Genomic DNA, 115343 nt, shown 5'->3' with positions numbered 1-115343 from the left:
CCTGGCCGAGCGCCATGGCCTGAAAGCCCTGCTGGTCAACCCGGCGGTCAGCCCGCACCGGATGTTCGACGGCTATCTGGGCACGCAGAAAAACCTGTATACCGATGAAACCTGGGAATTGACCCACGACCATGTAACGGCCCTGGCCGAGCTGGAAGTGCCAGCACCTGTGGACGCCCAGCGCTATCAGGTATGGTTGCAGACCGGCGATGAAACACTGGATTATCGCCTCGCCCAGCAGTATTACCGCGCCTGTGCCTTGCGCATTCAGGCCGGCGGCGACCACAGTTTCCAAGGCTTTGCCGGTCAATTGCCGGCGTTGCTGAGTTTTGCCGGCATTGGTGCCGATGTGTATCAGGCAATCGATTTCACCGCATTGTGAAGTCTTGCCCCTATTTCATGAATGACTGACGACGAGACCCTATGGCCACTCCCAGCGCTAGCTCTTATAACGCCGACGCCATCGAAGTCCTCTCGGGCCTCGACCCGGTGCGCAAACGCCCCGGCATGTACACCGACACCAGTCGGCCGAACCACCTCGCCCAGGAAGTCATCGACAACAGTGTCGACGAAGCCTTGGCTGGCCACGCCAAATCGGTGCAGGTCATCCTGCACGCCGATCACTCGCTGGAAGTCAGCGATGACGGCCGTGGCATGCCGGTCGACATCCACCCGGAAGAGGGTGTGTCGGGCGTCGAACTGATCCTCACCAAGCTCCACGCGGGCGGCAAGTTTTCCAACAAGAACTACCAGTTCTCCGGCGGTCTGCACGGTGTGGGTATTTCTGTGGTCAACGCCTTGTCGACCGAAGTACGCGTGCGCGTAAAGCGTGACGGCAACGAATACCAGATGACGTTCGCCGATGGCTACAAAGCCACCGAGCTGGAAATCGTCGGCACCGTCGGCAAACGCAACACCGGCACCAGCGTGTACTTCGCGCCGGATCCGAAATACTTCGATTCACCAAAATTCTCCATCAGCCGCCTCAAGCACGTGCTCAAGGCCAAGGCTGTGCTGTGCCCGGGTCTGCTGGTCAGCTTCGAAGACAAAGGCACCGGCGAGAAAGTCGAGTGGCATTACGAAGACGGCCTGCGCTCGTATCTGGTCGACGCCGTCAACGAATTCGAACGCCTGCCGAACGAGCCGTTCTGCGGCGCGTTCGCCGGTAATAAAGAAGCCGTCGACTGGGCGCTGCTGTGGCTGCCGGAAGGTGGCGATGCGGTACAGGAAAGTTACGTCAACCTGATCCCGACGGCGCAGGGCGGCACCCACGTCAACGGTTTGCGTCAGGGCCTGCTCGATGCGATGCGAGAATTCTGCGAATTCCGCAGTCTGCTGCCACGCGGCGTGAAGCTGGCGCCGGAAGACGTCTGGGAGCGCATTGCGTTCGTCCTGTCGATGAAAATGCAGGAGCCGCAATTCTCCGGCCAGACCAAAGAACGACTGTCGTCCCGTGAAGCGGCGGCATTCGTCTCCGGTGTGGTTAAAGACGCCTTCAGCCTGTGGCTCAACGCCAACCCGGAAACCGGTCTGGCCCTGGCCGAACTGGCGATCAACAACGCCGGCCGTCGTCTCAAGGCTAGCAAGAAGGTCGAGCGCAAACGCGTCACCGCAGGCCCGGCATTGCCGGGCAAACTGGCGGATTGCGCCGGCCAGGATCCGATGCGCTCCGAACTGTTCCTCGTCGAAGGTGATTCCGCCGGCGGTTCCGCCAAGCAAGCGCGGGACAAGGAATTCCAGGCGATCCTGCCGTTGCGCGGCAAGATCCTCAACACTTGGGAAGTCGACGGCAGCGAAGTGCTCGCCAGTCAGGAAGTGCACAACATCGCCGTGGCTATCGGTGTCGATCCGGGCGCGGCGGACATGAGCCAGCTGCGCTACGGCAAGATCTGCATCCTCGCCGACGCCGACTCCGACGGTCTGCACATTGCCACGCTGCTGTGCGCGCTGTTCGTCCAGCATTTCCGCCCGCTGGTGGATGCCGGTCACGTCTACGTCGCCATGCCGCCGCTGTACCGTATCGACCTGGGCAAAGAGATCTACTACGCCCTCGACGAGGCCGAGCGCGACGGCATTCTCGATCGTCTGGTTGCCGAGAAGAAACGCGGCAAACCGCAGGTCACGCGATTCAAAGGTCTGGGTGAAATGAACCCGCCGCAGCTGCGTGAAACCACCATGGACCCGAACACTCGGCGTCTGGTGCAGCTGACGCTGGGCGAAGACTACGCCGAAACCTCGGAAATGATGGACATGCTGCTGGCGAAGAAACGCGCCGGCGACCGCAAAACCTGGCTGGAATCCAAAGGCAACCTCGCCGAGGTGCTGACCTGATGCACTTTGGCTGGGCCTTGGCGGGTGCGTTGCTGCTGAGTTCAATGAGCGTGTCGGCCGCGCCGATACAAGAGCTGCGCCTGCTCGCCGAGCATCCGGTCGACGGCATGCGCGGCGGCAACCTTTCGGGGCTGGCGCTGTGCGGTAACGAGTTGTGGACGGTGTCCGATCGCGATGACGATCAGATCTACCGTCTCAATACCGGCGACAAGGTCTGGCAGGCCGAAACCGTGCACATCGACGTCCCGCCGGTGCCTGACAGCGGTTTGCCGTGGGGCATCAGCTCGCGCACGTGGGCTGCATCGTTTGTGCGTGGCGGCGATCTGGATTTCGAAGGCATCACCTGCGACAACGCTGGCAATCGCTTCATCGTCAGCGAGGCCCACGCGGCCGTGTTGCAAGTGCCGCCACAAGGCCCGGCGTCATGGCTGAAAATCTCGCCAATGCTGGTGAAAGAAGCCCGCGCCAGTGGCATGTTGCTGCACTTCAATGCGCTGTTCGAAGGCTTGGCGATCAACCCGGCGGGCGATCAGATCTGGTTGGCCGCCGAGCGTGAGCGCCGTGGTCTGCTGACCATCAAGCGTCAGCAAACGGTCTGGGATTGCGACGGTGCCTGTGTTCTGTTCAGCGAAGCTGGCGTTGAAATGCAGCCGCCGCAGTTCCCCAAGGCTCGCGCCGTCACCCGTGATTTCGCCGATCTGTCGCTGTTCAACGGCAAGCTGTTCACGCTGGAACGAAATGCCTTCGAGATCTGCCGCCGCGACGCAGTCACGGCTAAAGTCGAGCAATGCTGGTCGTTCGCTGAAGATGCCTTGCAGCCGCAGCGCCAATACCCACAGGCCTACGGTCTGGCAGAAGCATTGGTGGTGGATGCACAGGGCGCGTGGATCGGTATCGACAACAATGAAGGCGTCCGCGCCGACGGCGAAAAACGCCCGATCATCTGGCGCTTTGCCGCGCCTGACGGTGGCTGGAGCGCCAAGCCATGAGCCAGCAGCCACCGGGCAAACGCGCCGGTCGCGTGCTGATGGTACTGGCCTGGTGCGCGGCGTTGTTTCTGGCCACGCGGTTTTTCGGCCAGTGGGAGCAACGCCAGCAGAATCCGAACGTGGTGGTCAGTTCGGAGCAGGGCGAAGGATTTATTGAGGTGAAACTGGCCGGCAATGCCCAAGGGCATTTTGTCGCCAGCGGTCAGATCAACGGTGAGCCGGTGGAGTTCATGCTCGACACCGGCGCCACTGACGTGGCGATCCCGGCGGATCTGGCCAAGCGTTTGAAGCTGGAAGAAGGTTTCGGCGTGACCCTGAGCACGGCCAACGGCCTGAGCCAGGGCTATCGGACAAAAATTGCCCGCCTGCAATTGGGCGACATCGTGCTGCGGGACGTCCGCGCACTGGTGGCGCCGGGGTTGCATGGCGATCAGGTGCTGCTCGGCATGAGCGCCTTGAACAAACTTGAATTTACTCAGCGCGGTGGCACCATGTTGCTGCGCCAGACAACGAACCGATGAGGCCTGCATGAGCAATCCCCTTGATCTCAGCCTGGACGGTGTAGAACGCCGGTCGCTGGCTGACTTCACCGAAAGTGCCTACCTCAACTACTCCATGTACGTGATCATGGACCGTGCGCTGCCGCATATCGGCGACGGTCTGAAACCGGTACAGCGTCGCATCATTTATGCGATGAGCGAGTTGGGCCTGGACGCCGATTCCAAGCACAAGAAATCGGCGCGTACCGTCGGTGACGTGCTCGGTAAGTTTCACCCGCACGGTGACTCGGCGTGCTACGAAGCGATGGTGCTGATGGCTCAGCCGTTCAGCTATCGCTACACGCTGGTCGACGGCCAGGGTAACTGGGGTGCGCCGGACGATCCGAAGTCCTTCGCCGCCATGCGTTACACCGAAGCGCGCCTGTCGCGTTATTCCGAAGTGCTGCTCAGCGAACTGGGCCAAGGCACTGCCGACTGGGGCCCGAACTTCGATGGCACCCTGCAGGAACCGCTGGTATTGCCGGCGCGCCTGCCGAACATTCTGCTCAACGGCACCACCGGCATCGCCGTGGGCATGGCCACCGATGTGCCGCCGCACAACCTGCGGGAAGTCGCCACTGCTTGCGTGCGTCTGCTCGATGAGCCGAAAGCCACCGTCGAACAGCTCTGCGAGCATATTCAGGGCCCGGACTATCCGACCGAAGCGGAAATCATCACGCCGCGCGCCGACCTGCTGAAAATGTACGAAACCGGCAAGGGATCGGTACGCATGCGCGCCGTGTACCACGTCGAGGATGGCGACATCATCGTCACCGCGCTGCCGCACCAGGTTTCCGGTGCGAAAGTGCTGGAGCAGATCGCCGCGCTGATGCAGGCGAAACCGTCGAAAGCGCCGCAGATCGCGGACCTGCGTGACGAATCCGATCACGAAAACCCGTGCCGCATCGTCATCATTCCGGTCAACAGCCGCGTCGATCACGATGCGCTGATGCAGCACCTGTTCGCCAGCACCGAGCTGGAGTCGACCTACCGGGTCAACGTCAACATCATCGGTCTGGACGGCAAACCGCAACTGAAAAACCTCCGCGCCTTGCTGGTCGAATGGCTGGAATTCCGCGTGCAGACCGTGCGTCGCCGCCTGCAATTCCGCCTCGATAAAGTCGAGCGTCGTCTGCACCTGTTGGACGGTTTGTTGATTGCCTACCTCAACCTGGATGAAGTGATCCACATCATCCGTACCGAGGAACACCCGAAAGCCAAGCTGATCGAGCGTTTCGCCCTCAGCGAGATTCAGGCCGACTACATCCTCGACACCCGTCTGCGTCAGTTGGCGCGACTGGAAGAGATGAAGCTGCGCGACGAGCAGGACGAACTGCTCAAGGAACAAGCCAAGCTGCAAGCGTTGCTGGGCAGCGAAGCCAAGTTGAAGAAACTGGTGCGCACCGAGCTGATCAAGGACGCCGAAACCTATGGCGACGACCGCCGTTCGCCAATCGTCGAGCGCAGCGAAGCCAAAGCGTTGACCGAGCATGATCTGCTGCCGAACGAGAAAGTCACCGTCGTGCTGTCGGAAAAAGGCTGGATCCGTTCGGCCAAAGGTCACGACATCGACGCGACCGGCCTGTCCTATAAGGCTGGCGACGGCTTCAAGACCTCGGCGGCGGGGCGTTCCAACCAGTCTGCCGTGGTGATCGACTCCACCGGCCGCAGCTATTCGGTCGCCGCGCACACGTTGCCGTCGGCGCGTGGCCAGGGCGAACCGTTGACCGGCCGTCTGACGCCGCCACCGGGCGCCTCGTTTGAATGCGTGCTGATGCCGGAAGACGACGCGTTGTACGTGATCGCCTCCGACGCCGGTTACGGTTTCGTCGTGAAAGGCGAAGACCTGCAAGCCAAGAACAAGGCCGGTAAAGCCCTGTTGAGCCTGCCGAATAACGCCAAAGTCATCGCGCCGCGTCCAGTGGCTGATCGTGAGCACAACTGGCTGGCCTCGGTCACGACCGAAGGTCGCCTGCTGATCTTCAAGATCAGCGATCTGCCACAATTAGGGAAGGGCAAAGGCAACAAGATCATCGGTATTTCCGGTGAACGTGTGGCCAGTCGTGAAGAATATGTCACGGACATCGCCGTCATTCCGGAAGGCGCCACGTTGGTGTTGCAGGCCGGAAAACGGACTCTGTCGCTGAAGGCCGACGACCTCGAACACTACAAAGGTGAGCGTGGACGTCGTGGCAATAAGCTACCTAGGGGCTTCCAGAGAGTGGATGCGCTGCTCGTCGAAAACCTCAATTAGGCGTCCTAGAGGCGTCGATCCACGATTTAACGCGTAGATCGACGCTTTGGCGCTGGAGTCGGAACGCATATTCACGGATGATATGGCCTTTCAAGCGCCGGCGTGGCCGAGCGTTCTTCATATTTATTGAGTATTTTCACTGTGGTCAGCCTTGTGGCGGCCACCTGGACGGGATGATGACTGCGCTACGCCTTCCACTTATTTTGTTGCTCGCCGGCGTTCTTGGCCTGGCGGGTTGCAGCGTTCACCAGCCGGTGTCGCTGTATCAACTGGACAGCGGAAGTCCGGTTCAGCCTGCGCAAAGCGCGGGCATGGCGGTTCTGCTGGGCCCGGTAGTCGTCGCCGATTACCTGCAACGTGAAACACTGCTGCAACGTCAACCGGACGGCAGCCTGCAAGCGGCGACCGATGGTCGTTGGGCCGGCAGCCTTTCGTCAGATATCGATCAGTTGTTGATGCGTCAGGTCGCGGGTCACCTCGACAGCCAACGTGTGGTGCTGGCACCGGCCACTAGCGGGTTTACCCCGGATGTGCAGGTGTTGCTGACCATCACGCGTCTGGACTCCGGCGTTAAACAACCGGCGATTCTGGATGCGCAGTGGCGTTTGATTGACCGTCGTGGTCAGGTGCGGGATAACCGCATCATTCATCTGCAAGAGCTGCATGCGGGCAGTACGGCTTCGCAGGTTCAGGCGCAGGGGATTTTGTTGCAGCGTCTGGCTGAGCAATTGTCGGTGGCGTTGAAGCCGTTGGCTAATCAGCCTCCGGTGGCTGAAGCGCCGCGTAAGTCGGCACCGAAACCGGCAGCGCCGGCTGCGGACGCGGATAAGCAGCCGAAGATTCCGATGGCTTCGCCGATTCGGACGGATATGGAAGTGTTCCGCTTCTGACGCTGGATCGAGTTAAAACAGAGCCCGCCTTGTGCGGGCTTTGTTGTGTCTGGGCCTCCAGATCTTCGTCGTCAGTGCTGGCCCCTTCGCGAGCAAGCCCGCTCCCACAGGGTTCTCGGCTGCCCATTCTGTCGAGGACACCCACGCCACTGTGGGAGCGGGCTTGCTCGCGAAGAGGGCCGCTTAGGCGGCAAAAGATCGCAGCCTGCGGCAGCTCCTACAGGTTTGGGGTGTTACGCGGATGGTATGGGCACCACAAATCCCTGTAGGAGCTGCCGAAGGCTGCGATCTTTTCGGCAGGCAACAAAAAAGCCCGCAAACAATTACTCGTCTGCGGGCTTCTGTGTTTCAGGCCGAAGGCTTAAGCCCGACGCTCATGCATCCGCGCCAGTTGCCGTTCCAGCATCGACGGATAAGGCTCCATCAACCGCTCCACACAGCAAGCGCCCTCAGGGCTGGCGATCGGGCGGATTCGCGCGCGTTGGCGGATCAGCGCGTCGTCACCAATTTTGCGTTCCACCAGTAGCAGATTGCGGCTGTGCTGCGACAGGGCCAAAGCATCCTGCGCCGAATCCGTCAGCAGCAGATCGATCTGGCTCAACCCAAACAGCTCATCGCCCAAGGTCAGGCCCAACTGCAATTGCAGGGTGATGCCGCTGTCCGCGACTTCAATCTGCAACTGATGGCCCAGCGCGCGCAGCAGCTCGCCGCAGCAGATCGCGTTGGTCAGGTAGTCGTCGCCACTGTCTTCGGTGTGGAACAGCATCAGCGTGCTGCCGTCGTTCAAGGTTTCGATTTCACCCTGATACAACGAAGCCGCCTGATCGAGACAGTCGCGATAACGTTCCAGCAATTCTTCCAGACGCGCACGCGGCAGGCGACGCAGTTGTTCCTGCGAACCCAGCTGCACGGCGAGCACCGCACTGTGTTGCGGCACGCTCGGCGTGGCTTTGCGCACGACCGGTTGCGGTGCTGCATCGAGCGATTCGTCGCGCAGATCGGCAAACGCGTCGTCGTCTTCATCGTCTTCAACGGTGCTGACGACGTGGCGTGGCGCCGGTTTCTGGGCGGCCATCGGACGGGTTTCGTCGAAGCTCGGATCGCGCAGGTTGCGCACTTCGAACTCGGGCTCGTCGTCCTCTTCTTCGAATTCCGGCTCGGGTTCCGGTTCAGGCACTGGCGCCGGCTCGGGGGCGTAGTTGGCGTTCAGTTGACGCGCCAGATCGCCGATCTCGTCCTGACGATCAGTGCCTGGCGTGTACTCGTCGATGTTGCGCAGCCACACGCGCAATTGCAGCAGTGGCGTCGACAGATTACGGCCAATACGCAGGCTCAAGGCCAGCGACAGCGCCAACAGAATCCCGCTGAGAATGCCCATGCTTTGCAGGCTGATGGTCATCGGCTGCTGGAACTGATCCATGTCGAGGCTGATGCGCAGTTGCCCGGCGGTCACGTCCTGGAACGTGATCTTGCTCTCGTACATGCCTTCGGCTTCGCCCAACAGGCTGTGCTTGGGCCGCTGACCGGACTCGGCGAGGATGCGGTTATCCACGCTGTAGATCGCCGCGTGGGCCACCAGTTTGTTCTTGGTCAGGTTGTTGAGCAGCACGTTGAGGCTGAGGATGTCGTTGGACACCAACAGCTCCGTGGCAGAGGTCGCGGTCTGCGTGGTCAGGCTTTCGCCCAGCGCATCGGCCTGCTGGTGCATGGCCTGCTTGAATTGCAAACCCATCACGCCGGCATAGATCACCAGGGCCAGAGCGACCAGGATCACGTTATGGCTGGCAATGCGCAATGCAATCGGTACACGGCGGTGGCGCAGTGCACGGAAGATCAGCAGGAAGAAGTTATCGGTTTTAACTGGCGTGGGCCGGTTCACTGAGCTCGGCTCTTTTGTCCGTGAAGTTGACGCGCAGTATAGCGACAGGCCCTAGACCGGCAAAGCGCTGACGGTGCCCGATGGTCACTGAAAGTGGGTAGAATGCGGTTTTTTTCCAGTTGCGGGGGTGCGCGTTGCGCGAAATCGTCCTGATTAACATCACGGGAGTCGACCGTCCGGGTCTGACGGCAGCCATTACCGGTGTTCTGGCACAAGGTGGTGTGAACATTCTCGATATCGGTCAGGCGGTGATCCACGACACCCTGTCGTTCGGCATCCTGGTTGAAATTCCCGACTCCGAGCAAGGCAAATCCGTGCTCAAGGACATCCTGTTCAAGGGCTACGAGCTCGACCAGCAGGTGCGCTTCACCCCGGTGTCCGAAGAGGATTACCAGCAATGGGTGGGCAACCAGGGCAAAAAACGCCACATCGTGACCTTGCTGACCCGCAAGGTGACCGCCGGCCAATTGCAGGCCGTCAGCTCTATCACTGCTAAATACGGTTTGAACATCGACCACATCGACCGTCTGTCGGGTCGTATGCCGCTGGACACGCCTGCGGACAAGGGCAAGGGCTGCATCGAGTTTTCCGTGCGTGGCGAAGCGGCCGATCCGCAGGCCTTGCGCGCCGAATTCCTCAGCGTCGCCCAAGAGCTGAACGTCGACATCGCCTTCCAGGAAGACTCGCTGTTCCGTCGCAACCGTCGTCTGGCCGTGTTCGACATGGACTCGACGCTGATCGAAGCGGAAGTGATCGATGAGCTGGCCAAGGCTGCCGGTGTCGGCGAACAGGTGTCGGCCATCACTGAACGTGCGATGTCCGGCGAACTGGATTTCCGCGCCAGTTTCAAAGAACGTCTGGCGCTGCTCAAAGGCCTCGACGTCAGCGTGCTCGATTCGATCGGCGCGTCGTTGCGTCTGACCGAAGGCGCGGAAACGTTGTTTGCCGAACTCAAGCGTCTGGGCTACAAGACCGCGATCCTGTCTGGCGGCTTCACCTATTTCGCCAAACAATTGCAGGCCAAACTCGGCATCGACTACGTGTTCGCCAACGAACTGGAAGTGGTCGACGGCAAGTGCACCGGCGTAGCGATCGAGCCGATTGTCGATGCGCAGCGTAAGGCTGATTTGCTGAAAGAGTTGGCGCACAAGGAAGGTTTGCGTCTGGAGCAGACCATTGCCGTGGGCGATGGCGCGAACGATCTGCCGATGCTGGCAATTGCCGGGTTGGGCGTGGCGTTCCGCGCCAAGCCGTTGGTGAAACAATCGGCGAAGCAGGCGATTTCGACGTTGGGTCTTGATGGTGTGCTGTATTTGCTGGGCTTCCGTGATCGTGACGGACAGCTTTAAGATTTTTGCTGTCTGAGCTGGCCTCTTCGCGAGCAAGCCCGCTCCCACATTGGAATGCATTTCAAATGTGGGAGCGGGCTTGCTCGCGAAGGCCGCGCCTCGGTCTAGAGTGACTTCCACAACGAATCAAAATCCTCCTCGCTCCCGCCATTCTGCGCGGCTTCCAGCGAGCGGTAAGCAAACTGATTAAAACTGTGCGTACTCGCCACCCGCCGATCCAGCCCGGCGCGGTGTTCTTCGCCGTGGGTGTTGATCAAGATTTTGCTGCCTTCCTGAAACGGCAGACGCGGTGCGAGCAGTGTCGCGGGCACGTCGATGGCGCTGATCTCCGGCAACAATAATCCACGCAAATACTGGCTGTGATCGTCCCGCGAACGCACCAGTTGCAAGCCGCAGGGCTGGGCGTGTGGCGCCACCAGTTCAATGCCCATTTGCGTGCCGCCGCCGCGCACCTGACGAATCCAGCGAATCACCGCGATGCTCCAGCCCAGGCTGACGCTGTCCTGAATGCCGAGCATTTCCCCGGCCTGCAATTCGGCGGGGACTTCTTTCGGCCAGCCTAAACAGTAGCCGCCGGGGCTGTGATTGATCACGGGCAATGCGTAGGTCGGATAGTGCGGTGCAGCGTCGGCGCTGCTTTCGTCTTCGCCGAGGTGGTCGTACTGGATTTCTTCGTAGGGCAAAAACTCCTCGTTATTCTGTGGCGCCGAATCGAAGGCCTGGCTCCAACTGTCCTTTTCACCTTGAACCACGGCGTGGCTGAAATTCGCTGCGCGGGCGCCGGGATGTTTGAGCATGTCGCTGAAACTGCGCTCGCCGCCAAGGTAGAAGTGCAGGGCGCTCATGCCCACGCACACGGTCAGATTGCCTTGGCCGACGGTGCGCTGAAAACTGCGCTCGGCCGCTTCGCCCCACGTCGCGTGTAAATGTTGCAGCGTGTCGAAACTCAGTCCGGTCGGGACGGGCAAAGGCTTGGACGTGTCCTGATGCAGCAAATGCGCTTCGAGGGTATTCACCAGCGGTTGCGGATCGAAGCCGAGCAAACTGGCGCGTTGCTCACTGCGGAACATGCTGCGGTAACGCGGGCCGATATCGAGTTCGGCGCTGATCGCAAACAGGCCGTCGTCGGGCGTACCGGGGTGCAGCTTGAGCAGGGCGCTCCATGGTTCAAGCACTTCGGCAAGGCGGGCGATCTGGTTCTGGCGCAGTTGATTGCAGCGGGCGCTGCCGAGGAGCAGGGCGGCGATGTAAGTTTGTTCGAGGCTCAGCTCGGTGGTCAGGCTGGCCAGATCGTCATGCACGCGCCGCTGTTGCAGCTGCAATTCACACGCGATGCGATAGAGCTGATGCAGTTCAAACCACAGATGCTCTGGCGGCGGACTGTACAGCTGCGTGGCACGAACCAATTGACCCTTCAACGCATGCGCCGCTCGCTGCAACGCTAAACCGAGCAGCGCCGCACGATCCTTGCTGTACTTCGGCGCGATCCTCAGGACGATCTGTTTGTAACCGATCGCCAAATGACTTTGCAGAGCCTGACACAGATTGCTGATCTTGCGCGAACGCTCATCGAGCATGATCGCCTGATGCAGGAAATGTCGCTCCAGATGCTGGCAGACGAAATACACCTCGGGCCGCAGCAATTCGAGCAGTTGCAGACGGTTGTCGCTGGGGGTGAGCAATTGGTTGAGTTCGCCGAGGCCTTGATACAGCTGGCGGGCGGTTTCGCCGATGTTGGCCTTGGGCAGGCCGGCGATCCAGCGCTTGAGGTCGCGCGGGGTGGCTTCGCAAAATAACAGGCGCGGCTGATTCGGGGTCGGGGCGCGCAGCTGTGGGGGAGAGATGGTCTGGCTCATGCCAAAAACCATAGCAGCAAATAAGCGAGCGGGTGTTCTGCCTCAACGCATCGTCATTGAAGATGCACACAAAACAACGTGTAGGAGCTGCCGCAGGCTGCGATCTTTTGATCTTAAAACCAGGATCAAAAGATCGCAGCCTGCGGCAGCTCCTACAGGATTGCGTGTTTCTAGAATCAGGCGTTTGGCAGTGCCAGGCCTTGGCCCATCTGCACTGGCGAACCGGCAACCAGTTCTTCAGCCCACTTCACCTGATCCGGGCCGAACAGCACGATGGCCGTCGAGCCCAGTTTGAAGCGGCCCAGTTCAGCACCTTTCTCCAGATGGATCGGCGCACGCGCGGCTTCGTCGTAGCGGAAGGTTTTCAGCTCACGCTTCGGCGGGGTGACCAGACCGGCCCACACGGTTTCGATCGAAGCGACGATCATCGCGCCGACCAGCACTACCGCCATCGGGCCGCGCTCGGTGTCGAAAATGCACGCCACGCGCTCGTTGCGAGCGAACAGTTCCGGCACGTTTTCAGCGGTGGTCTGATTCACCGAGAAAATCCGGCCCGGGATGTAGACCATCTCGCGCAGGGTGCCGGCCAGCGGCATGTGCACGCGGTGGTAGTCCTTCGGCGACAGGTAAATAGTGGCGAAGTCGCCGCCCATGAACGGTGCCGCGTTGGCCGCATCACCGCCGAGCAGTTCGAGGACGCTGAAGCTGTGGCCCTTGGCCTGGAACACGCGACCGTGTTCGATCGGGCCGAGCTGGCTGACCGCACCGTCGGCCGGGCTGAGGATCGCGCCCGGGGTTTCGTCCAGCGGACGCGCGCCGTCTTTCAGGGCGCGGGTGAAGAAGGCGTTGAAGTGCTCGTAAGCGGTCAGGTCACTCCACCAGCGCTTGCGACATGTCGACTTGATAACGCTTGGCGAACCACTGGGTGAACGCATTCTTGAACCAGCGCACGCGGCACTCGGCAACGCAGCCGGCCAGGCGCGACAGCAGGTGATGAGGCAGCAGGTACTGACTGAGGATAAACAGACGCTCTTTCATTAGTTGTCCTTAAAACCTTAAATCTCGACTGGCGTGTCAGGGTGGTTGCCCCATTCGCCCCAGGAACCGGCGTAGCCTTTTACCCGCGGATAACCGAGGGATTTGGCCACCAGATAAGTGAAGCCCGACCGGTGATGGGTCTGGCAGTGGGTAATGATTTCTTTGTCCTTGGTGATCCCGAGGTCTTCGAGGATCTGCGGCATGTCGCTGCGAATGCGCAACTGACGCGCCTTGTCCATGCCCGCCGTCCATTCGAAATTGACCGCGCCGGGAATGTGCCCGGCCTTGGCGGCCAGCACTTTCTCGCCGGAGTATTCCAGCGGCCCGCGCGCATCCCAGATTGCCAGATCGGCAGCCCCGAGACGGCTTTGCAGGTATTCACGGGTCGCGGTCGGTTCGTCGTGCAGGGTCAACGGCAGTGGGCCGCCGACGGCTGCCGGCACCTGAATCGACATCGGCATGCCATCCGCCAGCCACGCCGGCAAACCACCGTCTATATAGTGGTATTTGTGGTGACCGATCACGTCGAGCAACCAGATGAAGCGTCCGGCCCAGCCGCCGCCCTCATCGTCGTAAACCACGTAGACCGCGTCCTTGCGATGGCCCAACTCGCCGAACAATGCTTCCAGATCGGCTTTGGCCGGCAGCAAACCCGGCGCCGGCGGCTGGCCGAGCTGGGTACGCTTGGGGTCGACAAAGCGCGCGCCGGGGAGATGTCCCTCGGTGTAGCGGGCGGCACTGGTCAGATCCACCAGAATCAGCTCTTCAGACTCAAGCCGAGGCAGCAGGTCGCTCGGTTCGATGACGAGCGGCAAGCCAGAGAAGTCAGACATGCGAGGTCTCCAGAGCACAAAGGGGAGGATTGTAGCGCAGCCTCATCGGCCACGGCTGCTAAAGCTGTACAGGGCTTTTTCGATGCACTGCGCGGTTTTGCCAAAGGCCTGCACGGTGATGTCGGCAAACGGCCCGCCGCCCTGATCGGCGACAACGATCATGATCACCCGGCCATTGTTGACCAATGAGCGCAGGAACAAATGCTCACCGCGAAACAACGTGCGCAGGCCCGGCGGCAGCAGGGCGGAGAACTGCGCGTTGTTGTCCGGGTTGATCCGCACCTGCGCTTGTTGCGCGAGCAAACGTTGCAGCACGCTGCTCTGGCTGACGACAAAATTCAGCGCTGCCGCTTCTTTCGGCAGGCCGAAGGTTTGATTCACGCGCAGATTGGATTGTGTGCGGTCAGCCATCAGGATCATCACCCGACGCATGCCGCTGGCCACCAGCGCATCGCGGGCGGCGACGGTCAGGCTCATGGCATTGGTGAAGCGGCTCGGCTCAGCCAGCAGTTCGGCGCATTGCTTACGCCACTGGCCCAGGTCTTCAGAGGTCGGCGCGGCGGCGGGCAGCATGCCGGCCGGCAAGCGACGGGTGCCCCACGGCCACAACAGCGAAACGGCCGGGTGCCACAAATCAGGCATCGCATGTTGCCGGGCACTGTTCGCGGCTTGTTGGTGCAACTGTTGCTGCACCTCGTCCATGGAAATCTGCAGATACAGGCTGGTCAGGTATTGCCAGCGCTCACTGTGCGGACTGTCCCAAGCCTGTTGCGCCGACAGCGCCAGACCGTTGGCAAGCAGCACGGTGTTGGCCGGTTGGTTGAGCCAGCGGCGCAAAGTCGGGTCATCGTCGAGGCGATTTTGCTGGCGCAGCGGGTGTTCGCTGTCGCGGGCGATGCGCAGCACTTTGACCAGTTCACGCTGTTCGCTGAGCAGCAATTTATAGCCTTGCTGCACCCAGATCGGCAGGTGCCAGACCGCAACCAGCGCTTCCGCGATCCGCAGCAGGCGCACGCCGAACAATTGCTTTTCGACGGTGCGTGCCGACTCGCCCTTGTGGATAACCCGCAGCTCCCACTCTTCGAGCAACTGTGGATAAGTCAGCGCCAGTGGCCACAGTGGCGACAGAAACAACAGGCTGCCCCAATGAATGTCCTGCCACAGCCGCGCCAGGCGACTGGCGAAAAAGCCATTGGCCTGTTGCGTCGCGTGCTGGCTGATCATCTGCAATTGGCGCAGGGCCTTGGGAATTTGCATCTGCGGTTGGGCCGGCAGGCGCGCGAGCAACTCTTCGGTGCGGGCGAGGCCGAGACGATTGATCGCCACTTCAAGATTTTCCGCCGGCGTGCCCATGTTGCCGTGGGTGTGACGATTGGCCTCACGGATGATGCTCAAGGCCAGCGCCGGGCTGTCCTGCATCAAATCGGCGATGTCGCGCAGCGAGCTGCGGTTATCGCGGATCGCGCGACAGACTTTGTCGTGTGCCTCTTGCGGCACCGGCAGGCGAACGCTGTCGAGCAGCTTGACCCAGCCTTCGAGGGTGGTCGGTTTTGCGTGTGGGACGTTCGTTTCATTAGCCATGTCTGGACGGGATCTTCATCTGCTTTAGACGCGCCCGGCATGGGCTAAATTGGCTTTTCGCCTGAACTGGCTATAGTCTGGCGCAGTTTTGCCGATAAGTAGAAGAAGAGATTTTTTAACTTCCGAATATGACCTTGAACCCGACTTAAATAAGTACTTTCTACCTATGGCTAAAATTATCGGCATCATCGTCGTATTCGCGAGCGTGCTCGGCGGATACGTGCTTTCCCACGGCAAAATTGCCGCCCTGATCCAGCCTTTCGAGGTGTTGATTATCGGTGGCGCGGCACTCGGTGCGTTCCTGCAGGCCAACCCCGGCTACATGACGATGCACGTGCTCAAGAAATCCCTGAGCATGTTCAGTTCGCGCTTCACCCACACGTTCTATCTGGAAGTGCTGGGTCTGATCTACGAGATCCTCAACAAGAGCCGCCGCGAAGGCATGATGGCCATCGAGGGCGACATCGAAGACGCCGCCGCGAGTCCGATCTTCGCCAAGTACCCGGCCGTGCTCAAAGACGAACGCATGACCGCGTTCATCTGCGATTACCTGCGCATCATGTCGTCCGGCAACATGGCTCCGCACGAGCTGGAAGGCTTGTTCGACATGGAGCTTTACAGCCTTAAAGAAGACCTCGAACATCCATCCCACGCGGTGAACGGCATCGCCGATGCCATGCCGGGTTTCGGTATCGTCGCGGCGGTACTCGGTATCGTAGTGACCATGGCCTCGCTGGGTGAAGGCGATCAGAAATCCATCGGTCTGCACGTCGGTGCGGCACTGGTCGGTACCTTCTTCGGTATTCTCGCGGCGTACGGTTTCTTCGGCCCGCTGGCGCATTCGCTGGCCCACGATGCCAAAGAAGAGCTGAACGTTTACGAAGCCATCAAAGCCTCGCTGGTGGCTTCGGCTTCCGGCATGCCGCCGTCGCTGGCGGTCGAGTTCGGCCGCAAAGTGCTGTACCCGGCGCACCGTCCAAGCTTCGCCGAGCTGGAACAAGCGGTTCGCGGTCGCTAAGTCATGGAAAATAATCAGCCGATTATCATCAAGCGCGTCAAGCGCATAGCCGGTGGGCATCACGGCGGGGCGTGGAAAATCGCCTTCGCCGACTTTGCGACGGCGATGATGGCGTTCTTCCTCGTGCTGTGGCTGCTGTCCACCGCCACACCCGAGCAGAAGATCGCCATCGCCGGTTACTTCAAAGACCCGGTCGGCTTCTCCGAAAGCGGCACGCCGTACATCATCGACTTGGGCGGCACGCCGACCCTGGCACCGGAAAATACCCTCAACCCTGAGGTGAAATCCCAGCCGCAACCAGACAAGGTCACCGTCGACACCGAACAGGTAGAAGGCATGGCCGAGCAGGTCGAGAAAGAACGTCTGGAACTGCTCCTGCAAGAACTGCAGAACAAGGTCGACGAGAACCCGCAGCTGCAGAAATTCAAGGATCAGATCCTCTTCGAGATCACCCCGAATGGTTTGCGCATCCAGATCATGGACGCCGAAAACCGGCCGATGTTTGACTCCGGTTCCGCACGTCTGAAGCCGTACTTCGAAGACATCTTGCTGGCGATGGCCGATACCATCAAAGCGGTGCCGAACAAAATCAGCATCAGCGGCCACACCGACGCCAAGCCGTACACTGGCACCGGCGATTTCGGAAACTGGGAGCTGTCGGCCAACCGCGCCAACGCTGCACGTCGTGCACTGGTGGCGGGTAGCTATCCGGATGCGCAAGTGGCGCGAGTGGTCGGTTATGCCTCGTCGGCGTTGTTCGACCGGGAAAATCCGTTCAACCCGGTCAACCGCCGCATCGACATCGTCGTCCTGACCAAAAAGGCCCAGGAAGCGATCGAGGGTGCGCAAGGTGCGGACGCAGCGAAACCAGTCGATGAAAGCCACAACGGCGCCACCCCGGCAGCGCCGGTTGATCCGAATGCTCTGCCGGCGGATCAGCAACCGGTGCCGCCGCATGAGTTGCGTGAACGGCTGAACTTGTTTGATGACGCCGCGCCGAAGCCGGCGGAACCGGGGAGTGCGGCGCCAGCGCCGGCTCCTGCGCCGAAGCAGTAAGAGACGAAAAAGCCGACAGAGATGTCGGCTTTTTTGTGGTTGTCGGTTTCATTTTGCAGATCATTTTCGTAACGCCACGAAAATGATTGGGAGGCGGTCAGTGAGATCTCAAAACCCCCGCCGAATCCTGCCCTTTAACTGATCATGAAACTGCTCAGCATTCCTCTTGTAAGTCCCCTTCATCGACTCACTCATCGAATCCAGCATCACCGAGCGCTTGTTCGTCACTTCCTCACGATAAGCATCAATAAAGAAATCCAGATCTTTATCCGTACTCAATTTCGGCCATTTATCCAGATACAGCGGCAGCTCCGCCGGCCCGGTCTTGAACGAGCAGATCCGTCGGTTGCTGATGGTCGCCTCGCCAATCTCGAACGGCACCCACCACGACGAAGCCGTCCGCTCCGAGACCACCGCCAGCAAGTGCGTGCACTCGGTGATGTTGCGGGTGATGACGCCGGTGATGTCGTCGGTGGTCTGTGATTCCGGATCGAGCACATCCAGGTAGGTCTTGATGTTCGCCTGTTTCAGGCGACTGTTGATCGCCATGGCCTGCATACGATCCATGTGGCGGTAGCTGATAAACACAGGCATCAGAAGTGTCCTTTGATTGCGAGTTCGCGGTAGTAGGCGCCGAGCGCGGTGAGGCGGCAGCCGGTGGAGTGGAGGGCGGCGTAGTACATGTGCTCGGCGTCGACCGGTTCGATCAGGCTGTGGCGATTGCACTTCTGCAGTTGCGCGAAGACCTCGCCGTGTTCCGGATTGAAGCTGGCTTCGGTCGGTTCGTAGCTGGGGTCGAGCGGGTAGGTCGATTCGGCTTCGGCAAACCATTCGGGCAATTTGCGCAGGATCTCTTTGGGGATCAGCGGCGAGACTTCGCGCAGGGAAATGAACTGCGACACATTGGTCTTGAACACCGGGCGTTGTTCCCAAGCGTCGAGCGCGTTATCGACAAAGGAATAGAGGCTGCCGGGCGTGATCTTGCCGAGAATGTTCGCCGCGCCACCGTGCAAAGCCTGCAGCAGTAAACCGGTAAACACGCCGTGTTGCGCGCCTTCCATGGCCGGTTCTTCCTTTTTGCACGCGGTCAGAATGGTCATGCCTTCGCCGACCACACTGCTCTCGCTGCGCAAGGCACGGACCTCGCCGGCGGCGCCGCTTTGGCAGCAATCGAGGATGATCACTTTGTTCTTGATGCGTGTGGCTTTGCTCGCCCAGTTGAGGATGTCGCTGATGCGGATGCCGTCCTTGGCGTTGCGATAATCCTGGGGCAGCAACATGCCTTCGTCATTGTCGGTGTCGAAGCCGCCATGCCCGGCGAAATACAGCAGGGCGACATTGCAGTCGCCGGAAAACAGCTCGCGGATCTGGTCTTCGAGCATCTCCCGGCCCAGGTAATCCTCAGCCGACGTCAGCACGACATTCTTGAAGTTGGGGTCGCCTTCGGCGTCGGTTTTCAGCACCGAGGCCATGGCCATGGCGTCATTGCTGCAACCGCTCAGGCGCGAAATATGCGTGTAGTCGTTGATGCCGATAAACAGTCCTTTGCGCATGATCAGGCCGCCGTGTGCAGGCGGATCGCGCCGACGATGCTGTTGGTGTTCCACGCGCATTCGGCGTGTGCGGCGTTACGCACCACCGTGGAAATGCGCTCGGCGCCGAAAGGTTTCACTGCGATGATCACCTTGCCCATGCGCTTGGCGATCTCGATTTCCTTGTTGATCCACTTGCTGTAGGTCGAATACATGCCGGCCATGATCAGCACCGCCGAGCACGGACGAATCTTGTTTTCGATGGCTTCTTCGAGCTGTTTGTCAGTCTGCGCGCCCATGATCGGGTTGTGCGGCGGCACCGAAAAATTCTTGTAGGTGAAGTCGGGGTGGGCACTGAGCAGGCGCACCAGATTGTCGTGGGCGTGGGAGTAGTTCCACGAGTGGCTGATGAACAAATGGTAGGTTTGCATGGGGGTTCCTCTGGGGCGCGAACGTGCGACGAGGAACTCAATGTAGGCTCATGAAGCGTGCCCACAAGGCTTGGGCGAAGAAAGAGAAATGTCCTGCAAGCAGGCGTGCAAAAGTCCTACAGAAAAGCCTGATGTTTAAAAAAGAGAGGGGAGAGTCAGGGGAAAACCGACATCCGGCAGCCCTTGGGGAAAGGGCTGCCGGAACGACTGTTTAATAGCCGTTTTCGGGCAGGCTGGCGATGATCGAGCGGTAGCTGTTCATGCGCTGTTGCTGAACGCGGCCGTCTTCCAGTGCCTTGAGCAACGCACAACCCGGTTCGCGGTCGTGCTTGCAGTCGCGGAAACGGCAAGTGCCGAGCAGGTCGTCGAACTCGATGAAACCGGCTTCAACGTCGGCGCGGCTGACGTGGCCGAGGCCGAATTCACGGATACCCGGGGAGTCGATCAGCTCACCGCCGCCGGGGAAGTGGAACAGGCGCGCGGTGGTCGTCGTGTGCGTGCCCTGACCGGACAACTCGGACAGCGGCCCGACGCGGGTTTCGACTTCAGGCAGCAAGCTGTTGACCAGCGACGACTTGCCGACACCGGACTGACCGACGAACACGCTGATGCGTCCGTCGAGCTGCTTTTGCAGCTGTTCCATGCCGTCACCGTGGTGCGCCGACACTTCCAGCACCGGATAACCCAGCGTGCGGTACACCGCCAGCAGCGCATTGAGCGCCGGTGCGTTGTGCTCGTCGATCAGGTCGAATTTGTTCAGCAGCAGCAACGGGCGGATGCCGGCGTGTTCGGCGGCGACCAGATAGCGGTCGATCAGGTTGGCATGCGGCTCGGGCAGCGGGGCGAAGACGATGACGATCATGTCGACGTTGGCCGCGACCGGCTTCAACTGGCCTCGGCTGTCCGGACGGCAGAGTTCGGTGGTACGCGGCAGTTGCGCGACGATCACACCGATGCCCTGATTGCCGGCACGCCAGACAACCGTGTCGCCGGTCACCAGCGCAGGCAGGTTGGCGCGCAAGTGGCAGCGGAAAACCTGGCCAGCCTGTTCGCCGTCAATGGCCTCGACTTCGACTTGCACGCCGAAGTGAGCGATCACCAGGCCGGTCTGTTCCGGGCCCAGGTCGCCGCCCTCCAGGGCTTCGACAGCCGAGGACTCGCGTTTGGCGGCGCGTGCGGCGCGTTCGCCCTGAATCTTTTCGATGCGCCAGTTTTGACGACGATTGAGTTGGCGTTTGGCCATGGGTGTTCCGTCTGAAGAATGCAGCGATTAGGTAAAACGGCCGCGAGTTTAGCACGCCCGGCAGCCGGCCTAGGCTAAACTGCGCAGCATTGCTCAGGAGCCGAAACATGCAAAACCCGCAGAATCTGATCTGGATCGACCTCGAAATGACCGGCCTTGACCCGGACAACGACGTCATCATCGAAATGGCCACCATCGTCACCGACAGTGACCTCAACACCTTGGCCGAAGGCCCGGTGATCGCCATCCACCACAGCGACGAAGTGCTCGCGCGCATGGACGAGTGGAACACCCGCACCCACGGCAACTCCGGCCTGACCCAGCGCGTGCGCGACAGCCGCATCAGCATGGCCGAAGCCGAAGCGGAAACCATCGCCTTCCTCGAGAAATGGGTGCCGAAGGGCAAGTCGCCGATCTGCGGCAACAGCATCTGCCAGGATCGGCGCTTCCTTTATACCCACATGAAAGGGCTGGAAAGCTACTTCCACTACCGCAACCTCGACGTCTCGACGCTCAAGGAACTGGCGGCACGCTGGGCACCGGACGTACGCGACAGCTTCAAAAAGGGCAGCACCCATTTGGCGCTGGACGATATTCGCGAATCGATCGCCGAGCTGCAGCACTACCGCAAGCACTTCATCAAGTTCTGATGCGATCCCTGTAGGAGCTGCCGCAGGCTGCGATCTTTTGATCTTGTTTTTTTAAAAGCAAAATCAAAAGATCGCAGCCTGCGGCAGCTCCTACGTTGTTTTGTGTCTCCCGAGCCCCTTCAGGTACGGCACCGAAATGGCTAGACTGCGCGCCTTCCTGACTGGATCGCCACCATGTTGCTGATGCTCTATCTGATTGCCATCACCGCTGAAGCCATGACCGGCGCGCTGTCTGCCGGCCGTCGCGGCATGGACTGGTTTGGCGTGGTGCTGATCGCCTGCGTCACGGCATTGGGCGGCGGGTCGGTGCGCGACGTACTGCTCGGACACTACCCGCTGACGTGGGTCAAACACCCGGAATACCTGGTGCTGACCTCGGTCGCAGCAATGTTCACCGTGTTCACCGCCCGCTGGATGCGCCACCTGCGCTCACTGTTTCTGGTGCTCGACGCCGTCGGTCTGGTGGCCTTCACCCTGATCGGCTGCATGACCGCACTGGAAATGGGCCACGGCATGCTGGTTGCCTCGGTCAGCGGCGTAATCACCGGCGTCTTCGGCGGCATCCTCCGCGACATCTTCTGCAACGACATCCCGCTGATCTTCCGCCGAGAACTCTACGCCAGCGTCTCGTTCGCCGCGGCGTGGTGTTACATGCTTTGCCTGTATCTGAATGTGCCAAGCGAACAGGCGATTCTGATCACGCTGTTCGGCGGCTTCCTGCTGCGCCTGCTGGCGATCCGCTTCCACTGGGAAATGCCTAAGTTCGTTTACAACGACGCGCCCTGAAATCGGGTGGGCGCTGCGGTCGAAATATTCTGTAGGGATAGTTGAATAGTTTGCGGGGTGTAAATAGGGTAAAAATGAATTAAATGGGGTATTTGAAACTTTAAATACCCCATTTAGCCATTTCTTCCCCCATTTAACAGGCATCCTGAAATGCACTCCCCGACTCCTGAGTTTCTCGGTTCCTTGCGCTATAACGGATCGCAGATCGCGACGCTGAGAGCACTGGGAGAATTCCGAGGCAAGCAACAGTTATTCATAGCTCAATCGCCTCAGGTTTTAGACGATCTGAAACAGCTTGCTGTAATTGAATCAACGGAGTCGTCCAACCGCTTGGAGGGTGTGACTGTCACGCCCGCGCGCTTGAAATCGCTGATGAGCAAAACCAGCGATCCGCAGAGTCGATCTGAACAGGAAATTGCGGGTTATCGCGATGCGTTATCACTCATCCACGAGGCGGCCGAGGACATGCCCTTTTCTGAGGGTGTCCTGAGGCAGCTACACAGTTTGCTATACCGCTATCTGCCGCAGTCGGGTGGTGACTGGAAAGCGACAAACAACGACATCATCGAACGTAACCCCGACGGAACTTCGCGCATTCGCTTTCAACCAGTGGCCGCGCATCTAACGCCTATTGCAATGGCTGAAATGCTGATGCAATACCATCTGGCAGCTCAGCAAAATCTAGCTGACCCTCTTGTCCTGATACCGCTCACCGTCCTGGATTTTCTATGCATCCATCCTTTCTCGGATGGTAATGGCCGTGTAGCTCGTTTGTTGACGTTACTACTGCTTTACCAGTTCGATTATCGAGTCGGTCGCTTCATCAGTCTTGAGCGGATATTTGAGGAATCAAAGGAAGGCTATTACGAGACGCTGGAGATCAGCTCTAAACGATGGCACGACGGCACGCACGACGTGCAACCCTGGTTGGATTATTTTTGGGGTGCATTACTTCGAGCGTACAAAGAGTTCGAAGAGCGCGTCGGGACTATCGATACGCGCCGTGGCGGAAAAAGTGATCGGGTCAGGGAGATAGCTTTGGGCAGGAATCTGCCTTTTTCTATTACAGAAATTGAGGAGTCTTGCCCCGGAGTGAGCCGAGACACAGTGCGTTCAGTTCTGCGCGCCCTGAAGGCCGAAGGGTTGATTGAGCCTACCGGTAAGGGGCGCAGCGCGAAGTGGAGAAAACCAGTCGGAATTCAGCGATGACGTTAGCAGCTGCGTTCAGCATGCTGCCTAAGCGCCCACTCCACATGCTCGCGCACCAGCTCTGACGGATAATCCCGCCGCGCCTTCAACGCTTCCAGCACTGGAATGCTCGACGGCGCATTACCGAGCCCTACTGCCAGATTGCGCAACCAGCGTTCATACCCGGCGCGGCGCAGCGGTGAGCCTTCGGTGCTGCTGAGGAATTTATCCTCGTCCCACATAAACAACTCAGCCAGTTCCGCATTGTCGAGATTGTGCCGTGGCTTGAAGTCGCTTTCCCCGGAAGGTTTGGCGAAACGGTTCCACGGGCAGACGATCTGGCAGTCGTCGCAGCCGAACACGCGGTTGCCGATCAGTGGGCGCAGGTCTTCGGGGATCGCGTTTTTCAGTTCGATGGTCAGGTACGAAATGCAGCGTCGCGCGTCCAGCACATAGGGGCCGACGAAGGCATTGGTCGGGCAGATGTCGAGACATGCGGTGCAGCGACCGCAATGTTCGGTGCTGTGCGGATCATCCACTGGCAATGGCAGATCAACGAACAACTCGCTCAAGAAAAAATAGCTGCCAGCCTTACGGTTCAGCACCAAGGTGTTTTTACCGATCCAGCCCAGTCCGGCCTGCTCGGCGATGGCTTTTTCCAGCACCGGAGCGCTGTCGACAAACGCCCGAAAACCGAACGGGCCGATCTCGGATTGAATCTTGTCGGCTAATTGCTGCACACGTTTACGGATCAATTTGTGGTAATCGCGGCCCAAGGCATAACGCGAGACGTAGGCTTTTTCCGGTTGGGCCAGGCGTTTGGCCATTTCGGTGTCGCCGGGCAGGTAGTCCATGCGCAACGAAACCACGCGCAACGTGCCCGGCACCAGTTCTTCCGGGTGCGAGCGTTTGCTGCCGTGGGCGCCCATGTAGTCCATTTCGCCGTGGTAGCCGGCCGCGAGCCAGCGCTGCAGATGCTGTTCATGCTCGGCGAGATCCAGGCCGCTGATGCCGACTTGCTGAAAGCCTAGCTCGCGGCCCCAATCCTTGATCGATTGGGCGAGGGCGGGCAGGTCTGTGGTGATGGCGGACATGAGGCGAGAGAAACCGGAGCTGAGGTGCGTATAATTCTGCCAGACATCGGAGCCCGAAGACGCATGCCGCACACGAAAGATGAATTACCCGACGCGCTGTATGGCGCCGCACAGGTGCGCGAACTCGATGCGCGGCTGATTGCCGCCGGCACGCCGGGCTTCGAATTGATGCAGCGCGCGGCGCATGCAACGTGGCGCGCGCTGGTTCGGCAATGGCCGTCGACGACCGAACTGACGGTGCTGGCCGGGCATGGCAACAATGCTGGCGACGGCTATCTGGTCGCGGCCATGGCACAGCGAGCCGGCTGGCAGGTGCGGGTGTTGGCAGTCGGCGATCCGCAGCGATTGCAGGGCGATGCCGCGCTGGCCCATGCCGAGGCGCTGGCTGAAGGCGTCGCGGTGCAAGGCTGGCAGGCTCACAGCGAACTTCGTGGCGTCATTCTTGATGCCTTGCTCGGCACCGGTTTGAGCGGTGACGTGCGCGAGCCTTACCTCTCGGCGATCAAAGCCATTAATGCCAGCGGCTTGCCGGTAACGTCCGTCGATATCCCTTCCGGATTGTGCGCTGACACCGGGCATGTGCTCGGTGCCGCCGTGCAGGCCGATCTGACGGTGACCTTTATCGGGCTGAAACTCGGTTTGTTCACCGGCGATGCGGCGGATCACATCGGCTCGTTGCTGTTTAATGATCTGCAAGCCAGCGCCGACATCTATCGTGACATTCCGGTCATCGCCCAACGGCTCAACCCGGCTAATCTTCCGAAACTGGCGGCGCGTAGGCCGACTTCGCACAAGGGCCGTTTCGGCCATGTGTTGCTGATCGGTGGCGATCACGGGTTTGGCGGGGCGATCCTGCTCAGCACCGAAAGCGCTTTGCGCAGCGGCGCCGGAATGGTTTCGCTGGCAACGCGACCGGAGCATGTCCCGGCAGCGCTGACTCGCGTACCGGAGGTGATGACGCTCGGCACATCGTCGGCCAATCAATTGATGGGCTTGCTGGAAAAAGTCTCGACACTGGTGATCGGCCCCGGACTCGGCCAGGCCAGTTGGGGCCGGGCGTTGCTGTCAGCAGCTGCCAATGCGCCGTTGCCGCAAGTCTGGGACGCCGATGCGTTGAACCTGCTGGCGAGCGGTTTGGTGAAGCTGCCCAAGGATTGCGTGATCACCCCGCATCCCGGCGAAGCGGCGCGGCTGCTCGGCATCAGTACCGCCGAAGTGCAGGCTGACCGACCGGCCGCCGCGCGGGCATTGAGCAAAAAATATGCAGCGACTGTAACTCTCAAAGGTGCCGGTACTCTGATCGCACATCCCGATGGGCGTCTGGCGCTGTGTCATCAGGGCCATCCGGCAATGGCGACCGCCGGGTTGGGCGATGTGCTGGCCGGTTTGACCGGCGCGTTGCTGGCGCAGGGTATGCAAAGTTTCGACGCCGCGTGTCTGGCCGTGTGGCTGCACGCCAACGCCGGGGCGCAACAAGGCAAATTGGGCCGTGGGCTGGCGGCCAGTGATCTGATTCCAGCCATTCGTCAGTTGTTGGAGGAGCAAGCACCGTGTCTGAAGTAACCCTGTACCTGGCCGATGAACAGGCCATGAGCGACTTTGGCGCACGGATCGCCCGCGTGACCCAGGGCCACGGCCTGATTTTTCTGGAAGGCAACCTCGGGATGGGCAAAACCACGCTGTCGCGGGGCATCATTCGTGGCCTGGGCCACGTGGGCTCGGTAAAAAGTCCGACCTTCACATTGGTCGAGCCCTACGAGATCGGTGACGTCCGCGCCTTCCACTTCGACCTGTATCGATTGGTCGATCCGGAAGAGCTGGAGTTTCTCGGCATCCGCGATTACTTCGAAGACGATGCGCTGTGCCTGATCGAGTGGCCCGATAAAGGTGCAGGCTTTTTGCCAAAGCCTGACCTGACCATTACCATTAGCCCGCAAGACAGCGGGCGTTCGCTGAAAATTTTATCCCAGGGCTCGCGTGGCGAGGCCTGGTGTGCCGCTTTGGCATTGGAATCCAATTAAATGATGGGGTTAGGTATGCGCTTTCGCGCGTTGGTGGCTGCCGTTGGACTGTTGTTGATGGCAGTAACCGTCAACGCTGTGGCCGATTCAAAGGTCAACAGCGTGCGCTTGTGGCGAGCGCCGGATAACACGCGACTGGTCTTCGACCTGAGCGGCCCGGTGCAGCACAGCGTCTTCACCCTGACCGCTCCGGATCGGCTGGTGATCGACATCAATGGCGCCACATTAGGTGCGCCGCTGAAATTGCAGACCGCGAACACCCCGATCACCGCCATGCGCTCGGCACAACGCACGCCGACCGACCTGCGCGTGGTCATCGACCTGAAAAAAGCCGTCACCCCGAAAAGCTTCTCGCTGGCGCCGAACGGGCAGTATGGCAACCGTCTGGTGGTCGACCTGTTCGACAACGCAGCCGACGCCGAACCCGCTCCAACACCTGCGCCGACCCCTTCGGTCGCGACCATACCGGCAGTGCCGGTCACCCCGACAGAACCGGCGATCAAGTTGCCGCCAGCCCCGGCCGGCAAGCGCGACATTATTGTGGTGATCGACGCCGGCCACGGTGGCGAAGACCCGGGCGCGTCCGGTTCGCGCGGGCAGCGTGAGAAAGACGTGGTGCTGCAGATCGCCCGCGAACTGCAACGTCAGGTCAACGGCATGAAAGGCTTCCGCGCCGAACTCACCCGTACGGGCGACTACTTCATCCCGTTGCGTGGCCGTACCGAAATCGCCCGCAAAAAAGGCGCCGATCTGTTCGTGTCGATCCACGCCGACGCCGCGCCTTCTGCGGCAGCCTTCGGCGCCTCGGTGTTTGCCCTGTCTGATCGCGGCGCAACCTCGGAGACTGCGCGTTGGCTGGCCGACAGCGAAAACCGTTCCGACTTGATCGGTGGTGCCGGCAACGTCAGTCTCGACGATAAAGACCGCATGCTCGCGGGCGTATTGCTCGACCTGTCGATGACCGCCTCGCTGACTTCAAGCCTCAACGTCGGCCAGAAAGTCCTGACCAACATCGGCCGCGTCACGCCGTTGCACAAACAGCGGGTGGAACAAGCCGGGTTTATGGTGTTGAAGTCGCCGGACATCCCGTCGATCCTGGTCGAAACCGGGTTTATCTCCAACGCCAACGAAGCGAACAAACTCTCGGCCTCAAGCCACCAGCAAGCGCTGGCGCGTTCGATCAGCAGCGGCGTGCGCCAGTTCTTCCAGCAGAATCCACCACCGGGCACTTACATCGCCTGGCTGCGTGATTCCGGAAAAATCGCCCAAGGCCCGCGCGATCATCGCGTCGGCCCGGGTGAAACCCTGGCAATGATCGGCGTGCGTTATCAGGTGTCGCCGGCCACATTGCGCAGTGCGAACAATCTGAAAAGTGATGAGCTGAAAGTCGGCCAGCACCTGACCATTCCTGGCACCGAACTGGCGTCCAAAGAATGAACGAAGTGCTGAACGCTGCCGCGCGCATCGAACTGCTCAGCCCACGGCTGGCGAACCAGATTGCCGCCGGTGAGGTGGTTGAACGTCCGGCCTCGGTGATCAAGGAGTTGCTGGAAAACAGCCTCGACTCCGGCGCCAAACGCATCGATGTCGATGTCGAGCAGGGCGGCGTCAAGCTGCTGCGCGTCCGTGATGACGGCAGCGGTATTTCCGCCGATGACCTGCCGCTGGCGCTGGCCCGTCACGCCACCAGCAAGATCCGCAACCTCGAAGACCTCGAGCAAGTGATGAGCCTCGGTTTCCGGGGTGAGGCATTGGCGTCGATCAGCTCCGTGGCGCGCCTTACCCTGACCTCGCGTACCCGCGATGCCGAACAGGCCTGGCAAGTTGAAACCGAAGGTCGCGACATGGCGCCGCGGGTTCAACCGGCGGCGCACCCGGTCGGCACCTCGGTGGAAGTCCGTGATCTGTTCTTCAACACCCCGGCGCGGCGCAAATTCCTCAAGACCGAAAAAACCGAATTCGATCACCTGCAAGAAGTGATCAAACGTCTGGCGCTGGCGCGTTTTGACGTGGCTTTTCATCTGCGCCACAACGGCAAAACCATCCTCAGCCTGCACGAGGCCCACGATGATGCGGCCCGCGCACGGCGTGTAGCGGCGATTTGCGGCTCGGGTTTCCTTGAGCAGGCGCTGCCGATCGAGATCGAGCGCAACGGCTTGCACCTATGGGGCTGGGTCGGTTTGCCGACCTTCAACCGTAGCCAGGCGGATTTACAGTATTTCTTTGTGAATGGCCGGGCGGTGCGCGACAAACTGGTCGCCCACGCGGTGCGTCAGGCTTATCGCGACGTGCTGTTCAACGGCCGTCACCCGACGTTTGCGCTGTTTTTCGAAGTTGATCCGGCGGCAGTCGACGTCAACGTGCACCCGACCAAACACGAAGTGCGCTTCCGTGACGGGCGCATGGTGCATGACTTCCTTTACGGCACGTTGCACCGCGCGTTGGGCGATGTGCGGCCGGAAGATCAACTGGCCGGCTCCGTCACCACTGCCGTCGTTCGCCCATCCGGCCTCGATGCCGGTGAGTTCGGCCCGCAAGGCGAAATGCGTCTGGCGGCCAATGCGCTGCTCGAGCAACCGCAGGCACAACCAGCGTTCAATACCTCGTCCGGGGCCAGCGCTGGCGGCGCTTACCAGTATCAATACACGCCGCGCCCGCAGTCGGGCATGCCGCCGGCCGCCGAGGCGCAGGCTGCGTATCGCGAGTTTTTTGCGCCGTTGCCTGAAGCCAACGCCAATGCGCTGCCGGCCGGTCAGGAAGACATTCCGCCGCTGGGTTACGCGCTGGCGCAGCTCAAAGGCATCTACATTTTGTCCGAGAACGCTCAAGGGCTGGTGCTGGTCGACATGCACGCCGCCCATGAGCGGATCATGTACGAGCGCCTGAAGATCGCCATGGCTAGCGAAGGCCTGAGCGGTCAGCCATTGCTGGTGCCAGAGTCGTTGGCAGTCAGTCAGCGCGAAGCCGATTGTGCTGAAGAGCACGCCGCATGGTTTCAACGTCTGGGCTTTGAACTGCAGCGACTGGGCCCGGAAACTCTGGCGATCCGCCAAATTCCAGCCTTGTTGAAGCAAGCCGAAGCCAACCGCTTGGTCGGCGATGTACTCTCGGACTTGATGGAGTACGGCACCAGCGACCGGATTCAGGCGCACCTGAATGAACTGCTCGGCACCATGGCCTGCCACGGTGCGATCCGCGCCAACCGGCGTTTGGCCCTGCCGGAAATGAACGGCCTGCTGCGTGATATGGAAAACACCGAGCGCAGCGGTCAATGCAACCATGGCCGACCGACCTGGGCCCAATTGGGCCTGGACGATCTGGACAAACTGTTCCTGCGCGGTCGTTGATGAGCCAGCTCCCTCCAGCGATTTTTCTGATGGGCCCGACCGCTGCGGGCAAGACTGATCTGGCCATCGAGCTGACCAAGGTGCTGCCGTGCGAGTTGATCAGTGTCGATTCGGCGCTGGTCTATCGCGGCATGGACATCGGCACTGCCAAACCTTCCAAAGAACTGCTGGCCGAACATCCGCACCGCTTGATCGACATTCTCGATCCGGCGGAGGCGTATTCGGCTGCGGATTTCCGTCGCGATGCGTTGCAAGCGATGGCGGAAATCACCGCGCGCGGAAAAATTCCGCTGCTGGTCGGCGGCACCATGCTCTATTACAAGGCGCTGGTGGAAGGGTTGGCCGAGATGCCGGCGGCTGATCCCGAGGTGCGTGCGCAGATCGAGGAAGAGGCTGCACGCCTTGGCTGGCAAGCCCTGCACGACCAATTGGCGGTCATCGACCCGGTGTCGGCAGCGCGGATTCATCCGAACGATCCGCAGCGCTTGAGTCGGGCACTGGAAGTCTATCGAGTCAGCGGTCAGAGCATGACTGCCCTGCGCGCACAACAATCTGCGCAAAGTACTGAAGCAGCCGCTTCGGGACTGCAACAATTGCCCTATACTGTCGCGAACTTGGCCATTGCCCCGGCAAACCGCCAGGTACTGCACGAGCGCATTAAACAAAGATTCACAATTATGTTGGAACAGGGATTCATCGACGAGGTCGTAGCCCTGCGTAAAAGAAGTGACCTGCATTCAGGGTTGCCGTCTATACGTGCGGTAGGCTACCGCCAAGTCTGGGATTACCTGGATGGCAAGCTGACGTTGGCCGACATGCAGGAGCGCGGCATCATCGCTACGCGCCAATTAGCCAAACGCCAGTTCACCTGGCTGCGCAGCTGGGAAGATCTACACTGGCTGGACAGTCTTGATTGCGACAATCTGCCACGCGCCTTGAAATACCTTGGGACCATCTCCATATTGAGCTGAGTCCTTGCAATTGCCGTCTATCCTTGGGGGTGTGGCGGCTAAAGCCATCTGAATTACCTATTTTTTATTATTGAATCCTTAAAGGAGTGCGGCACATGTCAAAAGGGCATTCGCTACAAGACCCTTACTTGAATACTTTACGTAAAGAGAAAGTTGGGGTTTCCATCTACCTGGTCAACGGTATCAAACTGCAAGGCACGATCGAGTCGTTCGACCAGTTCGTGATCCTGCTGAAAAACACCGTGAGCCAGATGGTTTACAAACACGCTATCTCGACAGTAGTGCCGGTTCGTCCAATTCGTCTGCCTAGCGCAACCGAATCCGAAGCAGGTGACGCTGAGCCAGGTAACGCCTGATAGGAGTCTCCTTTGTTCTTTGAGCGCCACGGTGGTGGTGAACGAGTAATCCTCGTTCACTTGGATGGACAGGACCCTGAGGCGCGCGAAGATCCGCAGGAGTTTCAGGAATTGGCTAATTCGGCCGGCGCCGAGACCGTTGCGTTTTTTAACGTGCCGCGTCATCGGCCAACCGCCAAATACCTGATTGGCAGCGGCAAGGTCGAGGAATTGCGCGACCTGGTCAAAGCTGAAGAAGCCGATCTGGTGATCTTCAATCACATCCTCACGCCCAGTCAGGAACGTAACCTCGAACGTGTTTTCGAGTGTCGCGTGATCGACCGTACCGGCCTGATTCTCGATATTTTCGCCCAACGCGCCCGTACCCATGAAGGCAAGCTCCAGGTCGAACTGGCCCAGCTTGACCACATGAGCACCCGCCTGGTTCGTGGCTGGACTCACCTTGAGCGTCAAGGTGGCGGTATCGGCATGCGTGGCCCGGGTGAAACCCAACTCGAAACCGACCGCCGTTTGCTGCGGGTTCGCCTGCGCCAGATCAAGGGCCGGCTCGAGAAGGTGCGCAGCCAGCGCGAGCAATCGCGTCGCGGCCGTTCCCGCGCGGATATCCCGACCGTTTCTCTGGTGGGATATACCAACGCCGGCAAATCCACACTCTTCAACAACGTGACGAAATCCGACGTCTACGCGGCCGACCAATTGTTCGCCACGCTGGATCCGACCCTGCGCCGTCTCGACATTGACGACCTGGGGCCGATTGTTCTGGCGGACACGGTGGGCTTCATTCGTCACTTGCCGCACAAGCTGGTTGAAGCATTTCGGTCTACCCTCGAAGAGTCGAGCAACTCCGATCTGCTGTTGCACGTGATCGATGCAGCAGAACCGGATCGCATGTTGCAGATCGAGCAGGTGATGGTGGTGCTGGGCGAGATTGGTGCCCAGGACTTGCCGATCCTCGAGGTCTATAACAAACTCGATTTGCTTGAAGGCGTTGAGCCACAAATCCAGCGCGACGAAAACGGCAAGCCCCAGCGGGTGTGGCTTTCGGCGCGTGATGGCAGTGGTCTGGAATTGCTTGAACAAGCCATCGCCGAATTACTCGGCAGTGATTTGTTTGTCGGTACCCTGCGCTTGCCGCAACGATTCGCCCGGCTGCGTGCGCAGTTTTTCGAGCTCGGTGCGGTACAGAAAGAAGAACACGACGAAGAAGGCATCAGTTTGCTGGCCGTTCGTTTGCCCCGGGTCGAGCTGAATCGACTGGTAAGCCGCGAAGGATTGCAGCCGATGGAATTCATCGAGCAACACACTTTGCAATAAAAGCCTGAAGAAGCGGTTGTGCCGTGACGGCAGGCATTCTGTAGCATTGGTCGGCGCGCCGTGGGTGCGTCTTTGCTTTATCAGATGGAGAGCGCTATGGCTTGGAATGAGCCGGGTGGCAACTCGAATAATCAGGATCCTTGGGGTGGCAAACGCCGCAATAACGGCGACCGCAAGGGGCCACCAGATCTCGACGAGGCCTTCCGAAAGCTGCAGGAAAGCCTGAACGGGTTGTTCGGTGGTGGTAAAAAACGCGGTGATGACGGCGGGGGTTCCGGCAAAAGCCGTGGCGGCTTCGGCGGTCTGATCGGCATCGTCCTCGTCGTGCTGGCGGCTATCTGGCTGTACAGCGCGGTCTATGTGGTCGACGAGCAGGAGCAGGCCGTGGTGCTGCGCTTCGGCAAGTACTACGAGACTGTTGGCCCGGGCCTGAACATCTACCTGCCGCCGATCGACAAGAAGTACATGGAAAACGTAACGCGTGAGCGTGCGTACACCAAGCAGGGCCAGATGCTCACCGAAGACGAGAACATCGTCGAAGTGCCGCTGACCGTGCAGTACAAGATCAGCAACCTGCAGGACTTCGTGCTGAACGTCGATCAGCCGGAAATCAGCCTGCAACATGCGACCGACAGTGCCCTGCGCCACGTGGTGGGTTCGACCGCCATGGATCAGGTGCTGACCGAAGGTCGTGAATTGATGGCCAGCGAAATCAAGGAGCGTCTGCAACGCTTCCTCGATACTTACCGCACCGGTATCACTGTGACTCAGGTCAACGTACAGAACGCGGCAGCCCCGCGTGAAGTGCAGGAAGCCTTCGATGACGTGATCCGCGCCCGTGAAGACGAGCAGCGTTCGCGCAACCAGGCTGAAACCTACGCCAACGGCGTCGTGCCGGAAGCCCGTGGTCAGGCCCAGCGAATCATCGAAGATGCCAACGGTTATCGTGACGAAACGGTCTCGCGTGCCAAGGGTGAGGCAGACCGCTTCACCAAACTGGTCGCCGAGTATCGCAAGGCACCTGAAGTCACCCGCGAGCGTCTGTACCTGGACACCATGCAGGAAGTCTTCAGCAACACCAGCAAGGTACTCGTGACCGGTAACAAGAACGGCCAGAGCAACCTGTTGTACCTGCCGTTGGACAAAATGATTCAGAACAGCTCGGGCAGCAATGCGCCGGTCACCGGTTCGGCCGCTGCCAGCAACAACACGGATGCCGCGCCGCACGTCACTGACCTGCCGCAGACGCGCACAAGGGAGACCCGCTGATGAGCAATAAATCGCTGATCGCCCTGATCGTTGGCGTCGTTGTGCTACTGGTGGGCTGGAACTGCTTCTACATCGTCGCTCAGACCGAGCGTGCGGTGCTGCTGCAATTCGGTCGCGTGGTTCAGGCTGATGTTCAGCCGGGCCTCCATGTGAAAGTGCCTTACGTTAACCAGGTGCGTAAATTCGACGCACGTCTGATGACGCTGGATGCACCGACACAGCGCTTCCTGACCCTGGAAAAGAAAGCCGTGATGGTCGATGCCTACGCCAAGTGGCGCGTGAAAGATGCCGAGCGCTTCTACACCGCAACTTCCGGCCTCAAGCAAATCGCCGACGAGCGTCTGTCCCGCCGTCTCGAATCCGGTCTGCGTGACCAGTTCGGTAAGCGCACCCTGCACGAAGTGGTGTCGGGTGAGCGTGATGCACTGATGGCTGACATCACCGCATCGCTGAACTCGATGGCGGAAAAAGAGCTGGGTATCGAAGTTATCGATGTCCGGGTCAAAACCATCGATCTGCCGAAAGAAGTAAACCGCAGCGTGTTCGAACGTATGAGCACCGAGCGTGAGCGTGAAGCTCGCGAGCACCGCGCCAAGGGTAACGAGCTGGCAGAAGGCATCCGTGCCGACGCCGATCGTCAACGCCGCGTGCTGCTGGCTGAAGCCTATCGTGAATCCGAAGAGGTTCGCGGTGACGGTGACGCCCAGGCCGCTGCGATCTACTCCAAGGCCTACGGTCAGGATCAAGAGTTCTACGGTTTCTACCGTAGCCTGCGCGCCTACCGTGAAAGCTTCGCGAACAAATCCGACGTCCTGGTCCTCGACCCAAGCAGCGACTTCTTCCGTTACCTGGAAAAGTCCAAGCCTTGATACGACGTTGACCTGAATCATTCCGCCCGGCGGCTAAAACCTCGGGCGGGGTGATCCTTTCGGAAAACGTGTGTATGATGCGGCAGCCGGGAAATTCCCGGCTTTTTTGCGTCTGCACGTTTGATTGCTGTTTTTTGTTGCAGGCAACGGGTTGAATGGCCCGACCGTTTTTCGAGGAAAGTGATGGGCGAAGCCGCTGACAGGCCTTTCGCTGCGTCGTTCATGCGCGTGCGTTTTGAACGGACTGATCATTTTCTGCTTCACTCAAGGCTCGCCCTCGTGCTGGCCGCCCGGATCAAAGGGGAATGGCGTAATGGCAACGGTAGACCGCTGGCTGCTGCCAGATGGCATCGAAGAAGTACTGCCACCGGAGGCGGCGCGCATTGAAGTCGCGCGTCGTCAGGTGTTGGATCTGTTCCAGAGCTGGGGTTACGAGTTTGTCGTGACTCCCCATATCGAGTACCTGGAATCCCTGCTGACCGGCGCGGGCCAGGATCTGGATCTGCGTACCTTCAAGGTCATCGACCCGCAATCGGGCCGGCAGATGGGTTTCCGGGCGGACATCACGCCGCAAGTGGCGCGCATCGATGCGCACACCCTGCGACGCGAAGGCCCGAGCCGTCTGTGCTACGCCGGCAGCGTGCTGCATGCGCAACCGCGTGCATTGTCGTCCTCGCGCAGCCCGATCCAGTTGGGCGCCGAGTTGTACGGCGACGCCAGCCCGAGCAGCGACGTTGAAGTGATCAGCCTGATGCTGGCCATGCTGCAACTGGCCGATGTGCCGGATGTGCACATGGATCTGGGGCATGTCGGCATTTACCGTGGTCTGGCGCGTGCCGCCGGTCTGTCTGGTGAAGTCGAGCAGCAGTTGTTCGATGCCCTGCAACGCAAGGCCATCGACGAGGTCATTACCTTGACCGAAGGTCTGCCGGCCGATCTGTCCGGCATGCTGCGTGCGCTGGTTGATCTGTGCGGCGGCCGTGAAGTGTTGAGCGCTGCCCGCGAGCGTCTGGCGAATGCGCCGGCGCCGGTTCTGGCAGCACTGGAAGATTTGCTGGCGATCGCCGAGCGTCTGTCGGCACGCTTCCCGGAGCTGCCGCTGTACTTCGATCTGGGCGAGCTGCGTGGCTACCACTACCACACCGGTGTGGTGTTCGCGGTGTTTGTGCCGGGCGTTGGCCAGTCCATCGCTCAGGGCGGTCGCTACGACGACATCGGCGCCGATTTTGGTCGCGCTCGTCCGGCGACAGGTTTTTCCACCGATTTGAAAACCCTGGTGACCCTGGGGCGTGCTGAGATCGAGCTACCGTCTGGCGGTATCTGGATGCCTGACAGTACGGATGCGGCACTCTGGCAGCAGGTTTGCCAGTTGCGCAGTGAGGGTCAGCGTGTCGTTCAGGCGTTGCCTGGACAACCTTTGGCCGCCGCCCGTGATGCGGACTGCGACCGGCAATTGATTCAGCAGAACGGGCTTTGGCAAGTTTCGCCACTGGCTTCTTGAGTTTTCCTGCCGGCCATCGCCGGCACCAAGTTTGCGCGAATGAGGACAAGTGTTATGGGTAAGAATGTCGTAGTCCTGGGCACCCAATGGGGTGATGAGGGCAAAGGCAAGATCGTTGATCTGCTGACCGAACATGCTGCCGCCGTAGTGCGCTACCAAGGTGGCCACAACGCTGGTCACACCCTGGTGATCGACGGCGAAAAAACCGTTTTGCACCTGATCCCGTCGGGCGTGCTGCGCGAAGGCGTGCAGTGCCTGATCGGCAACGGCGTGGTGGTTGCACCAGACGCCCTGCTGCGCGAGATCACCAAGCTGGAAGAGAAAGGCGTACCGGTGCGCGAGCGTCTGCGTATCAGCCCGTCCTGCCCGCTGATCCTGTCCTTCCACGTAGCGCTGGATCAGGCTCGTGAAAAGGCCCGTGGCGAGCTGAAGATCGGTACTACCGGTCGCGGCATCGGCCCGGCGTACGAAGACAAGGTTGCTCGTCGTGGCCTGCGTGTTGGCGACCTGCTGAACATGCCGCGCTTCGAAGACAAGCTGCGTGAACTGGTGGATTACCACAACTTCATGCTGGTCGGTTACTACAAAGAGCCGGCGATCGAGTTCGAAAAGACTCTGGCCGAGTGCAAGGAATACGCTGAGCTGCTCAAGCCGTTGATGCTCGACGTGACTGCCGAGCTGCACGACCTGCGTCGCGCCGGCAAAGACATCATGTTCGAAGGCGCCCAGGGTTCGTTGCTCGACATCGACCACGGCACCTACCCGTACGTGACCAGCTCCAACACCACAGCCGGTGGCGTGGCGACTGGTTCGGGCGTTGGCCCGATGTTCCTGGACTACATCCTGGGCATCACCAAGGCTTACACCACTCGCGTCGGTTCGGGCCCGTTCCCGACTGAGCTGTTCGACGAAGTCGGCGCGCACCTGGCCAAGCAAGGTCACGAGTTCGGCGCTACCACCGGCCGTGCCCGTCGTTGCGGCTGGTTCGACGCCGTTATCCTGCGTCGCGCTATCGATGTGAACAGCATCTCGGGCATCTGCCTGACCAAGCTGGACGTACTCGACGGTCTGGAAACCATCAACATCTGCGTCGGCTACAAAGACGCGCAAGGCAACGCCGTTGCTCCGACCGACGCTGACAGCTACGTAGGCCTGCAGCCTGTGTACGAAGAAGTGCCGGGCTGGACTGAATCGACCGTGGGTGCAAAAACCCTGGAAGAGCTGCCGGCTAACGCTCGTGCCTACATCAAGCGCGTTGAAGAGTTGATCGGCGCACCGATCGACATTATTTCGACGGGCCCGGATCGCAACGAAACCATCGTTCTGCGTCATCCGTTTGCTTGATAAGTCGTTGATGTAAAAAACAAAGGCCCCTTAATCGGGGCCTTTGTCGTTTATGCCTGTCGGACGGCATGACCTTTGCTGTGAAACTTCCTACAAGAGTGCCATCAAATTAATGGCGTCAGAAGTAGAGGTATTCACAGTGTCGGCCGTTCTCTCACTGTTACAAAGCCGTTTGTTGCGCCCGGTATTCGTTACCCTTGGTATCGCCCTTTTGGTGCAAGTGCTGGTGGCCGTCGCCCTGACACGGAGCACCGTCACGGCGCTGGAAGCCGATCTGGCCGTGCGCCTCGGTGCCGACAGCCAGAAACTCTCTGGTGAGCTGGAGCAGGCCGGACGTGAAGTCACGTCGAGCCTGGACAACCTTTCCAGCAGCACCCGCCAGCGCTTGACCGCCGGTTTGTCCACGCGTCTGAAGGATGAGCAGGCACAGCTGCGTGCGACTCTGGAAAAAGACCTCAAGGACTCGGCCAATGACATGGCGCAACTGCTCGCCTCCGTTGCGCCGCGCGCGATGTGGGACAGCGACGTGCCGACCCTCTCCGAATTCGCCCGTCGTGCCCAGCGCAATCCCAACGTGCTGTTCGTGGTGTACGACGATGCCACCGGCCAGCACCTGACCCGTTATCTCAACCGCGAAAACCCGATCAACAAAGCCTTGCTGGAGAAAGGCCAAGGCGAGCGTGCGCTGGATAAAGTGCTGGATGCGGCGAAAAACGACCCATCCGTTTACTACCTTGAAGCCTCGATCAATCCCAACGGCGTGGAAATCGGCAAGGTGCTGATGGGTGTTTCCACGGCGTCAGTGGAAACCGATCTGGCCGCGCTGGATAAACGCTTTTCGGCGCTGATCGCCAGCAGTGATCAGCTGGTCGGCGACAGCCTTCAAGGTGCCGCCGCCGATAGCGCGAAAGCCATGCAAGCGCGTCTGCAATCGGCGCAATCCACCGCTGCTGAAATGAAAGCCAACACCGCCAGCACCGTGCAAGAAGCAGCGGCGACGCTGCGCTGGAGAATCGGTCTGGGCCTGGCGCTGGTCGGCTGCGGCGTGCTGCTGTTGCTGGCCGTGGTGTTGGGCCATCGCGTGGTCAATCGCCTGAAGATGCTCAATGCCGCGATGGATGATCTGGCAGCGGGCGAGGGCGATCTGACCAAGCGGGTGCAGATCAACAGCAAGGACGAAATCGGCGACATGGCTTCGGCGGTCAATCGCTTTGTCGATAAGTTGCAGCCGATCGTGCGCGAGGCGGGCGATGTCGCCCAGCGTACCGGCGTGGAAATCGGCGCGATGACTCTGCGCAATGCTGGTGCCGATGCAGCGGCCGGGATGCAGCGTGATGAAGTGGCGGAGAGTCTGCGCGCACTGTCGCAAATGGCCGACGAGGCACAGTCGGAAAGCCATGCGATGCAGGCGGCGTTGAAGCAGGTGGTGGATATTCGTCAGGCCACTGATGAGAACACGCGCACGTCGGCCAAGGTCGGCGGCTTGATTGAGGCGTTGGCGGGACAGGTCGACACTGGAGCGAAAGTCATCCAGCGATTGGCGCAGCAGAGTGAACAGATTGAAGTGGTGCTGACGGTGATCCACGGGATCGCCGAGCAGACCAATTTGCTGGCACTGAACGCGGCAATTGAAGCGGCGCGCGCGGGTGAAACCGGGCGTGGGTTCGCGGTAGTGGCGGACGAGGTGCGTGCGTTGGCGAGCAAGACGCAAAGCTCCACCGGCGATATTCAGGCGCACATTGTTGCTTTGCAGCAGGGTGCGCGTGAGGCGGTTGAGGCGATTGGTCAGGCCGGGCGTCAGGCTAGCGAAGGCTTGCTGGTGTTGCGCGACAGTGCGCGCTTGCAGCAATCGGTGCAGGCCTCGGTTGAGCAGGTGCATGCGGCGATTGGTCTGGCGACGCAGGCAGCGGCGCATCAGGCGCAGGGTGCGCAGGCGGTGCGTGGGCGGGTTGAGACGATTCATGCGCAGGCCGAGAAAGCGGCGCAGGCGGTGGTGGAAACCACGGCGAGTGGCAAGGTGCTGGATGGGTTGGCTGCACAGCTGAAGGCGAGTCTGGGGCAGTTCAGGGCTTGATGGTGTGATTAAGGGCCCTTTCGCGAGCAAGCCCGCTCCCACATGTTGACCGAGTTCCAGCGCTGGAATGTGATCAAAATGTGGGAGCGGGCTTGCTCGCGAAGGCGATTTCAGCGGCTCAGATACATCCGCGTCGTCAATAGATACACCGGCAACCCGGACACCAAAATCAACAACGCCGCATAAGGCGCCGCCGCCGCAAACTCGACATTCGCGGTATGCGCCCAGACCTCAGTCGCTAGCGTGTTAAGCCCGGTCGGACTCAGCAGCAGCGTCGCCGTCAATTCCTTCATCGCATCGAGAAACACCAGCGCAAACGCCGCGCCCAATGCCGGGAAAATAATCGGCAGCGTCACCCGGCAAAACGCCGTGAACGACGAAGCGCCCAGCGTCCGTGCAGCCTCTTCAAGCTGCGGCGCAGCCTTGTTCAGTGCAGTACGAATCGGTGCCTGCGCCAGCGGCAGAAACAGCAGCGCATAAGCGATCAGCAACAACCCCGAAGTCTGGTACAGCGCCGGCACGTAATGCAGGGCGAAATACACCAGCGTCAGCGCAATCACCAAGCCCGGCAGCGCATGCAACAGGTACGGCAGACGCTCAGCCCAAATCGCCAATTGGCCTTTGTAGCGCACCACCAGCAAACCCACCGGCACTGCCAGCACCAGGCACAACGCCGCGCCGCCCAGTGACAACGCCAGCGACGACAGCAGCGCTTCGGTGATCGCCGCCACCGGAAAGGCTGCCGACGAACCGACCGCCAGCCAGTACGCCAGCATCCCCAGCGGAATTCCGCTGCCGACAATCGCCAGCGCCAGACAATAAAACTGACCCAGCGAAGCCCAGCGACCTAATCGAACTTGCTCCGCCTGACGCGCCGCGCCTTGCCCGGTGCGCACATGCCGGCCTTTGCCACGTACGCGCAGTTCCAGCCACAACAGCAGCAGACACAGTGCCAACAACACCGCGGAAAGCATCGCTGCGTTGGCGTTACTGAATTCCAGCTCGAACTGTTGATAGATCGCGGTAGTGAACGTTTGCAGGCCGATGATCGACAGCGCGCCGAATTCCACCAGCATGTGCAAGGCAATCAGCAGCGAACCGGCCAACAGCGACGGCCAGAGCAGCGGCAGGGTGACGCGGAAAAACACCCCCCAGCGATTCTGCCCGAGGGTGCGTGCGGATTCTTCAAGGGAGGGATCGAGATTGCGCAGGGTCGCCGCTACCGGCAGAAAGATCAGCGGATACTTCGACAGGCTCATCACCAGAATCGCCCCGCCGAGCCCTTCGAACTGCGCGCTCAAAGAAACCCAGGTAAAGCTGCTGACAAACGCCGGCACTGCGAACGGCAGGCACAGAATCACGCCCCACAAGCGCCGCCCCGGCAGATTGCTGCGTTCCAGCAGCCACGCCAGCGATAGACCGATCACGCCGCAGGTAATCGTCACGCCAACCATCAATGCCAGCGTATTGCGCAGCAAGCCGAACACGTACGGGCGCCACAGCAAGTGCAGCGCCTCGGCCCAACCGGCCTGCCAGGCTTTCAGTCCGACGTAGGCGAGCGGCAAAAGGCTGAGCACCACCAGTAGCAACACTGGCAGCACCAGCCAGATCGACGGCCGCTTACGCTTTGGTACGTAACCCCCGCGCGCGGCGGGGGCGGATAACGATGCGGCCATCAGTTCAAGCCAACTTCACGTTCCAGTTCCAGCGCTTCTTCGGCATTGCCCAGATCGGCCGGCGTTACATTCGGCGCTTCCAGCTCGCTGAACGGCTTAAGCCCGCGATCCGATTCCATGCCTTTGTGCAGCGGATATTCGGCGGTGGTCTGAGTGATCACGCGCTGACCTTCTTCGCTGGCCATGTAGGCGAGGAATTGCTGGGCTTCTTTAGGATGCTTGCTGGATTTCAGCACGGCAGCGCTCGATACGGTGATCAAGCCACCGACATCGCCGCCAGTGAAGTAATGCAGTTTCGAGTCGAGTTGGCCTTTCTCGCGCTGCAGGGCGAACCAGTAGTAGTTGTTCACCAGTACGGTAGCGACTTCGCCGTTTTCCACCGCTTTGAGCGCGACCATGTTGTTGCTGTAGGTTTTGCCGAATGCGCGCAGGCCAGTCAGCCATTCTTCGGCAGCGTCACGACCGTGCAGCTTGATGATCGCTACGGCTTGTTCCTGGAACGCGCCGCTAGTTGGTACGAAGCCGACTTTGCCTTGCCACTGCGGATCAGAGAATTCCATCACCGATTTCGGCAGGTCTTTTTCATCGACCAGTTTCGGGTTGTAGGCAACCACGCGAACGCGCGCTGTGACGCCGATCCAGGTGCCGTTGCCGGCTACATATTTTTCCGGAAGCACAGCCAAAGTGGCGTCATCGGTTTTCGCCAGCAGGCCGAGTTCGCCGAGATTGTTAAGCGGCGGCGATTCTTCGGTGTAGATCACATCGGCGGGGGAGCGGTCGCCTTCTTCGATGACCTGGCTGGCGAGCTGATTGCTGCTGCCTTTGCGGACATTGACGTGAATGCCGGTTTTGGCTTCGAAGGCTTTGGCGATCGCGTCGCCGACTTCCTTGTGCTGGCCGTTATAGAGAGTCAGGGAAACCGCATCGGCAGCCTGGGTGAGGGGAGTGGCGAGCGCCAGGCCGAGGAGGGTGAAGGTCAGGCCTCGGCGCAGGGTATTTCGAAACGTCATTCGCAGGGTTCCTCACTGTCGCATTGCAAAAACTTGCAACAATGATAAACGATATTGTTTCTCAAGTGCGCCTTGCGAGAGGCCGCCAGCTCTGATACGACGACTTCGTTGAACCGTAGGAGCTGCCGAAGGCTGCGATCTTTTGATCTTGCTCTTTGGAAAAACAAGATCAAAAGATCGCAGCCTTCGGCAGCTCCTACATGGTGATATCAGGGTTTCGGGAAGCCAGAAACGCAAAAACCCGCTTTCGCGGGTTTTTGTGAAATCCAAGGCCGTAACCTTGAATTTGAATTGGTGCCCAGAAGAAGACTCGAACTTCCACGACCTTGCGGTCACCAGCACCTGAAGCTGGCGTGTCTACCAATTTCACCATCTGGGCAATCATCGCTAGCGTTGCCGCTGTTGATGTGGCGCACTATACGGAGCGCTTTTTAATCTGTAAACCCCTGATTTAATTTTAATAAATCGGTTTTAACAAAAGCGTTCCTTAGAATGCAAAAAACCCGCTTTCGCGGGTTTTTGTGTGAGTCTTGAAACTGATCTAGTCTCAAACTCTAAATTGGTGCCCAGAAGAAGACTCGAACTTCCACGACCTTGCGGTCACCAGCACCTGAAGCTGGCGTGTCTACCAATTTCACCATCTGGGCAGTATCGGCAACGCTGTGCGTCGTCGATGGCGCGCACTATACGGAGCGTCTTTTTAACTGTAAACCCCTCTCAGCAAAAAACATGATTTTTTTTACCAGCGGTGGTCAAAACGGCTTTCAAGCAACGCTACAGCCCCGGATACGCGCCTTATAGAAGCGGAAATTTCCCGTTTCATGGCGCCTATGCCAAACTAACCCGCATATAGACAAGGTGAAAACTCTCTAATGGCCGATTGGCAGTCCCTCGATCCCGAGGCCGCTCGTGAAGCGGAAAAATATGAAAACCCTATTCCTAGCCGCGAACTGATCCTGGCGCACCTCGCCGATCGGGGTTCGCCTGCTGCCCGCGAGCAACTGGTCGAAGAGTTTGGTCTGACCACAGAAGACCAGATCGAAGCCCTGCGCCGCCGCCTGCGCGCCATGGAGCGCGACGCTCAACTGATCTACACCCGCCGCGGCACGTACGCGCCGGTCGACAAGCTCGACCTGATCCTCGGTCGCATCAGCGGTCACCGTGACGGTTTCGGCTTCCTGGTGCCGGACGACGGCAGCGACGACCTGTTCATGAGCCCGGCGCAGATGCGTCTGGTGTTTGACGGTGACCGTGCGCTGGCCCGTGTTTCCGGTCTTGACCGTCGCGGTCGCCGCGAAGGCGTGATCGTCGAAGTGGTTTCGCGTGCTCACGAAACCATCGTCGGTCGCTACTTCGAAGAAGGCGGCATCGGTTTCGTCGTTGCCGACAACCCGAAGATCCAGCAAGAAGTGCTGGTCACGCCGGGCCGTAATGCCAACGCGCAGATCGGTCAGTTCGTCGAGGTGAAAATCACCCACTGGCCAACGCCGCGCTTCCAGCCGCAAGGCGATGTGGTCGAAGTGGTCGGCAACTACATGGCGCCGGGCATGGAAATCGATGTTGCCCTGCGCACTTACGACATTCCGCACGTCTGGCCCGAAGCCGTACTGAAAGAAGCCGCCAAGCTCAAGCCGGAAGTCGAAGAAAAAGACAAAGAGAAGCGCGTCGACCTGCGCCATCTGCCGTTCGTCACCATCGACGGCGAAGATGCCCGCGACTTCGACGATGCGGTTTATTGCGAAGCCAAACCGGGCAAGCTGCGCCTGTTCTCCGGCGGCTGGAAGTTGTACGTGGCGATTGCCGATGTTTCCAGCTACGTGAAAATCGGTTCGGCGCTGGACAACGAAGCGCAAGTGCGCGGCAACTCGGTGTACTTCCCCGAGCGTGTCGTGCCGATGCTGCCTGAGCAACTGTCCAACGGCCTCTGCTCGCTGAACCCGCACGTCGATCGTCTGGCTATGGTTTGCGAGATGACCATCTCCAAATCCGGCGAAATGACCGACTACTGCTTCTATGAGGCGGTGATCCATTCCCACGCTCGCCTGACGTACAACAAAGTCAGCGCGATGCTGGAAACGCCGAAAGTCACCGAGGCGCGTCAGCTTCGCGGTGAGTACAACGACGTTCTGCCGCACCTCAAGCAGCTTTATGCGCTGTACAAGGTGCTGCTGGCGGCTCGTCACGTACGTGGCGCGATCGATTTCGAAACGCAGGAAACCCGAATCATCTTCGGTACCGAGCGCAAGATTGCCGAGATCCGTCCGACCACCCGTAACGATGCGCACAAGCTGATCGAAGAATGCATGCTGGCGGCTAACGTGGCCACCGCCGAGTTCCTCAAGAAGCACGAAATTCCTGCGCTGTACCGCGTCCACGATGGCCCGCCACCAGAGCGTCTGGAAAAACTCCGTGCCTTCCTTGGCGAGCTCGGCCTGTCCCTGCATAAAGGCAAGGACGGCCCGTCGCCGAAGGACTACCAGGCACTGCTGGCGAGCATCAAGGATCGTCCGGATTTCCACCTGATCCAGACCGTGATGCTGCGTTCGCTGAGCCAGGCGGTGTACAGCGCTGACAATCAGGGCCACTTCGGCCTGAATTACGAAGCCTATACCCACTTCACCTCGCCGATCCGTCGTTACCCGGATTTGCTCACGCACCGCGCAATCCGCAGCGTGATCCATTCGAAGCAGGACACTCCGCACGTTCGCCGTGCCGGTGCGATGACCATTCCGAAAGCGCGTATCTATCCGTACGACGAAGCGGCGCTGGAGCAACTCGGCGAGCAGTGCTCGATGAGCGAGCGCCGTGCCGACGAAGCGACCCGCGACGTGGTGAACTGGCTCAAGTGCGAGTTCATGAAGGATCGCGTGGGCGAGTCGTTCCCTGGCGTGATCACGGCGGTGACCGGTTTTGGTCTGTTCGTCGAACTGACTGATATCTACGTCGAAGGCCTGGTGCACGTCACCGCGCTGCCGGGCGATTACTACCACTTCGATCCTGTGCATCACCGCTTGGCGGGCGAGCGCACCGGTCGTAGCTTCCGTCTCGGCGATACCGTTGAAGTGCGCGTCATGCGCGTTGACCTCGACGAGCGCAAGATCGACTTCGAGATGGCCGAAAAAACCATCAGCGCGCCGATCGGTCGCAAAAAGCGTGGTGCTGAAACTGCCGCGCCAGCCGCGAAGGAAAAAGCCGAAGCGGCTCCTGCAAAAACCGCAGGTCGCCGTCCAGCGAAAGAGAAAGCTCCTGAAGCCTATCGTCCAAGCGACGCTGTGGCGAAAAACGCCGAGCTGCGTAAAAGCCGTGAAATGAAGAAGGCTCTGCTTTCCGACGCCAAAAACGGTGGTAAAGCGGCGCCTGGGGGAAAGACCGGGCGGTCGGCGCCTGAAAAGGCCTCCGGCGGCAAGTCAGCAAAACCGAGCAAACATCGTAAAGGCCCGCCAAAAGCGGGTGCTGCTCCAGCCAAAAGTGGCGGGGCGCGTAAACCGAAGGCGAAGTCATGAGTCAGTTGGAAAAAATCTACGGCGTTCACGCGGTAGAAGCTTTGCTGCGTCACCACCCGAAGCGCGTCAAGCAGATCTGGCTGGCGGAAAGCCGCAACGATCCGCGCGTGCAGACCCTGGTTGAGCTGGCCAACGAAAACCGTGTCCAGGTCGGTCAGGCCGAGCGCCGCGAAATGGACGCTTGGGTTGAAGGCGTTCACCAAGGCGTGGTCGCGGAAGTCAGCCCGAGCCAGGTCTGGGGCGAAGCGATGCTCGACGAGCTGCTTGATCGCACTGACGGCGCACCGTTGCTGCTGGTGCTCGACGGCGTGACCGATCCGCACAACCTCGGCGCCTGCCTGCGTTCGGCCGATGCGGCGGGTGCGCTGGCGGTGATCGTGCCGAAAGACAAGTCGGCAACCCTGACGCCGGTCGTGCGTAAAGTGGCCTGCGGCGCGGCGGAAGTGATTCCGTTGGTGGCCGTGACCAACCTTGCGCGCACCCTGGAAAAGCTTCAGCAGCGCGGTCTGTGGGTTGTCGGCACAGCAGGCGAAGCTGAAGTCAGCATCTACGACCAGGATCTGACGGGCCCGACCATTCTGATCATGGGCGCCGAAGGCAAAGGCATGCGTCGCCTGACCCGCGAACACTGCGACTATCTGGTGAAGCTGCCGATGGCCGGTAGCGTCAGCAGCCTTAACGTCTCGGTCGCGACGGGCGTCTGCCTGTTCGAAGCGCAGCGCCAGCGCGGCGTAAAAGCCAAGCCTGCTACCAAGAAATCCTGATTCCAAAACGATCCAAATGTGGGAGCGGGCTTGCTCGCGAAAACGGTGTGTCAGGCGACATTAATGTTGCCTGATGTATCGCATTCGCGAGCAAGCCCGCTCCCACAGTGGTTTTGCGTCGGGGCGAAGATTGGTGATTGTTCAAATAATCACCAATTGCCTTGCACCTCTTCTGTCCCTTCTCTACAATTGCGCCCCTTGCTGTGACGGCAGGCACGCATGTGCCCCGCGCCAGCAAGTCCATAAGTGTCATTCACTCCTTGTCTGACCGTTTTTGAGCGGCAGGCTACAACCCGTAAGGAGCATTCATGCGTCATTACGAAATCATCTTTTTGGTTCACCCGGATCAAAGCGAGCAAGTCGGCGGCATGGTTGAGCGTTACACCAAGCTGATCGAAGAAGACGGCGGCAAAATCCACCGTCTGGAAGATTGGGGCCGTCGTCAACTGGCCTACGCAATCAACAATGTTCACAAGGCTCACTACGTGATGCTGAACGTTGAGTGCACTGGCAAGGCCCTGGCCGAGCTGGAAGACAACTTCCGCTACAACGATGCAGTGATCCGTAACCTGGTCATCCGTCGCGAAGAAGCCGTTACCGGCCAATCCGAGATGCTCAAGGCTGAAGAAAACCGCAGTGAGCGCCGTGAGCGTCGCGACCGTCCTGAGCACGAAGGCGCTGAAAGCGCTGATAGTGATGACAGCGACAACAGCGATAACGCTGACGAGTAATCCACGGACCTTTTAAGGAGCCTATCAAATGGCACGTTTCTTCCGTCGTCGTAAATTCTGCCGCTTCACCGCTGAAGACGTGAAGGAGATCGATTACAAAGATCTCAACACTCTGAAAGCCTACGTATCCGAGACCGGCAAAATCGTTCCAAGCCGCATCACCGGTACCAAAGCTCGTTATCAGCGTCAGCTGGCCACCGCTATCAAGCGCGCCCGCTTCCTGGCCCTGCTGGCCTACACCGACAGCCACGGCCGCTGAGACCGGGCAGTCGACAAGTAGCAAAGGATTGAATGCATGCGTGCCTTAGCTGAGTTCATCATGCGCGGCCGCATGCAGGCCACTCTCGTAGTGGCCGGATGTGCAACATTGCCGTTGTTGTATTGGTTGGGTGCCGCCGCCGGGAGCCTCGTGCTGCTGCGGCGCGGATTGACAGACGCCCTTGGTGTTCTGTTGCTGGGACTGCTGCCGGCCTTGGTCTGGTGGTTGTACGCCGATGATCCACGGGCACTTCTGGTGCTGCTGGGGTCTTCGGGGCTTGCGTTGATTTTGCGCGCAAGTGAGTCCTGGGTTCGTACGCTGCTGGCCAGCGTGGCAATAGGAGTGGTGTTTTCAGTGGTGCTCGGGGCGGCGTTTGCGGCCCAGATCGAGATGCTCGCGCAGGCCCTTATCAAGGTAATGCCCGCGCTTCTCGGTGAGACCTACAAGCAATTGTCGGTCGATGAGCAAGCGCGTTTCGCGTCCCTGATTGCACCAGTCCTGACCGGACTGATTGCGGCGTTGTTGCAGATCGTCAGCGTGCTGAGCCTGATTGTCGGGCGTCATTGGCAGGCGTTGTTGTACAACCCGGGTGGTTTTGGTCGCGAGTTTCGCGCCATTCGGATCCCGCTGGGGCCGGCGATGTTACTGCTGGCGTTGATGCTTCTGGGCCCGAATCTCGGTGCACAGATGGCCATGTTGACGCCGTTGTGCAGTGTACCGCTGGTGTTCGCCGGACTTGCCTTGATTCACGGGCTGGTCGGGCAGAAGCGACTGGCCGGTTTCTGGCTGGTGGGGTTGTACGTCACGCTGTTGCTGTTCATGCAGCTGATCTATCCGTTGCTCGTGGTTTTGGCCATTGTCGACAGCCTGATTGATTTTCGCGGTCGTCACGTGTCGAAAGACACCGACAGCGCGAACGGTGAAGGTTAAAAGTTAGAGGATTTTCACATGCAACTGATCCTTCTGGAAAAAGTCACCAACCTGGGCAACCTGGGTGACAAAGTAAACGTTAAGGCCGGTTACGGTCGTAACTACCTGCTGCCTTACGGCAAAGCTACCGCCGCGACCCCAGCGAACATCGCTGCGTTCGAAGAGCGTCGTGCCGAGCTGGAAAAAGCTGCTGCAGACCGTAAAGCATCGGCTGAAAGCCGTGCTGCCCAACTGGCCGAGCTGGAAGTGACCATCACTGCCACCGCTGGCGACGAAGGCAAGCTGTTCGGTTCGATCGGTACTCACGACATCGCTGACGCACTGACCGCCTCCGGCGTTGAAGTGCAGAAGAGCGAAGTTCGTCTGCCGAACGGCACCATCCGCAACGTAGGTGAATTCGACGTGGCTGTGCACCTGCACGCCGAAGTTGAAGCCACCGTACGCGTTGTCGTGGTAGCAGCTTAAGCAACACCTGATCGGCTGGCGGCTTGCCCGTCAGGCGGTTAACATCGGGCACGATCCTGTTTACAGGTCGTGCCCTTTGTCTTTCTGCAATTCCTGATTTTCAACCAAACTCAAGTGGCCATGAACGATATCTCCGCTCCCGAGCAATACGATCTGCAAACCGCTGCCCTGAAGGTGCCGCCGCATTCCATCGAAGCCGAACAGGCTGTACTCGGTGGTCTGATGCTGGACAACAACGCCTGGGAACGCGTGCTCGATCAAGTCTCCGACGGTGATTTCTATCGACATGACCACCGCCTGATCTTCCGTGCAATCGCCAAACTGGCCGATCAGAACTCGCCGATCGACGTCGTGACCCTTGCCGAGCAATTGGACAAGGAAGGTCAGACCTCGCAAGTGGGCGGCCTCGGTTACCTTGGCGAACTGGCGAAAAACACACCGTCCGTCGCCAACATCAAGGCGTATGCGCAGATCGTCCGCCAGCGTGCGACGTTGCGCCAACTGATCGGCATCAGCACCGAGATCGCCGACAGCGCCTTCAACCCGGAAGGGCGCACCGCCGAGGAAATCCTCGACGAAGCCGAGCGTCAGATCTTTGCAATTGCCGAGGCCCGGCCGAAAACCGGTGGCCCAGTAGGCGTGAACGATTTGCTGACCAAGGCAATCGACCGCATCGACACGCTGTTCAACACCGACAACGCGATTACTGGCCTGTCCACCGGCTACACCGACCTCGACGAGAAGACCAGCGGTTTGCAGCCAGCTGACTTGATTATCGTCGCCGGTCGTCCGTCGATGGGTAAAACCACCTTCGCGATGAACCTGGTGGAAAACGCCGTACTGCGCAGCGACAAAGCCGTTCTGGTGTATTCCCTCGAGATGCCAGGCGAATCGCTGGTCATGCGTATGCTCTCCTCGCTGGGCCGCATCGACCAGACCAAGGTGCGTTCCGGCCAGCTAGAAGATGACGACTGGCCGCGACTGACCTCGGCGGTCAACCTGCTCAATGACCGCAAGCTGTTCATCGACGACACCGCCGGTATCAGCCCGTCGGAAATGCGTGCGCGAACCCGGCGTCTGGCGCGTGAGCACGGTGACATCGGCCTGATCATGATCGACTACCTGCAATTGATGCAGATTCCAGGTTCCGGCGGCGACAACCGCACCAACGAGATTTCGGAAATCTCGCGTTCCTTGAAAGCCCTGGCCAAAGAATTCAACTGCCCGGTGGTGGCGCTGTCGCAGCTCAACCGTTCCCTCGAGCAGCGGCCGAACAAACGCCCGATCAACTCCGACCTCCGGGAATCCGGAGCGATCGAGCAGGATGCTGACGTGATCATGTTCGTGTACCGCGACGAGGTGTATCACCCGGAAACCGAGCATAAAGGCATCGCCGAAATCATTATCGGTAAGCAACGGAACGGGCCAATCGGCTTTATCCGCCTGGCGTTTATCGGTAAGTACACCCGTTTCGAAAACCTTGCGCCGGGCAGCTATAACTTCGACGACGACGAGTAAGCTCTTCATCGTCTGAGCTGACGCCTTCGCGGGCTTGCTCGCGAATGGGGTCGGCACAATTTCCGACCACAGCCGTCGGAATTGGTCAAAATTTGTGCTATATTCCGCGCCCGCGAAATTCAATGAAAGCCAACACCGGTTATCGACATGCAAGCAGCCAAGCCGTTATTTGACTATCCAAAGTACTGGGCCGAATGTTTCGGGCCAGCGCCATTCCTGCCGATGAGCAGGGAGGAGATGGATCAGCTTGGCTGGGATTCCTGCGACATCATCATCGTCACCGGTGATGCCTACGTCGATCACCCGTCGTTCGGCATGGCGATCATCGGCCGGCTGCTGGAGTCACAAGGCTTCCGCGTCGGGATCATTGCCCAGCCAAACTGGCAGTCCAAAGACGATTTCATGAAGCTCGGCGAGCCGAACCTGTTCTTCGGCGTCGCGGCCGGCAACATGGACTCGATGATCAACCGCTACACCGCCGACAAAAAAATCCGTTCCGACGACGCCTATACCCCGGGCGGTATGGCCGGCAAACGTCCGGATCGCGCGAGCCTGGTCTACAGCCAGCGCTGCAAAGAAGCTTACAAAAATGTGCCGATCGTTCTCGGTGGCATCGAAGCCTCCCTGCGCCGCATCGCCCATTACGACTACTGGCAGGATCGCGTGCGTAACTCGATCCTGATCGACGCCTGCGCCGACATTCTGCTGTACGGCAACGCCGAGCGCGCGATTGTCGAAGTCGCCCAGCGTCTGTCCTACGGCCACAAGATCGAAGACATCACCGACGTGCGCGGCACCGCGTTCATTCGTCGTGACACGCCGCAAGGCTGGTACGAAGTTGACTCGACGCGCATTGACCGTCCGGGCAAGGTCGACAAGATCATCAACCCGTACGTGAACACCCAGGACACCCAGGCCTGCGCCATTGAACAGGAAAAGGGCCCGGTCGACGATCCGCAGGAAGCCAAGGTTGTACAGATTCTGGCCAGCCCGCGCATGACTCGTGACAAGACCGTGATCCGCCTGCCGTCGATGGAAAAAGTCCGCGGTGATGCGGTGCTTTATGCCCACGCCAACCGCGTGCTTCACCTCGAAACCAACCCGGGCAACGCCCGCGCGCTGGTGCAGAAGCACGGCGAAGTCGACGTCTGGTTCAACCCGCCGCCGATTCCGATGACCACCGAAGAAATGGACTACGTGTTCGGCATGCCTTACGCCCGTGTTCCGCACCCGGCGTACGGCAAGGAGAAAATCCCGGCCTACGACATGATCCGTTTCTCGGTGAACATCATGCGCGGCTGCTTCGGTGGCTGCACCTTCTGCTCGATCACCGAGCACGAAGGCCGGATCATCCAGAACCGTTCCGAAGAGTCGATCATTCGCGAGATCGAAGAGATCCGCGACAAGGTGCCAGGCTTCACCGGCGTCATCTCCGATCTCGGTGGCCCGACCGCGAACATGTACCGCATCGCCTGCAAAACGCCGGAAATCGAATCCGCGTGCCGCAAGCCGTCCTGCGTATTCCCGGGCATCTGCCCGAACCTGAACACCGACCACTCGTCGCTGATTCAGCTGTACCGCAGCGCCCGTGCCTTGCCGGGTGTGAAAAAGATCCTGATTGCCTCCGGCCTGCGCTACGACCTCGCGGTCGAGTCGCCGGAGTACGTCAAAGAGCTGGTGACCCACCACGTCGGCGGTTACCTGAAGATCGCCCCGGAACACACCGAGGAAGGTCCGCTCAACCAGATGATGAAACCGGGCATCGGCAGCTATGACAAGTTCAAGCGCATGTTCGAGAAGTACACCAAGGAAGCGGGCAAAGAACAGTACCTGATTCCGTACTTCATCGCCGCCCACCCGGGCACCACCGACGAAGACATGATGAACCTGGCCCTGTGGCTCAAGGGCAATGGCTTCCGCGCCGACCAGGTGCAAGCGTTCTACCCGTCGCCGATGGCCACCGCCACCGCGATGTATCACTCGGGCAAGAACCCGCTGCGCAAGGTCACTTACAAGAGTGACGGCGTGAATATCGTCAAGAGCGAAGAGCAGCGTCGTCTGCACAAGGCGTTCTTGCGTTATCACGACCCGAAAGGCTGGCCGATGCTGCGTGAAGCGCTGATCCGCATGGGTCGCGGCGACCTGATTGGTTCGGGCAAGGATCAGTTGATCCCGACGCACCAGCCGACCACCGACAGCTACCAGAGCGCCCGTCGCAAGAACTCGACGCCTGCTGGCAGCCATAAAGTGGCGAAAGAAGGCAAAGAGAAGACCACCAAGATCCTCACGCAGCACACCGGTCTGCCGCCGCGTGCCAGTGATGGTGGTAATCCGTGGGACAAGCGTGAGCAGGCCAAGGCGGCGGCATTTGCCCGTAACCAGCAGGCGGCCAAGGAACGTAAGGACGCCGCGAAAGGCAAAGGGCCGAAACCGACCCGCAAGCCGGTCGTACCGCGCTAAAGCAAACGCCAACCTTAGGGTTGGCGTTTTTTTTTGAGTCAAAAGATCGCAGCCTGCGGCAGCTCCTACAGTGGGATTCGCGTTTCCCTGTAGGAGCTGCCGCAGGCTGCGATCTTTTGATCTTCGCCACATTTAGGCGCAACTTCGCCTAACCATTTCCCCGCATCGCCCGATTTTGGTGCTGTACTGCCCTAAGCATTCCGGGAAAGCGCCCAAGCCTCTGCATGGCATAAGTCTTGCGCGCTTTCGAATACGCTTAGGCTCGCAGGAGGCACGCCGTGTCGATTCATGTCGCATTGCATCACGTCACGCATTACCGCTACGACCGCGCTGTCGAACTCGGCCCGCAGATCGTTCGCCTGCGCCCGGCTGCCCACAGTCGCACGCGGATTTTGTCGTATGCGCTGAAAGTCTCGCCCGAGCAGCATTTCATCAACTGGCAGCAAGACCCGCAGGGCAACTACCTCGCGCGGCTGGTCTTCCCGGAAAAAACCGACGAGTTACGCATCGAGGTCGATCTGCTGGCCGAAATGGCCGTGTTCAATCCCTTCGATTTTTTCCTTGAGCCCTACGCCGAGAAAATCCCTTTTGCCTACGCCCCGGACGAACGCAAAGAGTTAGCGCCGTATCTCGAAACCCTGCCACTGACGCCAAAATTCAGAGCCTATCTGGACGCCATCGACCGCACGCCGCTGCCAGCGGTGGACTTCCTCGTCGCACTCAACCAGCGCCTGAGCGAAGACATCGGCTACCTGATCCGCATGGAACCGGGTGTGCAAACCCCGGAGCACACCCTCGAACACGCCTCCGGCTCCTGCCGCGACTCGGCGTGGTTGCTGGTGCAATTGCTGCGCAACCTCGGGCTGGCCGCGAGGTTTGTATCCGGTTATCTGATTCAACTGACCGCTGATGTGAAAAGCCTCGACGGCCCGTCCGGCACCGAAGTGGATTTCACCGACCTGCACGCTTGGTGTGAGGTGTACTTGCCGGGTGCTGGCTGGATTGGTCTGGACGCCACGTCCGGACTGTTCGCCGGTGAAGGACATATTCCGTTGGCCTGTAGTCCCGATCCGTCCTCGGCGGCGCCGATCAGTGGCTTGGTCGAACCCTGCGAATGCGTGTTCAGCCACGAAATGTCGGTGGAGCGGATCTGGGAGGCGCCGCGCGTCACCAAGCCTTACACCGATGAGCAATGGCTGGCGATTCAAGCGCTGGGCCGGCAGATCGATGCGGATCTGTTAGCCGATGACGTGCGCCTGACCATGGGCGGCGAGCCGACTTTCGTGTCCATCGATGACCCGGACGGCGCCGAGTGGAACACCGCTGCATTGGGCGAGGACAAGCGCCGTCTCTCTGCGGAATTGTTCCAGCGCATGCGCAAACACTACGCACCGAAGGGCCTGGTGCATTTTGGTCAGGGCAAGTGGTATCCCGGCGAGCAACTGCCGCGCTGGTCGCTCAATTGCTACTGGCGCCGCGACGGCGTGCCGGTCTGGCACAACGATGCGCTGATCGCTGACGAGCAACAGGATTACGGCGCCACAGGTGAATTGGCCGGGCGTTTTCTGGCCAGTGTCGCCGAACGCCTGAAATTGCCTACACGTTTTGTATTCCCGGCCTACGAAGATAACTTCTATTACCTGTGGCGCGAGGGCACGCTGCCGAGCAACGTCAGCGCCGAAGACTCGCGCCTGGAGGAGCCGCTGGAGCGCGCACGCCTGCGCAAGGTCTTCAGTCAGGGCCTGAACAAGGTGATCGGCCAAGTGCTGCCTCTGGCGCGCACAGCCAAGGGCGATCAATGGCAAAGCGGCCGCTGGTATCTGCGCGATGAGCATTGCCGTCTGGTGCCGGGGGATTCGCCACTGGGTTATCGCCTGCCGCTCGGTTCGCAGCCGTGGGTGAAAGCCGCCGAGTACCCGTTTATTCATCCTCAGGATCCGAATCAGGATTTTCCCGAGCTGCCGCAAACCACCCAACTCAATCTTCACGGCGACCCGGCGACGTCTGATGAGCGCACGCCAAAAATCGACGAATCCGCCGATTGGCTGACCCGCACCGCGTTCTGTGCCGAAGCCCGCGAAGGGCGTTTGTACCTGTTCATGCCACCGCTGGAGCGGGTCGAAGATTATCTGGAACTGGTCGCGGCCATCGAGGCCACCGCCGAAGAACTGCATTGTCCGGTATTGCTGGAAGGCTACGAGCCGCCTAGCGATCAACGCCTGAGCAACTTCCGCATCACCCCCGATCCGGGCGTGATCGAGGTCAACGTGCAGCCATCGGCGACATGGGACGAGTTGGTTGAGCGCACCGAGTTCCTCTATGAAGAAGCGCGGCAGACGCGGCTCACCACCGAGAAGTTCATGATCGATGGCCGCCACACCGGTACCGGCGGCGGTAACCACTTTGTGCTCGGTGGCGCGATGCCGGCGGATTCGCCGTTCCTGCGCCGCCCTGATCTGCTGCGCAGTCTGATCAGCTACTGGCACAACCATCCTTCGCTGTCGTATCTGTTTTCCGGTTTGTTCATCGGCCCGACGTCGCAGGCGCCGCGTGTCGATGAGGCGCGTAATGACGCGTTGTATGAGCTGGAAATCGCTTTCGCGCAGATGCCGGAGCCGGGCGAGGAATGCGCACCGTGGCTGGTCGATCGATTGCTGCGCAACTTGCTGATCGACGTCACCGGCAATACCCACCGTGCCGAATTCTGCATCGACAAACTGTATTCGCCCGACGGCGCCACCGGGCGTCTCGGCTTGCTGGAGTTGCGCGCCTTTGAAATGCCGCCCCACGCACGCATGAGCCTCGCTCAACAATTATTGCTGCGGGCGCTGGTCGCACGGTTCTGGCGCGAACCTTATGCGCCCACGAAACTGGCGCGCTGGGGCACCGAACTGCACGACCGCTTTTTACTGCCGCACTTTATCGAGCAGGACTTCGCCGACGTCATCGTCGAACTGAACAACGCCGGTTATCCACTGCGGGCGGAATGGTTTGCGGCGCATCTGGAGTTTCGTTTTCCCAAGGTCGGCGATTACGCCGTCAATGGCATCGAACTGGAACTGCGCCAGGCGCTGGAGCCTTGGCATGTGTTGGGTGAGGAGGGCGCGGCGGGCGGCACGGTGCGCTATGTCGATTCATCGCTGGAGCGCTTGCAGGTCAAGATCAAAGGGCTGCCGCCGCAGCGTTATCTGCTGACGTGTAATGGCGTCGCGGTACCGTTGCACCCGACCGGGCGCGTCGGTGAATTCGTCGCCGGTGTGCGTTACCGCGCCTGGCAACCGGCCAACTGCCTGCAACCGACGATACCCGTACATGCACCGCTGGTATTCGACCTGCTCGACACCTGGATGGGTCGATCACTGGGCGGTTGTCAGTACCACGTCGCGCATCCCGGCGGGCGTAATTACGAGACGCTGCCGGTTAACGCTAACGAAGCGGAGAGCCGGCGTATGGCGCGATTCTTCCGCGTCGGACACACGCCAGGGAAACTTCCTATACCGAAGGTGGAAATCACTGACGAGCTACCGATGACAATCGATTTACGACGTTTCCAAATCGTACGCGACGCTTAGATTTTTCGTATATCCGGGCGTCATGTGCCTGCGTTAGTCTGACCGTTCCTTGCTGTCTGCCGAGCTTTCCATGCCTGACCTGCTAGACCGCTACCCGCTCACGGCGGGCACTTATCACGAACTGCTCGACGGCAGTGGAGCGGTGCGCCCGCATTGGCAGCGGCTGTTCGATCAGTTGCAGCGCAGCAGCCCGGCGCAACTGCTGCAGCGGCAAGCGTTGCTGGCGCGGCAGATTCAGGAAAACGGCGTTACCTATAACGTCTATGCCGACCCCAAAGGCGCGGATCGGCCGTGGGAACTGGATCTGCTGCCCCATGTGATTGCGGCGGATGAATGGCAGCAGTTGTCGGCGGGGATCGCTCAGCGGGCGCGTCTGCTCAATGCTGTGCTGGCGGATCTTTATGGCCCACAAAAGCTGATCAGTGAGGGGTTGCTGCCGGCGGAACTGGTCTTCGGCCACAACAATTTTCTCTGGCCGTGTCAGGGCATTGCGCCACCGGAAGGGGCTTTCCTGCATCTCTACGCGGTGGATCTGGCGCGCACGCCGGACGGCCGCTGGTGGGTCACGGCTGATCGTACTCAGGCGCCATCGGGTGCCGGTTATGCGCTGGAAAACCGCACTATCGTTTCCCGTGCCTTCCCCGAGTTGTACCGCGACCTGAAGGTGCAACATCTGGCCGGTTTTTTTCGTACCTTGCAGGAAACCATGGCCCGTCAGGCGCCCTGCGACGATGACGCGCCGCTGATCGTGTTGCTGACGCCGGGGCGCTTCAACGAAAGCTATTTCGAACATTTGTACCTGGCTCGCCAGCTCGGTTATCCACTGGTCGAGGGCGGCGACCTGACCGTGCGCGATGCCACGGTCTACCTGAAAACCCTCAGCGGCCTGCGTCGGGTACACGCGATCATGCGCCGGCTCGACGACGATTTCTGCGACCCGCTGGAGTTGCGCACGGACTCGGCACTCGGCGTGCCCGGATTGCTTGAAGCCGTGCGTCAGGGCCGTGTGCTGGTGACCAACGCATTGGGTAGCGGCGTGCTGGAATCGCCGGGGTTGCTGGGGTTTCTGCCGAAGATCAATCAATACCTGTTCGGCGAAGAACTGATCCTGCCATCGATTGCCACGTGGTGGTGCGGCGAGGCGCCGGTGTTGGCGCAGGCGTTGGAGAAACTTCCGGAACTGTTGATCAAACCGGCATTCCCCTCGCAAACCTTCGCACCCGTGTTTGGTCGTGATCTGAGTGAAAAACAGCGTCAGGCGCTGTCCGAGCGCATGCAGGCGCGCCCTTACGCCTACGTCGCGCAAGAATTGGCTCAACTGTCCCACGCGCCTATCTGGCAGGCTGAGAACGGTCAGTTGCAACCCCGGGCGATCGGCATGCGCATGTACGCCGTGGCCAGTCGCGACGGTTATCGCGTGCTGCCCGGTGGCCTGACCCGCGTGGCCGCCGAGGCCGATGCCGAAGTGGTGTCGATGCAGCGCGGCGGCGCGAGCAAGGACACCTGGGTGCTGGGCGAACGACCGCCGAGCGGTGAGCAGTGGAAAACTCAGCGCAATGTCGGCGTGCACGATCTCGTCCGCCGCGATCCCTATTTGCCGTCGCGGGTGGTGGAAAATCTGTTCTGGTTTGGCCGTTATTGCGAACGCTGTGATGACAGTGCGCGCTTGCTGCGCATCATGCTCGCGCGGTATGTCGACGGCGATGACCCGCAAGCGTTGCAGGCTGCGGTCGATCTGGGTGAACGGCTGGCGCTGTTGCCGGATGAAGGTGAATTGCCTGAACGCCTTTTGGCGGCATTGCTCGGCGAAGATTGGTCATTCAGCCTGCGCTCCAACCTGCAACGCTTGCAGTGGGCGGCTTCGCAGGTGCGCGGCAAACTTTCGCGGGAGAACTGGCAGGCGCTGGTCGAGTTGCAGAGCGAAGCGATGGAGCTGGATACCGACGAGCCGGACTTCGGCGAGTTGCTGGATTTTCTCAACCGACTGGTGATGTCGCTGGCGGCGCTGTCTGGGTTTGCCCTCGACGACATGACCCGCGATGAGGGTTGGCGATTTCTGATGATTGGCCGGCGCATCGAACGTCTGCAATTTCTCAGCAGCAGTCTCGCGGCATTTTTGCGCGGCGCCGGCGCTTTCGATCAGTCGGGGCTGGAATGGCTGCTGGAACTGGGTAACAGCAGCATCACCTATCGCTCACGGTATCTGGCGGTGGCGCAATTGATCCCGGTGCTGGATCTGTTGCTGCTGGATGAGCAGAACCCGCACGCGGTGTTGTTCCAGCTGAAACTGGTGACGCGCACGTTGAAACGCCTGAACGAGGATTTTGGTGCGCCGCGGGAGGCAGGGTTGCCGCAATTGGTCGAGCGGCTGGCGCGTTTCGATCTGGGCTGTCTGGAACATCCGCTGTTCGGTGACACCAGCGTGCGCGCCGCGCTCAATGGCCTCGCGGATCTGCTGCAAGAGATTGCCGAGGCCAGCGGGCAAGTGTCGGATCGTCTGGCGCTGCGCCATTTCGCTCACGTCGATGATGTCAGCCAACGCACGGTGTCCGTCTGATGAGCGCGCATTACCAGATCCTCCACGACACCTGTTACCACTACGACAGCCCGGTGTCGCTGGCGCAGCAATTGGCACATCTATGGCCACGCGATTGTGCCTGGCAGCGCTGCACCGAACAAAAATTGCTGATCAGTCCGGAGCCGACGGCGCGCCGCGATGAACTGGATGTGTTCGGTAATCCGCTGACGCGACTGGCGTTCGAGCGCCCGCATGATGAATTGCAGGTCAACGCGCGGCTGACGGTGGAAGTGCTGGCGCGGCCGGTGCTGGATTTTAAACAGTCGCCGGCGTGGGAGCAGACCCGCGATGCTTTGACGTACAGCAGCCTGCCGTTGTCCGCGGAGATACTTGAGGCGTGTCGCTATCGGTTTCAGTCACCGTATGTGCATTTGAAACGCAGCTTCGTCGAGTTCTCGCAAAGCTGCTTTGCGCCGGGGCAGCCATTGATGCTCGGTGTGCAGGCGTTGATGCAGAAGATTTTCAGCGAGTTCACCTTCGATGCCGAGGCGACTCAGGTGGCGACGCCGCTGGTGGAAGTGCTGGAGCGCCGGCGCGGGGTATGTCAGGACTTCGCGCACTTGATGCTGGCGTGTGTGCGCTCGCGAGGCTTGGCGGCGCGTTATGTCAGTGGTTATCTGCTGACTCAGCCGCCACCGGGGCAGCCACGCTTGATCGGCGCCGATGCCTCGCATGCGTGGGTGTCGGTGTTTTGCCCGGTGCTGGGCTGGGTGGATTTCGATCCGACCAATAACGTGCAGCCGGCGCTGGAGCACATCACTTTGGCGTGGGGCAGGGACTTCTCAGATGTTTCGCCGCTACGCGGGGTAATCCTCGGCGGCGGCAACCACGACCCGGAAGTCCGCGTCACCGTAATGCCACTGGATTAACGCAGATCAAACTGTAGGAGTGAGCCTGCTCGCGATAGCGGTGTGTCAGCAGCAAATATTTCAACTGGCACACCGCTATCGCGAGCAGGCTCACTCCTACAAGGGGAATTGGGGTGTTTCGGCAAGTGGGGCTGTGAGGGCCGGCAGTGAAACCGCCAGCCCCGTCACAAATCCGCAGGGTCTGATTCGATCATCAAACCCGGTGGGGTTCAGGCGTCAGGCGCCTGATCTTTCGGTGCTTCGGTTGCGTCAACATCATCTTCTGTTGCCACTTCACCCTCAGGGTTCAGTGCTGCTTCTTCAGCGGTTTGCTTCTTGCGCTGAAGCTTTTCCTCTTTCTTCTGTTCCTTTGCCAAGTCGCGTTGACGTTTGGCGAAGGAGTAATTGGGTTTGGCCATGGGCGTTCCTCTAGGTCGAAGGTGAGGTTGAGCGGCGCGTATTCTGCCCTGTATCGACGTCCGAGGGTTAACCGGGTTTTTGATCGACCCACTTTGGCGTGACGGTCGGCTTCCAGTTATCCAGGGCATCGAGCAGCGTTTGCGGCGATTCGCTCACTTGCAGCATGTCACGGTGTGGCGCGCGAACGAAGCCTTCGCCGACGATGTGGTCAAGAAAAGCAGTGAGTTTGCTGTAAAAACCGTTCACTTCGAGCAGACCCAGCGGTTTGCCGTGATAGCCGAGCTGGCCCCAGGTCCAGACTTCAAACAATTCTTCCAGCGTGCCGAGGCCGCCGGGCAGGGCGATGAACGCATCACTGAGCTCCGCCATCCGCGCCTTGCGCGCGTGCATGCCGTCGACCACTTCTAGGCGCGTCAGACTTTTGTGACCGATTTCCTTGTCCATCAGGCTCTGCGGAATGATGCCGATCACTTCGCCACCAGCGGCCAGTGCGGCGTCGGCGACAATCCCCATCAAACCCACGGCGCCACCGCCGTAAACCAGCGTCAGTTTACGCTCGGCGAGGGCTCTGCCTAATGCAACGGCCGCTTCGGTGTAAGCCGGATCAGTACCGGCGTTGGCACCGCAAAATACACAAACGGATTTCAGAGACATGCTTTTCTCCTGGGTCAATCCGACACAGGGTAATGGCTGGCACGCCTTGATCCAAGGGCTAAACTTCGCGTTCCGGTGTTTCAAAGGTACCGCTGGCGCCACAGGCGTAGGCGGCGAGCAAACTGCACAACAGACCGTTAAAGAACATGACAGGCACTCCGTTTCAGTAGATGCGCCGATCATAGGGCGGGGCGGGAATTCCGGCCGTTAGATTGTGTCGATGAGTGTCATAGCCTGAAAGTTGTATACAATTTTTGACGCAAGTCATAGGAACTTGCGAAGATTTCAGGCAGTCTTTCCACCATTAGTGTTTTTGTTAACCCTGCCTTGGAGATTCACCATGTTTTCCAAAGTTGTTGCGGTATCCCTGCTGGCGCTGGCCAGCAGCCAATTGATGGCTGCCGAGTGCAAAACCACCGTTGACTCCACCGATCAGATGTCCTTCAACACCAAGGAAATCGTGATCGACAAGAGCTGCAAAACCTTCACCGTCGAACTGACCCACTCCGGCAGCCTGCCGAAGAACGTCATGGGCCATAACCTGGTGATCAGCAAAGAAGCTGACATGCAGCCAATCGCCACCGACGGCCTGGCCGCCGGCATCGACAAGAACTACCTGAAAGACGGCGACGCCCGCGTAATCGCCCACACCAAAATCATCGGCGCCAAAGAAACCGACTCGCTGACCTTCGACGTATCGAAGCTGGACGCCGCTGAAAAATACGGCTTCTTCTGCTCGTTCCCAGGCCACATCTCGATGATGAAAGGCACTGTGACGCTGAAATAATCAGACGCTGAAGCTTTAAAAAAACGCCGCTGCGAGGTTATCGCAGCGGCGTTTTTTTGTGTCCGTTATCCATTGGTCGGGAAAGAGCGCTCACCTGTAAATTCTGACAGTAGACGCAATTGTCGATCCGGCATCTGATGGCTGGGCGCCCGCAAAACAGTGTGCGCCCACCGCTCGAAAAAGGAATTTTCACATGACCGATCAAGAGAAGCTAAGCGGACAACCTACGTCGAAATCAACGCTCGATGGAATGGTCGCGGATAGCCAGACCCAAATCGTGAGCGTAGAAAACAGTGAAGGACAGTTGATTGCCAATGGGGGCGAGAGCAAGGATCCGAACCTGAACATAAAAGGCGTTGCGCAACCAGGTCAAAAGGCCGAGCTGTATGACTCAACCGCGTTAGCGGCTGCTCCCGGGATAGTCGATAGCAACGGTCGCTTTGCGTTCTCTGTGCAAAATCAGCGGCAGGGCTATCACTACTATGTGGTGATGACAGCTGACAAACATAGATCTGAGCCTTGGAAGATTTTCGTCGACACGCCTGTTCGTTCAGAAATCACCAACATCAAGGATTCCAGCGGGGATATCGAAAACGGTGGGAGCACTGTGCATAGCGATTTGTTTTTTGTCGGCAAGGGGGAGCGCGAGCAGGCTGTAGATTTACTGGACCATGGGGCGGTGATTGCGACTATGAAAGTCGATACCGGCAATAACTGGAGCTTGAAGCGCGCAGGTATTTTGGCCGGCTCGCACGAGTTTACTGTTCGTGGCGCAGATGGCGTGCCTTCAGAGCCTTGGCGAATTCTGGTCAGAAAGCCGAAATAAGATAGCGTGAATATGCGCTCAATGTGGGAGCTGCCGAAGGCTGCGATTTTGATCTGTTTTTGAAGATCAAGATCAACAGATCGCAGCCTCGTTTCACTCGACAGCTCCTACAGGCTCCGTCGCGACTTATGGGGCGAATGGCATCACACGTTTGTGATGGGTTTTGTTGTAGGTGTCGACGATGATTTTGAAGGCTTCCTCGCGCACCGGCTCGCCGTGCAGAAACGCATCGATTTCGGCATACGTCACGCCATGCGACGCTTCGTCCGGTTTGCCCGGCGACAAATCTTCCAGATCCGCCGTCGGCACTTTCTCGACCAGCGATTCCGGCGCGCCGAAGCTGCGGGCGATCGCGCGCACCTGATTTTTCACCAGACCGCTCAGCGGTGCCAGATCGCAGGCGCCGTCGCCGAATTTGGTGAAGAAGCCCATCACCGCTTCCGCCGCGTGGTCGGTGCCGATCACCAGACCGTGCGCTGCGCCAGCGATGGTGTATTGGGCGACCATGCGCATCCGCGCCTTGGTGTTGCCGAGCACGAAGTCCACCGACACCGCGTGTTTGCCTTCGAACGCGGCGACTTCGCTGGCCAGCGACTTCACGGCCGGGCCGATGTTGACGGTGTGGCGTTCGTCCGGGGCGATGAAATCCACCGAGGCCTGGGCGTCGTGTTCGTCAAACTGGGTTTCGTACGGCAGGCGCACGGCGATGAATTTGTAGCTGTTGTCGCCGGTCTGGTCGCGCAGCTCACGCATCGCGCGCTGGGCCAAGAGGCCTGCGGTCAGCGAATCGACGCCACCGCTGATGCCGAGCACCAGCGTCTTGAGCCCGGAATTGACCAGACAATCCTGAATAAAGGCGATGCGCCGGGCGACTTCGGCCTGCAGGGCTTTGTAGTCAGCGAACGGCGGTTGCACTTTGAGCTGTTCAGCAATCTCACGCTGTACGGCTTGCATGAATTCACTCCTTGCTAGATGAACTGGAATCGGCAGGAACCTGGAACACGTGTCGCAAGTAGGCGACGAAATTCGGGTCTTTGCAGTGGGACTTGCCTGGCTCGTCGGAGATCTTCGCCACCGGTTGGCCGTTGCAGGCAGTCATTTTAAGCACGATGCTCATCGGTTCGACACCCGGAATGTCGCAGGTGAGGTTGGTGCCGATGCCGAAGCTGACGTTGATCCGACCGTGCAGCGCGCGGAAGATCTCCAGCGACTTGGGCAGGGTCAGGCTGTCGGAGAACACCAGCGTCTTGCTCATCGGGTCGATGCCGAGCTTGTGGTAATGCGCGATGCATTTTTCGCCCCACACCACAGGATCCCCGGAGTCGTGGCGCAGGCCATCGAACAGCTTGGCGAAAAACAGATCGAAATCGCCGAGAAAGGCATCGGTGGTAATGCAGTCGGTGAGGGCGATGCCCAGCAAACCCCGGTACTCACGCACCCAACAGTCGAGCGCGGCGATCTGGCTGTCGATCAACCGTGGGCCGAGTTGCTGGTGGGCCATGATCCATTCGTGGGCCATGGTGCCCAGTGGTTTCATGTCGAGTTCGCGCGACAGGTGCACATTGCTGGTGCCGACGAAACGCCCGGGGAAATCGTGCTTGAGCACGTTCACCACTTCTTCCTGCACGCGGTATGAAAACCGGCGGCGGGTGCCGAAATCGGCTACTTGCAGTTGCGACAATTCGTCGGCCGAGGCGTTGGCGGTCAGCCAGTCGAATTTGCGGTAGAGCTGCTCGCGCGCCTGTTCGAGCACGGTTTCGCGGTAGCGATAGCGGTTACGCACTTCGCTGACGATCGCCAGCAGCGGCACTTCGTAGAGGATCACATGCAGCCACGGCCCGCGCAGGCGGATGAACAGCTCGCCGTTCTCGATGCCGGTGTGCACGTAGCGCAGGTTGAAGCGGAACAGACCGAGGAATCGCAGAAAATCCGGTTTCAGGAAAGAGATACGCTCAAGGAAATTCAGTTGATCGGCGCTCAGGCTCAGTTCGGCCAGACGCTCGATCTGATAGCGGATCTCGGCCAGGTACGGGCGTAGATCCTCACTGTTGCGGCAACGGAATTCCCATTCGACTTCAACGTTGGGGTAGTTGTGCAGCACCGCCTGCATCATCGTCAGTTTGTAGAAGTCGGTGTCGAGCAGGTTCTGCACGATGCGATCGGCAAACACACTCTCGCTCATAAACGGTCTCCAGGTGCGCCGCGCTGTGGCGCGGTAAAAATCAATGGCGCTAGTGGCGCATATCAGTGGTGGGGATTGCCAGCAATTTCTGAAAACGCATCAGATCCTTGTGGGAGCGGGCTTGCTCGCGAAGGCGTTCTGTCAGTCGATTCAAATGTCGCTGAAACACTGCTTTCGCGAGCAAGCCCGCTCCCACAGGGATTGTGGATAACTCTGCATTGGGCGTCAGGTCAGGGATTGTCGATCTGTTCGAGCATCCATTTGACGAAATCCCGCACCTTGGGCACTTCCGCCGCATGTTCCGGGTACGCGAGGTAATAGGCGTCAGTACTCGGCATCGCATGCTGCCAGGGAATGACCAGTTTGCCGTCGGCCAATTCCTCTTCCACCAGAAACCTTGGCAACAGCGCCACACCACATCCCACTTGCGCGGCACGAATGCACATATAAAAGGTTTCAAAACGTGGCCCGTGATAGCTGTGTTCGGTCTGGTAGCCCTGACTGTCGAACCAGTCGTGCCACGCCTGTGGGCGCGAGGCGTTTTGCAGCAAGACCAGATCGGTGAGTTGCGTCGGATCACTGAACGGTTTCTCCGGCAGACTGCTCGGCGCGCACACCGGCACCAGTTCTTCGCTGAACAACTTCAGGCACTCAGTGCCCGGTCGCGAGCCTTGACCGTAATAGAAAGCCAGATCACTGCGCCCTTGCAGCAAATCATCGGCCTCTTGCTCGTTGCACAAATCCAGATGAATTGACGGATGGCGCAAACGCCAGCCTTTCAGGCGTGGCACCAACCAACGCGCGCCGAAGGTCGACGGGGTCGATACGCGTAAGACTTCGGTCTCGCCGCCGTAGGAACGCAGGTAATGCGTCGACATCTCCACTTGCGTGAGAATTTTTCGTACTTCCACCAAGTACAAATCCCCGGCCGGGGTCATCTGCAAACGTCGGCGCACGCGGAGGAACAACAAGTGTTGTAACAATTCCTCAAGCTGCGCGACCTGCTTGCTCACCGCACTCTGGGTCAGGTTCAGTTCCTCGGCGGCGCGGGTGAAGCTCAGGTGCCGGGTCACGGCCTCGAAGCATTGCAGGGCGGTGATCGAGGGCAAGTGGCGTTTGTTCAGCATGGCCGATCCTTTTCTTGTCTTTCTATGCTCAGCATGAATAAACGGAATGATATCTCGCGTAAAGGTCGTTTGTTGCCTCGCCATTGTGAAGCTACAACTAATGGCCTGCCCGGTCGTGAAATGGCGACCGCACACATTCAGTTTTTTGCTTGAGGAGTGACCCATGGTTGCCGCATTGCTTGATCGTCTTGGTGTGAACCCGGCCCTTTATCAGAACGGCAAAGTGCCGGTGCACTCGCCGATCGATGGCAGTCGCATCGCCGCCGTGAACTGGGAAGGCCCGGCCGAAGTCGAGCAGCACATCAGTCGCGCAGATCATGCGTTCGAGCAATGGCGCAAGATTCCGGCCCCGCGTCGCGGCGAGCTGGTGCGTCAATTCGGCGAGGTGTTGCGTGAATACAAGGCTGACCTCGGCGAACTGGTTTCGTGGGAGGCGGGCAAGATCACTCAGGAAGGTTTGGGTGAAGTGCAGGAGATGATCGACATCTGCGATTTCGCCGTCGGCCTGTCCCGTCAGTTGTACGGTTTGACCATCGCTTCCGAGCGTCCGGGCCACCACATGCGTGAAACCTGGCATCCGCTGGGCGTGGTCGGTGTGATCAGCGCGTTCAACTTCCCGGTGGCGGTGTGGGCGTGGAACACCACGCTGGCGCTGGTCTGCGGCAACCCGGTGGTGTGGAAGCCGTCGGAGAAAACCCCGCTGACCGCACTGGCCTGCCAAGCGCTGTTCGACCGTGTGGTGAAGAATTTTACCGATGCACCGGCGAATCTTTGCCAAGTGATCATCGGTGGTCGCGATGCTGGCGAAGCGTTGGTCGATGACCCGCGTGTCGCCCTGATCAGCGCCACCGGCAGCACGCGCATGGGCCGCGAAGTGGCGCCGAAAGTCGCCGCGCGTTTTGCCCGCAGCATTCTGGAGTTGGGCGGCAACAACGCGATGATCCTTGGCCCAAGCGCCGATCTCGACATGGCGGTGCGCGCGATTCTGTTCAGCGCCGTCGGTACCGCCGGCCAGCGTTGCACCACGCTGCGTCGCTTGATCGCCCATGAGTCGGTCAAAGAAGAAATGGTCACCCGCCTGAAAGCCGCGTACTCGAAAGTGCGCATCGGCCATCCGCTGGAAGGCAATCTGGTCGGCCCGCTGATCGACAAGCACAGCTTCGAAAACATGCAGGACGCGCTGGAGCAGGCGTTGAGCGAGGGCGGTCGGGTGTTTGGCGGCAAGCGCCAATTGGAAGATCAGTTCCCGAATGCTTACTACGTGTCGCCGGCGATTGTTGAAATGCCGGAGCAGAGCGATGTGGTGTGCAGCGAAACCTTCGCGCCGATTCTGTACGTGGTTGGTTACAAAGATTTCCAGGAAGCACTGCGCCTGAACAACGCGGTGCCGCAAGGGTTGTCGTCGTGCATCTTTACTACTGACGTGCGCGAGGCTGAGCAATTCATGTCGGCGGTGGGCAGTGATTGCGGGATCGCCAACGTCAACATCGGCCCGAGCGGTGCGGAGATTGGTGGTGCGTTTGGTGGTGAGAAGGAGACCGGCGGTGGTCGTGAATCGGGTTCGGATGCCTGGCGCGGGTACATGCGCCGCCAGACCAACACCGTGAACTACTCGCTGGAGTTGCCGCTGGCGCAGGGCATTACGTTCGACTGAGGATGGAGGAAAAGCTGAAAAGATCGCAGCCTTCGGCAGCTCCTACATAGGTGGCGCCAGGCTGCGGTTTTGTAGGAGCTGCCGAAGGCTGCGATCTTTTGGCGGCCCCACAAGCGCATTTGGTTAGGTTTCTGTTGGAGTCTGGCAATGCCATTACGCGAAGAATGTCTGTGGGAAAAACTCACGCCGCAAAGGCCGGATAACTCCGCGCTCAAGGGTGAAGTCAAAGTCGATGTCTGCGTGATCGGCGCCGGGTTTACCGGGTTGTCGGCGGCGCTGCATCTGTTGGAACAGGGCAAAAGCGTCTGCGTGCTGGAAGCGCATCGCGCTGGCCACGGCGGTTCCGGGCGCAACGTCGGATTGGTCAACGCCGGCATGTGGATTCCACCGGACGAGATCGAAGCCGGTTTCGGTGAAGCGGTCGGCAGTCAGCTCAATCGCATGCTCGGGGCCGCGCCCGCGCTGGTGTTCAGCCTTGTGGACAAGTACAACATCGATTGCCAGTTGCGCCGCGAAGGCACGCTGCACATGGCGCATAACGCCAAGGGCGAGGCCGATCTGCGCAGTCGCGAGCAACAATGGAAACGTCGCGGCGCACCGGTCGAGCTACTCACCGGCAAGGCATGCGAACAAGCCACCGGGACGCAAAAAATCGCCGCCGCACTGCTCGATCGTCGCGCCGGCACGCTCAATCCGATGGCTTATGTCACCGGGCTGGCGAACGCGGTGCTCGGCCTCGGCGGGCAGATGTTCGACCATTCACCGGTCACTCGACTCGAGCGTCAGGGCGCGAAATGGTCGGTGCAAACCGAGCACGGTTCGGTACTCGCCGAACAAGTGGTCATCGCTTCCAACGCCTACACCGAGGGCGACTGGACGGAACTCAAACGCAATTTCTTCCCCGGTTATTACTATCAGGTCGCTTCGGTGCCGCTGACCGAAGACGCTGCGCAGGAGATTCTTCCGGGTGGGCAAGGCTCGTGGGATACCCGCCAGGTGTTGAGCAGCATCCGCCGCGATAAAGAAGGGCGGTTATTGCTCGGCAGCCTCGGCAACGGTAATCAAAAACCGGCCTGGTTTCTCAAGGCTTGGGCTGATCGGGTGCAGCAGCATTACTTCCCGCAACTGAAACCCGTCGAATGGGAATGCACCTGGACCGGGCGCATCGCGTTCACGCCCGATCACCTGATGCGTCTGTTTGAGCCGGCACCGGGTCTGGTCGCTGTCACGGGCTATAACGGCCGTGGCGTCACCACTGGCACGGTGGTCGGCAAAGCCTTCGCCGATTACTTGTGCAACGGCAATGCCGAGGCCTTGCCAATACCCTTTGCACCGATGCAGCCCTTGGCGGGCGTGGGCTTGCGCAGCTGCCTGTACGAGGCCGGATTCTCGCTGTATCACGCGGGCCAGTGCCTGCGCATCGTGATTTGAGTGTTGAATTATGTTGCCGGAAGCGGCGCTTTTCGATGCAGCGACTAGCCTGTAATGGTGCGGGTTGTAGCAGTCCCGCACCAGCAGTGTGCAGTTCGGTGACGCGGGCTGTTACAGGCTGGTTGCACGTCGTTTGGTGCCGCGGTTGCAATGATGGCGCACGCGGGTTGCGCCTGAAAAAATAAATGGTTTCACCTTCCGCGGTTTAGACGGTTGCACGCCCAATGAAAATGGGAACGAAACAGTCGAAATAACAACAATGCAGCGACTTTTTGAAGAATAAAAAACCGATGGCACGGCCCTTGCTCTGCGCATTCAGTGAAGTGAAGTCGCAGTGCCAACTAAAAAAAACCTTGGAGCACCACCTCATGTCCCAGACGTTTTACAAGAAAGGCTTTCTGGCCCTCGCAGTGGCTACTGCGTTGGGTGTTTCTGCGTTTGCTCAGGCTGATATCAAAATCGGTGTAGCGGGTCCAATGACGGGCGCCAACGCGGCATTTGGCGAGCAGTACATGAAGGGTGCACAAGCGGCGGCCGACTCGGTCAACGCGGCAGGCGGCGTCAACGGGGAAAAAATCGTTCTGGTCAAAGGCGATGACGCCTGCGAACCGAAACAAGCGGTAACGGTCGCCAAGGATCTGGTCAATCAGAAAGTCGCTGGCGTGGTCGGCCACTTCTGCTCGTCTTCCACCATTCCAGCCTCGGAAATCTACGACGAAGCCGGCGTAATCGCGATCACCCCGGGTTCCACCAACCCGCAAGTGACCGAGCGCGGCCTCAGCGCCATGTTCCGTATGTGCGGGCGTGACGACCAGCAAGGTATCGTTGCCGGCGACTACATTGTCGACGTGCTCAAGGGTAAAAAAGTCGTTGTATTGCACGACAAAGACACCTACGGCCAAGGCCTGGCGGATGCCACCAAGGCACAACTGGTCAAGCGTGGCGTGACGCCAGTGTTGTATGAAGGGCTGACCCGTGGCGAAAAAGACTTCAGCACCATCGTCACCAAAATCCGTGGCGCTGGCGCCGATGTCGTCTACTTCGGTGGTCTGCACCCGGAAGCCGTTCCGCTGGTTCGTCAACTGCGTGAGCAAGGCCTGAAAGACGTCAAGTTCATGTCCGATGACGGCATTGTGACCGATGAACTGGTAACCACCGCGGGTGGCCCGCAATTCGTGGATGGCGTGCTGATGACCTTCGGTGCCGACCCACGCATGCTGCCAGAGAGCAAGGCAGTGGTAGACGCGTTCCGCAAGGCCGGCACCGAGCCTGAGGGCTACACCCTGTACGCCTACGCTTCGGTACAAACCCTGGCCGCAGCCTTCAACGGCGCCAAGTCCAACAAGGGCGAAGAAGCGGCTGCCTGGCTGAAGAAAAACCCGGTGAAAACCGTCATGGGCGAAAAAGCCTGGGACTCGAAGGGTGACCTGAAAGTCTCCGACTACGTGGTTTACCAGTGGGACAAGGACGGCAAATATCACCAGCTGGAAAAACAGAAGTAAGGGCTGACGCGATTAACTGAACGCCACAAACCCCTGTGGGAGCGGGCTTGCTCGCGAATGCGGGGTGTCAGTCACCATCAACGGTAGCTGATACACCGCATTCGCGAGCAAGCCCGCTCCCACAGGAGGTGGTGGAGATAGGTGGATCGCGCTCTGACATTGCTCCGACGTAAATCTGTATTTTCCCTAGAAGAGCCGCACGTCCACAGGCGTGCAGGTTCTCACTGCGTGAGATTGCGTTATGGATGGTATTTTCCTGCAGCAACTGGTCAACGGTCTGACCCTCGGGTCGGTCTATGGCCTGATCGCCATCGGCTACACAATGGTCTACGGCATCATCGGCATGATCAACTTCGCCCACGGCGAGGTTTACATGATTTCTGCTTACCTGGCGGCAATCAGTCTGGCTCTGCTGGCTTACTTCGGTATCGAATCTTTCCCGCTGCTGATGCTCGGCACACTGATCTTCACCATCGTCGTCACGGCGGTGTATGGCTGGGTCATTGAACGAGTCGCTTACAAACCCCTGCGCAACTCCACCCGACTGGCACCGCTGATCAGCGCCATCGGTATCTCCCTGATTCTGCAAAACTACGCACAGATCGCTCAAGGCGCGAAACAACAAGGCGTGCCAACCTTGCTGACTGGCGCGTGGCGTGTCGACATCGGCACCGGTTTCGTGCAACTGACTTACACCAAAGTCTTCATTCTGGTGGCCGCGTTTGTCGGCATGGGCGTACTGACCTACATCATCAAGTACACCAAGCTCGGGCGCATGTGCCGTGCCACTCAGCAAGACCGCAAAATGGCCTCGATTCTGGGGATCAACACCGACCGCGTGATCTCTTACGTGTTCATCATCGGTGCCGCCATGGCGGCGTTGGCCGGCGTGCTGATCACCATGAACTACGGCACGTTCGACTTCTATGCCGGCTTCATCATCGGCATCAAGGCATTCACTGCTGCGGTGCTCGGCGGTATCGGCTCTCTGCCCGGTGCGATGCTCGGCGGGATCATTCTCGGGATTTCCGAGTCGCTGTTCTCCGGCCTGGTCAACTCCGACTACAAAGACGTGTTCAGCTTCTCGCTGCTCGTACTTGTTCTGGTCTTCCGGCCGCAGGGCCTGTTGGGCCGTCCTCTTGTGTCGAAGGTGTAAGCGATGTCTTCAACCACCAAAAAAACCATCGATATCAAAAAAAGTCTGGTTGAGGCGATTCTTGCCGGCCTGATTGCCCTGATCGTATTCGGGCCGATTGTCGGCGTCGTCCTCGACGGTTACAGCTTCAACCTCGAATCGACCCGTGTGGCGTGGATCATTGGCGTTGTCATGATCGGCCGGTTTGCCCTCAGCCTGTTCTTGCAAACCCCCAAAGGCCTGAAAATTCTCGACAGCTTCGAGAGCACCGGGTCGGGTGTGCATGTGCTGCCGGCCGATCACAAATCGAGCCTGCGCTGGATCATCCCGCTGCTGATTGTGCTGGCTGTCATCGTGCCGTTTGTTTCCAACTCCTATTTGCTGGGCGTGGTCATCCTCGGGTTGATCTACGTGCTGCTGGGGTTGGGGCTGAACATCGTGGTCGGTCTGGCCGGTCTGCTCGACCTCGGTTACGTGGCGTTTTATGCCATCGGCGCCTACGGTCTGGCGCTCGGTTATCAGTACCTCGGTCTGGGCTTCTGGACGGTGCTGCCGCTGGCAGCGATCACCGCTGGCCTTGCCGGCTGCATCCTCGGTTTTCCGGTGCTGCGCCTGCACGGCGACTATCTGGCGATCGTGACCCTGGGCTTCGGTGAAATCATTCGCCTGATCCTCAACAACTGGTTGTCGCTGACTGGCGGCCCGAACGGCATGCCGGCGCCACTGCCGACGTTCTTCGGTCTGGAGTTCGGCAAACGGGCGAAGGATGGCGGGGTGCCGTTCCATGAGTTCTTCGGCATCGCCTACAACCCGGACGTGAAGTACTACTTCATATACGCGGTGTTGTTCCTCGTGGTATTGGCTGTGCTGTACATCAAACACCGTTTGGTGAAGATGCCGGTCGGCCGTGCTTGGGAAGCCTTGCGTGAAGACGAAATCGCCTGCCGTTCGATGGGCCTCAACCACGTGCTGGTCAAGCTTTCCGCGTTCACCATTGGCGCGTCGACGGCAGGTCTGGCCGGTGTGTTTTTCGCCACCTATCAAGGTTTCGTTAACCCGACCTCGTTCACTTTCTTCGAATCGGCGTTGATCCTGGCCATCGTCGTCCTCGGCGGCATGGGCTCGACCATCGGCGTGGTGATTGCAGCCTTCGTGCTGACCGTCGCCCCGGAACTGCTGCGCGGCTTCGCTGAATATCGCGTGCTGCTGTTCGGCATCCTGATGGTGTTAATGATGATCTGGCGACCACGTGGGCTGATCCGCATCAGCCGTACCGGGGTCACTCCACGCAAAGGTGCCATTCACTATGAGAGGACTGCGCCATGAGTGAAGTCGTACTCTCTGTTGAAAAACTGATGATGCATTTCGGTGGCATCAAGGCCTTGAGTGATGTCAGCCTGAAGGTCAAACGCAACTCGATCTTCGCCTTGATCGGCCCTAACGGCGCTGGCAAAACCACTGTGTTCAACTGCCTGACCGGTTTCTACAAAGCCTCCGGCGGCAAGATCGAGCTCAACGTGCGCGGCCAGCAGACCAACGTCATCCAGTTGTTGGGCGAGTCGTTCAAAGCGTCGGATTTCGTTTCGCCGAAATCCTTCCTCAGTCGCATGTACTACAAGATGTTCGGCGGCACGCACCTGGTGAACCGTGCGGGGCTGGCGCGGACATTTCAGAACATTCGTCTGTTCAAGGAAATGTCGGTGCTGGAAAACCTGCTGGTGGCCCAACACATGTGGGTCAACCGCAACATGCTCGCCGGCATTCTTAACACCAAGGGCTACCGCAAGGCTGAAAGCGACGCGCTGGACGTTGCCTTCTACTGGCTGGAAGTGGTCGACCTGGTCGACTGCGCCAACCGTCTCGCCGGTGAACTTTCCTACGGCCAACAACGCCGTCTGGAGATCGCCCGGGCCATGTGCACGCGGCCGCAGATCATCTGCCTCGACGAACCGGCCGCCGGCCTCAACCCACAGGAAACCGAGGCGCTGAGCGCGATGATCCGGCTGCTGCGCGACGAGCACGATCTGACCGTGGTGCTGATCGAACACGACATGGGCATGGTAATGAGCATTTCTGACCACATCGTGGTGCTGGATCACGGCATCGTCATCGCCGAAGGCGGGCCTGAAGCGATTCGAAATGATCCGAAAGTGATTGCGGCGTATCTCGGCGCTGACGAAGAGGAACTGGTATGACGCAACCGATCCTCGAACTCAAAAACCTCGACGTGTTCTACGGACCGATCCAGGCGCTCAAAGGTGTTTCGCTGCAGATCAACGAGGGGGAAACCGTCAGCCTGATCGGCTCCAACGGTGCCGGCAAGTCGACATTGCTGATGTCGATCTTCGGCCAGCCGCGTGCGGCTGGCGGGCAGATCATTTATCAAGGCGTCGACATCACCCAGAAGTCCTCGCACTACATCGCTTCCAATGGCATCGCGCAGTCACCGGAAGGACGGCGGGTGTTCCCTGACATGACCGTCGAGGAAAACCTGTTGATGGGCACCATCCCGATTGGCGACAAGTACGCCAAAGAGGACATGCAGCGCATGTTCGCGCTGTTCCCGCGACTGGAAGAGCGGCGGACGCAGCGGGCGATGACCATGTCCGGTGGTGAGCAACAGATGCTCGCGATTGCCCGGGCGTTGATGAGCCGACCGAAGTTGTTACTGCTCGATGAACCCAGCCTGGGCCTGGCGCCGATCGTGGTGAAGCAGATTTTTGCGACCCTGCGGGAATTGGCGAAAACCGGGATGACGATTTTCCTGGTCGAGCAGAACGCCAACCATGCGCTGAAGCTGTCGGATCGGGCGTATGTGATGGTCAACGGCGAGATTCGCCTGACCGGTACCGGTAAAGAGTTGCTGGTGAATGAGGAGGTGCGTAACGCCTATCTGGGCGGACACTGATTCTTCGCACGTTATACACAGCCCCGGCGACGCAAGTCCCGGGGCTTTTTTATTTCAAATCCAACACAAATCCCCTGTGGGAGCGGGCTTGCTCGCGAATGCGCTGTGTCATTCAACATGGGGTTTTCTGACTCGCCCCCTTCGCGAGCAAGCCCGCTCCCACAGTTAACCTGTGGCAGATTTCAGAATTGTGGAAAACAAATCCGGCAAGCTACCAAAGCGCGACATAAAGACGCTGCAAATGGCTGTTTTTCCACAGTTTTGACTTGTCCCCGTTTGCTGTGGAGCTGGCTGTGAATAACGTGGGTGTATCTGGCTGCAGGCCTTGTAATCCGTGCCTTGCAAAGGTGTGGTTGTTTTTTGATCAGACGCTTTTGCCTGAGCGAGAGGCGCCAATGTCAACCTTTTTATAAGGCTGATAACGCAGTCGATATGCAGTGCGCCTGCCTGTGGATAAGTCTGTGATTAAACTCTGGAAAGACCTCGCTAAGCAGCGTAATTGCTGGCCTCGCGCAATCACTGTGTCGACCGCTTGGTCGTGCAAAATGCCCTGTCCCGCACATCTGCCGCTTCAGGGTCAAGCAAAAAACTTTCTGTTTCCCCCGCAAAGCCTTGTGCGGCGCGGCTTTGCGCGTATCCACTTGCCCCCGGAAACTGTGGAAGGGACTGTGGATAACATGCGCGCACATGGCTACAGGCCACGCCCTGTATGGCGTTCCTACGGTTGATCATTTTTTGAGCTGAATCCGTCCGTGTAGGAGCTGCCGAAGGCTGCGATCTTTTGATTCTGGTTTTTAAGATTAAAAGATCGCAGCCTCGTTGCACTCGTCAGCTCCTACACACGGGGGGGTGTTGCCCGTGAGTGCGGGGCCGGGCATGCTGCTGGCTGATTTTCTATTCCAAGGGCTGCCTCGGTAGCCGAAGCAAGGAGAACACGATGTCCAACACCCTGTTTATCACCGGCGCAACGTCCGGTTTTGGTGAAGCCTGCGCCCGCCGTTTTGCCGAGGCTGGCTGGAAACTGGTGCTGACCGGTCGTCGTGAAGAACGCCTTAATGCACTGTGCGCAGAATTGTCGAAGCAGACCGAGGTGCACGGTCTGGTGCTCGACGTGCGTGATCGCAAGGCGATGGAGGAGGCGATTGCCAATCTGCCGCCGTCGTTCGCCAAGCTGCGTGGCCTGATCAACAACGCCGGTCTGGCGCTGGGCGTTGATCCTGCGCCGAAGTGCGATCTGGACGATTGGGACACCATGGTCGACACCAACGTCAAAGGCCTGATGTACGCCACGCGTTTGCTGCTGCCGCGTTTGATCGCCCATGGCCGTGGCGCCGGCATCGTCAACCTCGGCTCCATCGCCGGCAACTACCCGTATCCGGGCAGTCACATCTATGGCGCGACCAAGGCGTTCGTTAAACAGTTCTCGCTGAACCTGCGCTGCGACTTGCAGGGCACTGGCGTACGGGTCAGCAACATCGAGCCAGGTTTGTGCGAGAGCGAGTTTTCGCTGGTGCGTTTTGCCGGCGATCAGGAGCGATACAACGCGACTTACGCCGGTGCCGAGCCGATCCAGCCGCAAGACATTGCCGAGACGATTTTCTGGGTGATGAATGCGCCGGCGCACATCAACATCAACAGCCTGGAGTTGATGCCGGTGAGCCAGACCTGGGCTGGCTTTGCGATTGAGCGTAACAAGGCCTGACACCGCGTTATCGTTCTTCGCGAGCAAGCCCGCTCCCACATTTTGAAATGTATTTCCCTGTGGGAGCGGGCTTGCTCGCGAAGAGGCCAGAACAGGCAGTACAAGGCTTTGAGGTAAACTCCCCTCGCAACAACCCAACCGCACACCCCGCGGTTTTCAAGGTTTTTCGAGGAGTCAAAGTGAGTAACCGAGGTGAGCAGTCGCTGCTCAAACAATCGACCATTCTGATGTTCGCCGTGGCGATCGCCGGGATCGTCACCGGTTTTGTTTCTGGTTCGCAATCCATCCTTTTTGATGGTTTTTTCTCGCTGATCGCCACCTTCATCAAAGTCCTGATGCTGATCACTGCCAAGTTGATCGCCAAGGAAAGCAATCACCGCTTCCAGTTCGGTTTCTGGCATCTGGAGCCGATGGTGCTGCTGATCGAAGGCAGTTTCCTGCTGTTGATCGCGATCTATGCGTTTCTCAACGGTGTGTTTGGCATCATCAACGGTGGTCGCGAGATCGAGTTGGGGCTGGTGATCATTTACGCCGCGGTGTTTACCGTGGTCGAGTTCGCCTATTTCTTCTACGTCCGGCACCGTAACCGTAAGCTCAAATCGACCCTGATCCAGTTCGACAACATCAGCTGGCTGGTGGACGCGATGCTGTCTGTGGGCCTGTTGATCAGTTTCCTCGCGGCACTGCTGCTCAAATCCCAGGGTTATGGGCAGTGGGCGGTGTATGTCGACCCGCTGATCCTGATCGTGCTGGCGCTGACCATGTTGCCGCCGGCGTTCAAGATTCTTGGGCCGGCGTTACGCGATGTATTGGGGATAGCGCCGGACACGCTGGATGATCAGGTGCGTCAGGTGATGGAAGAGGCGAAGACTGAGCATGGTTTCGACGATTACGTGTCGTACGTGCAGAAGCACGGACGGGCGCGGTTTATCGAGATTCATGTGGTGTTGCCGGCGGACTATGCGCTGAGCCATGTCGGGCAATTGGATGCATTGCGCGAGGAGATTTCGGCGAAGCTGGGCAAGCCGGATGCAGCGCGGTGGCTGACTATCAGCTTTACCGGCGACAAGAAGTGGATTGCCTGATGTAACCCTGATTGCTGTTGAGAACAGATTTGTGATGAAGGGGATTTAGGTAGAGAAGGGATTTACTGTAGAGAAGGGATTTATTGTGGCTAGGGGATTTATTGTGGCGAGGGGATTTATCCCCGTTGGGCTGCGCAGCGGCCCCGCTTTTTATCAGGGCCGCTTCGCGCCCCAACGGGGATAAATCCCCTCGCCACAGAGTAGATCTCCTCAGCACATTGCATTACGTTTGCCATGAGATCAGCGCAAATATTCAGCCAGACCGTGATAGCAAGTCGCAAGGTGATACGGCGTAGTCGAAGGCATGTCCTTGCGACTCACCTCACCCTGCTCATCCCGGCATTCATGCCAGCCACCGGCATGCAGAAACCGCTGCTGCAACGCCTGCAACTGACGCAACACCACCGCCTCGCTGCCCTGACGCAACGTCAGCGCGCGCAAATATTCCGCCTGCGCCCAGATTCGTTGAGTCGAATCCTTCGGCTCGCCATCCTGCTGCAGATCGAGCATCGCTCGCACCGCGCCAGACGGCTGTTCCACACCTTGAAACTCAGTAAACGCAAACGCGCGATCCAGCGCCGCGTGCAGTTTCGAACCGCGCAACAACGGCGACGACTCGAGCAGGAAATACCATTCGAACTGATGCCCCGGCTCGTACCAGTTATCCACAGCCCCCAGCGGTTTCTCCATCAACACGCCATATTGCGGATCGACGAAGCGCTTGTGCATGGCTGTGCATAACTCCAGCAACGCGGTTTGGGTCTGGGCATCTTCGCGAACGGCGAGCGTGGCGAGGAAGGCTTCGGCCAGGTGCATCAACGGGTTTTGCAGCGGGCCGGTTTCGAGGGTGATCCAGTCGCGATTCAGGCACGCCTCGTACAACCCATCACCGGTGGCAAAGCGCCGACCAATGATTTCCAGCGCCGCATTCAACGTCGACTCGACCAGCGGATCGCCGGACTTGCCCCAGTAATGCGCGCAAGCAAAAAGGATGAAGGCGTGGGTGTAGAGATCCTTGCGCTGATCCAGCGGCTTGCCCTGCGCATCGATGCTGTAGAACCAGCCGCCGTGGTCGGCGTCGTGGAAGTGCCGTTGCAACGAGCGGAACAGCGCCGCCGCGCGAACCTCAGCGTTATCCACAACCCCGATCAGACTGGAAAACAGATACAACTGCCGCGCGCAGGCCATCGCTCGGTAGCGTTGCGGTGGCAAGGGTTGATGCGTGGCGTCCAGCGCCTCGTACGGCAGCGCCATGTCGGCGTTCCAGCCCGGGCCTTGCCAGAGGGGCACGATCACGTTGACGAAGTGCTGTTGCACAGCGCCGAACAGGGCGGTCAATTCAGGCAGGGAGGTGGAGCGGGAAGCGTGGGGCATGGGCGGGCGTCGTCACGGGCTGGGGCGATTGCGCGACATGGTAGCAGAGAGCACTGCTTGAGAGAGACGGTGTCTGTCAGGCCGCCTTCGCGAGCAAGCCCGCTCCCACAGGTTCTGTGTACGGCACAAATCCAATGTGGGAGCGGGCTTGCTCGCGAAGAGGCCAGCGCAGGCGCTAAAAAATCAGCCTGCCAACAACCAGGCCCCAGTCACCGCCGAAGCCGCGCCTGCAAGACGAACCAACGGCGCAGCAGCCTGAGGCAGAAAACGCACCACGGCATAACCCGCCGCATGCAGTGCAGCCGTCGCCGCCACAAAACCAGCCGCATACGCCCACGGGCTGGTCATATCCGGCAATTCCAACCCATGCGCGACACCATGGAACAACGCAAACACCGCCGTCGCCACCACCGCCATCACCAACGGCGGACGCACCGCCAATGCCACCGCCAGACCCAGCGCCAGCACCGACGCAGCAATCCCGCTTTCCAGCGCCGGCAGTTCCAGCCCTTCAAACCCGAGCAGGCCGCCCATCAGCATGGTGCCGACAAACGTGCACGGCAGCGCCCAACGCGCCGCGCCTTGTTGCTGCGCCGCCCACAAACCGACGGCAACCATCGCCAACAAGTGGTCGAGGCCACCAATCGGGTGGCTGATACCGGCGATCAATCCACTGTCGCCGTGGCCCGGGTGGGCGAAGGCCAGCGCCGGGGTCAGCAGCAGTGCCATGGCGCCGAGAATGCGTTTAAGTGTCATGAATAAGCTTCCTTGTTGATAAATAAATCAGGCTGCGGTCAGCAGGCCCTGGCGTTCAATAAAGGCGATGATGGCTTCCAGACCCTGACCGGTTTTCTGGTTGCTGAAGACGAACGGCTTGCCGTTGCGCATGCGTTTGGTGTCGCTGTCCATCATTTCCAACGAGGCGCCCACCAGCGGCGCCAAGTCGATCTTGTTGATCACCAGCAGATCGGATTTGCAGATCCCCGGCCCGCCCTTGCGCGGCAGCTTGTCGCCAGCGGAGACGTCGATCACATAGATAGTCAGGTCGGACAGTTCCGGGCTGAACGTCGCCGACAGGTTATCGCCGCCCGACTCGACGAGAATCAGATCCAGCCCCGGGAAGCGCCGGTTCAATTGATCGACCGCTTCAAGGTTGATCGAGGCGTCTTCGCGGATTGCCGTGTGCGGGCAGCCGCCGGTTTCCACGCCGATGATGCGCTCCGGCGCGAGGGCTTCATTGCGCACGAGGAAATCGGCATCTTCGCGGGTGTAGATATCGTTGGTGACCACGGCGAGGTTGTAGCGCTCGCGCAGGGCCAGACACAGGGCCAGGGTCAACGCGGTTTTGCCGGAACCGACCGGGCCGCCGATGCCGACGCGCAGAGGTTGTGTGTTCATTAATGGTTCTCCTAGGAGCGAAAGAGGCGGCTGTACTGGCGCTCGTGGGCCATGCACGCCAGGGACAGGCCGAACGCGGCGCTGCCGATGTGTTCGGGATTGATTCGGGTCGCGTCCTGCTGTGCCTGTTGCAGTAACGGCAGCAATTCGCTGGTCAGGCGCTGGGCGGCTTGCTGGCCCAGCGGCAGGGTTTTCATCAGCACGGCGAGCTGGTTTTCCAGCCAACTCCACAGCCACGCGGCGAGGGCGTCTTGCGGGGCGATGCCCCAGGCGCGTGCAGCCAGCGCCCAGCACAAGGCCAGATGCGGTTCAGTGCATTGATCGAGAAAATCACGGGCAGGCGCGTCGAGCTCCGGCAAACCGTTGAGCAATTGCTGCAACGAATAGCCCATCTGCCGACTTTCCAGATGCAACTCGCGGGTCTCGCGGCTGGCGCGATGGCTTTCACAGAGGATCAGCAACTCTCTCCAGTTTTCATCCGCCGCCGCCTGGCAATGCGCAAGCAACAGCGGCGCCTCAAAGCGCGACAGGTTCAACAGCAACTGATCGCTGATCCAGCGGCGGGCGTCGTCCGGGTTTTTCACCCGTTCGTTATCCACAGCCATCTCCAGACCTTGCGAATAGCTGTAGCCGCCAATCGGCAACTGCGGACTGGCCAGGCGCAGCAGCGCCCAGGCCGGATTCACAGGCGGACGCCGAACTGATGGAGTTTCGGCGCGTAGTTGAAGTCTTCGTCGCCGTGTCGTGAATGATGATGGCCGCCGCCATAAGCGCCGTGTTCCGGCTGGAACGGTGCTTCGATGGCTGCAACCTGCGCGCCCAATTGTTCGAGCATGGCTTTGAGTACGTAATCGTCGAGCAGACGCAGCCAGCCGTCACCGACCTGCAGGGCGACATGGCGGTTACCGAGGTGATAAGCGGCGCGGGTCAGTTCGAAGGCGTTGGCGCAGGTGACGTGCAGCAACTGCTCGGGGCGGGCGCAGACGCGAACGATGCGGCCATCTTCAGCCTGTAGGCATTCGCCGTCATACAGCGGCGGTTGGCCACGCTCCAAAAACAACCCGACGTCTTCACCTTCAGCACTGAAACAGCGCAGACGGCTTTTGCTCCGCGCTTCGAAGGTCAGGTGCAACTCGGCGGCCCAGACGGGTTGAGGGTCGATTCTGCGGTGAATCACCAGCATCGGGAAACTTCCAGCTATGGACAATGGTTGCTCTAGAGCAAGGGGCTTGCCAATCGGACGAGATGTAGGAAATCCCTGTCGGAGCGTAGTGGATGTTTCAAGATGTTGCGGGGATTTGGAAGGTTTTGGTGCATGAAGGTTTTTACATGCACCAAATAGAGGCCGTGACGCATGACCCTTGTGGGAGCGGGCTTGCTCGCGAAGGCGGTGGGTCAGCAATATAGATGTTGGCTGATACGACGCTTTCGCGAGCAAGCCCGCTCCCACAGGGGGAATTTGGTGTGTCAGTGGTAGAGGGGAGTTATTCGGTACTGCCGAGGCCTTGCCAGTGCTTCAGGCCGATAAAGATAAAACGCAGCTGCTGAGTGATCTTCGCCTGTGGCGTCAGATGCTCCGGCAGTGCTTCAGCGGGCGGGTCGATGATGTCGGGGAGGGTGGCGAACACCGATTTGACGATCAGATCAGCCATCACACTCAGGCCATCGGCATCGAGATGCTGGAGCTTGGGCATCATCGTCAGATCCGATGCAAGGTCGGAGCTGATGTTCTCGCGCAACCGACCAATGGCCTGCCGTACCGGCAGCGAACCGCCGTATTGCTCGCGGGCGAGAAACAGAAATTGCGAGCGATTAGCGCTGACCACATCGAGAAAGATCCGCACCGAGGCATCGATAATGCCGCCCATGACGAATTCGTTGTGGCGCACCAGGCGGATGGTTTCGCGGAAGGTCTGACCGACTTCGCTGACCAGCACCAAACCCAGTTCGTCCATATCGGCAAAATGCCGATAAAAACCGGTGGGCACGATCCCGGCGGTTTTGGTCACTTCGCGCAGGCTCAGGCTGCCGAATCCTCGGCCGCTTTCCATCAGGTGGCGGGCAGCGTCCATCAGGGCGTTGCGGGTCTGTTGCTTCTGTTCGGCGCGGGGCAGCATCGCAGGGTGTGTTCTTCGGCGGGACAAGCGCCGCACTCTAGCAAATCGGCTTTATCGGCGTCGAACGGCAGGACGGTGCAGCGGGGATTTTTGCGGGATGTTTTACCGGGGCCTGAAAAGTCAAAAGCCCAATCCGTCGATTGGGCTTTTTTTCTGGGCCACCATGGGCTCAGCTCACAGCGTTGTTGCGTTCGATCACACGATCACCACCACCTTCGGCAACAGCCTGGCCTTGTGGGGTTTTGTCGTAGCCGTCTTCAACCAGGCCTTTTTCTTCGAGGCGGTTGCGACCGTTTTCGGCGACAGCCTGACCTTGAGGGGTTTTGTCGTAGCCATCTTCGACCAGACCTTTTTCTTCCAGGCGATCACGGCCGCCTTCTGCTACAGCTTGACCCTGTGGAGTTTTGTCGTAGCCGTCTTCAGCGAGGGTGCCTTTGGTGTGGTCGGAGCCGTCGGCAGCTACGGTCTGGCTGAACACCGAGTAGCTGGTTTTTACTTGTGGCGTGGCTTGTTCGGCGGCAGGCAGAGCGAAAGCAGTGCTGGCCAGCATCGAGAGGGTAAGGCTAAGCAGTAATTGGCGTTTCATGATGGGTTGCTCCTTGGGAGGGCGATAAAGTGGGTACGAAGGCAATGCTACTCTCGATAAGTCGATATAAAAGTTCATAAACGCAATGGTAATAATCAACAGAATTGATTGTTCCGGCGGGAGGCTCTAGATCGGGCCTTTCAGAGCATCGGTTTTGCACCGAGGTGGGTATTTTCGACCCACTCGCGCCTCGCAAAAGTGCGGGTCGCGGTAACGCTGTTCGACTGATCGGTCAGAATTCACCCGGGTTTTTCCGTCTTAATCGGCTTTTCGGTTAAACCTGCGGGCCTTTTGCCAGTCACAGTTTTCATAGGGGCCGCTTTGGCCCGCCGTTTCAGCCTTTCACCGTGTTTTGGGTGAGGGGTCGTGATCAGGAGTTTTGTGCATGACGCGCACTGGAAAAATCTTCAGCTGGATCTTCGCCACCCTCGTGCTGCTACTGGCCGTGCTGGTATTGATCATCGTGTTCTTCGACTGGAACCGGATCAAATCGCCGCTCAACGCCAAAGTCTCGGAAGAACTGCACCGACCGTTTGCCATCAATGGCAACCTCGCGGTGATCTGGCAGCGCGAGCCGGATGAAGGTGGCTGGCGCGCCTGGGTGCCGTGGCCGCATGTGGTTGCTGAGGATTTGAGCCTGGGCAATCCGGACTGGTCGAAGAAACCGCAGATGGTCACCCTCAAACGTGTCGAACTGCGCATCTCGCCACTGGCGCTGCTGGCGCAACGCGTGGTGATTCCGCGAATCGACCTGACCGAGCCCAACGCCGATCTGCAACGACTGGCGGATGGTCGCGCCAACTGGGTGTTCAAGTTTGATCCCAAGGATCCGAATGCTGAACCGTCGAGCTGGGTGGTCGACATCGGCGCGATCGGTTTCGACAAGGGTCACGTCACCCTCGATGACCAGACCCTGAAAACCAATCTCGATGTGCTGATCGATCCGCTGGGCAAGCCGATTCCGTACAGCGACATCGTTGGCGACAAAGCGGCGAAAACCGCGCAGGACAAGGGCGGCGCGCCGCAGGACTACGCGTTTGCGCTCAAGGTCAAAGGCCAATACCACGGCCAGAACCTTACTGGCCAGGGCAAAATCGGCGGATTGCTGGCCTTACAGGACGCGAGCAAACCATTTCCGCTGCAAGCCCAGGCGAAGATCGGCGACACCCGCATCGAACTGGCCGGCACCCTGACCGACCCGATGAATCTCGGTGCCCTTGATCTGCGCCTGAAACTGGCCGGCGACAGCCTCGGCAATCTCTATCCGCTGACCGGCGTTACGTTGCCCGACACGCCGCCGTATTCCACCGACGGACATTTGATCGCCAAGCTGCATGACGCCGCTGGCGCGAAATTCACCTACGAAAAATTCAACGGCAAGATCGGCAACAGCGACATCCATGGCGACCTGACTTACGCCGCTACCCAGCCGCGACCAAAACTCAGCGGTGCGCTGGTTTCCAATCAACTGCTATTCGCCGACCTTGCGCCGCTGATCGGCGCCGATCCGAATGACAAGCAAAAGGCCCGTGGCGGCGACAGCAAGCAACCGGCGGATAAAGTGCTGCCGGTCGAGGAGTTCAAGACCGACCGCTGGCGCGCGATGGATGCCGACGTCGAGTTCACCGGCAAGCGCATCGTCCACAGCGAGAAGCTGCCGTTCAATGACCTCTATACGCATCTGGTGCTCAACGACGGCGAACTGAGCTTGCAGCCGCTGCGCTTCGGCGTCGCTGGCGGCAATCTCGATGCACAAATCCGTCTCAACGGCCGCACCGAACCGATGGAAGGCCAGGCCAAACTCACCGCGCGCCGCTTCAAGCTCAAAGAGTTGTTCCCGACCTTTGAACCGATGAAGACCAGTTTCGGTGAGCTGAATGGCGACGCCGATATCAGCGGTCGCGGCAACTCGGTGGCGAAATTGCTGGGCGGCGCCAACGGCAAGTTGAAGATGTTGATCAACGACGGCGCGATCAGCCGTGAATTGATGGAGTTGGCCGGGCTTAACGTCGGCAACTACGTGGTCGGCAAGATCTTTGGCGACAAGGAAGTGAAGATCAACTGTGCGGCGGCGGACTTCGACATCAAAACCGGTCTGGCGACCACGCAGCTGTTTGTCTTCGATACCGAGAACGCGATCATTTATATCGATGGCACGGCGAACATGGCCACCGAGCAACTGGATCTGACGGTGACCCCGGAATCGAAGGGCTGGCGTTTGATTTCCCTGCGTTCACCGCTGTACGTGCGCGGCAAGTTCATCAAGCCGGACGCCGGGGTTAAAGCGGTGCCGCTGCTGTTGCGTGGCGCGGGGATGGTGGCGTTGGGCGTGATTGCGGCGCCGGCGGCGGGGTTGCTGGCGTTGGTGGCACCAAGTGGCGGCGAGCCGAATCAGTGCGCGCCGTTGCTGGAGCAGATGAAGGAAGGGAAAGCGCCGGTGACCGTAAAACCCACTAAATAAGGGCAAGATCAAAAGATCGCAGCCTTCGGCAGCTCCTACATAGAACCGTGTAGGAGCTGCCGAAGGCTGCGATCTTTGTGCTTCTGTTGCGGCCTCTTCGCGAGCAAGCCCGCTCCCACATTTGGAATGCATTTTAAATGTGGGAGCGGGCTTGCTCGCGAAGGCGATTTATCAGGTTCAGAGGTCTTTCAGGATGTCGGCCATGTCATCGGCGTGCTCTTCTTCCTGCGCGAGGATATCTTCGAAGATGCGCCGAGTGGTCGGGTCTTTTTCGCCGATGTACTGAATGATCTCGCGGTAGCTATCGATGGCAATCCGCTCAGCGACCAGATCCTCGTAAACCATCTCTTTCAGGGTGTTCCCGGCCACGTATTGCGCGTGGGACATTTTCGACAGCAGGTCGGGATTGAACTCAGGCTCGCCGCCCAATTGCACGATGCGCTCGGCCAGACGGTCGGCGTGCTCGGCTTCCTGGGTGGCGTGCTCGAGAAATTCTTCGGCGGCCACATGGGCTTTGACGCCGTTGGCCATGAAATAGTGGCGCTTGTAGCGCAACACGCAGACCAGTTCGGTGGCCAGCGATTCGTTGAGCAAGCGCAGCACCTCCTCACGGTCAGCGCTGTAGCCTTCAGTTACAGCACCGTTCTCGACGTGTTGGCGCGCACGTTCGCGCAGTGTTTGAACATCTGACAGATGCAGGTCGTCGCTCATTTCGATCTCCAGGAGGCTAATCCGATGGGCGCCACGTTCTGCGGCCGTGGTCGCTACCCAAGTTGTGAGTCATGAGCGAAGCAAAAAGTTTTATGCAATTTGCGCAGGCCTCGGCGTCAACCCCGACAACGCCGCCTCCTCGCGCAACCACGCAAAAAATGCGCGCACCGGCGGATGCCGTTCGCGCCCCGGCACACACAACGCGCTGTACCCGGCGCCATCCACCACAACGTCGGCTTTGTAAGGCACCAGCAGGCCACTGGCGACACTTTCCGAGACCAGAATATTGCTCGCCAGCACCAGGCCTTGCCCGGCGATCGCCGCTTGCAGGGCGTAATGCTCTTCGTCGTACTCGCGGTTTGCCGGCGACTGCTTGAGCCAGTTTTCGCCAGCCTTTGCGCACCACGCTTGCCAGCCATGGGCGTAGAGCTTCGAGTTATGCCAATGCACGCTGATCAATGTTGGCGTGCGCCGCGCGGCCAGTGCCACTTGCTCCGGTGAGCCGTAGACGCCGAAGGATTCATCGAACAGGCACAAGCCATGCAGGTTCGGATAGTCGTCGAGGCTGTAACGCAGCACCAGATCGACGCTGGCGTCCTGATGCAAATCGATGACCTCGCAGTGGGTATCGAGGCGCACGTTGATGTTCGGATGCTGTGCATAAAAACGTCCGAGACGCGGCACCAGCCATAACGCTGCAAACGCGGCCGTGGTCGACAACGTCAGGCTGCTGACGCTGCGTTGCGGGCGCAGGGTGTCGACGCTCTGCGCCACTTCCAACAGCGCGCCGTGCAGGCTGCGAAACAGGCGCTCGCCGCCCTCGGTCAGGCGTACCTGGCGCGGCAGGCGTTCGAATAGAGCAAGCCCGAGCCAGTCCTCCAGCGTACGAATCTGATGGGAAATCGCCGTCGGCGTCACCGACAACTCTTCGGCGGCCGCTTTAAAGCTCAACAAACGTGAAGCGGATTCGAAAGCGCGCAGGGCGGTCAGCGGCAGCGAGGCGAACATTGAAAACTCCACGGATGAAATCAATTCATCCCGACTGATTTTTGCTCATTTGTTTAGACGTAATGGCGAGCTTCAAGCTGCAAGCCACAAGCCGTTTGATTCTAGTCCGGAGAAAGTACAGATGAGCAAGATTCTTGTGCTGCATGCCAGTCCACGTGGTGATCGTTCCACTTCGCGCCGTCTGGCGGAAAGTTTTCTCAGCGCTTGGCAGGTGCGCCATCCGCAGGCTCAAGTCACTCGCCGTGAAGTCGGGCGGGCATTGATTCCGGCAGTCAACGAAGCGTTCGTCGCCGCAGCGTTTTACCCCGAGCCCGACAACCGGCCTCTGTCGATGCAGGCCGATCTGGCGCTCAGCGATCAACTGGTCGGCGAATTGTTCGATCATGATCTACTGCTGATTTCCACGCCGATGTACAACTTCAACGTGCCCAGCGGGCTCAAGGCCTGGGTCGATCAGATCGTGCGGCTGGGCCTGACCTTCGATCACACGCTGGACAACGGCGTCGCCCAATACACGCCGCTGTTACAGGGCAAGAAAGCCTTGATCGTCACCAGTCGCGGCGGATTCGGCTTCGGCCCCGGTGGCGAACTGGAAGCGCTGAACCACGCCGATCCATGGCTGCGCACGGCGCTGGGTTTCATCGGCATCAACGATGTCAGCGTGGTCGCCGCCGAAGGTGAAGAATCCGCCGAACGCAACTTCGCGGTGTCGGTGGCCGAGGCCGAGCAGCGTTTGCTCGACCTTGCCCGGGAGTTCTAGGTGGCCTGGGTGTTCCTGCTGATCGCCGCCGGTTTTGAAGTCACCTTCGCCATGGGCATGAAGTACGCCGAAGGTTTCACCCGGCTGTGGCCGTCGCTGATCACGGTGATCGCGGCGATCGGCGGGATTTACTTTCTGACTTTGGCGATGCGCGAGTTGCCGGTGAGTATTGCTTATCCGATCTGGACGGCCATCGGCTCGCTGGGCACGGTGTTCCTCGGTTTTGCCTTGCTCGGCGAAAGCCTGACGCTGGTCAAACTGCTGTCGGTGGGGCTGATTGTGGCGGGGGTGGTGGGCCTGAAGTAGGCTGGTCGATGAGTTGTCATCATCAGGGAGGATGCTTGGCGGGCGTTTTGCAGGCCTTGCATCCACTCACCGACCACAAGGATGTTTGACCATGTCCACGCGTTATCCGCTGGTGCTGGTTCCGGGCATGCTCGGGTTTGTACGTTTAGTGCTCTATCCGTATTGGTACGGAATCGTCAAAGCCTTGCGCCGTGGTGGTGCGACGGTGTTCGCGGTTCAGGTGTCGCCGCTCAATTCGACTGAGGTGCGGGGCGAGCAACTGCTCGCGCGTATCGATGAGATTCTGCGCGAGACCGGCGCGCAGAAGGTCAACCTGTTCGGCCACAGTCAGGGCTCGTTGACGGCGCGCTATGCCGCGGCGAAACGCCCGGATCTGGTGGCGTCGGTCACGTCGGTGGCGGGGCCCAATCATGGTTCGGAGCTGGCGGATTATCTGGAAAAACATTACCCGGCGGACAGCGCCAAGGGGCGTCTGCTTGAGGCGTTGCTACGGCTTTTCGGGTGGCTGATGGCGGTGCTGGAGACCGGTTATCGCGGGCCGGGATTTCCGGTGGATATCCATGCTTCGCACCATTCGCTGACCACCGCGGGCGTGGCGCTGTTCAACCAGCGTTATCCACAGGGCTTGCCGCAAACCTGGGGCGGGCATGGGCCGGAGGAGGTTAATGGCGTGCGTTATTACTCGTGGTCGGGGACGTTGCAGCCGGGCAAGACCGACCGCGGCGGCAATCTGTTTGACGGGACCAATCGCAGTTGTCGCTTGTTCGCGAAAACCTTTGTGCGCGAGCCGGGGCAGTGCGACGGGATGGTCGGGCGGTACAGCTCGCACCTCGGGACGGTGATTGGCGATGATTATCCGCTGGATCATTTCGACATTGTTAACCAGTCGCTGGGGCTGGTGGGCAAGGGCGCGGATCCGGTGCGGTTGTTTGTTGAGCACGCGGCGCGACTAGAAGCTGCGGGGCTTTAGGGGCGAAAAACAAGATCAAAAGATCGCAGCCTTCGGCAGCTCCTACATGATGTTGAGGCGTTCACATAATTTGTGTCCGACACCCAACCTGTAGGAGCTGCCGCAGGCTGCGATCTTTTCCATCAGGCAACGCTGATTCGACGACCCAACACCGTCGTCCAACGCTCAGAAAGTATCACCCCACCCAACGTCAGCAACCCGCCCACCAAGTGATACATCGCCAACTGCTCCTTCAATACCACCGCCGCAATCAGCGCAGTAATCAGCGGCAGCAAATTAAAGAACAACGTCGTCCGGCTCGGCCCCAGGCGTTGCACCGCCTGCATCCACGCCAACGGCGCAACCATCGAAGCCAGCAGGCACGCATACAACACCAGCGGAATGTTCTGCAGAGTCAGTCCGGTTTTCGGCGACGCCGCATACAGTGGAAACAACACGACAATCGCCACCAGCACCTGCAAATACAGCAACACCAGCGGCGGTAAGCGCAGCTGCCATTTCTTCAGCAGCGTGCTGTAAATCGCGTAAGCCAGCGTCGCGATCAACATCATCGCATCGCCCATGTTCAGGCCGTGTTGCAGCAACGCGCCAAGGCTGCCCGACGACACCACCACCAGCACGCCAGCAAACGACAGCACCGCGCCGACCAGCGCACCGGCGGTCAGACGTTGACCGAGGCTGATGATTGCCATGGCCAGCGACATCAATGGCATCAGCGACAGAATGATGCCCATGTTGGTCGCGGTGGTCAGGGTCGCCGCGAAGTAAGCAAGGCTCTGATACACCGCCATGCCGAGTACGCCGAGGACGAAGATCTTGCCCAGATTCGGACGAATCTGCGCCCAGTGCGCGATCACCGCTTTGAGCATGAACGGGGTGAACAGCAAACCGGCGAGCAGCCAGCGATAGAAACCGATCTCGGCGGGGAAAATCGCCCCGACCGCCAGTTTGTTGATCACGGTATTGCCGGCCCAGATAAAAATCGCCAGCAGTGGAAACGCGTATTGCATGAGTTGAAACCAGTACGTTGATGAGTCGCAATTATCCCTTGTCTGGATGCAGGCCTATACTTCGAACCGGACAACCTGCCTCTGAAACCGGACAGCATGAACAGTAAACACATCGATCTGCTGGATTTCAGCGAGCTGCCGTCGGCGGTGTACTTCCGTTATGCCGATTTCAACGCCCACGAATTCGCCGCGCCGCACCGCCATCCGTGGGGCACGCTGGAATACGCGGCGCATGGTGTGCTGCACATGGACGTCGACGGCAGTCGCTTCATGTCGCCGCCGCAATACGCGGTGTGGGTGCCGCCGCAGGTCGAGCACAGTTTTTACAGCCATCAACCGGTCAACTATCGCGCGGTGTGTCTGGATCCCAAGGTCTGCGCCGATCTGCCACGACGCGCCTGCACGCTGGCGATCAGCGACATACTCAAAGCGATCCTCAAGGACTTCGCCGCGCGCGATGTGAAAATTCCTCAACTCGATGCCGATCAACGACTGGCGCAGGTGTTGGTTGATCAACTGCAACAGGCGCCGGTGCACGAGTGTTATCTGCCCTACGCGAGCAGTCCGGGTTTGCTGGCGATCCTCGAAGCGTTGCAGGCCGAGCCTGGCAACAACCAGCCGCTGGCGCATTGGGCGGCGCAAGTGCATGTCAGTGAGCGCACGCTGGCGCGTCAGTTTGTACGGGAGTTGGGGATGAGTTTCGGCGAGTGGCGCCAGCGTCTGCGTTATCTCGCAGCAATCGAGGCGCTGGAAGGCCAGCGCAGCGTTCAGGAAATCGCCTTCGATCTCGGCTACAGCAGTGGCTCGGCGTTTATCGCCATGTTTGCGCGACAGGCCGGTTGTACGCCGGAGCACTACCGGCGAAACAATATGTTTTGATTGGCGGGATTGTTGAGAGGCGAGCGGTTTTTCTCGCTTGCACCGTTGCAGTGAATGCGAAGTCTGCACGGTGAAAAGTGCTGCATAACATTGTTTGGGAAATTTTTGAGAGGGCGCTGTAAAACCGTCGAGAAATCACCCGGCATGTAGCCGCAGCCGTACAACAAGGATGAAAACCGATGATTCGCAGACCCCCCTCCAATGGCACCGTGAGAGTCGATGCTCCTGCGCCGGGTTCGCGCCCGGGCAGTCCGGTACCACGACCTGACTCACCCCCCCGTATAACTGTTGAATTCTTTCCCGGGGCGAACCGCTCTCCGACGCCGGGGACAAGTCACGCACCCGGTAGCGCCGACGTGAATTTGCCGACACCTGAGCTATCGGTAACGATCGGCGATTTGGTCATCGGCACCGGACAACCGGCAGGGGCATCATTGCCTCGCCCTCTGAGTGAATATCAGGTGGTCAAGGTTGCGAAGTTACCGGCGGCCGATGCCGACGGGTTACGAACGCTCAATGGCCGGCAGTACGTTGACGTCGAATACGTTGGGGTTGTGCATGTCGTCAAGGATCCTGTCATCGGGCAATACCGTGCAAAGCTGTTGAGGGAGTCAGTCGCTTCCGGCCCGATACTTTTACACGATCCCGACAGCAAACTTTGGTATCCGTATGTGGGGGAGGCGACGCAACTGCAAGAAATCGCCCATCTCTATTCGGATTTTGTCGACATGGCCTTCAATCCGGATGTTCCTGATGCAGAACGATTTGATTTTTTGCGCGGTTTGCAATGGCTTGCGGCGTATCCCAAAGACAACTTTCTCTGGAAGGCGCTGGCGGAGGCCAACATGGCGGGGGACTGGGACGCCAGTCAACAGACGATAAAAAGTGTAGAAGCGCTGCCGGATCTGCAGAGATTGATGACGCCCGAGCAGTTCGAAGTCCTGACTGAACGGATGTTCACCGCAGAACGACTGGTGCCGCTGACCGAATTCGAGCGAAATCTGGGCGCTTATGCGCGCAATCTGGAGCAGACCGGGCGGTTCGACGACTACGATTCCTTGCAGCTTGCCACCCGAGAGGCACGGGCGATCCCGGAAGAATTACAGGAGCTGCGCGACATGTTTCGAGAACACGGCACCGTGGAGCAACCGCAGCGGCAAGAGCCAACCGAGGTAACAGCGCAAGTGATGTTCAATCTACAACAGGCCCAGCGTGCTATCTATCGCGCCAAGGAGCTGTTGCCGATGTCGGGTAATCAGCTGCCAAGCATTTTTGAGAAAGGCGGGGCGGGCATCGCGAAGATCAAGAGCCTTCGAAAATATAATGCGGTGACCCAGGAATTCACCGCCGATATGACCATTGCCGAACATGCGCAAAAAGCCATTGAAATAAAGAGTGGCAACTGTTCGGAAAACTCCAAAGTGGTGTTTTCGATTCTTGCCAGTCAACCGAGAACGTCTCCGATTCATATCGTCCAGGCGACGTTGACTGATGTCGCAGGTTCGCAAGTTGACCACCAGTATGTGCTGATCGGCGATCTTGACGGAAAACCTTCCGACCTGGTTGTCGCCGATTCCTGGGTAGAATTCCCGGCAGCCCACACAGTTGACAAAGGTAAGTTCAATTTCAAGTTGCCTGCGCTCGAGACCCTGGAACCAGGCCCTGCTGTCGCAGAGTACGGTTTCATCAACGATACCGCACCGGGGCCCGCCATGCTTCCAGCCGTCGTTGAAGACAGTACGATCCGAGAGCTGAAGATCAGCAAAATGCACAAAAACGGCTACGCCCAGTGGATCTCCCTGGAGACGCTGGGCTCCACCTATCATATGCCGGGTGAGGTACCGGTTTCGTTCGAGAAGTTGCCACTTTCCGCGATTGAGCAGCGAAGCGCTGCATATGAACGATTCAGGGCTATTTTCAGGTCGGATACCAACGCTACGCAATGATCCTGTTGGGAGAAACCCCCGAGGCATTCTTCGGGTGTGGCCCACGGGTGATGAGGAAGGTGTAACAGCCTTTGTCTACACTCCACAGTGAGGCCGCATCCATCGGTGCGGCGACAAGGAGAAAACTCCATGAAGATGTTGCGTGTGCCTTTGTTGATGATTGGTTTGCTCCTGTGTTCCCAGGGCTTCGCCGCCACGGCGCAGCAAAACAAGATGACCACCTGCAATGCCGATGCGACTGCCAAGAGCCTCAAGGGCGATGAGCGCAAAACCTTCATGAGCACTTGCCTCAAGGCAACGCCTGCGGCTAACGACGGCAAGCAACTGACCCCGCAGCAGCAGAAAATGACCACCTGCAACGCCGATGCGAAAACCAAAGCGCTGACCGGCGATGCGCGCAAGGCGTTTATGAGTGATTGCCTGAAGAAAAAATAAGAGCAAAAGATCGCAGCCTGCGGCAGCTCCTACCTGAGACCGCGATCCTGTAGGAGCTGCCGCAGGCTGCGATCTTTTCGGCGCGACGAGGCACCCGGGCCTGTGCTCGCTTCGGCGCCGGAACGCTGGCAGACTGCCCATCCTTTTACGCCGTTCGTTTTGAGGCTGTATGCCAACGTTTTCTGAGCGTCATGTAGTGTTCTGGGTCAGTTGCATCATCATTTTCGGCGGTTTGCTGCTGGTGCTGCCGCTGCGCTTGTTGCCGAGCCTGCTCGCCGGCTTGTTGGTGTTCGAGCTGGTCAACATGCTCACCCCGCAACTGCAACGGCTGATCGAAGGCCGCCGTGCACGTTGGCTGGCGGTGGCGTTGCTGGGGACGTTGGTGGTCAGTGTGCTGGCGCTGCTTTTTGCCGGCGCGATCAGTTTCCTGTTGCACGAAGCGGAAAACCCGGGCGCCTCACTGGATAAATTCATGGGCGTGGTGGATCGTGCGCGCGGGCAACTGCCGCCGTTCATCGACGCTTATCTGCCCGCCAGCGCCGGTGAATTCCGCGTGGCGATTGGCGAATGGATGAGCAAGCATCTCTCCGAGTTGCAGCTGGTCGGTAAAGACGCCGCGCACATGTTCGTGACGCTGCTGATCGGTATGGTGCTCGGCGCGATCATCGCCCTGCAGCGCGTGCCGGACGTCACCAAACGCAAACCGCTGGCGGCGGCGCTGTTCGACCGTCTGCACCTGCTGGTTCAAGCGTTTCGCAATATCGTTTTCGCGCAGATCAAAATTGCCTTGCTCAACACCTTCTTCACCGGGATCTTCCTCGCGGTGATCCTGCCGATGTTCGGCGTGAAGCTGCCGTTGACCAAAACCCTGATCGTGCTGACCTTTCTGCTTGGTCTGCTGCCGGTAATCGGCAATCTGATATCCAACACGCTGATCACCATCGTCGGCCTGTCGCTGTCGATCTGGGTGGCGGTGGCGGCGTTGGGTTATCTGATCGTTATCCACAAACTTGAATACTTCCTGAATGCGCGCATTGTCGGCGGGCAGATCAGTGCCAAGTCGTGGGAGTTGCTGCTGGCGATGCTGGTGTTCGAGGCCGCGTTCGGCCTGCCGGGGGTGGTGGCGGGGCCGATTTATTACGCGTATTTGAAGAGTGAGTTGAAGCTGGGAGGAATGGTTTAAAAAGCAGCTTCGAGTTGCAAGCTGCGAGCTACAAGTAAAAGCAGAAGCCAGAGCCGCAGTGGCTCTTGCTTTTGCTCTTACTTGCCGCTTGCCGCTTAAAGCTTGCAGCTGCCGTTAAACGCCATAGCGTTTGCGGGCTTCAATCGCCAAACCACTACCAATGCTGCCAAAGATATTCCCTTCAACATGCCGCGCATTCGGCAGCATCGCCGAGACGCTGTTGCGCAGCGCCGGAATCCCGCTCGAACCACCCGTGAAGAACACCGTGTCGACCTGATCGACCGCCACTCCGGCATCGTTCAACAGCTGCGTAACACTGCCGCGTACCCGCTCCAGCAGCGCATCGATCGCCGATTCAAACAGCGCGCGGCTCAGTTCCACGCTCAACCCGGCCTCGATCCGATCCAGCGGCACATGGCGGCTGTCGGTGTGGGTCAGCTGGATCTTGGTTTCTTCGACTTCCATCGCCAACCAGTGGCCGGCGCGCTGTTCGATCAACTTGAACAGACGGTCGATACCGCCGGTGTCTTCGATGTCGTATCGCATGCTGCCCAGCGCCAGGCTGGATTTCTGCGAGTACACCGAGTTGATGGTGTGCCAGGTCGCCAGGTTCATGTGGTGGCTGGTCGGCATGTAGGCGCCGCTCTTCATGCGGCTGCCGTAGCCGAACAGCGGCATCAGGCCTTGCAGGCTCAGCTGTTTGTCGAAGTCGGTACCGCCGATGTGCACGCCGCCGGTGGCGAGGATGTCATCGTGACGGTTGTCGACACCGCGACGCTCGGGCGACAGGCGCACCAGCGAGAAGTCAGAGGTACCACCGCCGATATCGACGATCAGCACCAGCTCTTCTTTTTCGATGGTCGACTCGTAATCGAAGGCCGCAGCAATTGGTTCGTACTGGAACGACACTTCCTTGAAGCCGATCTTCTTGGCCACGTCGACCAAAGTGTCTTCAGCCTCCTGATCCGCCAGCGGATCGTCATCGACGAAGAACACCGGACGACCCAGCACCACTTGCTCGAATTCCCGACCAGCGGCGGTTTCGGCGCGGCTCTTCAACTGACCGATAAACAGGCCGAGTAAGTCCTTGAACGGCATCGCCGTGCCGAGAACGCTGGTGTCGTGCTTGATCAGTTTGGAGCCGAGCAGGCTTTTCAACGAGCGCATCAGGCGGCCTTCGTAGCCTTCCAGGTACTCGTGCAGCGCCAGGCGACCGTAAACCGGGCGGCGTTCCTCGATGTTGAAGAAGACCACCGACGGCAGGGTGATCTTGTCGTCTTCCAGCGCGATCATCGTTTCCATGCCGGGGCGCAGCCAGCCGACGGTGGAGTTGGACGTGCCGAAGTCGATGCCGCAGGCACGGGCTGGAGAGGCGTCTTTCATGTCTTTCGGTTCCGGTCAAAAAAACGGCCGCGCAGTGTATGTCAGTGCGCGCCAGAATCGAAGGCCGGTCATCAGCTATTTCGCGACTAAACTGGTTGAAAATCGCAGCTTCGCCCCAAACTTGCTGGCATGGGCCGGCAGAACCACCGGCGGTCACAAGAACCGCCGTCTACTGCCGATAAACTTCTGCTGCGCCACCCGGTCACAACTTTGAGATCGGTCAACCTGGCACGCGCGAATCGGCGCATGCTTGGCAACGGCGCGAAATCGATAACGGATGGTGATTCCTTCAATGGACTTCAAAGACTATTACAAGATACTTGGCGTGGAGCCGACAGCAGACGACAAGGCAATCAAGGCGGCCTATCGCAAGCTGGCGCGCAAATACCACCCCGATGTCAGCAAGGAAAAAGACGCCGAAGAGAAATTCAAGGACGCCTCGGAAGCCTATGAAGCGCTGAAAAGCGCCGACAAACGTGCCGAATACGACGAGCTGCGCCGTTATGGCCAGCACGGTCAGCCGTTCCAGGGGCCACCGGGCTGGCAGAGCCGTGGCGGCTTTGGCGGCGGCGGTCAGGACACCGGCGACTTCTCGGACTTCTTCAGTTCGATTTTTGGCAATCGCGGCCCCGGTTTCGGTGGCGGTGAAGGCCGACAACAACGCAGTGCAGGGCGCCGAGGGCAAGACGTGGAAATGGAACTGCCGATCTTCCTCGAGGAGACGCTGTCGAACGAGTCGAAGAAAGTCACCTTCCAGGTGCCGCAATACAACGCCAACGGCCAGCACGTCAGCAACACCACGAAAAGCCTGAACGTGAAGATTCCGGCAGGTGTGACAGACGGCGAGCGCATCCGCCTCAAAGGCCAGGGCGCACCGGGCGCCGGTGGCGGGGCGAATGGCGACCTGTACCTGACCATTCGTTTTGCGCCGCACCCGAAATTCGATGTCGAAGGCGACAACCTGATCATCACGCTGCCGCTGGCACCGTGGGAGCTGGCGCTGGGCACCGAAGTGGCCGTGCCGACCCTGACCGGCAAGATCAACCTCAAGGTGCCGGCCGGCAGCCAGAACGGCCAGCGCATGCGCGCCAAGGGGCACGGTCTGAAAAACAAGGCTGGCGAACGCGGTTTCCTGTTCGTGCAGCTTAAAGCGGTGATGCCGAAAGCGTCAGACGATGAGGTCAAAGCGCTGTGGCAGGAACTGGCGAACAAAGCCGCCTTCAATCCGCGAGAGAACTTCTAAATTCGACGACGGAGTAGCCCATCATGAGCAGCCCCCTGATCGTTCAACTGGACCTGGCAGAATTCTGTGAGGCGGCCGATCTGTCGGACGTCTACGTGATCGAAATCGTCGAACACGGCATCCTCGAACCTCAGGGCGCGCAGCCCCGGGAATGGCGCTTCACCGACTACGAACTGGCCCTGGCCAAGCGCGCCGCCAAGTTGCGGCGTGACCTGGAGCTGGAGTGGGAAGGCGTCGCGCTGGCGCTGGATCTGCTGGAAGAGGTTCGCGAGTTGCGTGCCGAGAACCGCATGTTGCGGCAGCGGTTGGGGCGGCTTGTTGTCGAGTAATTCTGAAGTATGTGTATTGGCTGATCGGGCCTCTTCGCGAGCAAGCCCGCTCCCACATTTGGAATGCATTTTCCTGTGGGAGCGAGCTTGCTCGCGAAGAACGATGACGCGGTATCGTTGATTAAACCTGCCTCGGTAACACTACGCTAAACCGCGTGCCGTCAGCCTCACTCGAGCTGACTTCAATCGTCCCGCCATGGGCATTAACCACTTCCCTGACAATAAACAAGCCCAAGCCCAGACTGGTCGAAGGCTGCCCCAGTTCTTCATCGGCGCTGCGCACCAGCGGATCGAAAATTGTCCCTAAGGCATCCTCCGGAATCGGCGTGCCGAAGTTATGCACCGACAGGCACACCGCGTCCGCCTCATCCTGCAAGGTCAGCGTTACCTGTTGCGTGTTCGATCCATGCTGCAGCGCATTGCCGATCAGGTTTTGCAGCAGTTGATCAATGCGCCCCGCGTCCCACACACCTCGCGTATCACCGTCAATGTGCAAAACCGGCGAGCAATTCGGGTTGCCGGCACACGCCTCGGCAATCGCCGCCCGCGCCGCCTCGGCCAGATCCATCGGGGCCGGTTCGATCGGCAGACCTTTACCTAGACGACTGCGCACCAGCTCCAGCAAATCACTGACCATCGCCGCCATGTGCCGGGCGCCGCGCTTGATGTTGTGGGCGCATACCAGCGCATCGTCTTGCAGCGCCGCTTTGCGCAACAACAATTCGGTGGACATGCTCACCGCTTGCAGCGGCGCGCGCAGGTCGTGGCCGAGAATCGCCAGAAAGATGTCCCGCGAACGATTGACCTGTTCTGCGTAGGCCGCCGTCGATTCGGCCAATGCTTCATCGATGGCTTCATTGAAACGAATCATGTCCTGAAAGTAGGTCATGTCCGGCGCTTCGAGGCTGTCGACCCAGCGGCGGATCACGCAGGCGCGCAAGTGACGGAACTCCGAGGTCATCTGCACCAGATCAAAACCGACGGTGTGGCGCAATTCACCATGGCTGGCGCCGGCCTGATCGAGGCTCGGGGTTTTCTCCGGGCCGTCGCCCTTGGCTTTGGCAGCCTGTTCGTCGGGACTTTGCGGTTTGTTCATGTCACGGGCGGCGGCCAGCAAAATGGCTTTGGCGTGGTCACGCAAGCCTTCGGCGTCCATGTACTCGGCAGCGGGCGTGATGGTGGCGGCGAACTGCTCCCACTCCGCGACGATGGGATCCACGTTGCACACGATGAACTCGGAAAGACGCATGAGCGGTTACCTGAGCATGAATCGATGGACGGCGATTCGAATATTAGCCCCTCTGGCGAGAATTACACCCCCGCTGATGCCCGGCTCCCGGGGTATTTTTTTGGGTGCGGTACATATGTATTTTCGGCTCTTCAATTACTGCGGGATTAAGGGGTTTTCAGCGTTTTGTTGAGCAGGATTTTGGTTTTTTGTTTTTTCTCGTCATCCGTAATCTGAGCCCAGGTTAATGGATGACGAGATGCTCAATATGGATGTAGTGACTAACAACGTGTCGACAGATAACGGCCCGCATCACGATGAACTAATCGGGCTTATTCCAGAGGCAATCAAACAGGCTCCGCCCCATCGACTTGAAACGCTCAAAGCGAACCTGGACGTTGCGCAACAGTACCCGGCATGGCCGTCAACAGGCCGGCAGCGTTTGAAACAGCTCGTACAAAAACATTGGCAGCTTCAGGGTGAAGTCGATGCATCTCTGAAGCACCTTGAACAGAACATCGAAGACTTTGCCCGGCCCTTGCTGACCGAGGCCCTGAAAAGCCAACTCAACGTCGATCTGGACGTCGATGCAACGATGCTCAGGCTTTATGTCCCGGACAAAATCATCTTCGGCATCGACCGAGGGGCCGCGCGCTCGCAGCATTCCACATTGCTGGCCGCGGCGTTGCACAATTTCGAGCAGTCGGAAACCGAGGACGGCTATTTTCGCAGCGGCTCCGGTGTGTACGTTGCCGACGCTGACGGCGCGCCTGTGCAGCAGGCTGTCACGGTCGGTGAGATTGCCAGCGTCTGCCGCTCGCTGGATATTGGCGCGCAATATCAGCAACACCTCAAGGCGTTGTTGCTCCCCGACGATGTGACAAAACAAGCGACATTAAGACAGCAGTCGATGGCGGTCGAAAAATCCGCGCTGGAAGTTGCGGCGGCCATTGCCGGGATGAATGCGGATCTGGGCATGCACGCTCAGGCCGTCATTAGTGATGTGATCAGCGGACAACGATCGATCAGCTTTCACGGGCGTCCGTTGAAGGCGCATCGTTTGCGGATCATGGGGTTGGAGTTGTCCGGTATTGTGCTGTTCAGTGCCGTTGCAGAAAAAACCGAGATCGAGAAATTCCTGCTGGGGCTTGTATCGGCAGAACTTCAGTTCCTGTTTGACTGGTCACGGCGTATCCCCGGTCTCAACGATAATCTGTATGAAAAGTACAAGGTGCTCAGTGATGTATTCGCCAATGGACCAGGCGCTGTCACTGACGAAATGTCTCGGCGTAACGACTTCTACGATCAAAGTATTCTGAATGGGCCGTTGGTTGCATACATCCCGGATGATCCGCTGCACCCGTTGAAAGAATACCCGTCACTGACTGCGTTCATGAAAGCCTTGGCCACGCAGTTGCTGGAAAAATCCTACCAACAGTTTTTCAGCCGGTTTGTGGCGCAGAAGGACAAACCGACGTTCTACAAACGCGCTAACGAGCGTCTCAAGGAAATCACCTGGCATCAGCGTGAGCCCCTCGATATGGGGCCTTGGTGGCGAGAAACTCCAGTGGAAAATCCTCATGCAGAACCGATCACCGTGCCCATTCAGGACGGTCTCTGGGAGCACCTGTATCTGCGCAAACGCGACAAGTCGATCAGCGATGCACGACGGATTGCTGTGCCTACCGGAGACGAAGATGCTAAAAGCCGCTGGAACCGACTGATCAGCTATCTGAATTATGGCTGGAACTTCTTCAACTACGTTGTGATGTTGGTACCGGGCGTCGGCGAGGTAATGCTCGGGGTGATGGTCGCCCAGTTACTGGCGGAGTTTGCCGAGGGCATTGAGGACTGGAGTCACGGTGACAAGGAAGAGGCGTGCGCGCACATCAACAGCGTGATCCTCAACTTTGCGCAACTGGGGCTGATGAGCGCCGGCCATGTTCTGCCCAACGGTGCAATAGCAATCAAGCCTTCCCCTTTTATCGACAACCTCAAGTCGGTGTCTTTGGGCGACGGCCGCACGAAAATGTGGAACCCTGATCTCGCGCCTTACGAGCACAAACTCGAGCTGCCTTCCCGTACATGGGCTGACGAGGCCGGGTTGTACCCGTATCAAGGAAAAAGAGTGCTGCAACTGCAGGGCAAGCAGTACGTGTTGAAGGAGGATCCACTTAACGGCCAGTTCCGCATGCAGCACCCGAACCGCGCCGATGCGTATGCGCCACAGGTCGAACACAACCGGGCGGGCGCCTGGAAGAGCGAAGTCGACCGCCCGCTTGAGTGGACGCAGGTTCAGCTATTGCGCCGTCTCAATCCGCTGGCCGCCACCCTCAGTGACACAACGCTGACACAAGCGCTTAAAGTCAGCGGTGTTGATGAAGGCGTGCTGCGGCGTCTGCATGTCGAACATGAGCTGCCGCCACCCTTGTTGACCGATACCCTTAATCGCTTCGATCTCTATGACTCGATCAGCCGGTTCGGCGGGCAGATCCGTAACGGTGACATAAGCGATCATCTGACGGGCTATTTGCCGGGGCTGATGACCGAGCTACCGCACTGGCCCGAGTCCAAAGCCATCATGTTGAAAGATCCATTGCCAACCGGCCGAGCGTCGGTGACTTATGGCAACTCTGGCGCCACACTTGCCGATACATTAATAGTCACCCAGGAAGAACTTAAAACAGGCCGGTTCGAAAGCCGGGTGCTGGCGTTTCTGGATGAGCCCGAAACCGAAGCGCTGCTCGGCCGTGCCATCTCCACTGACAAAACCGTGCGTATTGAGGCATTGCGTGAAGCGCTGGCAGTGCGGGCCATCAAGCGCACCTCGCGGGTGTTCGAGTTGCAGTACAAAACCTCGGACGTTTCCGCCGACATTCGCGTGCGCAGATTGCAAAGCGATTACCCCGATTTGCCGTGCAGTGTGATCGAACAAATACTCAAGGATGCTGATCCGCAGAATGTGCGCGTGTTCGAAGAGAGCGGGCAGGTTGTCCTCAAACTGCGCCAGCAACTGCGTGCGGCGGGCGTCAAGGTTCGTATGAGTCGCGCCTTTGAAGGGCTTTACCTTGAGCAACTGGACAATGCCGATAGCCGTCGACTGGCACTGCGCTCGCTGGAAACTCTGCCAGGATGGTCGCCTGATGTGCGCATGGAGATCCGCCATGGCTCTTTCACCGGGCAGCTTGAGGCCAGTGTCGGAGAGGCTGACGCACCGATCCGCAAAGTACTGATCGCTGATGAAAATGGCCTCTACAGTGCACGCGATGAGCAAGGTCTGCATTTGCACAGTGCCGAGGATCTTTACAGCGCTGTGTTGCATGCGTTGCCCGATAAACAACGACAGGCACTGGGTTTCGACATTTTTCAGGGAGAACGACTGAAACATGCAATCCAGCGCTCGCCATTGAGTCACGAACAATTCGAACGGGTGCTGCTGGATAACCCGATTCGCAAGCCTGCCTATGATCCCGAAAACATGCGCCTGCGCGGCGGTATGCAGGGCTATCCGTTGCGACCCGAAGGTTGGTCGGCGCTCAAGCACCGGGTGGGATCGCTGTATCCTGCCTTTACGGATGCAGAGGTTGAAAGCCTGCTTGGTAGCTTCGGCGCCAATGTGATGGAAAGTCGCGTGGCGGCACTGGAAAAAGAGTTCAGCAGGTTCAACCTGCACTTCCAGCGCTGGTTGAACAGCATGGATCTGATCTATCGTCTTAGCCCTGAAGGCGTGGCGGAGTGGACGTCGCGCAACAGGGTCTATCAGCTTCTGCGTCAAAGCTGGCAGCGCACCGGCCCTGCGGGGCCTCCTGCACGGGGAGTTATCCGGGCCCAGGCGCTGGTGCTCGATGGTCTGCCGATGGATCGTCATCTTGAGACAATGCCCGCGCTAAGCGCCAGCTTTGACCACGTCACCTCCTTAAGCTTGCGAAACGGCCAGATACGCCCCAACCAACTATCTTTTCTCGGCGGATTTCGCCAGTTACGCGACCTCGATTTGTGGAAGAACCGCTTGAGCGATTTTCCGCAGGTCATCAGTTACATGCCGTATCTGCGTGTGCTGACGCTTTCGGATAATCAGATCACATTGACGTTGGAGAGCGCTGCCCGGCTGCGCTCGATGAGCCGGCTGCATGTGCTGAAGCTTGATGGGAATCCGCTCGGATTGGTTCCGGATATCAGTCAGATGCCGGCTCTGCTGGTACTGACACTGGATAGCACGGGCATTGATACGTGGCCGGTGGGGCTGTTCGCTAAACAACGACCGCGAAACCTGTTCCTGGATTTGCGCCATAACCAGATCAGTGAGCTTCCGGATGTCGCACCGGGTTCGGTTTACGCTGAATTGATTGCGCGAACCAAAGTGAGCCGCGAGCCTTATTTCCTGTCGGCGGAAAATCTTGAGAAGCTCAAGCAATATATCGAGTCAGTCGGGCTCGATCCGGATCGCCCATATCCGTCGTGGGGAACCGTCGACAGCTCGGCCTGGGATGAGGGCATCAGCGAGGCTGAATGGAATGCGCGTCAACCATTCTGGGATGAAGTGGAGGATGAGTTCGGCTCCGAGCCATTCTTCAACGAGCTGCGCAAGCTGACGACTTCAGCCGACTTCCGTGCGACGGATCCGAGCTATCGAGCTGACCTCACGGCCAAGGTCTGGCGAATGATTTTCGCCATGAACGAGAACACTGTTCTGCGCGAGAGAATTTTCGCCGAGGCCGTCGCCTCCACAACCTGTGCGGATGCCGGTGCGCAGTTTTTCAACGCGATGGGCGTCGAGGTACTGGTGCATGAGGCGTACGGGCTGATCAACACTGATCTGGTTGAGGCCGAACTGGTTTCGCTGGCGCGGGGTAAGTCGCGCCTCGACGAGTTGGGGCAGATCGCCCGGCAGCGTGTGGCTGACCGCTTGGAAGCCGGCGAAACATTTCGCCGCGAGGATGCCGACGGAGTCACCGGCAGTATCGATGAAGTGGAGGTTCATATGGCCTACATGACCGATCTGGCTGACCGCCTTGATCTACCGTGGCAGTCGCGCGGTATGTTGTTCCGCAACGTCGCCGGCGTCACCGAGAAGATGATTGAGGATGCTTATCAGCGAGTGATCGCGCTGGAGGAGGGAGAGTTGCTGGCGCCACGAATCCTTGAACAGCCTTTTTGGCAGCAGTTCCTCAAGCGTACGTACCGCAAAGAGTTCGATGAGTTGCTGACCTCTCTCAAGGATGAGGACGATATGGCGCAATTTGAAGCGTTGCAAACGCTGGAGAAAACCCTGACGCAAAAAGCGATAGATCGGGCGAAGCTGCAGACGGTTTATCCGCCGTTCACGGTGAAACCGTAAACAGGCCTGGAGGCGCGATAACGCCTCCAGGTTTTTTGCTGCTGTGGCTTAAAACAGAAAGTAACGCTGCGCCATCGGCAGCGTTTCCGCCGGTTCACACCATAGCAATACGCCGTCGGCCTTGACCTGATACGTCTGCGGGTCGACGTCAATGTTGGGCAGGTAATCGTTGTGGATCAGATCGGTTTTCTGCACATCGCGACAACCTTTGACCACGGCGATTTTTTTCTTCAAACCCAGCGCTTCGGGCAACCCGGCCTCGTGCGCAGCCTGGCTGATGAAGGTCAGGCTGGTGGCATGCAGCGAGCCACCGTAACTGGCAAACATCGGGCGGTAATGCACCGGTTGAGGGGTTGGAATCGAAGCGTTGGCGTCGCCCATGAGGCTGGCGGCAATCGCCCCGCCCTTGAGAATCAGCGTCGGTTTCACGCCGAAAAACGCCGGACGCCAAAGCACCAGGTCGGCCCATTTGCCGACCTCGATCGAACCGACCTCATGGCTGATGCCATGGGTGATCGCCGGGTTGATCGTGTACTTGGCGATGTAGCGTTTGGCGCGGAAGTTATCGTTGCCTGCGCCGTCCTGCGGCAGTGGGCCGCGCTGTTTTTTCATTTTGTCGGCGGTCTGCCAGGTGCGCGTGATGACTTCGCCGACGCGGCCCATGGCTTGACTGTCGGAGCTGATCATCGAGAACGCGCCGAGGTCATGAAGGATGTCTTCGGCGGCAATCGTTTCGCGACGGATGCGGCTTTCGGCGAACGCGACGTCTTCGGCGATGCTCGGGTCGAGGTGGTGGCAGACCATCAACATGTCGAGGTGTTCGTCGATGGTGTTGCGCGTAAACGGTCGGGTCGGGTTGGTCGAGCTCGGTAGCACGTTGGGGAAGCCGCAAGCCTTGATGATGTCCGGCGCGTGACCGCCACCGGCACCTTCGGTGTGGTAGGTGTGGATGGTGCGACCCTTGAATGCGCCGAGGGTGGTTTCGACGAAACCGGATTCGTTGAGGGTGTCGGTGTGGATCGCCACCTGCACGTCGAATTGATCGGCAACGGTCAGGCAGTTATCGATGCTCGCCGGGGTGGTGCCCCAGTCTTCGTGCAACTTGAGGCCGATGGCGCCGGCCTTGACCTGCTCGATCAGCGGTTCCGGCAGGCTGGCGTTGCCCTTGCCGGTGAGGCCGATGTTCATCGGGAAGGCGTCGGCGGCCTGAAGCATGCGCGCCAGGTGCCAAGGGCCCGACGTGCACGTTGTGGCGTTGGTGCCCGTGGCCGGGCCGGTGCCGCCGCCGATCATGGTGGTAACGCCGCTCATCAGCGCCTCTTCGATTTGCTGTGGGCAGATGAAGTGGATGTGCGTGTCGATGCCACCGGCGGTGAGGATCATGCCTTCACCGGCGATGACTTCGGTGCCGGCGCCGATGGCGATGGTCACGTTGGGCTGCACGTCCGGGTTACCGGCCTTGCCGATCGCGGCGATGCGACCGTCCTTGAGGCCGACGTCGGCTTTGACGATGCCCCAGTGGTCGATGATCAGCGCGTTGGTGATCAGCGTGTCGACCACTTCGGCGGCCAATAACTGGCTCTGGCCCTGACCGTCGCGGATGACTTTGCCGCCACCGAATTTGACTTCTTCGCCGTAGGTGGTGAAGTCTTTTTCGACCTCGATCCACAGCTCGGTGTCGGCCAGGCGCACCTTGTCGCCGACGGTGGGGCCGAACATGTCGGCGTAGGCTTGTCTGGAGATTTTCATGTGCTTGCCTTGGAATTCAATTGGGTTTGAGACTGTTCGCTGCGCTCCCAGATTCGCGAGCAAGCCCGCTCCCACATTCGGTCGCGTTCCTTCAGTTGAAATGCGATCAACTGTGGGAGCGGGCTTGCTCGCGAAGGGGCCGCAGCGGACTCCACATCAGTTAAAGATCACCCATCACTCTTCCCGCAAACCCGAACACCCGCCGATGCCCGGCGTAATCCACCAACTCAACTTCACGACTCTGCCCCGGCTCAAAACGCACCGCCGTCCCCGCCGGAATATTCAGGCGCATGCCACGGCTGGCTGCGCGATCAAACGCCAGCGCGTCGTTGGTTTCAAAAAAGTGATAGTGCGACCCCACCTGAATCGGCCGGTCGCCGCTGTTAGCGACTTTCAGGCTGATGGTGCGGCGATCGACGTTGAGTTCGATGTCGCCGGGCTGGATCTGGTACTCGCCAGGAATCATCACTGGGCTCCTTGCAGAATCTTGTAATAGAGGGCGGTCGGCCGATAGGTGCCGTTCGGGTCGCAGGCGTAATCGGGGATGGCACCCGCGCGGGTGTAACCCAATGCCTGATAGAAATTTTCGGCGGGCGAGCCCGCTTCGGTGTCGAGGTAGAGCATGCCGCGCTTGTGCTTCGGCGCTTCGAGTTCCAGCGCGCTTATCAATTGCTGACCGAGGCCGCGACGCCGCGCGTCTTCGCGCACCAGCAGTTTCTGCACCTCGGCGCGGTTCAAGCCGTTGGCCTTCTGACACAGACCCAATTGCACACTGGCCAGCACTTCTTCGTCTTTGACCACCACCCAGAGCAGCACGCTGCCCTTGTTGACGTTGTCCTGAACCTCATCGAAATATGCGCGCGCCTGCACCGCATCGAGGTCGGCCATGAAACCGACGCTGGCGCCATAACCCACTGCGTCGAGCAGCAAATCGATCAGGCCCTGACGGTAGTGGGCAAAACTTTCAGCATTGACGCGGCGCAGTTGGGCGGCGTTCATCGGTGTCACTCCTTGATGGTTTCAGGCGGCTCCGCGCCAGGATTGAGGGTCAGTTGCATGAATGTCAGGTCGAGCCAGCGGCCGAACTTGGTGCCGACTTGCGGCATCTGCCCGGTGGTGATGAAACCGGCGCGCTCGTGCAGACGAATCGAAGCAGCGTTGCCGCTTTCAATGGCGGCGACCATTACGTGCTTGTCGCAGGTCTTCGCCCGTTCGATCAGCACAGTCATCAGTTGCGGGCCGAGGCCGTTGCCGCGTTGGTCGCTGCGCACATACACCGAGTGCTCGACGGTGTGGCGGAAACCGTCGAACGGCCGCCAGTCACCGAACGAAGCGTAGCCGAGCACAGTGTTGTCGGCGTCGACGATCACCAGAATCGGATAGGCCTGTGCCTGACGCGCGCTGAACCACGCCTGGCGGTTGCCGAGGTCGACGGCTTGTTCATTCCAGATCGCCGTGGTGTTGAGCACGGCGTCGTTGTAGATGTCGCGGATCGCCGGCAGATCGGCGTGAACGGCGTCGCGAATGGAGTAAGTCATGGCGCGGCCTCAGACGATCGGTTGGTGGACGGTGACCAGTTTGGTGCCGTCGGGGAACGTCGCTTCGACCTGAATCTCCGGGATCATTTCCGGGATGCCTTCCATCACTTGTTCGCGGCATAGCAGGGTAGTGCCGAAGTGCATCAACTCGGCGACGGTCTCGACCGTCACGCGCGCCTTCGAGCAGCGCAGCGGAGATGTAGGCCATGGCTTCCGGGTAATTGAGTTTCACGCCGCGCGCCAAACGCCGCTCGGCGACGAGGCCGGCGGTGAAGATCAGCAGCTTGTCTTTTTCGCGTGGGGTCAGATCCATTGTGGGGTTCCATCAGGGCAGATTTGTGAGGTTCTTGCGGGTGTGGGCTGCCAGTTGGAGCAGCCCCTCACCCTAGCCCTCTCCCGAGGGAGAGGGGACTGATCTCGGTTGTTTTCAATGGTCGGTTCAGTCAGCAGAATTCGTTCAGGCAGTTAAATTCATTTCAATCGACTCGGTCAGGCTCCCTCTCCCTCCGGGAGAGGGCGGGGGGTGAGGGTTGCTTTCAGGTGCTCCATATTCTCGGTGACACCGCTTCGCGGTCCAGCAGCACCGGGCGTAGCAAGCGCCATAAATCGATCAGCCACGCACGGGCGAGCAATGCTTCGTTAGCCAGACACCGAGTCACCAACAGGCCGGGCAATTGCGTCAAATCCCCGCGCACGTCATGCCCCAGCGAACGACAACGCTCCAGCAATTCAGCATCAATCTCTCCGGTGACCAACAACGTCGCAAACACCGGATGACCATCCAGCCCGATCGGCGAATCAAGCAAACCGTCGTCACCGACAATGCGCTGGCGCTCATGCCAGAGCAATCGGCCGTCGCGGCGAATATCCAGATGCGCCTGAAAATGCCCGCGATCAAAACGCTCACCACTGGCCGGACGACCCAACGCCACCACGTCCCAATAAAACAACCGCGCGTCACCTTCAAGATCAATCGAAGTGCTCAGTTCAGCCTGGGCGGCGCTGTAGACGATGGTTTCCTGCGGCAGCCATTCCAGCGTCGCGCCGGCCGCCACTTTAAAGTCGAGTTTCTGATAAGCCGGGCCACCGGCGCGATACCACTTGGCCGCGCCGGGGCTGGTGATCTGCGCCCAGGCCTGATGCTCGACGCGCACGCTGATGTCGAGGCGATCACCGCCGGCAATTCCGCCTGGCGGATGGACGATGATGTGCTGGCAGACCTCGGGGCCTTCGGCGTACAGGTGCTTTTGCACCCGCAGCGGGCCGAGGTGCCGGCGCTGAACCGGACGTGTGCAGTCGCCGAAACGCGCGTAAGCGAGTTCCAGCTCGGCGTGCCAGCTCGGGGTAAACAGGGCAGGTGAAACAGTCGAATTCATGGTTTGTAATTATCGTTAGGAAGCTACAGATTAGATCGTTGCCTTAGATCGTGACCAGCCCGCGCACGCCTTCGGCCTCCATATTTTCGCCGCGACCCTGCTGCACGATCTCGCCCCGGGACATCACCAGGTATTGATCGGCCAGTTCCGCCGCGAAGTCGTAGAACTGCTCGACCAGCAAAATCGCCATGTCGCCCCGCGCCGCGAGTGTCTTGATCACCGCGCCGATCTCCTTGATCACCGAGGGTTGAATGCCTTCGGTGGGCTCATCGAGGATTAGCAAGCGCGGACGACTGGCCAACGCGCGACCAATCGCCAATTGCTGTTGCTGACCGCCGGAGAGGTCACCGCCGCGACGCTGCTTCATTTGTAGCAGCACCGGGAACAATTCATAAATGAAACTTGGCACTTCTTTGGCTTCACTGCCGGGAAACCGCGACAGGCCCATCAACAGATTTTCCTCAACGGTCAGGCGGCCGAAGATTTCCCGACCTTGCGGCACGTAAGCGATTCCGGCGTGAACCCGTTGATGCGGCTTGAACGTGGTGATCGGTTTGCCTTCCCAGTTCACTGCGCCTTCTTTGGCGGGCAGCAGGCCCATCAGGCATTTGAGCAGGGTGGTTTTGCCGACGCCGTTGCGCCCGAGCAGACAGGTGACTTCGCCGACTTTCACGTCGAACGAGAGGCCGCGCAGGATGTGGCTACCGCCGTAGTACTGGTGCAGCTTGTCGACTTGCAGCATTTCCAGATCTCCTCAAATCCCCCTGTAGGAGCTGCCGAAGGCTGCGATCTTTTGATCTTTTTTTTGAAGAGCAAGATCAAAAGATCGCAGCCTTCGGCAGCTCCTACACAGGGCATAATCTTTAGCGGCCGAGGTAAACCTCGATCACACGCTCGTTTTCCTGCACTTGCTCAAGCGAGCCTTCCGCCAGCACGCTGCCCTGGTGCAACACGGTCACATGGTCAGCAATCGAGCCAACAAACCCCATGTCATGCTCCACCACCATCAGCGAATGCTTGCCCGCCAGGCTCTTGAACAACTCAGCGGTGAACTCGGTTTCCGCATCGGTCATCCCCGCCACCGGCTCATCGAGCAGGAGCAATTGCGGATCCTGCATCAGCAACATGCCGATCTCGAGAAACTGCTTCTGCCCGTGGGACAGCAACCCCGCCGGGCGATTGACCGAGGTGGTCAGGCGAATCGTCTCCAGCACTTCGCTGATGCGATCCTTCTGCTCACCACTTAACCGCGCACGCAAACTGGCCCAGACCGACTTGTCGGTTTTCTGCGCCAGTTCAAGGTTTTCAAACACGCTCAAAGCCTCGAACACCGTTGGCTTCTGAAACTTGCGACCGATGCCGGCCTGAGCGATTTGCACTTCGCTCATTTGCGTCAGATCCAGCGTTTCGCCGAACCACGCCTTGCCGTGACTCGGGCGAGTCTTGCCGGTGATCACGTCCATCAGCGTGGTCTTGCCCGCACCGTTGGGGCCGATGATGCAGCGCAATTCACCGACGCCGATGTACAGATTCAGATTGTTCAGTGCGCGAAAGCCATCGAAGCTGACGCTGATGTCTTCGAGTGTGAGGATGGTGCCGTGACGTGTGTCGAGGCCCGGGCCGACGCGTTGACCGAGGCCGATCGAGTCGCGGCTGGTGCCGGCGTCCTTGTTCGGTTCGACGGGAAAAAAGGCTGGTTCCAACATGAATTCAGCGCTCGCTGTGACTCTCATTGTTCACCTCGTTTCTTCAGCAGGCCGATCACGCCTTTGGGCAGGTATAGCGTCACGACGATGAACAGCGCGCCGAGGAAGAACAGCCAATACTCCGGGAACGCCACGGTGAACCAGCTCTTCATGCCGTTGACCACACCGGCACCGAGCAACGGCCCGATTAGAGTTCCACGACCGCCAAGAGCCACCCAGACCGCCGCTTCAATCGAGTTGGTCGGCGACATTTCGCTCGGGTTGATGATCCCGACTTGCGGCACATACAACGCGCCGGCCAGACCACACAACACCGCACTCAACACCCACACGAACAGCTTGAAGCCACGCGGGTCGTAGCCGCAGAACATCAAGCGGTTTTCCGCATCGCGCAATGCCGTCAGCACGCGGCCAAACTTGCTCTGCGCCAGGCGCCAGCCGATAAACAGGCTCGCCACCAGCAACAACACCGTGGCCAGAAACAGCACCGCGCGGGTGCCCGGTTCAGTGATGCCGAAACCGAGAATCGTGCGGAAATTGGTGAAACCATTGTTGCCGCCGAACCCGGTCTCGTTGCGGAAAAACAGGAGCATGCCGGCGAAGGTCAGGGCCTGGGTCATGATCGAGAAATACACGCCTTTGATCCGCGAACGGAAGGCGAAGAAGCCGAACACCAGCGCCAGCAATCCCGGCGCCAACACCACCAGACACATCGCCCAGAAGAAGCTGCTGGTGCCGGTCCAGTACCACGGCAATTCGCTCCACGACAGGAAGGTCATGAACGCCGGCAGACCATCGCCGGCAGCCTGACGCATCAGGTACATGCCCATCGCATAACCGCCAAGGGCGAAGAACAGACCGTGGCCCAGCGAGAGCAAACCGGCGTAACCCCAGACCAGATCCAGCGCCAGTGCGACGATGGCGTAACAGAGGATTTTGCCGACCAGCGTCAGGGTATACGCCGAGATGTGCAGCGCATTGTCGGGCGACAACAACGACAGCAGCGGCAGGGCGATCAGCAGGGCGAGGATTACCGCACCGATGGCAATGGTGACTTTCGGCCCGGCCTTTTGCGTGGCCGTGACTAACAGAGGCTGGTTCATCAGTCGATCACCCGTCCTTTCAGTGCGAAGAGGCCTTGCGGACGTTTCTGGATAAACAGAATGATCAGCGCGAGGATCAGGATCTTGCCGAGCACCGCACCGATCTGCGGTTCGAGAATCTTGTTGGCGATGCCCAGGCCGAATGCTGCGAGCACGCTGCCGGCCAACTGGCCGACGCCGCCGAGCACCACGACGAGGAACGAGTCGATGATGTAGCTCTGACCGAGGTCGGGGCCGACGTTGCCGATCTGGCTCAGCGCCACTCCGCCGAGGCCGGCGATGCCCGAGCCGAGGCCGAAAGCGAGCATGTCGACGCGACCGGTCGGCACACCGCAGCAAGCCGCCATGTTGCGGTTCTGGGTAACGGCGCGGACGTTGAGGCCCAAGCGCGTTTTGTTCAGCAGCAACCAAGTCAGCACCACCACGAACAGTGCGAAAGCGATGATCACGATGCGGTTGTACGGCAGCACCAGATTCGGCAGCACTTGAATACCGCCGGACAGCCATGCCGGGTTGGCGACTTCAACGTTCTGCGCGCCGAACAACAGGCGCACCAGTTGAATCAGCATCAGGCTGATGCCCCACGTGGCGAGCAATGTTTCCAGTGGGCGGCCGTAGAGGTGACGAATCACCGTGCGTTCCAGCGCCATGCCGATTGCTGCGGTAACGAAGAACGCCACCGGCAATGCGATCAACGGATAAAACTCGATGGCTTGCGGTGCGTAGCGCTGGAACATCAACTGCACCACATACGTCGAGTAGGCGCCGAGCATCAACATCTCGCCGTGGGCCATGTTGATCACGCCGAGCAGACCGAAGGTGATGGCCAGACCGAGCGCGGCCAACAACAGAATCGAACCGAGGGACATGCCGCTGAAGGCCTGACCGAGGATCTCGCCGATCAGCAGTTTGCGTTTGACTTGAGCAAGGCTGGTTTCGGCGGCGGTGCGCACCGTGGCATCGGCTTCGACGCCGGGTTCGAGCAAACCTTCGAGGCGCGTACGGGCCAGTGGATCGCCGGTTTCGCCGAGCAATCTCACCGCGGCGAGGCGCACGGCGGGGTCAGTGTCGACCAGTTGCAGATTGGCCAGCGCCAGGCTCAGGGCGGCGTGGACGCTGTCATCTTTTTCGCCAGCGAGTTGCTGGTCGAGGAATTTCAGCTGCGCGGGTTTCGCGCTTTTCTGCAATTGCTGCGCGGCAGTCAGACGGATTTTGGCGTCGGCGGCGAGTAATTGATGGCTGGCCATCGCGGTGTCGATCAGACCCCGCAGGCGATTGTTCAGGCGCAGGGTTTTTGGCTGGCCATCGATGGTCAACTTACCTTGTTGCAGGGCGTTGATCAGTTCGATACGCGCCGGATCGGGCTGCGCGGCCCAGGTTTCGAGGAGCTTGGCCTGTTGCACGGGATTGGCCGCGACGAAGTCTTCGGCATCGCCGGCGTGGGCGAGCATTGGCAGCAACAGTGCGATGGCACAGATAAAGCGGTAGAGAGCAGTGGGCATTGGTGGTGTCCTGTTCAACCGCCCCTCACCCTAACCCTCTCCCGGAGGGAGAGGGGACTGACCGAGGTGTCTGGACGATATTTTGCGACCTGCGAATTCGAGTCGAACTCAAGCTTTGAAAAGCATGAAGATCGGCTCCCTTTCCCCCTCTACCCCTTGGGGGAGAGGGTTGGGGTGAGGGGGAAAAGATCTCCGCCTCACCACAAAACCCAAGTCAGACTCAGTTGCTCTTCACCGCATAATCCGGCTTCTTGTCGTTGCCCTGAATGAACGGGCTCCACGGTTGCGCACGGATCGGCCCTTCGGTCTGCCATACGACGTTGAACTGACCATCGGCCTGAATCTCGCCGATCATCACCGGTTTGTGCAGGTGGTGGTTGGTCTTGTCCATGGTCAGCGTGTAGCCCGATGGCGCCGCAAAGGTCTGCCCGGCCAGCGCCTCACGCACCTTGTCGACGTCAGTGGATTTGGCTTTTTCAACCGCCTGAGCCCACATGTGGATACCGACGTAAGTGGCTTCCATCGGGTCGTTGGTCACGGCTTTGTCCGCGCCCGGCAGGTTGTGTTTCTTCGCGTAGGCTTTCCAGTCAGCGACGAATTTCTTGTTCGCCGGGTTCTCGACGGATTCGAAGTAGTTCCACGCCGCGAGGTTGCCCACCAGTGGTTTGGTGTCGATGCCGCGCAGTTCTTCTTCGCCGACCGAGAACGCCACGACTGGTACGTCGGTGGCTTTCAAACCCTGGTTGGCCAGTTCTTTGTAGAACGGCACGTTGGAGTCGCCGTTGACGGTCGAGATGACCGCAGTCTTGCCACCGGCGGAGAATTTTTTGATGTTGGCGACGATGGTTTGATAGTCGCTGTGACCGAACGGCGTGTAGACCTCTTCGATGTCCTTGTCGGCCACACCTTTGGAATGCAGGAACGAACGCAGGATTTTGTTGGTGGTGCGCGGATAAACATAATCGGTGCCGAGCAGGAAGTAGCGCTTGGCGCTGCCGCCTTCTTCGCTCATCAGATATTCCACCGCCGGGATCGCTTGCTGGTTCGGCGCGGCGCCGGTGTAGAAGACGTTCGGCGACATCTCTTCGCCTTCGTATTGCACCGGGTAGAACAGCAGACCGTTGAGCTCTTCGAACACCGGCAACACCGATTTACGTGACACGGAAGTCCAGCAGCCGAACACCACGGCGACCTTGTCCTGAGTCAGCAACTGCCGGCCTTTCTCGGCGAACAGCGGCCAGTTCGATGCCGGGTCAACCACCACCGGCTCAAGCATCTTGCCGTTGACGCCGCCCTTGGCGTTGATCTCGTCGATGGTCATCAGCGCCATGTCTTTGAGCGACGTTTCGGAGATCGCCATGGTGCCGGACAACGAATGCAGAATCCCGACCTTGATGGTCTCAGCGGCCTGGACAGTCCAGGTCATGCCCATCGCGGCAATCGATGCCGTGAGTGTGAAAGCCTTGATCAAACTGCGACGCTTCATTGTGCGATCTCCATGAACATTTGAAGTTTTTTTGGTTGGCAGATGCGGACGACTGAAGGCTGTTTTGCAAGGGCTGTGCCCGGTCGGGTTCAGGCAGGAAAATGTCGTGTTAGAGCGCTTGCGCGGTTTTGCGCTGCACCACGAAGGAACGCGCAGGGCGCGTTGGTGCATGCGGTCGCGCCACTTTGGGGCGCGAAAAATCATGTGTAGGAGCTGCCGAAGGCTGCGATCTTTTGATCTTGCTCTTAAAACAAGATCAAAAGATCGCAGCCTTCGGCAGCTCCTACAGGGAGGAGAAATCTGTGAAGAGTCAGCGACGGCGCATCAGGCCGATGAAGAAGAGGCCGCCGATGGCAGCAGTGGCGATGCCGATCGGCAAGTCTTCCGGCGCGATCAACGTGCGCGCTGCGACATCGACCCAGACCAGAAAGATACTGCCAAGCAGCATGCACGCCGGCAGCAAACGCCGATGTTCGGCACCGACCAGACGCCGCGCGATGTGCGGCACCATCAGCCCGACAAAACCGATCGAGCCGCTGATCGATACCAGCACACCGGTCATCAACGAGGCGATGACGAACACCCGCAAACGCACCGCGCGCGCATTCAAGCCGAGGGTCACGGCGGTTTGCTCGCCGGCCATCAATGCGTTCAACGGTCGCGCCATGCCCAGCAGCAACATCAAACCGAGCAGCACGCTGGCCGCTGGCACCGCGAGCAACTCCCAGCGCGCCAGCCCGAGGCCGCCGAGCATCCAGAACATCACCGCCGAACTGGCGCGATGGTCGCCCATGAACAGCAGCAGATTGGCGATCGCCATCATCACGAACGACACCGCCACGCCACACAGCAGCAAGCGGTCACTGTCGAGTCGGCCATGGCGACTGG

At 59.5% G+C, this 115343-nt stretch carries 96 protein-coding genes, 2 tRNA genes and 2 pseudogenes (2 of these 100 running past the window's edge); 57 read left to right on the top strand and 43 right to left on the bottom strand.

Annotation, left to right across the window (positions count from 1 at the left end):
• From ACZZ0D_RS21590 to ACZZ0D_RS21565, 6 genes are all read left to right on the top strand, one after another.
• On the top strand, positions 1–382 hold the 3' portion of the coding sequence (locus ACZZ0D_RS21590; protein WP_053116746.1) for a YqiA/YcfP family alpha/beta fold hydrolase. The gene continues 227 nt to the left of window position 1, outside the view; the window shows 382 of its 609 coding nt (coding positions 228–609); the start codon falls outside the window, past its left edge; its stop codon occupies positions 380–382.
• 41 nt (positions 383–423) lie between these two features.
• Positions 424–2331 (top strand): DNA topoisomerase IV subunit B, encoded by a 1908-nt coding sequence (parE, locus tag ACZZ0D_RS21585; protein WP_053116747.1) that lies wholly within the window; start codon positions 424–426, stop codon positions 2329–2331.
• Complete coding sequence (locus ACZZ0D_RS21580) at positions 2331–3320, top strand: esterase-like activity of phytase family protein (protein ID WP_463554240.1); 990 nt, start codon at positions 2331–2333, stop codon at positions 3318–3320. The genes parE and ACZZ0D_RS21580 overlap by 1 nt, the downstream gene beginning before the upstream one ends.
• Positions 3317–3841: a retropepsin-like aspartic protease family protein gene (locus tag ACZZ0D_RS21575; RefSeq protein WP_463554239.1), complete on the top strand. Its 525-nt coding sequence runs from the start codon at positions 3317–3319 to the stop codon at positions 3839–3841. The genes ACZZ0D_RS21580 and ACZZ0D_RS21575 overlap by 4 nt, the downstream gene beginning before the upstream one ends.
• Before the next feature lie 7 nt (positions 3842–3848).
• Positions 3849–6113, top strand: a complete 2265-nt coding sequence (gene parC / locus ACZZ0D_RS21570; RefSeq protein WP_053116750.1) for a DNA topoisomerase IV subunit A — start codon at positions 3849–3851, stop codon at positions 6111–6113.
• Between the two features lie 176 nt (positions 6114–6289).
• Entirely contained in the window at positions 6290–7003 is a 714-nt protein-coding gene (locus ACZZ0D_RS21565; protein ID WP_053116751.1) for a PqiC family protein, read from the top strand.
• A 361-nt stretch (positions 7004–7364) separates the two neighbouring features.
• Here the strand turns inward: ACZZ0D_RS21565 and ACZZ0D_RS21560 are convergent, their stop codons facing one another.
• A complete protein-coding gene (locus ACZZ0D_RS21560; RefSeq protein WP_463554238.1) occupies positions 7365–8882 on the bottom strand; it encodes an AhpA/YtjB family protein in 1518 nt (505 codons plus the stop codon).
• 134 nt (positions 8883–9016) lie between these two features.
• Here ACZZ0D_RS21560 and serB point away from each other — a divergent pair, with 134 nt between their 5' ends.
• A complete protein-coding gene (serB, locus tag ACZZ0D_RS21555) occupies positions 9017–10231 on the top strand; it encodes a phosphoserine phosphatase SerB (RefSeq protein WP_053116753.1) in 1215 nt (404 codons plus the stop codon).
• A 104-nt stretch (positions 10232–10335) separates the two neighbouring features.
• Here the strand turns inward: serB and ACZZ0D_RS21550 are convergent, their stop codons facing one another.
• From ACZZ0D_RS21550 to ACZZ0D_RS21535, 4 genes and pseudogenes are all read right to left on the bottom strand, one after another.
• Positions 10336–12087, bottom strand: a complete 1752-nt coding sequence (locus ACZZ0D_RS21550) for a molecular chaperone (protein ID WP_463554237.1) — start codon at positions 12085–12087, stop codon at positions 10336–10338.
• Between the two features lie 176 nt (positions 12088–12263).
• A pseudogene (gene asd, locus ACZZ0D_RS21545) lies at positions 12264–13125 on the bottom strand (archaetidylserine decarboxylase).
• 17 nt (positions 13126–13142) lie between these two features.
• Complete coding sequence (gene rhdA / locus ACZZ0D_RS21540) at positions 13143–13958, bottom strand: rhodanese-like domain-containing protein (protein WP_212544898.1); 816 nt, start codon at positions 13956–13958, stop codon at positions 13143–13145.
• A 42-nt stretch (positions 13959–14000) separates the two neighbouring features.
• Positions 14001–15539, bottom strand: a complete 1539-nt coding sequence (locus ACZZ0D_RS21535) for an HDOD domain-containing protein (RefSeq protein WP_463554236.1) — start codon at positions 15537–15539, stop codon at positions 14001–14003.
• Between the two features lie 166 nt (positions 15540–15705).
• On the opposite strand from ACZZ0D_RS21535, the gene motA reads away from it, so the two are divergent.
• The gene (gene motA / locus ACZZ0D_RS21530; RefSeq protein WP_053116758.1) at positions 15706–16557 is read left to right on the top strand and encodes a flagellar motor stator protein MotA; all 852 of its coding nucleotides are present in this window, start codon (positions 15706–15708) and stop codon (positions 16555–16557) included.
• Between the two features lie 3 nt (positions 16558–16560).
• Entirely contained in the window at positions 16561–17613 is a 1053-nt protein-coding gene (gene motB / locus ACZZ0D_RS21525) for a flagellar motor protein MotB (RefSeq protein ID WP_426618543.1), read from the top strand.
• A gap of 108 nt (positions 17614–17721) precedes the next feature.
• Here the strand turns inward: motB and ACZZ0D_RS21520 are convergent, their stop codons facing one another.
• The 4 genes from ACZZ0D_RS21520 to rsgA all read right to left on the bottom strand — a co-directional run bounded on the left by ACZZ0D_RS21520 (position 17722) and on the right by rsgA (position 20819).
• On the bottom strand, positions 17722–18207 hold the full coding sequence (locus tag ACZZ0D_RS21520; protein ID WP_053116761.1) for a toll/interleukin-1 receptor domain-containing protein: 486 nt from the start codon (positions 18205–18207) through the stop codon (positions 17722–17724).
• A complete protein-coding gene (locus ACZZ0D_RS21515; RefSeq protein WP_463554235.1) occupies positions 18207–19166 on the bottom strand; it encodes a caspase family protein in 960 nt (319 codons plus the stop codon). The genes ACZZ0D_RS21520 and ACZZ0D_RS21515 overlap by 1 nt, the downstream gene beginning before the upstream one ends.
• Before the next feature lie 2 nt (positions 19167–19168).
• The gene (locus ACZZ0D_RS21510) at positions 19169–19576 is read right to left on the bottom strand and encodes a TIR domain-containing protein (RefSeq protein ID WP_053116763.1); all 408 of its coding nucleotides are present in this window, start codon (positions 19574–19576) and stop codon (positions 19169–19171) included.
• A gap of 211 nt (positions 19577–19787) precedes the next feature.
• Positions 19788–20819, bottom strand: coding sequence for a small ribosomal subunit biogenesis GTPase RsgA (gene rsgA / locus ACZZ0D_RS21505; protein ID WP_007915800.1), 1032 nt, complete (start codon positions 20817–20819; stop codon positions 19788–19790).
• A gap of 107 nt (positions 20820–20926) precedes the next feature.
• Here rsgA and orn point away from each other — a divergent pair, with 107 nt between their 5' ends.
• The 3 genes from orn to ACZZ0D_RS21490 all read left to right on the top strand — a co-directional run bounded on the left by orn (position 20927) and on the right by ACZZ0D_RS21490 (position 23464).
• Entirely contained in the window at positions 20927–21469 is a 543-nt protein-coding gene (gene orn / locus ACZZ0D_RS21500) for an oligoribonuclease (RefSeq protein WP_122593819.1), read from the top strand.
• A gap of 174 nt (positions 21470–21643) precedes the next feature.
• Entirely contained in the window at positions 21644–22255 is a 612-nt protein-coding gene (locus tag ACZZ0D_RS21495; protein ID WP_095120635.1) for a trimeric intracellular cation channel family protein, read from the top strand.
• 150 nt (positions 22256–22405) lie between these two features.
• Positions 22406–23464, top strand: a complete 1059-nt coding sequence (locus ACZZ0D_RS21490; RefSeq protein ID WP_463554234.1) for a Fic family protein — start codon at positions 22406–22408, stop codon at positions 23462–23464.
• Between the two features lie 2 nt (positions 23465–23466).
• On the opposite strand, the gene queG is transcribed toward ACZZ0D_RS21490, so the two are convergent.
• Positions 23467–24537, bottom strand: a complete 1071-nt coding sequence (gene queG / locus ACZZ0D_RS21485; protein WP_463554233.1) for a tRNA epoxyqueuosine(34) reductase QueG — start codon at positions 24535–24537, stop codon at positions 23467–23469.
• Between the two features lie 63 nt (positions 24538–24600).
• Here queG and ACZZ0D_RS21480 point away from each other — a divergent pair, with 63 nt between their 5' ends.
• The 12 genes from ACZZ0D_RS21480 to ACZZ0D_RS21425 all read left to right on the top strand — a co-directional run bounded on the left by ACZZ0D_RS21480 (position 24601) and on the right by ACZZ0D_RS21425 (position 39603).
• Positions 24601–26100: an NAD(P)H-hydrate dehydratase gene (locus tag ACZZ0D_RS21480; RefSeq protein WP_463554232.1), complete on the top strand. Its 1500-nt coding sequence runs from the start codon at positions 24601–24603 to the stop codon at positions 26098–26100.
• Positions 26088–26558: a tRNA (adenosine(37)-N6)-threonylcarbamoyltransferase complex ATPase subunit type 1 TsaE gene (gene tsaE, locus ACZZ0D_RS21475; RefSeq protein ID WP_053116768.1), complete on the top strand. Its 471-nt coding sequence runs from the start codon at positions 26088–26090 to the stop codon at positions 26556–26558. Before ACZZ0D_RS21480 ends, tsaE begins: the two co-directional genes overlap by 13 nt.
• Positions 26559–26561: 3 nt before the next feature.
• Positions 26562–27995 carry an N-acetylmuramoyl-L-alanine amidase gene (locus ACZZ0D_RS21470; protein WP_218586048.1) on the top strand — a complete coding sequence of 478 codons (1434 nt, stop codon included), beginning with the start codon at positions 26562–26564 and terminating at the stop codon, positions 27993–27995.
• An 8-nt stretch (positions 27996–28003) separates the two neighbouring features.
• On the top strand, positions 28004–29905 hold the full coding sequence (gene mutL / locus ACZZ0D_RS21465) for a DNA mismatch repair endonuclease MutL (RefSeq protein WP_463554828.1): 1902 nt from the start codon (positions 28004–28006) through the stop codon (positions 29903–29905).
• Positions 29905–30876, top strand: a complete 972-nt coding sequence (miaA, locus tag ACZZ0D_RS21460) for a tRNA (adenosine(37)-N6)-dimethylallyltransferase MiaA (protein ID WP_053116771.1) — start codon at positions 29905–29907, stop codon at positions 30874–30876. The genes mutL and miaA overlap by 1 nt, the downstream gene beginning before the upstream one ends.
• 95 nt (positions 30877–30971) lie before the next feature.
• Positions 30972–31232 carry an RNA chaperone Hfq gene (gene hfq, locus ACZZ0D_RS21455; protein ID WP_007902656.1) on the top strand — a complete coding sequence of 87 codons (261 nt, stop codon included), beginning with the start codon at positions 30972–30974 and terminating at the stop codon, positions 31230–31232.
• Positions 31233–31244: 12 nt separating this feature from the next.
• A complete protein-coding gene (gene hflX / locus ACZZ0D_RS21450) occupies positions 31245–32546 on the top strand; it encodes a ribosome rescue GTPase HflX (protein ID WP_053116772.1) in 1302 nt (433 codons plus the stop codon).
• A gap of 96 nt (positions 32547–32642) precedes the next feature.
• A complete protein-coding gene (gene hflK, locus ACZZ0D_RS21445) occupies positions 32643–33815 on the top strand; it encodes an FtsH protease activity modulator HflK (RefSeq protein WP_053116773.1) in 1173 nt (390 codons plus the stop codon).
• Positions 33815–34684: a protease modulator HflC gene (gene hflC, locus ACZZ0D_RS21440; protein WP_053116774.1), complete on the top strand. Its 870-nt coding sequence runs from the start codon at positions 33815–33817 to the stop codon at positions 34682–34684. The genes hflK and hflC overlap by 1 nt, the downstream gene beginning before the upstream one ends.
• 313 nt (positions 34685–34997) lie before the next feature.
• Positions 34998–36185: an ATP phosphoribosyltransferase regulatory subunit gene (locus tag ACZZ0D_RS21435; RefSeq protein ID WP_007915833.1), complete on the top strand. Its 1188-nt coding sequence runs from the start codon at positions 34998–35000 to the stop codon at positions 36183–36185.
• A gap of 54 nt (positions 36186–36239) precedes the next feature.
• A complete protein-coding gene (locus ACZZ0D_RS21430; protein ID WP_027921980.1) occupies positions 36240–37529 on the top strand; it encodes an adenylosuccinate synthase in 1290 nt (429 codons plus the stop codon).
• 139 nt (positions 37530–37668) lie between these two features.
• On the top strand, positions 37669–39603 hold the full coding sequence (locus tag ACZZ0D_RS21425; RefSeq protein ID WP_159815251.1) for a methyl-accepting chemotaxis protein: 1935 nt from the start codon (positions 37669–37671) through the stop codon (positions 39601–39603).
• Positions 39604–39713: 110 nt separating this feature from the next.
• Here the strand turns inward: ACZZ0D_RS21425 and ACZZ0D_RS21420 are convergent, their stop codons facing one another.
• The 4 genes from ACZZ0D_RS21420 to ACZZ0D_RS21405 all read right to left on the bottom strand — a co-directional run bounded on the left by ACZZ0D_RS21420 (position 39714) and on the right by ACZZ0D_RS21405 (position 42936).
• Positions 39714–41279, bottom strand: coding sequence for an ABC transporter permease (locus ACZZ0D_RS21420; RefSeq protein WP_463554231.1), 1566 nt, complete (start codon positions 41277–41279; stop codon positions 39714–39716).
• Positions 41279–42289, bottom strand: a complete 1011-nt coding sequence (locus ACZZ0D_RS21415; RefSeq protein ID WP_159815253.1) for an extracellular solute-binding protein — start codon at positions 42287–42289, stop codon at positions 41279–41281. Before ACZZ0D_RS21415 ends, ACZZ0D_RS21420 begins: the two co-directional genes overlap by 1 nt.
• Before the next feature lie 292 nt (positions 42290–42581).
• Positions 42582–42668, bottom strand: a tRNA-Leu gene (locus tag ACZZ0D_RS21410).
• 181 nt (positions 42669–42849) lie between these two features.
• A tRNA-Leu gene (locus tag ACZZ0D_RS21405) sits at positions 42850–42936 on the bottom strand.
• A gap of 225 nt (positions 42937–43161) precedes the next feature.
• On the opposite strand from ACZZ0D_RS21405, the gene rnr reads away from it, so the two are divergent.
• The 11 genes from rnr to ACZZ0D_RS21350 all read left to right on the top strand — a co-directional run bounded on the left by rnr (position 43162) and on the right by ACZZ0D_RS21350 (position 59938).
• A complete protein-coding gene (rnr, locus tag ACZZ0D_RS21400; protein WP_463554230.1) occupies positions 43162–45792 on the top strand; it encodes a ribonuclease R in 2631 nt (876 codons plus the stop codon).
• On the top strand, positions 45789–46556 hold the full coding sequence (gene rlmB, locus ACZZ0D_RS21395; protein WP_463554229.1) for a 23S rRNA (guanosine(2251)-2'-O)-methyltransferase RlmB: 768 nt from the start codon (positions 45789–45791) through the stop codon (positions 46554–46556). The genes rnr and rlmB overlap by 4 nt, the downstream gene beginning before the upstream one ends.
• Positions 46557–46864: 308 nt before the next feature.
• Positions 46865–47287, top strand: a complete 423-nt coding sequence (gene rpsF / locus ACZZ0D_RS21390; protein ID WP_003217491.1) for a 30S ribosomal protein S6 — start codon at positions 46865–46867, stop codon at positions 47285–47287.
• Between the two features lie 28 nt (positions 47288–47315).
• Complete coding sequence (gene rpsR / locus ACZZ0D_RS21385) at positions 47316–47546, top strand: 30S ribosomal protein S18 (RefSeq protein WP_002551829.1); 231 nt, start codon at positions 47316–47318, stop codon at positions 47544–47546.
• 36 nt (positions 47547–47582) lie between these two features.
• Positions 47583–48476, top strand: a complete 894-nt coding sequence (locus ACZZ0D_RS21380) for a hypothetical protein (RefSeq protein WP_212544907.1) — start codon at positions 47583–47585, stop codon at positions 48474–48476.
• A gap of 18 nt (positions 48477–48494) precedes the next feature.
• On the top strand, positions 48495–48941 hold the full coding sequence (gene rplI, locus ACZZ0D_RS21375) for a 50S ribosomal protein L9 (protein ID WP_042557398.1): 447 nt from the start codon (positions 48495–48497) through the stop codon (positions 48939–48941).
• A gap of 120 nt (positions 48942–49061) precedes the next feature.
• A complete protein-coding gene (dnaB, locus tag ACZZ0D_RS21370; protein ID WP_053116810.1) occupies positions 49062–50459 on the top strand; it encodes a replicative DNA helicase in 1398 nt (465 codons plus the stop codon).
• A gap of 147 nt (positions 50460–50606) precedes the next feature.
• Positions 50607–52919: a YgiQ family radical SAM protein gene (locus ACZZ0D_RS21365; RefSeq protein ID WP_053116779.1), complete on the top strand. Its 2313-nt coding sequence runs from the start codon at positions 50607–50609 to the stop codon at positions 52917–52919.
• Between the two features lie 278 nt (positions 52920–53197).
• Positions 53198–56491 (top strand): transglutaminase family protein, encoded by a 3294-nt coding sequence (locus tag ACZZ0D_RS21360; RefSeq protein ID WP_463554228.1) that lies wholly within the window; start codon positions 53198–53200, stop codon positions 56489–56491.
• Positions 56492–56561: 70 nt separating this feature from the next.
• Positions 56562–59048: a circularly permuted type 2 ATP-grasp protein gene (locus ACZZ0D_RS21355; protein WP_463554227.1), complete on the top strand. Its 2487-nt coding sequence runs from the start codon at positions 56562–56564 to the stop codon at positions 59046–59048.
• Positions 59048–59938, top strand: coding sequence for a transglutaminase family protein (locus ACZZ0D_RS21350; RefSeq protein ID WP_463554226.1), 891 nt, complete (start codon positions 59048–59050; stop codon positions 59936–59938). Before ACZZ0D_RS21355 ends, ACZZ0D_RS21350 begins: the two co-directional genes overlap by 1 nt.
• Positions 59939–60147: 209 nt before the next feature.
• Here ACZZ0D_RS21350 and ACZZ0D_RS21345 read toward each other — a convergent pair whose 3' ends face one another.
• Together ACZZ0D_RS21345 and ACZZ0D_RS21340 are read right to left on the bottom strand one after the other, a co-directional pair.
• A complete protein-coding gene (locus ACZZ0D_RS21345; protein ID WP_158836123.1) occupies positions 60148–60336 on the bottom strand; it encodes a hypothetical protein in 189 nt (62 codons plus the stop codon).
• A 67-nt stretch (positions 60337–60403) separates the two neighbouring features.
• A complete protein-coding gene (locus tag ACZZ0D_RS21340; RefSeq protein WP_053116783.1) occupies positions 60404–60991 on the bottom strand; it encodes an LOG family protein in 588 nt (195 codons plus the stop codon).
• Positions 60992–61331: 340 nt separating this feature from the next.
• On the opposite strand from ACZZ0D_RS21340, the gene azu reads away from it, so the two are divergent.
• Both azu and ACZZ0D_RS21330 read left to right on the top strand, forming a co-directional pair.
• Entirely contained in the window at positions 61332–61778 is a 447-nt protein-coding gene (azu, locus tag ACZZ0D_RS21335) for an azurin (RefSeq protein ID WP_053116784.1), read from the top strand.
• A 193-nt stretch (positions 61779–61971) separates the two neighbouring features.
• The gene (locus ACZZ0D_RS21330) at positions 61972–62604 is read left to right on the top strand and encodes a hypothetical protein (RefSeq protein ID WP_463554225.1); all 633 of its coding nucleotides are present in this window, start codon (positions 61972–61974) and stop codon (positions 62602–62604) included.
• A 126-nt stretch (positions 62605–62730) separates the two neighbouring features.
• On the opposite strand, the gene nadE is transcribed toward ACZZ0D_RS21330, so the two are convergent.
• From nadE to ACZZ0D_RS21315, 3 genes are all read right to left on the bottom strand, one after another.
• A complete protein-coding gene (nadE, locus tag ACZZ0D_RS21325) occupies positions 62731–63558 on the bottom strand; it encodes an ammonia-dependent NAD(+) synthetase (RefSeq protein WP_053116786.1) in 828 nt (275 codons plus the stop codon).
• A 4-nt stretch (positions 63559–63562) separates the two neighbouring features.
• Entirely contained in the window at positions 63563–64786 is a 1224-nt protein-coding gene (pncB, locus tag ACZZ0D_RS21320) for a nicotinate phosphoribosyltransferase (protein WP_053116787.1), read from the bottom strand.
• 230 nt (positions 64787–65016) lie between these two features.
• Entirely contained in the window at positions 65017–65913 is an 897-nt protein-coding gene (locus ACZZ0D_RS21315) for a LysR family transcriptional regulator (protein WP_463554224.1), read from the bottom strand.
• Positions 65914–66076: 163 nt separating this feature from the next.
• Between ACZZ0D_RS21315 and amaB the strand changes: the two genes are divergently transcribed.
• From amaB to ACZZ0D_RS21270, 9 genes are all read left to right on the top strand, one after another.
• On the top strand, positions 66077–67567 hold the full coding sequence (amaB, locus tag ACZZ0D_RS21310) for an L-piperidine-6-carboxylate dehydrogenase (protein WP_463554223.1): 1491 nt from the start codon (positions 66077–66079) through the stop codon (positions 67565–67567).
• A 147-nt stretch (positions 67568–67714) separates the two neighbouring features.
• Positions 67715–68998, top strand: a complete 1284-nt coding sequence (gene amaA, locus ACZZ0D_RS21305; RefSeq protein WP_400750793.1) for an L-pipecolate oxidase — start codon at positions 67715–67717, stop codon at positions 68996–68998.
• A gap of 368 nt (positions 68999–69366) precedes the next feature.
• A complete protein-coding gene (locus ACZZ0D_RS21300; RefSeq protein WP_463554222.1) occupies positions 69367–70500 on the top strand; it encodes an ABC transporter substrate-binding protein in 1134 nt (377 codons plus the stop codon).
• A gap of 241 nt (positions 70501–70741) precedes the next feature.
• Positions 70742–71656, top strand: coding sequence for an ABC transporter permease subunit (locus tag ACZZ0D_RS21295; RefSeq protein WP_053116796.1), 915 nt, complete (start codon positions 70742–70744; stop codon positions 71654–71656).
• Between the two features lie 3 nt (positions 71657–71659).
• Positions 71660–72961, top strand: a complete 1302-nt coding sequence (gene livM, locus ACZZ0D_RS21290) for a high-affinity branched-chain amino acid ABC transporter permease LivM (protein ID WP_159815837.1) — start codon at positions 71660–71662, stop codon at positions 72959–72961.
• Entirely contained in the window at positions 72958–73830 is an 873-nt protein-coding gene (locus ACZZ0D_RS21285) for an ABC transporter ATP-binding protein (RefSeq protein WP_053116798.1), read from the top strand. The genes livM and ACZZ0D_RS21285 overlap by 4 nt, the downstream gene beginning before the upstream one ends.
• Positions 73827–74543 carry an ABC transporter ATP-binding protein gene (locus tag ACZZ0D_RS21280; protein WP_053116799.1) on the top strand — a complete coding sequence of 239 codons (717 nt, stop codon included), beginning with the start codon at positions 73827–73829 and terminating at the stop codon, positions 74541–74543. Before ACZZ0D_RS21285 ends, ACZZ0D_RS21280 begins: the two co-directional genes overlap by 4 nt.
• Before the next feature lie 937 nt (positions 74544–75480).
• A complete protein-coding gene (locus ACZZ0D_RS21275; RefSeq protein WP_008087168.1) occupies positions 75481–76245 on the top strand; it encodes an SDR family oxidoreductase in 765 nt (254 codons plus the stop codon).
• A 179-nt stretch (positions 76246–76424) separates the two neighbouring features.
• Positions 76425–77330: a cation diffusion facilitator family transporter gene (locus tag ACZZ0D_RS21270; RefSeq protein WP_463554221.1), complete on the top strand. Its 906-nt coding sequence runs from the start codon at positions 76425–76427 to the stop codon at positions 77328–77330.
• A gap of 240 nt (positions 77331–77570) precedes the next feature.
• On the opposite strand, the gene ACZZ0D_RS21265 is transcribed toward ACZZ0D_RS21270, so the two are convergent.
• The 7 genes from ACZZ0D_RS21265 to ACZZ0D_RS21235 form a co-directional block, all read right to left on the bottom strand.
• Complete coding sequence (locus tag ACZZ0D_RS21265; protein ID WP_463554220.1) at positions 77571–78704, bottom strand: AGE family epimerase/isomerase; 1134 nt, start codon at positions 78702–78704, stop codon at positions 77571–77573.
• 183 nt (positions 78705–78887) lie between these two features.
• Complete coding sequence (locus tag ACZZ0D_RS21260; protein WP_463554219.1) at positions 78888–79460, bottom strand: HupE/UreJ family protein; 573 nt, start codon at positions 79458–79460, stop codon at positions 78888–78890.
• Positions 79461–79487: 27 nt separating this feature from the next.
• Positions 79488–80102, bottom strand: a complete 615-nt coding sequence (gene ureG / locus ACZZ0D_RS21255) for an urease accessory protein UreG (RefSeq protein WP_053116815.1) — start codon at positions 80100–80102, stop codon at positions 79488–79490.
• An 11-nt stretch (positions 80103–80113) separates the two neighbouring features.
• Positions 80114–80788: an urease accessory protein UreF gene (locus ACZZ0D_RS21250; protein ID WP_463554218.1), complete on the bottom strand. Its 675-nt coding sequence runs from the start codon at positions 80786–80788 to the stop codon at positions 80114–80116.
• Positions 80785–81285, bottom strand: a complete 501-nt coding sequence (gene ureE / locus ACZZ0D_RS21245; RefSeq protein WP_212544918.1) for an urease accessory protein UreE — start codon at positions 81283–81285, stop codon at positions 80785–80787. Before ureE ends, ACZZ0D_RS21250 begins: the two co-directional genes overlap by 4 nt.
• A gap of 301 nt (positions 81286–81586) precedes the next feature.
• Positions 81587–82219, bottom strand: a complete 633-nt coding sequence (locus ACZZ0D_RS21240) for a TetR family transcriptional regulator (protein WP_053116818.1) — start codon at positions 82217–82219, stop codon at positions 81587–81589.
• Between the two features lie 169 nt (positions 82220–82388).
• Positions 82389–82805, bottom strand: coding sequence for a hypothetical protein (locus ACZZ0D_RS21235; RefSeq protein WP_463554217.1), 417 nt, complete (start codon positions 82803–82805; stop codon positions 82389–82391).
• A 385-nt stretch (positions 82806–83190) separates the two neighbouring features.
• Here ACZZ0D_RS21235 and ACZZ0D_RS21230 point away from each other — a divergent pair, with 385 nt between their 5' ends.
• On the top strand, positions 83191–85266 hold the full coding sequence (locus tag ACZZ0D_RS21230; RefSeq protein WP_463554216.1) for an AsmA family protein: 2076 nt from the start codon (positions 83191–83193) through the stop codon (positions 85264–85266).
• Positions 85267–85443: 177 nt separating this feature from the next.
• Here ACZZ0D_RS21230 and ACZZ0D_RS21225 read toward each other — a convergent pair whose 3' ends face one another.
• Both ACZZ0D_RS21225 and ACZZ0D_RS21220 read right to left on the bottom strand, forming a co-directional pair.
• Entirely contained in the window at positions 85444–85977 is a 534-nt protein-coding gene (locus tag ACZZ0D_RS21225) for a ferritin-like domain-containing protein (RefSeq protein WP_463554215.1), read from the bottom strand.
• 90 nt (positions 85978–86067) lie between these two features.
• On the bottom strand, positions 86068–86997 hold the full coding sequence (locus ACZZ0D_RS21220; protein WP_463554214.1) for a LysR substrate-binding domain-containing protein: 930 nt from the start codon (positions 86995–86997) through the stop codon (positions 86068–86070).
• 109 nt (positions 86998–87106) lie between these two features.
• Between ACZZ0D_RS21220 and ACZZ0D_RS21215 the strand changes: the two genes are divergently transcribed.
• The 3 genes from ACZZ0D_RS21215 to ACZZ0D_RS21205 all read left to right on the top strand — a co-directional run bounded on the left by ACZZ0D_RS21215 (position 87107) and on the right by ACZZ0D_RS21205 (position 89021).
• The gene (locus ACZZ0D_RS21215) at positions 87107–87745 is read left to right on the top strand and encodes an FMN-dependent NADH-azoreductase (RefSeq protein WP_159815238.1); all 639 of its coding nucleotides are present in this window, start codon (positions 87107–87109) and stop codon (positions 87743–87745) included.
• Positions 87746–88051 carry a DMT family transporter gene (locus tag ACZZ0D_RS21210; protein ID WP_053116824.1) on the top strand — a complete coding sequence of 102 codons (306 nt, stop codon included), beginning with the start codon at positions 87746–87748 and terminating at the stop codon, positions 88049–88051. It abuts the gene before it with no gap.
• A gap of 91 nt (positions 88052–88142) precedes the next feature.
• Positions 88143–89021, top strand: coding sequence for an esterase/lipase family protein (locus ACZZ0D_RS21205; RefSeq protein WP_463554213.1), 879 nt, complete (start codon positions 88143–88145; stop codon positions 89019–89021).
• A 122-nt stretch (positions 89022–89143) separates the two neighbouring features.
• Here the strand turns inward: ACZZ0D_RS21205 and ACZZ0D_RS21200 are convergent, their stop codons facing one another.
• Positions 89144–90031: a DMT family transporter gene (locus tag ACZZ0D_RS21200; protein ID WP_463554212.1), complete on the bottom strand. Its 888-nt coding sequence runs from the start codon at positions 90029–90031 to the stop codon at positions 89144–89146.
• Between the two features lie 96 nt (positions 90032–90127).
• Between ACZZ0D_RS21200 and ACZZ0D_RS21195 the strand changes: the two genes are divergently transcribed.
• From ACZZ0D_RS21195 to ACZZ0D_RS21180, 4 genes are all read left to right on the top strand, one after another.
• Complete coding sequence (locus tag ACZZ0D_RS21195; protein WP_463554211.1) at positions 90128–90910, top strand: AraC family transcriptional regulator; 783 nt, start codon at positions 90128–90130, stop codon at positions 90908–90910.
• A 356-nt stretch (positions 90911–91266) separates the two neighbouring features.
• Positions 91267–92856 (top strand): hypothetical protein, encoded by a 1590-nt coding sequence (locus tag ACZZ0D_RS21190; protein ID WP_463554210.1) that lies wholly within the window; start codon positions 91267–91269, stop codon positions 92854–92856.
• A 129-nt stretch (positions 92857–92985) separates the two neighbouring features.
• Positions 92986–93291 (top strand): PsiF family protein, encoded by a 306-nt coding sequence (locus ACZZ0D_RS21185; RefSeq protein WP_053116829.1) that lies wholly within the window; start codon positions 92986–92988, stop codon positions 93289–93291.
• Positions 93292–93460: 169 nt separating this feature from the next.
• Positions 93461–94474 carry an AI-2E family transporter gene (locus ACZZ0D_RS21180; protein ID WP_053116830.1) on the top strand — a complete coding sequence of 338 codons (1014 nt, stop codon included), beginning with the start codon at positions 93461–93463 and terminating at the stop codon, positions 94472–94474.
• Between the two features lie 114 nt (positions 94475–94588).
• Here the strand turns inward: ACZZ0D_RS21180 and ACZZ0D_RS21175 are convergent, their stop codons facing one another.
• Positions 94589–95857 carry an Hsp70 family protein gene (locus ACZZ0D_RS21175; protein ID WP_400648049.1) on the bottom strand — a complete coding sequence of 423 codons (1269 nt, stop codon included), beginning with the start codon at positions 95855–95857 and terminating at the stop codon, positions 94589–94591.
• A 292-nt stretch (positions 95858–96149) separates the two neighbouring features.
• Here ACZZ0D_RS21175 and ACZZ0D_RS21170 point away from each other — a divergent pair, with 292 nt between their 5' ends.
• Together ACZZ0D_RS21170 and ACZZ0D_RS21165 are read left to right on the top strand one after the other, a co-directional pair.
• The gene (locus ACZZ0D_RS21170) at positions 96150–97100 is read left to right on the top strand and encodes a DnaJ C-terminal domain-containing protein (RefSeq protein WP_053116833.1); all 951 of its coding nucleotides are present in this window, start codon (positions 96150–96152) and stop codon (positions 97098–97100) included.
• A gap of 23 nt (positions 97101–97123) precedes the next feature.
• The gene (locus tag ACZZ0D_RS21165; protein WP_016984795.1) at positions 97124–97429 is read left to right on the top strand and encodes a chaperone modulator CbpM; all 306 of its coding nucleotides are present in this window, start codon (positions 97124–97126) and stop codon (positions 97427–97429) included.
• Positions 97430–97550: 121 nt separating this feature from the next.
• On the opposite strand, the gene ACZZ0D_RS21160 is transcribed toward ACZZ0D_RS21165, so the two are convergent.
• Positions 97551–98678 (bottom strand): sensor histidine kinase, encoded by a 1128-nt coding sequence (locus ACZZ0D_RS21160; protein WP_463554209.1) that lies wholly within the window; start codon positions 98676–98678, stop codon positions 97551–97553.
• Positions 98679–98904: 226 nt separating this feature from the next.
• Here ACZZ0D_RS21160 and ACZZ0D_RS21155 point away from each other — a divergent pair, with 226 nt between their 5' ends.
• Positions 98905–103995: an NEL-type E3 ubiquitin ligase domain-containing protein gene (locus ACZZ0D_RS21155; protein WP_463554208.1), complete on the top strand. Its 5091-nt coding sequence runs from the start codon at positions 98905–98907 to the stop codon at positions 103993–103995.
• Between the two features lie 48 nt (positions 103996–104043).
• Here the strand turns inward: ACZZ0D_RS21155 and ureC are convergent, their stop codons facing one another.
• From ureC to ACZZ0D_RS21095, 12 genes and pseudogenes are all read right to left on the bottom strand, one after another.
• Positions 104044–105744, bottom strand: coding sequence for an urease subunit alpha (gene ureC / locus ACZZ0D_RS21150; RefSeq protein WP_463554207.1), 1701 nt, complete (start codon positions 105742–105744; stop codon positions 104044–104046).
• 160 nt (positions 105745–105904) lie between these two features.
• Positions 105905–106210, bottom strand: coding sequence for an urease subunit beta (locus ACZZ0D_RS21145; RefSeq protein WP_159815229.1), 306 nt, complete (start codon positions 106208–106210; stop codon positions 105905–105907).
• Positions 106210–106743, bottom strand: a complete 534-nt coding sequence (locus tag ACZZ0D_RS21140; protein ID WP_463554206.1) for a GNAT family N-acetyltransferase — start codon at positions 106741–106743, stop codon at positions 106210–106212. The genes ACZZ0D_RS21145 and ACZZ0D_RS21140 overlap by 1 nt, the downstream gene beginning before the upstream one ends.
• A 5-nt stretch (positions 106744–106748) precedes the next feature.
• Positions 106749–107282, bottom strand: a complete 534-nt coding sequence (locus tag ACZZ0D_RS21135; RefSeq protein ID WP_053116840.1) for a GNAT family N-acetyltransferase — start codon at positions 107280–107282, stop codon at positions 106749–106751.
• A gap of 9 nt (positions 107283–107291) precedes the next feature.
• Positions 107292–107595 (bottom strand): annotated as a pseudogene (ureA, locus tag ACZZ0D_RS21130) (urease subunit gamma).
• Between the two features lie 223 nt (positions 107596–107818).
• Positions 107819–108658, bottom strand: a complete 840-nt coding sequence (locus ACZZ0D_RS21125; protein ID WP_463554205.1) for an urease accessory protein UreD — start codon at positions 108656–108658, stop codon at positions 107819–107821.
• Positions 108659–108701: 43 nt separating this feature from the next.
• On the bottom strand, positions 108702–109400 hold the full coding sequence (gene urtE, locus ACZZ0D_RS21120) for an urea ABC transporter ATP-binding subunit UrtE (RefSeq protein WP_123471001.1): 699 nt from the start codon (positions 109398–109400) through the stop codon (positions 108702–108704).
• A 121-nt stretch (positions 109401–109521) separates the two neighbouring features.
• Positions 109522–110391: an urea ABC transporter ATP-binding protein UrtD gene (urtD, locus tag ACZZ0D_RS21115; RefSeq protein ID WP_008078129.1), complete on the bottom strand. Its 870-nt coding sequence runs from the start codon at positions 110389–110391 to the stop codon at positions 109522–109524.
• Positions 110388–111467 carry an urea ABC transporter permease subunit UrtC gene (gene urtC, locus ACZZ0D_RS21110; protein ID WP_053116876.1) on the bottom strand — a complete coding sequence of 360 codons (1080 nt, stop codon included), beginning with the start codon at positions 111465–111467 and terminating at the stop codon, positions 110388–110390. The genes urtD and urtC overlap by 4 nt, the downstream gene beginning before the upstream one ends.
• Positions 111467–112969, bottom strand: a complete 1503-nt coding sequence (gene urtB / locus ACZZ0D_RS21105; RefSeq protein WP_463554204.1) for an urea ABC transporter permease subunit UrtB — start codon at positions 112967–112969, stop codon at positions 111467–111469. The genes urtC and urtB overlap by 1 nt, the downstream gene beginning before the upstream one ends.
• Before the next feature lie 220 nt (positions 112970–113189).
• On the bottom strand, positions 113190–114455 hold the full coding sequence (urtA, locus tag ACZZ0D_RS21100; protein WP_053116878.1) for an urea ABC transporter substrate-binding protein: 1266 nt from the start codon (positions 114453–114455) through the stop codon (positions 113190–113192).
• A 310-nt stretch (positions 114456–114765) separates the two neighbouring features.
• A protein-coding gene (locus ACZZ0D_RS21095) for a FecCD family ABC transporter permease (protein WP_463554203.1) crosses the window boundary here: on the bottom strand, positions 114766–115343 show its 3' portion. It continues 433 nt past the right edge of the window; the window shows 578 of its 1011 coding nt (coding positions 434–1011); its start codon lies off the right edge, out of view; the stop codon is at positions 114766–114768.

Source organism: Pseudomonas sp. AC193 (assembly GCF_979258075.1).
The sequence above is the reverse complement of the archived record's forward strand: the minus strand, read 5'-3'. Positions and strand labels throughout refer to the sequence as shown.

Excerpts from the sequence above, each read along its gene's own strand:
- ACZZ0D_RS21215 (WP_159815238.1), top strand. The coding sequence starts at position 87,107 with ATGAGCAAGATTCTTGTGCTGCATGCCAGTCCACGTGGTGATCGTTCC.
- ACZZ0D_RS21295 (WP_053116796.1), top strand. The coding sequence starts at position 70,742 with ATGGATGGTATTTTCCTGCAGCAACTGGTCAACGGTCTGACCCTCGGG.
- orn (WP_122593819.1), top strand. The coding sequence starts at position 20,927 with ATGCAAAACCCGCAGAATCTGATCTGGATCGACCTCGAAATGACCGGC.
- parE (WP_053116747.1), top strand. The coding sequence starts at position 424 with ATGGCCACTCCCAGCGCTAGCTCTTATAACGCCGACGCCATCGAAGTC.
- ACZZ0D_RS21510 (WP_053116763.1), bottom strand. The coding sequence starts at position 19,576 with ATGCAAACCTACCATTTGTTCATCAGCCACTCGTGGAACTACTCCCAC.
- ureE (WP_212544918.1), bottom strand. The coding sequence starts at position 81,285 with ATGCTGGTGATTCACCGCAGAATCGACCCTCAACCCGTCTGGGCCGCC.
- pncB (WP_053116787.1), bottom strand. The coding sequence starts at position 64,786 with ATGAGCGAGAGTGTGTTTGCCGATCGCATCGTGCAGAACCTGCTCGAC.
- ACZZ0D_RS21145 (WP_159815229.1), bottom strand. The coding sequence starts at position 106,210 with ATGATTCCTGGCGAGTACCAGATCCAGCCCGGCGACATCGAACTCAAC.
- ACZZ0D_RS21350 (WP_463554226.1), top strand. The coding sequence starts at position 59,048 with ATGAGCGCGCATTACCAGATCCTCCACGACACCTGTTACCACTACGAC.
- rlmB (WP_463554229.1), top strand. The coding sequence starts at position 45,789 with ATGAGTCAGTTGGAAAAAATCTACGGCGTTCACGCGGTAGAAGCTTTG.
- ACZZ0D_RS21235 (WP_463554217.1), bottom strand. The coding sequence starts at position 82,805 with ATGAAACGCCAATTACTGCTTAGCCTTACCCTCTCGATGCTGGCCAGC.
- ureC (WP_463554207.1), bottom strand. The coding sequence starts at position 105,744 with ATGAAAATCTCCAGACAAGCCTACGCCGACATGTTCGGCCCCACCGTC.
- ACZZ0D_RS21140 (WP_463554206.1), bottom strand. The coding sequence starts at position 106,743 with ATGAACGCCGCCCAACTGCGCCGCGTCAATGCTGAAAGTTTTGCCCAC.
- ACZZ0D_RS21225 (WP_463554215.1), bottom strand. The coding sequence starts at position 85,977 with ATGAGCGACGACCTGCATCTGTCAGATGTTCAAACACTGCGCGAACGT.
- ACZZ0D_RS21580 (WP_463554240.1), top strand. The coding sequence starts at position 2,331 with ATGCACTTTGGCTGGGCCTTGGCGGGTGCGTTGCTGCTGAGTTCAATG.
- ACZZ0D_RS21125 (WP_463554205.1), bottom strand. The coding sequence starts at position 108,658 with ATGAATTCGACTGTTTCACCTGCCCTGTTTACCCCGAGCTGGCACGCC.
- hflK (WP_053116773.1), top strand. The coding sequence starts at position 32,643 with ATGGCTTGGAATGAGCCGGGTGGCAACTCGAATAATCAGGATCCTTGG.
- ACZZ0D_RS21340 (WP_053116783.1), bottom strand. The coding sequence starts at position 60,991 with ATGTCTCTGAAATCCGTTTGTGTATTTTGCGGTGCCAACGCCGGTACT.
- ACZZ0D_RS21185 (WP_053116829.1), top strand. The coding sequence starts at position 92,986 with ATGAAGATGTTGCGTGTGCCTTTGTTGATGATTGGTTTGCTCCTGTGT.
- dnaB (WP_053116810.1), top strand. The coding sequence starts at position 49,062 with ATGAACGATATCTCCGCTCCCGAGCAATACGATCTGCAAACCGCTGCC.
- urtE (WP_123471001.1), bottom strand. The coding sequence starts at position 109,400 with ATGCTGCAAGTCGACAAGCTGCACCAGTACTACGGCGGTAGCCACATC.
- motA (WP_053116758.1), top strand. The coding sequence starts at position 15,706 with ATGGCTAAAATTATCGGCATCATCGTCGTATTCGCGAGCGTGCTCGGC.
- nadE (WP_053116786.1), bottom strand. The coding sequence starts at position 63,558 with ATGCAAGCCGTACAGCGTGAGATTGCTGAACAGCTCAAAGTGCAACCG.
- ureG (WP_053116815.1), bottom strand. The coding sequence starts at position 80,102 with ATGAACACACAACCTCTGCGCGTCGGCATCGGCGGCCCGGTCGGTTCC.
- ACZZ0D_RS21490 (WP_463554234.1), top strand. The coding sequence starts at position 22,406 with ATGCACTCCCCGACTCCTGAGTTTCTCGGTTCCTTGCGCTATAACGGA.
- ACZZ0D_RS21200 (WP_463554212.1), bottom strand. The coding sequence starts at position 90,031 with ATGCAATACGCGTTTCCACTGCTGGCGATTTTTATCTGGGCCGGCAAT.
- ACZZ0D_RS21180 (WP_053116830.1), top strand. The coding sequence starts at position 93,461 with ATGCCAACGTTTTCTGAGCGTCATGTAGTGTTCTGGGTCAGTTGCATC.
- urtD (WP_008078129.1), bottom strand. The coding sequence starts at position 110,391 with ATGAGAGTCACAGCGAGCGCTGAATTCATGTTGGAACCAGCCTTTTTT.
- ACZZ0D_RS21330 (WP_463554225.1), top strand. The coding sequence starts at position 61,972 with ATGACCGATCAAGAGAAGCTAAGCGGACAACCTACGTCGAAATCAACG.
- ACZZ0D_RS21515 (WP_463554235.1), bottom strand. The coding sequence starts at position 19,166 with ATGCGCAAAGGACTGTTTATCGGCATCAACGACTACACGCATATTTCG.
- urtC (WP_053116876.1), bottom strand. The coding sequence starts at position 111,467 with ATGAACCAGCCTCTGTTAGTCACGGCCACGCAAAAGGCCGGGCCGAAA.
- ACZZ0D_RS21285 (WP_053116798.1), top strand. The coding sequence starts at position 72,958 with ATGAGTGAAGTCGTACTCTCTGTTGAAAAACTGATGATGCATTTCGGT.
- ACZZ0D_RS21420 (WP_463554231.1), bottom strand. The coding sequence starts at position 41,279 with ATGGCCGCATCGTTATCCGCCCCCGCCGCGCGCGGGGGTTACGTACCA.
- amaB (WP_463554223.1), top strand. The coding sequence starts at position 66,077 with ATGGTTGCCGCATTGCTTGATCGTCTTGGTGTGAACCCGGCCCTTTAT.
- rplI (WP_042557398.1), top strand. The coding sequence starts at position 48,495 with ATGCAACTGATCCTTCTGGAAAAAGTCACCAACCTGGGCAACCTGGGT.
- rhdA (WP_212544898.1), bottom strand. The coding sequence starts at position 13,958 with ATGTCTGACTTCTCTGGCTTGCCGCTCGTCATCGAACCGAGCGACCTG.
- ACZZ0D_RS21135 (WP_053116840.1), bottom strand. The coding sequence starts at position 107,282 with ATGACTTACTCCATTCGCGACGCCGTTCACGCCGATCTGCCGGCGATC.
- ACZZ0D_RS21550 (WP_463554237.1), bottom strand. The coding sequence starts at position 12,087 with ATGAGCCAGACCATCTCTCCCCCACAGCTGCGCGCCCCGACCCCGAAT.
- ACZZ0D_RS21480 (WP_463554232.1), top strand. The coding sequence starts at position 24,601 with ATGCCGCACACGAAAGATGAATTACCCGACGCGCTGTATGGCGCCGCA.
- ACZZ0D_RS21365 (WP_053116779.1), top strand. The coding sequence starts at position 50,607 with ATGCAAGCAGCCAAGCCGTTATTTGACTATCCAAAGTACTGGGCCGAA.
- ACZZ0D_RS21535 (WP_463554236.1), bottom strand. The coding sequence starts at position 15,539 with ATGGCTAATGAAACGAACGTCCCACACGCAAAACCGACCACCCTCGAA.
- ACZZ0D_RS21240 (WP_053116818.1), bottom strand. The coding sequence starts at position 82,219 with ATGCTGCCCCGCGCCGAACAGAAGCAACAGACCCGCAACGCCCTGATG.
- ACZZ0D_RS21155 (WP_463554208.1), top strand. The coding sequence starts at position 98,905 with ATGGATGACGAGATGCTCAATATGGATGTAGTGACTAACAACGTGTCG.
- urtB (WP_463554204.1), bottom strand. The coding sequence starts at position 112,969 with ATGCCCACTGCTCTCTACCGCTTTATCTGTGCCATCGCACTGTTGCTG.
- ACZZ0D_RS21260 (WP_463554219.1), bottom strand. The coding sequence starts at position 79,460 with ATGACACTTAAACGCATTCTCGGCGCCATGGCACTGCTGCTGACCCCG.
- urtA (WP_053116878.1), bottom strand. The coding sequence starts at position 114,455 with ATGAAGCGTCGCAGTTTGATCAAGGCTTTCACACTCACGGCATCGATT.
- ACZZ0D_RS21165 (WP_016984795.1), top strand. The coding sequence starts at position 97,124 with ATGAGCAGCCCCCTGATCGTTCAACTGGACCTGGCAGAATTCTGTGAG.
- ACZZ0D_RS21355 (WP_463554227.1), top strand. The coding sequence starts at position 56,562 with ATGCCTGACCTGCTAGACCGCTACCCGCTCACGGCGGGCACTTATCAC.
- ACZZ0D_RS21380 (WP_212544907.1), top strand. The coding sequence starts at position 47,583 with ATGCGTGCCTTAGCTGAGTTCATCATGCGCGGCCGCATGCAGGCCACT.
- miaA (WP_053116771.1), top strand. The coding sequence starts at position 29,905 with ATGAGCCAGCTCCCTCCAGCGATTTTTCTGATGGGCCCGACCGCTGCG.
- ACZZ0D_RS21575 (WP_463554239.1), top strand. The coding sequence starts at position 3,317 with ATGAGCCAGCAGCCACCGGGCAAACGCGCCGGTCGCGTGCTGATGGTA.
- azu (WP_053116784.1), top strand. The coding sequence starts at position 61,332 with ATGTTTTCCAAAGTTGTTGCGGTATCCCTGCTGGCGCTGGCCAGCAGC.
- ACZZ0D_RS21470 (WP_218586048.1), top strand. The coding sequence starts at position 26,562 with ATGGGGTTAGGTATGCGCTTTCGCGCGTTGGTGGCTGCCGTTGGACTG.
- ACZZ0D_RS21160 (WP_463554209.1), bottom strand. The coding sequence starts at position 98,678 with ATGCGTCTTTCCGAGTTCATCGTGTGCAACGTGGATCCCATCGTCGCG.
- rsgA (WP_007915800.1), bottom strand. The coding sequence starts at position 20,819 with ATGGCCAAACGCCAACTCAATCGTCGTCAAAACTGGCGCATCGAAAAG.
- ACZZ0D_RS21275 (WP_008087168.1), top strand. The coding sequence starts at position 75,481 with ATGTCCAACACCCTGTTTATCACCGGCGCAACGTCCGGTTTTGGTGAA.
- hflC (WP_053116774.1), top strand. The coding sequence starts at position 33,815 with ATGAGCAATAAATCGCTGATCGCCCTGATCGTTGGCGTCGTTGTGCTA.
- ACZZ0D_RS21300 (WP_463554222.1), top strand. The coding sequence starts at position 69,367 with ATGTCCCAGACGTTTTACAAGAAAGGCTTTCTGGCCCTCGCAGTGGCT.
- ACZZ0D_RS21315 (WP_463554224.1), bottom strand. The coding sequence starts at position 65,913 with ATGCTGAACAAACGCCACTTGCCCTCGATCACCGCCCTGCAATGCTTC.
- ACZZ0D_RS21205 (WP_463554213.1), top strand. The coding sequence starts at position 88,143 with ATGTCCACGCGTTATCCGCTGGTGCTGGTTCCGGGCATGCTCGGGTTT.
- ACZZ0D_RS21520 (WP_053116761.1), bottom strand. The coding sequence starts at position 18,207 with ATGCCTGTGTTTATCAGCTACCGCCACATGGATCGTATGCAGGCCATG.
- ACZZ0D_RS21230 (WP_463554216.1), top strand. The coding sequence starts at position 83,191 with ATGACGCGCACTGGAAAAATCTTCAGCTGGATCTTCGCCACCCTCGTG.
- ACZZ0D_RS21265 (WP_463554220.1), bottom strand. The coding sequence starts at position 78,704 with ATGCCCCACGCTTCCCGCTCCACCTCCCTGCCTGAATTGACCGCCCTG.
- ACZZ0D_RS21565 (WP_053116751.1), top strand. The coding sequence starts at position 6,290 with ATGACTGCGCTACGCCTTCCACTTATTTTGTTGCTCGCCGGCGTTCTT.
- queG (WP_463554233.1), bottom strand. The coding sequence starts at position 24,537 with ATGTCCGCCATCACCACAGACCTGCCCGCCCTCGCCCAATCGATCAAG.
- ACZZ0D_RS21435 (WP_007915833.1), top strand. The coding sequence starts at position 34,998 with ATGGCAACGGTAGACCGCTGGCTGCTGCCAGATGGCATCGAAGAAGTA.
- ACZZ0D_RS21280 (WP_053116799.1), top strand. The coding sequence starts at position 73,827 with ATGACGCAACCGATCCTCGAACTCAAAAACCTCGACGTGTTCTACGGA.
- rpsF (WP_003217491.1), top strand. The coding sequence starts at position 46,865 with ATGCGTCATTACGAAATCATCTTTTTGGTTCACCCGGATCAAAGCGAG.
- ACZZ0D_RS21415 (WP_159815253.1), bottom strand. The coding sequence starts at position 42,289 with ATGACGTTTCGAAATACCCTGCGCCGAGGCCTGACCTTCACCCTCCTC.
- motB (WP_426618543.1), top strand. The coding sequence starts at position 16,561 with ATGGAAAATAATCAGCCGATTATCATCAAGCGCGTCAAGCGCATAGCC.
- livM (WP_159815837.1), top strand. The coding sequence starts at position 71,660 with ATGTCTTCAACCACCAAAAAAACCATCGATATCAAAAAAAGTCTGGTT.
- parC (WP_053116750.1), top strand. The coding sequence starts at position 3,849 with ATGAGCAATCCCCTTGATCTCAGCCTGGACGGTGTAGAACGCCGGTCG.
- ACZZ0D_RS21195 (WP_463554211.1), top strand. The coding sequence starts at position 90,128 with ATGAACAGTAAACACATCGATCTGCTGGATTTCAGCGAGCTGCCGTCG.
- ACZZ0D_RS21170 (WP_053116833.1), top strand. The coding sequence starts at position 96,150 with ATGGACTTCAAAGACTATTACAAGATACTTGGCGTGGAGCCGACAGCA.
- ACZZ0D_RS21430 (WP_027921980.1), top strand. The coding sequence starts at position 36,240 with ATGGGTAAGAATGTCGTAGTCCTGGGCACCCAATGGGGTGATGAGGGC.
- rpsR (WP_002551829.1), top strand. The coding sequence starts at position 47,316 with ATGGCACGTTTCTTCCGTCGTCGTAAATTCTGCCGCTTCACCGCTGAA.
- ACZZ0D_RS21345 (WP_158836123.1), bottom strand. The coding sequence starts at position 60,336 with ATGGCCAAACCCAATTACTCCTTCGCCAAACGTCAACGCGACTTGGCA.
- ACZZ0D_RS21495 (WP_095120635.1), top strand. The coding sequence starts at position 21,644 with ATGTTGCTGATGCTCTATCTGATTGCCATCACCGCTGAAGCCATGACC.
- ACZZ0D_RS21175 (WP_400648049.1), bottom strand. The coding sequence starts at position 95,857 with ATGAAAGACGCCTCTCCAGCCCGTGCCTGCGGCATCGACTTCGGCACG.
- amaA (WP_400750793.1), top strand. The coding sequence starts at position 67,715 with ATGCCATTACGCGAAGAATGTCTGTGGGAAAAACTCACGCCGCAAAGG.
- rnr (WP_463554230.1), top strand. The coding sequence starts at position 43,162 with ATGGCCGATTGGCAGTCCCTCGATCCCGAGGCCGCTCGTGAAGCGGAA.
- hfq (WP_007902656.1), top strand. The coding sequence starts at position 30,972 with ATGTCAAAAGGGCATTCGCTACAAGACCCTTACTTGAATACTTTACGT.